Raw genomic sequence first — 115,343 nt, 5'->3', positions numbered from 1 at the left:
ATGGTGTTAGAGCAATACATTCAACGCGTAGAAGAAAAATTGCACCTGCTGGTCAAAAAGCTCCAGCAGGTGCAGTCGGAGAATGTATTGCTCAAAGAAGAAGTTAAAATACAACAACAGGAGCTGCAACAGCAGCAACAGTCGTTACAGGTCCTGGAAGACCGGCTGCAACTCATGAAAATTGCATCCACTGCCCAGGGAGGTACTACCATAGCAGCAGAAGATGAGGCTTTCAAAAAAGAAATCCGTGGCAAAATCAATGATTATATCAAAGAAATAGACCGCTGTATTGCTTTGCTGAACAGTTGATATAAAATCATATACGATGGACACACTCATTCCTATTAATATTGTCGTATCAGACCGCTCTTACCGGATTAAGATAAAACCGGAAGAAGAAGCAGAGGTACGTCGTATTATGAAAGAAGTGAATGAGAAAATTGTAGATTTTAAGACTTCATATGCAGGAAAAGACCTGCAGGACTATATTGCTATGGCCCTTATCATGTACGCCACACACCCTGTTACCAGCGGCGGAAAAGCCCAGGCAAGCACTGCACCCTTTTTGCAGGAAAAGCTGGAAAAGCTGGAAGAAATTATCAACCAGGCATTGGGATAATTGCACCTTACCCATTGCCAATCAATGAATTAGCTAATTGGCTAATTATCACGTATTAAAGACGCTTTAACTGCTATTTTTTTGTATTTTCGCGGGTCAGTTCTCGCCCCTGTTGTGGTTTAGCAGCAACCTGGGTAAGAGGATACTACATAAATCAAGTATAAATAATTCATATGGGTGTTACACTTATAACGACAATAGCTGCAGTAGTGGCATTGGTCATTGGGATAGTGCTAGGTAAGGTGATTTTTGCCAAAAATACGCAGCATAAAATAGATGAAGCTGAGAACCAGGCTAAAAAAATCATCGCAGATGCACAGATTAGTGCGGAAAATCTCAAGAAAGACAGGCTGCTCGAAGCAAAAGAAAAATACCTGCAATTAAAAAGCGAGTACGAGAAAGATGTACTGCAGCGTAACCAGAAACTGGGAGAGTCGGAAAATCGTATCAAACAGAAAGAGCAGGGCGTTAACCAGAAAAATGAACAGCTACAGAAGCAAATAAATGAAAATGACGCCATCAAGGAAACCTTGAACCGTCAAATGGAACTGGTAACCATCAAGCGCACGGAACTGGAAAAACACCAGGAAGAGCATATCCGCCGCCTCGAAAAAGTAGCCGGATTAACAGCCGAAGAGGCCAAACACCAACTGGTGGAAAGCCTGAAAGAAGAAGCCCGCTCACAAGCCCTCTCTCATATACAGGAGATCATTGAAGACGCTAAATTAAAAGCGAACAAAGAAGCGAAAAAAATCATCATACAATCTATTCAGCGTACTGCTGCTGAACAAACCATCGAAAATACCATTACGGTATTTACCCTGGAAAGTGATGAAATCAAAGGCCAGATCATTGGTCGTGAAGGCCGTAACATCCGTGCCATTGAAGCGGCAACGGGTGTGGATCTGATTGTGGATGACACCCCTGAAGCCATCGTATTATCTTCCTTCGACCCATTACGTCGTGAAATTGCACGTTTATCACTGCAACGCCTGGTACAGGATGGACGTATCCACCCTGCCCGTATTGAGGAAGTGGTAGAAAAAACCAAGAAACAACTGGAAGAACAGGTAATGGATATCGGTGAAAGAACCGTGATTGAATTGGGTATCCATGGCCTTCATAAAGAACTGGTGCGTCTGGTAGGTAAGATGCGTTTCCGCTCTTCCTATGGACAAAACCTGCTCATGCACTCCAAAGAAACCGCTAACCTTTGTGCGGTAATGGCTGCTGAGCTGGGCTTAAACCCCAAACTGGCCAAACGTGCCGGCTTACTGCACGATATTGGTAAAGTACCTGACGAAGAAACTGAATTGAGCCACGCCCTTCTTGGTGCGAAACTCGCTGAAAAATATGGTGAACATGCGGCAGTAGTCAATGCAATTGGCGCTCACCACGATGAAATGGAAATGCAATATGTCATTTCTCCGATTGTTCAGGCCTGTGATGCGATCAGCGGCGCCCGTCCTGGTGCTCGTCGTGAAATTATGCAGAGCTACCTGCAACGTATTAAAGACCTGGAAAACCTGGCACTCTCCCATGATGGTGTGGAAAAAGCCTACGCTATCCAGGCAGGTAGAGAATTACGCATTATCGTAGAAAGTGATAAAGTATCCGATGGTGATGCGGATCGCTTATCTTTCGAAATTGCCAATAAGATACAGACAGAAATGCAGTATCCAGGGCAAATTAAAGTAACCGTTATCCGTGAAAAACGTGCGGTGAATATCGCCAGATAATTTTCTGATTTAGAAATACACGAAATAGACCTTATATTGAGTCCTCCCACACTATCGTGTGGGAGGACTTTTTTTATTGTATCAACTGGTTTTCAATCAATAAATGCAGTGTTATGAAAAAAACTTGCTTTAAATTCTTCCTGGGCGCCGCCTTGTTACTGGGCGCCAGCCAGGGGTTTGCTCAAAAAGCGCAGTCATTGTTCAACGGTAAAAACCTGGATGGCTGGAAAATATATGGTACCGAAAAATGGTATGTAGAAAAAGGAGAACTGATCTGTGAAAGTGGCCCGGACAAAGAATATGGCTACCTGGGTACTGATGGTCAATACAAAGATTTTGAACTGACTGTCCAATTCAAACAGGAAGCGAATGGCAACAGTGGTGTATTTTTCCACTCTTCCCTGGAAGGCACCAAAATCACTGGCTGGCAGGCGGAAGTAGCGCCTCCCGGTATGCATACCGGCGGTATCTACGAGTCTTATGGCCGTGGATGGCTTATACAGCCCGACAAAGAAAAAGAAAAGTACCTGAAAATGGGAGAATGGAATACCATGAAAGTACGGGTACAAGGCGATAACGTTACTACCTGGCTCAATGGTCATGAAATGATTACATTGAAAGATGATAAAATCGGTGCAGTGAATGGTCAAATTGCCCTGCAAATCCATTCCGGTGGTGGTATCAAGGTAAGATGGAAAAACATTAAACTCACTCCGCTGAAGTAGTTGCACTATTTCCGATATGCATTATACGGATAAAGTCATACTGATTACAGGCGCCAGCTCGGGTATAGGCCATGAGCTGGCGCTTTTACTGGCAAAAGAAAAGGCCAGGCTGATATTGGCTGCCCGTAATCAGGCAGCCCTGGAAGCGGTGCGCAACGAATGTCTGGCATATACCCCCTGGTGCCAAATAGTGCTGATGGACGTCACCGACGAAGTTCAGGTACAGGAAGGCGCACAACGCGCTTTACAATTTTTTGGGAAGATAGATGTACTGGTGAATAATGCCGGCGTAACCCAGCGCTCTAAGCTGATAGATACTTCTGTAGCTGCAGTAAGACAATTAATGGAAGTAAATTTCTTCGGTGCAGTAATGCTTACGCAGGCCTTGTTGCCTCATTTCCGTGAGCAGGGAGGCGGGCAAATCATTATCATCAGCAGCATGGCCGGACTGATGGGTTATCCCTGGCGCTCTGGTTATAATGCCTCGAAACACGCACTGCAGGGATACTTTGAAACCCTGCAAACAGAAAACCCTATTCCGCACTTATACACCACCATTATTTGCCCCGGCCGGGTACGCACTCCCATTACCTATTCTGCTATTACGGCTAACGGAGAAGCCTATGGCAAAATGGACCCCAAACAAATAAAAGGCTTATCCGTTACCCTCTGTGCCCAGCGCATTCTAAAGGCCATGCATAAACGAAAAAAGATGGTACTGATTGCCCGGGAAGAAAGGATATTACTCTGGTTTAAAAGATATTTTCCACCCCTCTTTTACATGATTGCGCGCAAAGGGAATTAATTTGCAGCAAATTCAATCATGTATGGATCTGTTACTGCAACAAATAACTGCGGCTACCGCCTATCTGCAAACTTTTTCTTTTGAACAGCCCCGGGTGGGCGTAGTACTGGGTACCGGTTTGGGAGAACTGGTCAATCATATCAACATCACGCATACTATTCCTTACCACCAAATACCTCATTTTCCAGAATCCACCGTTGAATCTCATAAAGGCAACCTGATACTGGGACATATTGGCCAAACACCTGTCATCGCCATGCAGGGGCGCTTTCATTACTATGAAGGTTATACCATGCAACAAATCACTTTTCCTATACGGGTGATGAAAGCATTGGGCATTCAGCAACTCCTGCTCAGTAATGCTGCAGGTGGGATGAATCCGGCCTTTAAAAAGGGCGATTTGATCCTGTTGGATGATCATATCAACATGCAGCCGGAAAATCCGTTAAGGGGCCTTAATTCTCCCGTATATGGTCCTCGTTTCCCTGACATGAGCCGCCCATATGATCCGGCGCTGGGCGAAAAATTACAAGCCACTGCTACCACACTGGGCACTTCATTAAAATCCGGTGTATACGTTTCCGTGATGGGCCCCAACCTGGAAACCAGGGCAGAGTATAGGTTCCTGCGCATGATAGGTGCTGACCTGGTAGGAATGAGCACAGTACCGGAAGTAATTGTAGCCAATCAACTGCAACTTCCCTGCGCAGCAGTATCGGTAGTCACAGATGAATGTGATCCTGACAATTTACATCCTGTTTCTATTGAAGAAATTATTGCAGTAGCAGGTAAGGCAGATAAATTATTGAGTAGTCTTTTTGCCACAGTGATTGCAGCATTGTAATATATCACTTACAACAGCGGCTGTACCGGAAAGGTACAGCCGCTGTTGTATATACGGTTATTCGTTTTATTGCTTCGGGTGTTGGTCATCGTTGTCATCAGCCTCTTCGTCGTCTTCCCCATCTTCATCATCATCTTCTTCCTCATCATCATCTTCATCATCCTCATCTTCTTCGTCATCTTCTTCGTCCTCTTCTTCTTCGTCTTCTTCCTCCTCCTCCTCATCCATTGATAACAGTTTCTCTCCTAATATCGCATCTTCCACCATATCGTCCGGATCTTTATCTCCATCATCATCTGCCACCTCGTGATCCACATTATCTTCTTCTTTATCTTCTTCGTCGGCCTGTTCTTCTATGCGTTCTTCATCGATATCCTGGCCGGCAATATTATCTTCTACGATATCATCCGGATCTTCCTCATTTTCATCACTCACCGGATGTTCTGGTTCGCGGTCTCCCGGATCTATCCACTGTGCCTTGGGAGGCTTAGGTGTAGCCGGTTTTTTAGGCTGCTTTTCCTTTTCAGGTTCTTCCCCCGGTTCTTCGTTTGCCTCCTCGATAAAATCATCGAGGCGAACAATTTCATCGTCTGGCTCTACTTCTTCATCTTCAGAAGCGGGATGCGCTTCTTCGGGAGCTAGAAGGGTATTGGTAGATAAGTCATCCAGTTTATGATCGGGGTCCAGCAGTTCACMATCTTCAGACACCATCAGGGAATGAGTGGTTTCAGTTTCTGCAGTATGTGTGCTATGTTCTCCACGGCCCAGGGTAGCTGTATCATCGCTGATGAGGGTAGGTTGTACCATTTCCTCATCAAACAATTCTTTCAGTTTAGGCAGGTCTGCAATGGAGCCGAGACCAAAGTAATCCATAAAGGAACGGGATACCGCATACAGGAGCGGTTTACCGGGTTGATCTTCACTACGTCCGGTAATCACGATCAGTTCCTTTTCCAGGAGTTTTTGAATGGAGTAATCGGTACTTACACCGCGGATATATTCTATTTCTCCCTTGGAGATAGGCTGGCGATAAGCAATAATAGCCAGTGTTTCCAGGGCTGCGGTGGATAAACGTTTAAGGAATTTATCCCCATTCAGCTGGGCTACAGTTTGATAGTATTCTTTTTTAGTAAGAAATTGATAGCCGCCGCCACTGCTGCGCACTTCAAATGCATAAAATTCAGAGTTATATTTTTCCCTGATGGCTTCCATCGCAGCCTCCACCTGATCCAGGTTGGTACGGTCTTCCAGGAAAGCCAGTGCATTATTAAGCAGATCCACTATTTCCAGCAAAGGTAAGGGCCTGTCGGCCGCAAAAATTAATGCTTCTACGTGCGGGATGATCTGTGATATTTCCATACGTTAACAGGAGGTGCGGATGTTACAAAAAAGGTCAAAGACCGAAAATACAGTCTTTGACCCTAATCTGAAAATATTAATTCAGTTGTTGACTTAGTGCTAAAAAATGCCTTACAGTACTTAACTTCCTAATGCTGCAGCACCACTCACGATTTCGGTCAGCTCTGTGGTAATGGCTGCCTGACGTGCACGGTTGTAAGAGATTTTCAGGGAACGCAGCAATTCGCTGGCGTTTTCTGTTGCTTTATCCATCGCAGTCATACGGGCGCCATGCTCAGAAGCATGAGAATCCAGGATGGCTTTGAAGAACTGTGTATTCAGAATTTTAGGCATCAGTTCCTGAATCAGGGTGTCTTTCGCCGGTTCGAAAATGAAGTCTGCTTTCAGGGCATTATCTTCTTCGTTTTCTACTTTGGCAATTGGCAGGAACTGCTCTGTAACAAAGATCTGGGTAGCAGCGTTTTTGAATTCGCTGTACACGATATCTACGGCATCGTAAGTACCTTCTGTGAAACCGTTCAGCGCCACCGCAGCAGCTTCTTTCACGTGTTCAAAGGTAAGACTGCCGAAGAGTTGCCAGAATTTATCATTTACTTTATAGCCGTTCTGTACAAAATGGTCGTAACCTTTTTTACCAATAGGCAGAATTTCTACATTGCCTTGCTCAAACTGCTCCTGGTACTTCTCGCGGATCACGCGTTTAGCCGTTTTGATCAGGTTAGAGTTGAAGGCACCGCACAAACCTCTGTCTGAAGTAATTACCACAATCAGTACTTTTTCAACGGGACGCTGTGCCGCCAGTGGCGTGTTGATATTGCCTTCGCTGTTGGAAACAATATTCTGCAACATTTCCTGGAGCTTTACTGCGTAAGGACGCATCAGCAGAATAGCATCCTGCGCACGTCTTAACTTAGCAGCACTCACCATTTTCATGGCTTTCGTGATCTGCTGACCAGATTGAATAGACTTGATTCGGTTACGAACTTCTTTAAGCTGTCCGGACATATATAAAAATCAATTACGAATTACGAATTTATCAATCAATGCAGGGATAGCCTCCTGAATTTGGCTGCAAAGGTAAGCAATGCCCCCTTAATTTGAAAATCCATAGAAAGATAATTTAAACTTTCTTCCAAATACTGATAATCAATTTTTTATACATATGCGAATACTACAGGGTGATAGTGGTTCCCAGCACCTGTAAAAAGGCCGCAATCCACTGCGGATGAGCTGGCCAAGCGGGCGCCGTCACCAACTTTCCGTCTACTACCGCTTCGTATACATTCACGGATACATACGTACCTCCTGCTGAAGTTACCTCCGGTGCTACCGCCGGATAAGCCGTTAATTTCTTTCCACGTACCACATCGGCAGCCGTCAGGATCTGTATACCATGACAAACAGCCGCTACGGGTTTATCTTCCACAAAAAAGTGCTTTACCAGTTCCAGTACATTCTTATTTAACCGCAGGTATTCGGGAGCCCGGCCGCCTGCTATCACCAGGGCATCGTAATCTGCACCGGCCACGTCATTAAAAGAAGCATTGAGCACAAAACCATGTCCCGGCTTTTCACTGTAAGTCTGGTCGCCTTCGAAATCGTGAATGGCGGTCTTAATTTTTTCACCGGCCGCCTTATCAGGACAAACCGCATGTACCTCATGACCAATCATCTGCAGCATCTGAAAAGGAACCATCGTTTCATAGTCTTCCGCATAATCACCGGTCAGTAACAATATCTTCTTTTGGGCCATAGCAATTATAGTTTTTTGAGTTAGAAAAAGGTTGATGAAGATAAGGAATTCAGGGAAAGCAATCAGCCTTTGGCAGGTATCGTGATTGTTAAATTTCACGAAACCTGCCAAAGGCTGATTGCCATTATGAAGCGCTGCTACCAGTACCCGGAATCCCGGGGAAATAACATAAAAGATGGTGGTTAGTATCCCGTATTTTGCGGGAATGGTGTGGAAGACCGGTCAATCTGATCCTGTGGAATCGGGCGCAATACATGCTTAGGCAAAATATTGGCTTTTGCCTGCTCATTATGCAACTTTACTCTTTCCAGCAATTTTTTTGTACGAACAAGGTCAAACCAACGAAGCTGTTCTCCCACTAACTCCCGGCCTCTTTCATCCAAAATAAAGTCAAGCGTCATATCCGCAGCGGATGCTTTCATGGCATCTTTGTTTGCTTGTGTTTCATTAGGTGAAGCGCCCACGCGGGCTGCTCTCATACGCACTACATTAATAGCATCTGCGGCGCCCTGCGCATCTCCCTGCATCAGCTGAGCTTCCGCTTTAATGAGATAGTCTTCCGCCAGGCGGAAAGCAATAAATGGTCGTACACCAGATGCCTGGTTGTCAGGGCGTAAGGCATCCGCAAACTTGTTCAGGGAAGGATACAACTTCTCCGTATAGCCGCTCGGCGATACCAGCATATAACGCTTGCTGGCACGTTGAATCTCTGCAGCAGTGGCCTCATGACCGGGAAGATAAACAGAGGTATCTCCCACACGCATACTATCGTTAGCCACATTCGCATACCAGGTAGTCGTAAAGAATTTCTCATAACGCACATCATGTGTACGATCTTTATACAGGGTATCCGTCAGGAACCTTGTAGGTCTGAAACGCTTCCAGGGCGTACCATTGGGCAGATCACGTTTCATACCGCCCAATACATCATATTGCATCAGGAAAAAACGGCAGGCATTGTTATCGGCATAACCATATAAAGGATCAGTGGTATACTGCGCAGCAAAAACAGTTTCTACATTATTTTCCTTACCCTGCGCCCATACTTGTCCCGGATCATCCAATAATCTGAAGCCATAGTTTTTAATCACCATGTCCGCATATTTGGCGGCATCTGCATAGTCTGTTGGTTTGGCATCAGGAGAAGAAGCACGGGTAAGATATACCCTGGCCAACAACTGTTCTGCTGCGGGTTTGGTAGCACGGCCCCAATCAGATTGAGTAGCCGGCAAATCCTTTTCTGCTGCCAGCAAATCATTGATCACGGCATCATATACATCTTTGGTAGTGTCGCGATGTGCTTCTGTTACAATCTTCGTGTTTTCTGTTAACCGCAGCGGTATAGAACCAAACATTTCCATCAGGATAAAATGATAATGTGCCCGACAAAATTTTGCTTCTGCTATACCTTTTGTTTTAGTAGCATCATCCAGGTCAGGAATAAGATTMGCCCGGTCTACCACTACGTTACAGGTATTAATGGTTTGATAAAAACTATTCCACAAGTCTCTGGTATGTATATAGCGGGAATCCAATTGTGATGTATACTGGCTTACAAATTTAAAATCGCCGTCGGAGCCGTTGGTGTAGATGTCTGTACCGGTTTCGGTCAGCGTCATCCCGCRTTCGGTGCTATAAAAAGCCCTCATGGCCACATATGATCCGGTAACGGCAGTCTGGAAACCGGCTTTCGTATTGTAAAACGAATCTGTCACGTTGGTGACCACTTTTTCATCCAGCATTTTATTGCAGGATGTTGTGGCAATAGCCAGCAGCAGGATGATGGAAACTATATATTTCATAACTTTTTCTTTTAAAGATTTGATGATTAGAACTTCGCATTTACACCAAATTGCAACATCCAGGTGGCGGGTGCATCTACGCCAATTACATTCACGTCTTCCGGATCTACTCCTTTCCAGGTTTGGCGATAAGGCGCTAAGATCAGCGGTTGTTTTACGCCCACATTGAAGCTGAGCGACTGCATCCGCATGCGCGTCACTACCGGCGATGGTAAAGCATAGCTAAGCGTAATACTCCTGATTTTGAAGAAGGAACCATCAAAGTAACTCAGCGACTGGTAATTGCTTGGACGTTCCTGGTTAGCGTTAGGCCGTGGGAAGTCGTTGGTAGGATTAGCGGGGGTATTATAATCGATGTTCAGGTTATTATAACGGCCAAACAGCGTATTATAATTCTGGTAAAAATCACTTTTAATCATGCTGCCCATGCGTGCAAAAGCTACTATGGACAATTCAAAACCTTTATAAGAAAACCGTTGTGTAGTACCGGCCGACCATTTAGGTTCAGGCGAGCCTAATATCTGGCGATCTTTCGCATCAATCACGCTGTCTTTATTCACATCTTCCAGCTTAATTTCACCGGGGTTTACGCCATATTTGCGGGCATCTTTGGCTTCATTGGCCTGCCAGATTCCTGTCTTTTTAAAATCATAATAAACATAGGTAGGTTGTCCTACAAACCAGCCATTACCTACGTCGGCTGTTCTTCCATTACCGATCGACAAGATTTTGGAGCGGTTGCGGAAAACGTTTGCATCCATCTTCCAGCTGAAGCCATCCGGATTATCGATAATAGTGGCCCCTACACTGAATTCCCAACCCCGGTTCCGGGAAGTTCCCAGGTTTTCCAATACCTGATTAAAACCATTGCTGTAAGGCAGCAAATGTGGCATCAGCAGATCGCTTGTTTTTTGGTTATACCATTCTATCACACCTGTAATACGACCATTGAAAAAGCCGAAATCAATTCCTATATCAGCAKAAGTAGTAGTTTCCCAGGTAAGGTTCGGATTACGCAATTCACCCGGTACAAAACCTAATGCGCCTTTATTGCCGTAGGAATAAGGAATCCTGGTCAATGAACCCTGTGTGGCATAAGGGTTAATACCGGTATTTCCGATACGGCCATAGCTGGCGCGTAATTTCAGGTTATCTAATACTTTCTGATTTTTTAATGGCGCCTCATTGATAATATTCCAGGCTGCTGCTACAGATGGGAAGTATCCCCATTTTTGTCCGGGTGCAAAACGGGAAGATCCATCCGCACGCAGGGTCAGTGTCAGGAGATAACGGTCATCGTATCCATAGTTAAGACGTCCCATGTAAGAGAGGATCGTCCAGGTACTCAAACTACTGGTTACACCAGTTACGTTGAGCGCCTGGCCCAGGTTGTAATACTGTTGCGTTTCTACAGGGATACCTCTTACATTGGTAGTAGATACATCTGCGGTTTGTCTTTGTACGCTGTACAAGGCAGTCGCTAATAATGTATGTTTCTTGATGGTTTTATTATAAGTCAGTACGTTTTCAACGGTATAAGCAATGGTAGTAGCGTTACCTTTTGACGCTGTAGCGTCACCACCACCAATCAACAGATTGGTATTATTTTTACCTTGAAACAGGCCATAGTTATAGTTCTGCATATCCGGGCCTACGTTCAGCCGATACTTCAGGCCATCAATAATTTCGGCTTCTGCGTACAAGCTGGTAAAGATGCGGGAGCGCTTCATGAGTTCCACCCGGTTGTTATTCACATAATCCAATAAGGGATTGGGCTGTTGGCTATCGCCTGTAGGAAAGGTGATCAGGTTGCCTTTATCATCATAAGGAGCCGCAATGGGCAGCATTTTTAACGCATTATCGATGCCGTTATAGGTTTCGCCATTGCGTAAGCTGTAAGCGCCTAACAAGGTAGCGCCTATTCTTACCCGGTTACCAATTTGCTGATCGATATTCAGGTTCAGGTTATAGCGTTCGTAGCTTTGCAGCTTCAGCACGCCCTGGTCTTTAAAGTATCCCAGACCTGCGGTGTATTTTGTTTTTTCCGTACCGCCGGCTACCTGCACAGAGTGGTTGGTTTGATAGCCCGGCGACAGCATCAGTTTCTGCCAGTTTACATTGGTACCTTTTTTAATATTGGCTAGTTCCGTACCATTAAAGATGGCTTTATCAGAAGCATCCGGGGTGGCATCGTTATATTTTCCGATGGTGCGGTTAGCTTCGCGGCGCATTTCAATAAAGTGGGTCGCGTCCATCATGTCCGTTTGGCCCAGCTGTTGAACATAGCCATAGGAGCCAATGTAAGACACCACGGGTTTGCCTACTTTACCTTTCAGGGTGGTGATGAGTACCACGCCGTTGGCGCCCCTGGAACCATAGATAGCTGTTGCGGAGGCATCTTTCAAAATATCCATCGATTGTATTACACCGGTACCGATATCGCTAAGACTACCAGCGTAAGGAATTCCATCTACCACATACAGCGGATCATTGCTGGCGGAGAGGGAGCGGGTACCACGGATGCGTACCTGTGGTTCATCACCGGGTTTCGAACTGTTATTAATTACCTCCACACCGGCTGCACGGCCTTGCAGCGCCTGTTGGGGGTTGGTTACCGGCACATCCTGTATCGCTTTGGTACCTACGGAAGAAATGGAGCCGGTAACATCTTTCTTCTTCTGCTGACCATATCCCACCACTACAATTTCTTCCAGTTTTTTACGGTCTTCTTCCAGCACTACAGAAATAATCTTATTGCCCTTATAGGCTTCCTCATGTGAGATAAAACCGACGAAAGTAAATACCAGCACAGCGTTATCAGGATTGGTGATGAGCAGTCTATAATGCCCGTTAACATCTGTTTGTGTACCGATATTTCTTCCTTTAACAGCTACGGTAACGCCTACTAATGGGACTTTCCTGGCATCCAGCACGTTTCCCTCTATGGTAGCGGGATGGTGCTCCTGGGCCATGATAAGTTGATGGAATAGCAAACACGCTACCATACAGACAAGACGTGAAAAAAACTTCTTCATAACGTTGTTTAATGTGGTTTGTGGAATAAAGGAAACTAGTTACAGTTAGTTAGATTTTGGCTTACTCTTCGGGTTCTTCTGCTAACAAAATAAGATAATTTTAGATTCTTGCAATCGTTTGCAAATTTTATTTTGCAATCGTTTCCATAAAGTCCCGATTGGATCGAATTCTTACCATTTTAAAAAATAAAATCTTTTGCAATCGGTTGTAAAAATGAAATGCATTGATTATTTTGGACATCTTATTCCGTTTTAGTTATGAAAAAGACGATCCTTTTATGTGGCTCCCTGCTATGCATGTATGGTGGCCTTTTTGCTCAAAAAGCCCAATGGCAGCAACTTTTTAATGGCAAAGACCTGAAGGGCTGGAAACAGCTGGGAGGAGAAGCTAAATATCATGTGGAAGACGGTGAAATTGTAGGTACTACGGTAATGAATACACMGAATTCCTTTCTGGCAACAGATAAAGAATATGGAGATTTCATTCTGGAGCTGGAATTTAAGCTGGGCAAGGAGTTTAACTCCGGTATCCAATTCCGCAGCCAGAGCAGATCCGATTATCAGAACGGTCGTGTATTTGGCTACCAGATGGAAATAGATCCTTCAGACCGTAAATGGAGTGGTGGTATTTATGAAGAAGGCCGCCGCGGCTGGCAATATCCAATGGAACTGAATCCTGCGGGACAAAATGCCTTCAAAAAAGACGGCTGGAATAAGTACCGTATTGAGTGCCGGGGTAATGAAATGCGTACCTGGGTAAATGGCGTACCCACCGCCCACCTGGTAGATACTGCACTGCCAAAGGGTTTCATTGCTTTACAGGTACATGGCATCGGTAAAAATGCGGCAGACGACAACAAGAATATCTACTGGAAAAATATCCGGCTCATAGAAAATCCGTCGGCTTCCCAATATTCCTCCTACGACAATATCTACGTGGTGAATAATGTGGATAACACTATTTCCGGTCAGGAAAAGAAAAACGGTTACCAGTTATTATGGGATGGCCAAACATCCAAAGGCTGGAGAGGCGTTTATAAAAAAGATTTCCCGACCAAAGGCTGGCATATGGAAAATGGTGTGCTGACCATTGGTCATTCTACGGGAGATGAGGAAGGCAGCGGTGGTGACATTATCACCGATAAACAGTACGGCGCTTTTGAGCTGGAATTTACCTTTAAACTCACGCCGGGCGCTAATAGTGGCGTAAAATACTTTGTCAGCGAAACCTACGAAACGGGAGGAAAGTCTGCCATAGGGCTGGAGTACCAGATTCTAGACGACGAAAAACATCCGGATGCCAAATTGGGACGCGACGGAAATCGCACGTTAGCAAGTCTTTACGACCTCATGACAAGAAAACAGGAAAAACGAGCCATTAATCCTATTGGAGAATGGAACAAAGGTCGTATTATTGTGTATCCAAATAATCACGTAGAACATTGGTTAAACGGATTTAAGGTGCTGGAATATGAGCGGGGCTCTCAAGCCTTTAAGGACCTGGTGGCGATCAGCAAGTATAAAGATTGGAAGAATTTTGGTTTGTGGCCGGAAGGACATATCCTGTTACAGGATCATGGTAATGAGGTTTCTTTCAAGAGTATTCGTATAAAAATTCTTAAATAATATTATTTACCTTTTTTTTCATTGTTCACTGTTCTAAATAAGCATTCCGATTCTTCGGAATGCTTTTTTTCTTTAGAGAAAACGGTAAATTACCCTTTATTCACCACCCATTTTTATGACTATGTTACAACAAAAAGGCTACCTGTTACTATTAGGCGCCCTGTTTGCCGGCGCCTGTCAGCCGTCTGCCAACCATAGCCACCCCGCTGCCATGCAGGACTCCCTGCACCAGCTGGCCGCCCGGTATTATGATCAGAACATGGCCCTCAACCCTTTAACGGCTACACAAAACGGCGAAAATCAATACAACGATCAATTGCCCATAGATATCAGTGAAGGCTTCCGCGCTAAAGCTGACTCCTTTTATGCCAGCTACCAGCAAGCCATCAAAGGAATAGATACCGCTGCGCTTTCCGGTAACGACCGCATTACGTACGATATGCTGCAACGGGAATTCGACATTAACCGGGAAGGATTGACCTTTCATGATCATCTCATGCCGGTACAACAGTTTACCTGTTTGCCATTAACGCTGGCGCAACTGGGCTCCGGCTCTTCCGCCCAACCATTTAAAACGGCTAAAGACTACCACAATTTCATGAGCCGCATGGAACGGTTTGCCATATGGACCGACACCGCTATTGCCAATATGCGCCGCGGTATTGCCACCGGGTATGTATTGCCTAAAAGCCTGGTAGTGAAAGTGATTCCACAAGTGGCGGATCTGGCAAAGAAAGACACCGCCAACAATGTTTTCTACGCACCACTGAAAAGCATTCCAGATTCACTGGGCGCCGAAGTGATTGCCGGATTACGCACCGACTACGCCGCCGCCGTAGAAAAATATATCCTGCCGTCCTACGCCAAACTGCGCGATTTCATGCAGCAGGAATACCTGCCCAAAGCACGCACCAGCAGCGGCATTGAAGGCATTCCGGATGGGAAAGCCTATTACGCATACCTTATCAAAAGCTGGACGACCACCAGCCTGACACCGGAAGCCATTTATGCCCTGGGCGAAAAAGAAGTAGCCCGCATCCGTGGCGAGATGGAAACCGTGAAAAACAGTACCGGATTTAAAGGCGATCTGCCAGCATTTTTTGCCGCTGTACGCACCGATAAAAAATTGCGCATCTTTAAAACGCCCGCCGCCATCCTGGACTCTTTCAAGGCGATTGAAAACAAGATCATGCCTGGCGTTAAAAAAATGTATGGTCGTCTTCCTAAAACCAAATTCGAAATCCGTCAAACAGAAGCCTATCGCGCAGCTTCCGCTTCTGCCGAATATATACAAGGCAGTGCAGATGGTACCCGCCCCGGCGTATTTTATGTGCCTATCCTGGACGCTGCCACCTTTTCATATACCGGCATGGAATGCCTGTTTTTACATGAAGCCATTCCTGGCCATCATTTCCAGATTTCACTACAACAGGAAAATGACTCCCTGCCCAAATTCCGCCGTTTCTCCTGGATCGGCGCCTATGGCGAAGGATATGCCCTTTATTGCGAAAGCTTAGGTAAAGAACTGGGCCTGTATACAGATCCTTACATGTACTTTGGCCGGTTAACCGACGAAATACACCGCGCTATTCGTTTAGTCGTAGATGTTGGTTTACACGCTAAAGGCTGGACCCGCGAGCAGGCCATCCAATATATGATGGACAATGAGCCGTTATCCACGCAGGAAGCTACCGCTGAAATAGAGCGCTACATGGCAATTCCCGGACAAGCTCTCTCTTATAAAATCGGAGAACTTAAAATCCATGAGCTGCGGAATAAGTACACGAAAGAACTGGGCAGCAAATTCAGTTTATCTGCATTTCATGATGAATTGCTGAAAGATGGTTGTGTTCCGCTGTCTGTACTGGAACAAAAAATGGCCCGCTGGGCGGAAAGTGTAAAGTAGAACGGTTTTAGCTTTTAGCAACATGCAGCGAAGATCAGCATATGTTGGTCTTCGCTGCATTTTGCTAAAAGCTAATAGCTAAAAGCGCTATTAAATTTTGATTAACAACCCAACGCAACCTTACTTTTTAACATTCACGATTGCATTTTATTTCCTATTTTTATAAAGCGGTTTCACTCACTATTTACAGCTTAGCGATACGTTAACCACACATGCTTCATATTTTCATATGTTAGCCTGTGCCTATAAACTATTGACATAAATAACCGTCTTAAAAAACGGGGTTGTATAATATTCTTAAAAAACCTGCTGCTATGTTTGATCACACCCTCGATTTATGCCGTTCGCTTCCGGCAGTTTCCACTGAAAACAAGTGGGACAATGAATTACGTTTTTACGTAGGCGAAAAATTATTCTGCATGATGTCCCTTGAGCCACCTCACCGGGTGTCATTTAAATGCAGTTCTGCGCAGTTTCATCAATTAATTTCAAGACCAGGCATTGTACCGGCGCCTCATCTTGCGCGATATCACTGGGTTCAGTTGAAGCAGGAAGATATGTTACCGGAGCAGGAGCTGGAAAACTTTCTGATGAATGCGTATGAGCTGATTGTAAGCTCCCTGCCGGTATTTGAGCAGGAAGCTATTCATAAGATGAAAGCCCACGCGTAATTATTTCCAGATCGTAAAGAAGATGTCGTATACGCCGAATACGATAAGGGTGAGTGCAAATAATTTTTCCAGGGCAGGTGTTTTCATTTTAACGGCCGTTTTAGCGCCCAGCCAGGAAGCAGGGAATGCCGTAAGCGATAGCAGCAGCGCAATATTCCAGTCGATATGCCCCAACCACCAATGTGTTAATGCCCCAGGAATCGACAATACCGCCGACAATACCACTGCACAAGCCAGGGCTTGCTTAATCGGCATCCGTAATTTTTTGATAAAGAAGGAGCTGAACAGGATACCACCCGCATTTGCCAGCAGACCTGATAAAAAGCCAATAAACAAAGCCGCCATCACCAGTTTTCCGGCTGGTACGTCATCGCTTGCCACAGGTGTTTCTCCTACTGGCTTTCCCCGCATAAAGGAATACATTAACGACATGCCGGTTACCATAATGAACAAAGCGGTCATGATCATTAATGACTTACCAGGCAAATAGCTACTCAGCCAGGACCCGATAATGGTAGCAGGTACGCCAAAAGCTGCACCCAGCAGGATCACCCGCTTATTGAATAACTTCTCCTTGCGGTACACTGCTGTAGCAGACAACGTACTGGTAATAGATGCCGGTAAAGGCGATGCCAGCGCAAAAAAAGGATTTACGCCTGCAAATATCTGCAGTGCGGGAGTGCTGATGGCACTGCCTCCTTTGCCTAATAAACCGGACAAATAGCCGACTACGAGGCCTATCAGCAATACTGGCAGGTATTCAGATTGTTGTAAAAATTCCATTCAATCATTCCTCCGGGAACGCGCAACTTCGTGGTTGGTGTGGTTGGTTATAAAAAATTACAGGTAGACCAAAAATAGGGGAACATCATTCCATAAACAAATAATACCGATAACTAAATGTTATGGGGGATAACAACTTATTATATTTATTGCTAGTCTATAAACGTAATAGGAGAAGGGGTTTTCAACGATGTGAAGATACGGAATTTTGAGAACCGATGATTACACAGGATGACATTTTTTAAAAAAATCACTTTTCACCGGCACTCAAAATTCCGTGGGGTATTTACACTTTTGGCGCCCAGCCTTTTTCATATTCCCGGTTCCACATTTTCATCGCTTCATTATCATTCAGGATATGACCGTTTGCGGAATCAGTATGCAGGATATGCCCGGTGCGCTGTGCGATATTACCAAGCAAACAAAGCAGGGTACTGCGGTAGCCAATGTTGATTTCAGAATTAAGCGACGCATTACCCCGAATACTTTCCAGGAAATTATTAAGGTGTACCGCGTCGTAAAATTCGCCGGCAGGACTAACGGTGTTGGTTACACTCTGATTAGGATTAGCGGCTTGTTTTATGTCCTTGATGACTTTCCCTTTGGGGTCAATGAGTTTATAGCTATCGCCGCCGGAATTATACAGACTGCCGTTTTCGCCGAACAGGGCAAATCCGCGGCCACTGGCTTCCAGCTCAAAAGGGCTACAGCTGCGGCCTTCCCAGGAGATGGCTTTACCACCTTCGAATTCAAAATTCAGGGTTTGGGTATCCGGTGTTTCCCAATCGTCTTTCGGATAGGCATAGCGCCCACCGGCGGATGTTACTTTAGTGGGGAATTCCACGTCCATAAACCAGCGTAGGCAATCCAGTTCATGAGTGGCATTGTTACAGGTTTCTGAGGTGCCCCAATTCCAGCGCCAATGCCAGTTATAGTGGACGATGTTATCCAGATAATCGCGGCGGGGAGCAGGCCCCTGCCAGAGGTCCCAATCCAGTGTAGCCGGAACCGGTATCTTTTTGCCGATGCCAATGGGACCACGGCTATTCACATACCATCCTTTACCATAATATACTTTTCCTAATACCTGTTGTTCCTTTACCTCCTTCACGGCTTGTTGCAGATTAGGCCAGGAACGGCGCTGGTTACCCATTTGCACCAGTCGATTGTATTTCTTTGCTGCGGCCACCAGTAGCTCTCCTTCTCCGGGATCGTGTGCACAAGGCTTTTCCACATACACGTGCTTACCTGCTGCTGTAGCCATAATGGCTGCCGGGGCATGCCAGTGGTCTGGTGCGGCTACAATCAGCGCATCAAAATCCTTGCGTTCCAGCAGTTTGCGGATGTCTTTGATCACTGTAGGTTGCTTCGCCTGCGCGCCGGCAATAGCTTTGAGGCCCTTGGCAATGGCGCCGTCTTCTACGTCGCAGATGTAGCCTATTTCAGCACCGGGCAATTTCGCGGCACATTGCGCCAACCAGTTTCCCCGGGAATTTACTCCCATTACGCCGAGGACCAGTTTATTGCTGGGAGCGTTTTTCCCGAAAACGGGAAAATTAAGAATGGTCAACCCTGCTCCTAAACCGGCCATGCCACCGGTTTTCAGAAAGTCTCTTCTTTTCATAACGACAGATATTTATGCTTGGTTATTCGAAATAACAATCGGTTGCATGAATGTAGAAAATTAATTCCCGGAATTATAGAAAATATGAGGAATGGAACGAGTTTTTGTCTTTTTTCAGGATTATACTGATTACACTGATTCCTGTGGTGATTGATTTATAAAAGATAGAAAAAGATTTGGAGAGATAAGGCAGATAAATGCTGCTCACATCTTCCAAAATCAAAAAATAAAAATCAATATAACCGGGAGAAAGACAAAATCCGCAGGACTCTTAAAAACGCAGGCTGGCCGCTACCTGCCCCGGTGCAAACGTTATCTGCATGCCGTCGAACTTCCGATAGAGTGCTTTTCCATGGCGGTGATGGATAGTAAAATTCACCGCGTCATATAACAGCAGGAAGCCGCCCTGTAGTATAATAGAAGACCCATAGCCTTTCCAGCGGTCCTGTTCTTTACCACTTTGATTTTTTCCGTATTCACGGGCGTATAAGCCACCCAGGATGTAGGCTACATCGAGAGCGCCATTGACCAGGTATATCTTCTCAATTTTGTTTTGCTCTTTAATGCTACCCTGCATATTGTAGCTATCTGGGTTGAGCTTGCGATTGCCGAAATAGCCAGCAGTGGCAATCCCCAGATTCACCACATTCCAGATGGCATTCATCTGGTGGAAGTATTTGGCTTCACCACTGGTTTGCCCCATGGCTACCAGGCCGGTAGCGATATTGGCTACAGACCAGCCCGCCAGCACCACCATGGCGGTTTTAGTGGTTTGTATACGTTCGCGGTTAAATTGGGGCAGGGACAAACTATCCTGCGCAATGAGCCGTACCGCTAGCAGCAGTGTAATAATCAGGGTACCCGCATATTTATGCATACGCTATTATTTACCTGTCAACTGATTCCATATCACCCCATATACGTCGGTGGCCAACAATTCGGTTTTGGAAACAGGATCAGGGCTGATGACCACGGGATGATACAGGGGATTTTCCTCCAGCCGGCCATGGGAGCCTTTAATCAGCGTGGCATCCAATGGTATCACATTCATCAGGTAGCGGAAGCCCAACTTCTTCTTCAGCAGCTTGCCGGCAGCCTTCAGTTTAATGAATGGATCAGCAGGATTCATGAACATTTCCACCGGATCATAACCTGGCTTACGGAAAATATCCACGATACGGGCAAAATCAGGCGCTTTAGCGTCGTCCAGCCAGTAGTAATAGGTAAACCAGCTATTGGCATCCGCAACGGCTACGAGGTCGCCTGTACGGGCATGGTGCAGCTGATGCTGTCTTTTGCCTTCCCGGTCCAGTACCTGTTGCACGCCCGGCACGTTTTCAAGAAGATTACGCACCTGTTTGTAGCAGGATGGATCGTTGATGTAAATATGTGCAATCTGGTGATCGGCTACCGCAAATGCTTTGGAGGCGCCGGCATCCAGCAGCTCCAATCCGTTTTCCACGCGCAGCGTCAACAGGCCTTCCTGTCTTAACAACCGGTTCAGGTGAACGGGATTATTCACATTGGTAATACCGTATTCAGACAATACGATCGGATCGCATTGCTGCTGTTGGTAGTAGGTAATTAATTGTTTACATACCGCATCTATTTCACTCAGCTCTTTTGCATTACGCACCGGGTCCTGCCCAAATTTCTGCAGGCAGTAGTCGAGATGAGGCAGGTAAATGAAAGTCAGGGTAGGATTGTATAATTGATCTGTGATGATAGAAGCATCTGCTATCCACTGGCTCGACTTAATACTGGCAGTAGGCCCCCAGTAATTAAACAAGGGAAATTGACCCAGCTTTTCGGTCAGGTGATCCCGCAGCGAAGCGGGCGTAGTATAGCAATCCGGTACTTTACGGCCGTCTGACAGGTAGTTGGGACGGGGAGTCAGTGAGTAGTCCACGTTAGCGTACATGTTATACCACCAGCACATTTGCGAAACGGTGAAAGACGGGTCCAGCTTCCGGGCGCGATCCCAAATTTTGGGGGCATCCACCAGTTTGTTGGATTGCTTCCAGAACTTTACTTCCGCATCGGTTCTGTCGTACCAGCCGTTGCCTACAATGCCATGCTCACTGGGCCATTCCCCTGTGAGATAGGTACTTTGCACGGATGTGGTCAGCGCCGGTAACATGGGTTTCACCGTAGCCAGGTGCCGCTGTTGCGTATAAGCCTTTAGAAAAGGCAGGTGCTCCAGCAAATTAGTGGAGAGCCCCACTACATCAATAACTACTGTCTTTCTCATAGATGGCCAAGCAGAAATCAAAAAAACGGAAAAGCAAAAACTTGTTTTTTGTCTCCCGGTTTTTCGTTCCCGGTTTTTGTTTATTAATTTTCTATTGATTCTTTATTTCCTGGTTGCCAGCTATTGGTAATCAGCTTGAGCAGATAACAAAAGTAAAAAACCGGGGAACAAAAAACCAATGCTTTTTGCTTTCGGCTTTGGTTTTAAGCTTTCTCTGCCAATTGTTTTCTTATCCAGTTCAATTCCCGGGAAACGGATAAAGACATTTCCTGCTTTAATTCGGGTGGTAATACATCCCAGGTATATGTTTCCACTTCCATGTGCTGGGTGAAAGGCTGTTGTTGCTGTAAAGCCAACGCCTGCTTAATATCTTCCTGTGTGGATTGTAATACGCCAAATTTATCGAGAAATACCGGCACATGAAAATGGGAACGCCATTCCGTTACGGCCGGATTGTCTTCATCTGCAAGGGCTTCCGGTAAATCCGGATAATGAATAAACGTACCGTCCTGTTTACGGGCAATTACCTGATGCAGGTACACCGGTTCATTAAACCGGCGGAATGCATCTGTTACTTCTTTTCGTGCAGTCGTATCCGTTGGCATGTCTGCTTTCAGTGCTGCACTGATCTGTAGCTTTCCTATTTTCAGGCCATAATGCTGCAAACGCTCCAGTACCCGTTGTGGCGCTTCATATACCAATGCAAAATGACAAACATCGTAGCACAATTGAATATGCGATTTGATGATTGTTACGGCCTCGGTATCTGTCACGTTAAACTTCTCCATAATAAATGGTACAGCAGCAGGTAATAATTCTTCGAAATACCACGCAATATATTCGCTGGTATTTTCCATCAGGCCATCTGGTTCTGGTTCCACATCGAGGTGTAAAAGCGGTCCTCCGCTGCGATGTATGCGTACCAGCTGTTCCAGTACCTGCAACATATTGAGGGTAGCGCTTTCTGTAAAAGAGTTCTTTTCCTCTTCACAGCGGTTGCACCAGAATTTATAGGTAAGTGGGTTGGTAGAAATACCTCCTTCCATACCGGCAGGCAATAACGCCGCCAGTATACGGAACAGGCGAATGGTGTAGGCTACACGATCTGCGCTGGTCCAGTCGGGTGCGTGCACCTGGTCTTTCACCACCACATTATGAAAACCACCGTATGGAAAACCATTCATGGTAAACACGTAACAATCTTCTTCCTTCAACCATTGCTGAAATGCTTTCAGGGATTCTTCCTTACTCAATTCCAGGCTGGCCGTATTGGCCAGGCGCAGGCCGATACCAAATGGCTGATCCGGAGATACCTGTTGTTTGATGGCTGGTATAAATTGCTTCAACTGCGCAAAGTGATCGCCCCAACTTTCGCCGGGATGAATATTGGTGCAGTACGTCAGATGTCCTACAGCTGTTTTCATCCTTGGTTATTTTTACAGATATCCACTGCTTTATACAGTAGCTCCAGGTTCATTTCATGTACTTCTTCTCCTTTGCCTACAGCACGCAGCAGGGAAATGGTCAGGCGGCCACCGAGATGTTCGCGGAACTCTTCGAGGCCAACAACTACCGGAGAAGGTTTCCCATCTTGCTTTTCCAGCAGGGGATGCCAGATGGGTAACTGCATATTTTTTAACACCGTCAGAATACGATACATATCCGCTTCCGGCAGCCAACCTAACAGGAACGAGTATACGCTATCTACCGCAATACCAATGGATACTGCTTCTCCATGGCGCAACTCAAAGTTGGTGAGTTGTTCCAGTTTATGTGCGCTCCAGTGACCGAAGTCCAGCGGGCGGGAAGAGCCGCTTTCAAACGGATCGCCGGCGCCGCCAATATGTTGTACGTGCAAGTCTGCGCACCGGTAAATCAGCTCCTGCATGGCAGGCATATCGCCGGCGGTCATGGCTACGGCGGTGGCTTCTATACGGTTAAAGAAGGCGGCATCTTTGATGAGTGCCACTTTTACGGCTTCCACCATCCCGGAGCGCCAGTCGCGTGAATCCAGGGTCGTTAAAAATACCGGGTCGTTGAATACCGCTGCCGGTGGGGCAAAAGAGCCGAGGAAATTTTTCTTCCCTTTATAGTTCACCCCATTTTTCACCCCTACGCCAGAATCATTTTGCGATAGCACAGTGGTAGGTATCCTGATATGTTTTACGCCGCGATGAGAAATGGCGGCCGCAAATCCTACCAGATCCAGCAGTGAACCACCGCCGATTCCTATTACATAAGAATGGCGATCGATGCCATACTTATCAATGGCGTCTACCAGGCTGAAAAGGAGTGGTAAATCATTCTTTACCGCTTCTCCACCTGCGATGGTAACTATTTCCGGCGCCAGCTGAAAGCCGGGCACGTGTTGGAAATACTCCTGAATTTGCTGGGTAAGTTGAGGATGATGTGCCGCTACACCTCCGTCGAGAATTACGAGTATCTTTTTAACATATGCCTCTTCTGCTTTTGATGCCAGAAAAGACGCCAAACAGGTATTGGCTGGATCAAATAAATGACTGCTAAAGAAAACCCCGTAAGAGAAATTTACATTGAAATTTTGTTGAATATATTCCATGGCTTATTCCGCATCGTCTGTCTTAAAAAAACTATAGCCTTTAAAAGTACATAGAAAAAATGTGATTTTTTATAAAGAATAAGGCTCCGGGAACGGAGCCTATCTTTTGGGGTTAGCCTGTAGAATCATTTATCGGTATGCAAAGAAATTTATTTTTACAGGGTTTATTGACAGTAGTAACCGTCAATTTATAAATTGCGTAGTTCTACTGACATAAACCATTAGTCGACAAACACAACACCACAAAGAATTTCAACCCATTACTACCCTGTCATTTGTCGTCCGTTGATCCATTCGTCCTTTTACCTATTGCGTATTAAAACAGAATTATTGACCTTTATCCTACTGTAGAATAATTGTCAATATTACAGCCCGGATTAAAGTTTCGTTGAGCCCCAAAAAATGGGATTTCCATTTGTTAACTCCTGTAACATCGGTTATTATTCACGCTTTTTTGCACGTTTGAGCATTTGTCGCGCGCTGTGCTGGCTGGGGATGGCTATTTCATTTTCTGCCGGCAGGCATCCTGTATGTTAACTGAAAGTAACCGGATTATTAACAAGGCAACCCCGAGGTTGCACAAGCATTTTAGCGATGTGGAGAATATTAGTTTTGATGTGTTGTATTGTACTCAGTAGCCAACAGCCGTTATCGGCAGCCTATACGCCGCAACTGGACAGCCTTTCCCGGGTTATTCAGCAACAGGCGGCGGACAGTAGCCGGGTGCAATCTCTTTATGCATATGGTTGTATGTTGCTGCCTTATAGTATGAAAGAAGCAGAAGCGGCTTTCCGGCAGGGCTTACAACTTAGCAAACAACTTTCTTATTACAAGGGCGTGGCCGATTTTGCCTGCTACTACATGTACATACAAGATATGCGTGGCGAATATGCCATGTCGCTTTACATGGTCAAACAGGCGGTGACCATCTACGCGGCCTTAAAAGATACCGTCAACCAGGCCGTTGCTATCAGCTACTGTGGCATGGAATATCAGCAGATGGCGAACTTCCAGGCCGCTGCCGGCGCTTACCTGGAAGCCATGAAACTGGCAGAAACTGCCAGGGACAGCGTTACCGCCGGTATGATGCTCAATAATCTGGCGGCTGTTTTTAACACACTGGGGGATTATCAGAAAGGATTTATGTATGCCAGCAAAGCCTATGAACAGGGAGTCCAGCTAAAACGAAAATTACGCGTGAGCGCCGCCCTGGTGAATATGGGTCAAAGTAAGCTATTGGAAGGAGCCCATGCAGCTGCCAGTGATTACTTTAACCAGGCGCTACTCATAGGCCGGAAAAACGGCGACAGCTTACTGGTGTTAAATGCCCTGACCAACCAGGCCCGTGTATATTCTGAATTATCGCAACATACACTGGCGCTTCAAACGTATAAAAAAGCATTAGTCATTGCGCAGGATGATCCGGGGCCGGAGAACCTGATGCTGCTCTACATGGGCTATGCGCAGGCGCTGCACAAAAACGGCGACTACCCCCTTTCTGATAAATACCTGCAAAAGACCATCCAACTGGCGAAGACCTATCATTCCGGTGATGAGCTTCGGCGTGCATATCTTACGGCCTCCGATAATATGGCGGCGCAACATCGCTACGAAGCCGCCTTCCGGATGCGTAAAGCTTATGAAGCGCTCAACGACTCCCTGGTAGGCAGCAGCACCCGCAGCAATGTGCAGCAGCTGGAAACGCAGTACCTGACAGAGAAAAAGGATCGTGATCTCGCTGAAAAAAAATTATTGCTGGCACAAAAAGACCTGGAACTACAAGGAAAAAATATCTGGATCGGTGTTTTCTGTTGTAGCGTTCTCCTGCTATTAATTGGATGCATATTGATCTGGCAGCGGTGGCAACACCGGCATCATCTGCAGCAACAACGATTACAGCGTATGGAAATAGAAAGAACCATGCAGGTGCTGGATGCCATGATGCAAGGGGAAGAAAAGGAACGCACCCGCTTATCAAAAGACCTGCACGACGGCGTAGGCGGTTTGTTATCTGCTGTAAAAATGCATTTCTGGGCGCTCAGGTATGAGCGTAGCTATTTGCAGCAGGATAAAGGATTTAATCATGCACTCGACATGCTCGACGACGCAATAGGCGAAGTACGTAAAACAGCGCATAACCTGATGCCGGAAATATTGGCGCGGATGGGATTGGCGGGGGCGCTGGAATTTTTCTGCAACAACGTCAGCCATTCCCGTCAGCTGCAGATCAGCTGTTATACTTTCGGCACCATGCAGCGGTTCAAAGGAAATTTTGAACTGTCTATTTACCGGCTGGTACAGGAACTGATTAACAATATTATCAAACATGCAAAGGCTTCCGAGGCGCTGGTACAAATTACGCAGCATGAAGAACTGCTCACCATTACGGTGGAAGACAATGGCATCGGCTTTGAAAATGTGGCCAAAATGAATAATGGTATGGGGTTGAAAAATCTGGAAAGCAGAACCGCGGCTTTAAATGGTCATCTTACGTTAACGGCTACACCGGGTTGCGGCACCACCGTGTACATGGAATTTAACATTGCTATTATGCAGTTGATGGAACTGCAACCTACTTTTTAATATCACTTATATGCAAATCAAACTCGCTATCACAGACGATCACCTGCTGGTTATCAACGGAATCAAAGCTATGCTGGCCCCTTATTCACACATTTCGGTGGTATATGAAAGCAATATGCCTGATGCCCTGATGGCGGCATTACCAGGCACACAACCGGATGTGTTGTTGCTGGATATTCAGATGCCGGAAATAGATGGCATCACCTTGTGCAAGCAGGTGAGTAAAACACATCCTGATGTAAAAATAATTGCGTTGAGTAGTTTCATGGAGTCCCATTATATCAAGCAAATGCTGCGTAATGGCGCCAGCGGTTATCTGTTGAAAAATACGAACCCCGACAAATTGATTCAGGCCATTGAGAAAGTGAATGCCGGAGARCAGTTTTTGGATGATACCATTCAACAGCAACTGCTACAGGAAATGATTACCGGCCAAAAGCGTACTAGTTATGATATACCGCTTACGCGGAGAGAGCAGGAAATTCTGAAACTAATTGCTGACGAATATTCCAACCAGGAAATTGCAGACCAATTGTATATCAGCTTACGTACCGTGGAAACACACCGGCTTAACCTGACGCAAAAATTAGCGGTAAAAAATACCGCTGGTTTGGTGAAAGAGGCGATGAAGCGGGGAATAGTAGCCTAGCTTTTAGCCATTAGCTTTTAGCTTTTAGCAAATGCAGCGAAGACCGATATTTGTTAATCATTCGCTGCATTTGCTAAAAGCTAAAAGCTAATGGCTAAAAGCTATTTCTCAGGTTACCGCGAAAAGTTTACCCAATATCAGCGATACAGGCAATAGCAACAACACGATCAATGCAAATGGCAAAGTGGCAAAAGCGGCAATCCAGGCGGCATTCATGGCTATCAGCGCAATAATACCTCCTTTCACCGCTTTTCCGATGTTAGGCCCCGAAGGATCTTTCATGGCTTTGAACAGTGGCAGATTGATCATGACGGCAAAGAGCAGAATGAATGGGAGAGCGGACCAGATGCGATGATGCAGAAAAGCCAGCAATCCCATCGTAGTATATACTGCCGCGTAGCAAATAGCGGTGAGTCGTAAACTTTTCACGCTGCCGCCATGTACTTCTCCTCTGCTGATATTGGTGACGGCGGCGATATATATAATGGGAATAAAGCCCATCCACCAGTATGCTTGCAGGGCATCCGGTACAATACTGATCCCCAGCAGGAGATTGAGTCCCCGGCAGAGCCCCATATTAAAGGGGCCTAAGAAAGAATGGTGCTTTCCCCATTTATCATATACAAGAGCGCTCACGGCTACACCGATGGCGAGCCAGCCGGAAAAACCGGTGAGGCGTCCTACTGAAAAAGCAGCCAGGATACCCACCAATAACAGGTAAGCGCCCAGAATGATGGCTTGTGTTTTAGAGATAACGCCGCTTGGAATTGGTCTTTCCGGGCGTTCGGTACTATCCAGTGTGGCATCAAATACATCATTAAAAACCACGCCGCCACCGTACAAACCAATGGTAGCGAGACATAGGCACACTACAGGTAAAGTAAGGTCCAGTGTAACTGCTTCAAACGACACATTGATGAAGTAGCCGGAAATGGCCACACCGGCCAATATATCTGCTATTGCAGTAATGATATTGGCAGGTCGCATCAGGCGCAGATATCCACTCAATTTGCTAACAATATAACTCACCGTATTATCAGGTTTTCATGGTTCATTGCCAGCAGAAACGAGCCTGTCAGGCCTTTACCGGATGATGGTTGTATTTTTGTCGATACGAGGTTGCTGCCCTCCGCGTAATATAGAGCTTCCGTTAAATTTCTCACTTTGATCGATGTTTCCTCCAATTTCAAAATCAGCTTCATTCATCTGGCCGCTCTGTGCAAAGGCTTTTACAGCATTGCTGTAAGTTACCAAATGAATATCATTCAAGTCAATACCACTTTCGTGCATTAAAGCGGCGGTTTTAGGAACGGCCAGCGGATCGCTGATACCCCAGTCTGCAGCGGAATTCACCATAATACGTTCGCTTCCATACTGTTTTACCACGGCTACCATGCGTTCATTGCCCATTTTGGTGAACGGATAGATGGTAAATGCAGCCCAGAAGCCACGATCCAGCACTTCTTTCACAGTTTCCTCGTTATTATGATCTACAATGATCATGTGAGGCTCCAATCCGTGCTCCAGTGCAATATCCATACTGCGTTGCGTACCTTTTTTCTTATCACGGTGCGGCGTGTGGATCTGAACGGGGAGTCCTGCTTCTTTGGCGAGTTCCAGTTGTGCGCGATAATATTTTTCTTCCAGTGGTGTTTGGTCATCGAAACCGATTTCACCTACACCGACAACGCCTTCTTTATAAATAAACTGCGGCAGTATTTCCATTACGGCTTCCGCTAGTTTTTCGTTGTTGGCTTCTTTGGAATTGAGGCCAATGGTGCAATAGTGTTTGATGCCAAACTGTGAAGCGCGGAAACGTTCCCATCCCAGGAGGCTGCTGAAGTAATCGCGGAAAGTATCTACGCCGGTTCTTGGCTGTCCTAACCAGAATGCAGGTTCAATAATAGCTACCACACCGGCATCGGCCATGGCCTGATAATCGTCGGTGGTGCGGGCTGTCATGTGTACATGCGGATCAAAGAAACGCATGCCTTTTATTTTATCGAGGAAAGCAGGAGTATACGTTAGTGGTTGGAGATCTTTCTCTGTTAAATCATGAATTCCGCACATATCAAATTATTTTTATTTTATTATTTGGTATTTTTTTGCGCTAATGTATCCCAGGAAATGCTACCCGCTTTTATTTCCGCTGCCAATGATGGGTATTGCGCCAGTAATGCTTTGGCGGGCGCGTAGTTGGTGTAGGCACATACCAGTGCGCCGGCTTCCTGCTCCATGCTATTCAGAGAATGCAGGATGCGGGTGATATCTCCCAAATTATTTTCATTGACAAAATTCACCAGAATACGCCACTGCATGGGGTCCAGCGTTCTGCCAGCCGCCCAGCGTTCGTGTGCAAAATCTATCAGAATATTGACCAGCGCGTTATTGGCGCGTTCATCCAGTCCGGTAATGAGGTGAAGTGGTTTATCGGTGAAGATGGCTTTCATGACCAGCTGATTCCATGCTGGTTCCGGGAGATACTTTGCCGGATAAGGATTACGCAGCATAATGGCTTCCTGTACAATACCGATATTAGACCTGATTCCTTCCGAAGTGCGGGCTATCCACTCTTCCGGCCATGGGAGCAGGGGCAGGGCGCTATATAAAGCGGCCAGCTCATTCATTTCTGCCGCATTGAATAATTTTTCCAGCGTATCGAGGTACAACGCTTTATCTGTAACTGGCAGCTGCAACAGCCACCAGACGCGGGCAAGGCGACTTAACGTCCACCCCTGTACGAAAAAAGACGGCAGCAGCTGATGCAGCTGTTCATTTTCCGACGACGAAAGTGTAATGAAGTCATTACCGGTGAAACGTGGAATTGCTGTAAAAGTTTGATTGAACTGCGGAATAGCACCTGTTTGTTGCTGCACCTGTAAACGTTGCTGCAGCCAGTTATTTGCTTTTTCATTCCCCTGGTTCCTGATGATCGTACTAAGCAGCGTGCTCACTTTATCCTGATCGTATGCATATTCAGCCACTGATATATTCCGTTTAAAAACAATAATGCTGATTTCCCTCTAAAATTAACCCGTAATAATGGGATTTAGAGAATTGTGCGGCTTTTTTATGATAGATGGCAAAATCAGGGGTTGAGCGACAGCTACAAAATAAAAGAGAGGCATTACTGCCTCTCCTTCCGCCATTCTAAAACCTGATTATGCATCAGGATATCTTAATATCACTGCACCTCTGACGACAGGCACCGTGCAATATTGTATAAGTTGGGAAAACGCTGATCAAGAACGAAGATACATTATTGATCAGAAACATCGAGTGTTAATCTCCCTGGTTTATGATCTGACACAAAAGCAATAATGTATGTAGCAAATAACGGCCCTAAGATACATATTTCTACTTTCATTCCAAATAAACAAATCAATTTTACGTTGCAATTATTGCTTCGAATTATTCTGTAATACTATAAAGGGCTGATACTCTTTCCAGTCCGGCTTATAATGATCGAGTATTATAAATCCGCCCGCATAGTTTCCTAGTACGATATCAGGATCTCCATCGTGATCGTAATCTTTTACATCCATACAAATCCACCGACCCTCTTTTTCAATGGGCGGTGCATGTGGTGTAAATGTAAGCGGTGATTTACCTCCTTCGAAAAAAATAAACTTCTCTGATGGATTGTGCTCAAAATCCGCGAAAAAGGCAATGGCAGCGATATCTGGTTTACCATCCTGATTAAAATCTGCTACTACAGCTTTAGTACATCCATTGATCGGATAGTGCCAGGCTTGCCTGTATTTATTGCTCCCCTCATTTATATAGACGTACAAACCGTGGTAAGGTTTAAGCACCATAGAAAAATCCATGTTGTCTCCACAGCTATATAGTATATCCAGTTGTCCATCTCCATTAAAATCTGCCTGTTGAAAACTGGTAGAACCATACAATGGCGGAAATTTCAGGAGATTTTTCGCGATAAAACCACCCTTCTTATTATTTTCAAACAACCAGATACCTTCATCACCAGCCGCAAACAACACCATGATATCCGTATAGCCGTCGTGGTTAAAGTCGCCCGTTTCAGCATGAATAGCACCGGGCACTTCCCAGATCGGCAACTGTTTCCACTGATGATCCGGTAATTGTTTCAGCCAGTATAAACCGCCCTGATTATGGCCAAAAGCACATACCAGTAAATCTTTGAGCCCATCATTATCAAAATCTGCTGATAATGTTTGTACCGGACGCTTCAAAAAAGGCATGATATCCACCTGTTTGCTTTGCGGATCTTCCAGATCGATACGGGTAACAATCCCAGCAGACACATCCAAAGCCCGAAGATTGCCTATTTCGGTCACAATAGCCTGCTGCCGGCCCGCAGTATCGGGAAGGTATAGCACATCTGTAGCGGGAGAAGGTAATTTCCGGACAGATACCCGTTGCCCGGCGCTATCCCATCTCGTGAGGGTGTTACTGCCGGCATCACTGGTCAATAGCCCGCCAGCTGGCAGAAATGACACCATCGTGGTAGCTGCTACGAAATGACTGTCTTTCACCACAGGTGATTTCAGGGAGAAACACGCCCAGTCATGTTGCAAAGGCACCGGCGGTTTAGCAGCGGGGAGCCTATCAGGCGCCACCCGTTGATAATACTCCACCAATGCAGTCCAATCCTTAATAGAAATAATCGCCGGTTTCTCGCCCGGCATCGGTGGATAATACTGATTGCCACTCCACACCTTGATGCCCAGCTTACGCGCCATTTCGGGTAACACATGTTTGGTCCAGGTTTCCTTATCCAACATATCCGGCGACACCGGCAAATGACAGCTGGAACAATATTTATCTGCCAGGGCTTTTCCCTTCTCATCCGGAGTGGGCGTATGACAGGCACTATTGAATATACTGCCTGCTGCTATCATTAATAAAAAAATGCTGGCTACCTGCCGAGGTTTTGGTTGATCGGGCATGGGTTAATTTTTTGAAAATTACGAATTACGAATTACGGATTTGTGAGTAGATGTAAGCGAATAAGATATTCGCGTTTACTATCTACGCACAAATCCGTAATTCGTAATTGCTTCTAGTATCCGTCGTTCTGTTTCAACACACGTTGTCCGTTTTGCAGGGTCAAATCTATTTGTCGTTGCGGAATCGGGAAGTATTCATTCCGTTTTGGCGTAAATACTGCGCCTATCAAATCCGTGAAACCAGCTCCCCCATCTGCTATTTTACCGTTTTCATATTTATAATAAGCATTCAATACGGTTGCTGCGATGCCCCAGCGGGACAGATCGAAGAAACGATGACCTTCGGTACCCAATTCCAGTTTGCGTTCAAAATAGATGGCTTTAAGCGCAAAATCTTTACCGCTAAAGACAGGATAGTCTCCAATTTTGTAATTAGCTGCCAGCGTGTCCGGAATAAACTGCTGGGTGCTGTCTACAAATTTATGCAGCCACTGGTCCGGATTATTTTTCATCCGGTCGCGTACCTTGTTAACCATATCGGTGGCCACCTGCAGGTTACCGGTTTGTGCGGCTGCTTCTGCATACATCAGCAATACGTCTGCAAATCGGATCAGGTTTACATTAATAGCGGAGCCGGGCGCCCAGCTATGTGCATCGTGGTATTTGTCCTGGTCTTTTTTCCAGTACACCATTTTTTTGGGAGAATAGGGACCGCCATATCCCTGATCACGCTGCCACAGGGCGCCAGGATGATTGCCCCAATCATGGTAAGGTAAACCACGACGGCCTACGGTCCAGTCCAGGCGGGGGTCCAGCAGACCTGCATCTGGAACAAACGCATCACCGCTGCCCAGTCCTTTATCAGATTTTACCGGATGTAAATTATAATCATCGAGATAAGGCAATCCGCTTGCATCTACCCGGAAAGAATTCACCAGATCCTGTGAAGGTTGAAAAAATCCACAGCATCCAAATGGGCTAGGATCGTAAGGGAAATTCAACATTTCGCCGGAGTTGGCGTTGGCAATGGTGTTGGTACCGTCGTTAGCCGTCATTTCTATATAAAATACGGCCTCCGGGTTGCCGGTTTTTTTGGCCGCATCGAAATTGTCTTCGTAGCGGTTAGCCAGGCCGTACTTCACACCAGCGCTGGTCATACCTGTTGCTACCGCTGTTTGGAACAGGGTGAATGCCTGCGGGAATTTCTTCTCATACAGGTAAGTTTTAGCAAGATAGATTTGCGCAGCGGACTTATTGACTCTGGAAATATCTCCCTGATCTTTCCAGTTTACCGGCAGGTTATCCACCGCATATTGAAAATCCGCTTCAATAAAAGGCCAGATATCTTTGTCGTTGGCGATTCTTAGTTCGGAAGTAGTATCGCTGATATAAGGCACATTATTGTACATTTTCTTCAATTCAAAATAATAATGCCCACGCAGAAAACGAGCCTGTGCGCCCACCAGCTTACGTTCTGCATCCGACATGTCCGTAGCTTCACTCATTTTCTTCAGCGTGAGATTACAACGGTTTACGCCTTCAAACACCGCTTTCCACTTGGTGTTGAAAAAGGAATTGGCAGCGCTGTACGTACTTTTAGCGATTTCATTAATAGGCTCCTGGTCGCCGGCATTACTGCCTTTGTGCGCCTCTCCACCTACTACACTACCATAAATCCAGTTGGTAGGGGCAGCCTCCCAGGGGTTACCACCACCCAGTGCAGCACCGTTGCCCTGGCCGTCGAGTGCTGCGTAAGCACCTACCAGCAGGTAATTTACACCTGCTTTATTGGCCACAATTTCTTCCGTCATTGTACCCACCGGATCACGATCCAGGAAGCTTTTTTTGCAGGCCATGAACAAACCCGCAAATAATATAATAGCAAGACTTGAATATCTTAAAGTTTTCATTTGATTCAGTTTTAACAATTCAACAAAAGGATCAGAAAGCAACATTTACACCTATCAGATACTGACGCTGATTGGGATAAGCGCCTTCGTCCAATCCGAATGACTGAGAGTTTCCTGCTACTTCAGGATCTATACCAGTGTACTTGGTGATGGTAAACAGGTTAGCCGCCTGCACATATACGCGGAATTTTTGGATACCCACCCGTTTCAGCATATACGTAGGCAGGGTGTATCCGATCGCCATATTTTTAGCACGGAGATAAGAGCCATTCTCTACGAAATAAGAGTTAGGTGCACCGGAGGTACTAGGCGTAGAGCTGATTTCAGGAATAGGTGCTTTTGCATTCTGATGGGTAGGGCTCCAGGAATCATACAGTGCTGTTTTGCTCTTGGCACTTACGAAAGAAGGATAAAAGTCTGTCCACCATAACACCTGGTTCCAGATTTTATTTCCCTGTACACCATAGAAGAAAGCAGAGAAATCGAATTGTTTATACGTTAAACCGATATTCAATCCATAGGAAAATTTAGGATTAGGATTACCGAGATAAGTACGATCATCAGCATCAACTTTACCATCACCATTTACATCAGCGTATTTAAAGCGACCTACTCCTGCGCCGGCCTGATATTCCTTGATACCCGGGAACTTGGCTTTAGCTGCATTATTGGCGGCAGTCACTTCGTCCGCACTGTTATAGAAGCCAATGATCTTGTAGCCAAAAAATTCGCTGATAGATTGGCCAATAGCATTGCGGATAATAGGTGATCCGAAACGACGGCTTTCGAGGTCAAAGTAAGGAGCCGATTCTGAAATGGCCAGTATCTTGTTATTATACGTAGTCAGAGTACCGGTTACTTCCAGTTTCAGGTCTTTAGCCAGATCCTGTTTGTAGGTAACAGCGGCATCCCAACCTTTGTTTCTCATTTTGGCTACGTTGGTATAGGGCGCGGTGGCTGATCCGAAAACGCCCGCCAGTTCGGGGTTATACAACAGATCTTTTACTACTTTATTGTAGTAATCTACTGTAAATTCCAGCTGTCCTTTGAACAACGTGGCGTCTATACCGATGTTGGAGTTTACATTGCTTTCCCATTTCGCATTGGGGTTACCGATTTGTGTTCTCATAAAGCCCTTGCTGGTAGTAGAATTACCGTTGATGCTATAGAACGAGGAAGTTCTGTCGAATCCGTAAGCGATAAAGCGGTTACTGGGTGTTACGTTAATTTGGTTACCCATGATACCCCAGCCACCACGAAGTTTCAGATCCGAGATCCAAGTCACCGATTTCATGAACTCTTCCTGTGATATACGCCAGGCGGCACTTACAGCGGGGAAGTTACCATACCTGTTGGAGGCGCCAAAGCGACTGGAGCCATCGCGCCGAATCAGTGCGCCAAAAAGGTAGCGGTCTTTATAAGAATAATCTGCCCTGGCAAACAGGGAGAACAATCCATCGCTGCCAAATCCGCTGCCATTGGTGGGTGTACCGGTACCTGTACTCAGATTGGTAAAGTTAGGATCAAAAGTAAAATAATCCGTGGTAGTACCGGTTAGGGTACGGAAGTGGTTATCGTATGCTTCTGTACCTATCAGCACTTTCAAATCATGTTTTTGTGCAAAGTTTTTATGAAAGGTCAGCGTGTTGGTCCAGGTCCAGTCATAGCCATTGCCGGTAGTTTCTGTATACTGGTTCACGGTGGTATTTTCAGCGTTTTCGTATTCGGGCAGGGTGAAGCTGTTATTATCGAACGAATAAATTTCACCTCCGAAGCTGGTTCTCAGGGTGAAATTTTTGAGGATGTCCGCTTCTGCGTATACATTGCCCAATAATCTGTTGGCCGCGGCTTTGGTTCTGCCGAAGCGATCCTGTATCGCTACCGGGTTGCGGGCGTTGCCGAGATCTTTGCCGCTGGAGCCGGCGTAGTTGCCTTTGATATCATACACGGGAATGATGGACAATTCTCTGAATGCCATACCAATACCGCTACCTTCTACGAGTGTACCAATTTGCGGGTTGTTGATCAGGGAATACTCCATGTTTTCACCTACGCGAATATGATCCGTAATATTAAAATTGGTATTAGCGCGTACCGCGTAGCGTTTATTATAGGTATTGGTTAAGGTACCCTGTTGATTGAAATAATAGAAAGAGAAGAAATAGTTACCGATATCTCCTCCACCGGCTACAGATACGTTATGGCTGGTGATGGGAGCTGGTTTAAATATTTCGTGGAACCAGTCAGTTCCTTGTTTATTAGCTTTAGTAATGCGATAAAAAGAGGCGAGGTCCGCAGCGGATTTGTAATTGGGATTTACAGAATAGAGATTGGGATTCACGCGGGGATCACCTTCTTTCAAACCATTGGGGGCAATATAATCCGGTAATACTGGCGTAGCCCCGTTACCGTATTGTGCATCTTCCAGCTTAACGCCTGGAGAATTTTTGATAGCTATCCATTTGAGATCGGCTTGTTCCTGTGGATTGAGGATGTTCCATACATTGCCGCCCTGTGGCTTCTGTCGGCCATAGTAGCCGTCGTAGGTAACTTTCACTTTGCCGGTACCTCTTTTGGTGGTGATCACGATGACTCCGTTAGCGGCGCGGGCGCCATAGATGGAAGCAGCGCCGGCATCTTTCAGTACCTGCATGGTTTGCACATCGTTGGGATTCACGTCTGTTAGGTTGGACACTGGTACTCCATCGATGATGTAGAGGGGCGTGTTGTTACCAAAGGTGTTGATACCGCGTATTTTCACCTGTGGTTCCTGACCGGGCTGACCGCCACCGAGAACGGTCACACCGGAAACCTGTCCCTGCAGCTGGCTGGCAATTTGCGAGGTAGGCTGTTTGGTAAGGTTCTCTACTTTTACGATGGATACTGCACCGGTGAGGTCTTTCTTTTTCTGGCTGGCGTAACCAGTGACTACTACTTCTTCCAGCGATCCTACTTTTTCGGTGAGTAAAACATTGACAGGGCCGTTGCCAACTACCACCTCTTGTGGGTCGTAGCCAACAAAGGAGAAGATCAGTGTTTCCCCAGAGCGGACCTGCAGGGTGAAGATTCCTGTGGGATCTGTAGCGGTACCGCGGTTGGTACCTTTTACGGATACGGTAACACCGGGCAGTGCATTTCCTGAGGCCTTGTCAGACACTTTTCCGGTAATTTTCGTTTGTGCGTAAACGTTGCTTCCTGCTAATAACAGCAAGAGGCCGCATAGTGCGGCGATGGCCTGGTAGAATTTCTTTTTCATAACGTGATTTAAGCGTAACGTTTAAGAAAAAATTGGTTAAAAAAAGGGTACCTGTTTTGCATATTTCTGCTGTTGCACAGATACGGCTTTGCATACGAACTCCAGTCCCGCTGTGGCTRTCCGCAACAGGTCATTTGTACTACCGGTATATAACGCACAGGAGTTCCCTGCCTGCAGTGATATGATCACAACAGGTGCTGGTATAAAACAAAGAGAATCCTTTCCCATAGCGAGGTTTCGCTATAGGTTTGTTTTACAGCCGGTATGTAAAGCATTTAATTACCCATCGCCTGTACAAGATGCGCTGCACAGTGAGAATAAGAAATAAGTGTCCGCACAACAGTTAAAACATAACTATTGAAAGTAGAAAAAGACATTACTAACTGTGCCGGATCTGATAATGATTAGATCATGTCGGGTCATAGTTTAAATGTTTACTGATATGGATTCAAGCCAATAAATAGTGTGAGAAACTTGCTGCTAGTAACAAACATTTTCGTCTCAGATTTTGGTTCTCACGTGGAATTCTGTTAATGATTCCGAATATATAACAATATTTTAGCCCAGACAAATGCTCTTTTCACATTTTTTTCAAAAGTGCCAAATTTGCAGGCTGTCATTCCACTATTCCACACTGCCGGGATAAAATAATATAAGAATATGGTTTTGTTTTGTGTATGTTTAAGCTCTAATTGTTGTTGTCATGAAAGTATTGAATATTGTTTTATGCCTGATGTTTATCCTTTTTGCCGGCTTACAGTACAATGATCCTGATCCTTACGTATGGATGCCTATCTATCTTTATTCCGCGGTACTTTGTTGGCTGGCATCCCGTCAGCAGTTTTACCCGAAGTTGTACCTGGCCGGAATAGCCGTATACCTGGCATATGCCATCTACAAGTTTTTTGATCAGAATGGCGTGGAAGATTGGTTCACCAAGCACAATGCGGAAAACCTGGCGGAAACCATGAAAGCTACCAAGCCATGGATTGAAGAAACCAGGGAGTTCTTTGGATTGTTTATTTGTATTGCGGCATTGGGAATCAATTATTTTTACGGCAAACGCAAAAGAACCGCCTGAGGCATGCGACTGATATCTTATTTAATGCACAAGGCCTTCGCAAATTGCGAAGGCCTTGTGCATTAAATAAGATATCACCATTACAAACTGATCTCCTGTGGTCCGCCATTCAGCGTAATCTCCTTACTTCTCCAGCGGAATTTGCCGGTTACACCAAAAGGCAGTTTAACGGTACCGGTTACACGATTATTTTTGAAAGACAGGTTTACTTCCATGAGACCGCCATCCGGATGTACCATGGTTGCTTTTACCTGTGATGAAGCGCCCGGGTCTGGCGCTATCAATACGGTTTTAAAGTTAGCCGAAGTGGATTGTATACCTGCGGTAATCCCCAACAGGAATAGGTTAGCCACTGCGGCGGCCGACTGGTACATGACCGGGCTGTTTTCTTCCTTTAGCTTCCACAGGTATTCGAGTTCCGCCGGAAATGTAGCGGTTACACCTGTTTCCTGCATCGCTTTGAAGATGTAATATTTCTCCCGCAACGACTCATCCGCTGCAGGTTTTTCGCTTACCACACGCTGCATGATATTCTTTACCTGCCTGGGCGGAACAGCCTGCGCCAATATTGCCATGGCATTGGTGTAGCGGGAGAAACTTTTCTTCCCGGCTGTTTCTGCATACAATCCTTTGTCTCCATCAAAACATTGCTGATACCATACTTCCCGGAGTTTATCAACAGTGCGGCTCCATTGCAGGGAGTCGGCTCCTTTATCGCAGTAACCGGCGATCGCGGCGGCTTGTCGCAAGGCATACAAATACTGCCCTGTGAGTGGCCCCATTGCGATGCTATCGCGGTAAGGCATATTACCGGGCAGGCCGGTAGCTGGGTCCTGATGACGTTCTATCCAATCGAGGATATTTCTTACGCCGGGAAACAATTGTTTTGCCAGCGCTTTATCTCCTTTATACAAGAGGTAATCCTGCAGGGTGCCGATCCAGGTCAATGCATCTGTAATGCTTAACAGGCGGTCGTCTGACGGATAGCGGGAACGGATCAGGCCTTCCGGAATGCGCGACTGGTCTGCCTGTACCACTACATTTCTCAGCAGTTTATCATCTCCGGAAAAAAATGCAATGGCCAGCCCCTGGATATGTGCGTCCTGGATGTATTGTAATTGTTCATTAAAGGGATCATTGTATAAATTGTCCTGGGCGCCTAACAAGGCGGCGTGTTTCCCGTTATTCCACAATGAATCCGCTTGTGGGTTGGCAGTAAAGGCAGATTTATCTTTCAGCTCGTATTGCGTATATACGTTATAGTAGTCCAGCAGGATGAGTGGTGCTTTACCTGTTTCAATATCCAGTTGTATATAACGGAATGTGCGGTAACCGGAAGGCGTGAACTTACGGCGGATACCGCCATCGAGGTGGATTACATCGGATATCTCCTGTGGGTTGTGATAGGCCGATTGATACGTTATTTTAATAGTGGCATCCAGTCCTCCGCTGAGCAGTATTTCCGGAAACCCGGTTGTTTGCTGACCTTCATCGAGTTGCAATCGTATTTTTCGTTTAGCCGGTATCGTAAGTGGCGCTGTTCCTTTCAAAAAGGCAGGGTCTGTAGTGATGCCGGATGTAGTAGTGATAGCGGTAAAATTTTGTCGTTCCTGTTTCAGCGGGCCAATGGACCGGGGGGAGAGCAGGCGCCAATCGTTGGCGCTATTGCCTTGTATGGCAACACCGGCAGTAGCAGTGGCTACATTCCAAAGGCTGTCTTTAAAGTTCAGCTGTTCCCATCCCCAGGGATGATATTGGGCAGTAATGCTATCTCCGGGATAGGCGCCATAGAAAGCGTTGTTGTTTGTTTTTACGGGAAGCACATCCATGGATGGGTCTTCCATCACATGCCAGGAAGTGGTGCCGGTGTTGATGATAGCAGCTTCCTGCGAGGTATGGCCTTGTATCAGTAATCCGGCGGATGCGGTGAGTTGTCCGCGGGGCTTGCTGCTGCCATAATTCACCACTTCGGCGGCCACTACATTTTTGCCATATTTCAGCATCGGACCGATGTCGATGGTTTCATAGTTCCAGTTGGAAAGGTCGCCCCTGGCAGGTCCCATGCCCACAAGCTGTCCATTCACGTACAAACGGTAACGGTTGTCCGCAGAGATGTGGATAATAAACGGGCCTGAATAATTGAGCAGTTCAAATTGTTTACGGAAAAGATATACGCCAAAGGCTGCCGGGGCAGCTGCGCCATCACTGATCCAACGCGCGTCCCATTGCCGTGGCATGTTATGGGGAGGTTCCGGCGCCTGTGCTTTTGCGGCCATCGTTAATCCGATGAGTGCCGGCAGTAATACACATCGATGCAGATATTTCATAGTAGTAGGTTGTAGATAACAGGTAGTCAGGATATGTTATATACAAATATATTAAATATTATAATATTTTTAAATGATCGTCTGATATGGCTGGAGCAGCGGGGAAAATGTTCGTATATTCATCTTCCTTAAAATTCACCATATGAAAAGAAGCGATATCGGGATTGATCCCGGATATTATAGCCGCTATATCAGCCTGGTTCCCGACATTGACCTTCGCACTGCATTGGAGCAGTCTTTACAAACACTGCAAGCGTTGGATATGAAGCAATTAACATCGTTAAGCGACTATGCCTATGCGCCAGGTAAATGGACGTTAAAAAACGTATTGCAGCATATTACAGATACAGAAAGGGTTTTCACTTATCGTTCTATGATGTTTGCGCGGAGAGATCCACAAACGGCGCCCAGCATGGATCAGGATATTTACGCCGATAATGCTGACACCGATGGCCGTAGTCTGGCAGATGTGCTGGACGAGCTGATTACCCTACGTAAAGCCACTATTGCCCAGTTTGCCGCTTATTCTGATAGCGTATTGTCGCGCACCGGCATGTGCTGGAAAACAGAAATGTCTGTATTGGCATTAGGATTTACGATTGTTGGACATCAGGTACATCACCTGGATATTATCAATAGCCGTTACTTACAGCATCCTTCGGAAACAGCCACCAGCGCATAACTAACAAGGAGGTTAGTAGTTAACAATTAACACACCTCTTCTTTAAACCAGTAGCCCGCTCTAGTTTTGCAGACATAAAATCATTCAATTATGAAACGTCTGGAAAATAAGATCGCACTGGTTACAGGAGGAAGTCGTGGTATGGGAGCTGCCATTGTTAAACGTTTAGCAGGAGACGGAGCCACTGTAGTATTCACATATGTAAAAGGCGCCGCGGCGGCAAATGCCCTGGTGGAGGAGTTAACAGCGAAAGGACAGCAGGTATCTGCTGTTGCGGCAGACAGCGCCGACCCTAAAGCAGTGGTTGCATCAGTAGATCATACGGTTAACACGCATGGTCGTATAGACATACTCGTTAATAATGCCGGCGTAGCGGTGATGAAACCATTCACGGAGTACACGCTGGAAGATTATGAATATACGATGTCTGTAAATACCCGTGCCGTATTTGTGGGCACGCAGGCAGCGGTGAAGCATATGACCAAAGGTGGCCGTATCATTACTATTGGCAGCTGCATGGCTGACCGGGTAGTAGGAGCTTATGGCACCCTGTATGGTATGAGTAAATCAGCACTTATTTCCTTTAACAAAGGGCTGGCCCGCGACCTCGGTAATCAGGGCATTACTACCAACCTGGTACAACCCGGTCCGGTAGATACAGATATGAATCCTGCGGATGGACCTCACGCCGATTCCCAACGTCAGCACATCGCATTAGGACATTATGGTCAGGATACCGATGTAGCAGACCTGGTGAGCTTCCTGGCAGGACCGGAAAGCGGTTATATCAATGGCTCTGCACTGACCATTGATGGAGGCTTGAACGCATAATAGGTAGCTATTAGCCATTAGCTGTTAGCCGTTAGCAAAATGCAGAGAAGATGATTACATGATCATCTTCTCTGCATTTTTATTAAAAGCTATATCTGAATTATCTCACTAACAAATTCCAGTACATATAATCTGTCATTGGCGCATCGGTAATGCCTACGTTACGGCCGATGGTCACCACCTGTCCGCGGTGGTAGGCGCTGTGATTAGCCACCTGTTGTATCATTTCAAAGCGGGGGATATCAAAATCGCCGGTAAATGGAATGGCTACCCTGCAGGTATCCACCATTTCTGCTGCTGATAATGATTCAAAATAGCTGCTGAGGCGTTGGGAGGAGGCGGTTAGTCCTTCCATGGCATCCTTTATGGTACCGGTGTATACTTCTCCATATGTAAATGCAGGTTCTTCACCGAGCAGGTTAGCCATCCACCAATCCTGTACATTCCAGATGTGGCGGAGGGTTTTGCGGATAGAGGAAAAACTGGAGGCTACCTCCACATCCAGCAATTCGGGCGATTTGGTTTCCAACCATGCCAACAGGGTATTATTGGCCCAGAGATTCCAGGCAGCATTTGCCCGGGCAATAGCAGAAAAAGAGGTTTGGGGTGCAGTGGTAGCTTGTATCATAGTTGTTCGTGTTTTGTAATACAAAGGAACAACCGGTATGTGACAGCTGTTTGTCAGTAGGCTTTTAAAGAAGTGAAAAAAAGTTTCAATCCCCATTTTTTGCTGAAAATTTGGTAAAATGAAAAATACACCTACCTTTGTTGTATAAACAACAGTTGTAATTGTAATTATGAAACTGGAAGAAGAACTGAAGCAGACCCGATTTAAGGATGAATACCAACGAGCCATGCTGAACATCATATTTACTGGTAACTGGCTGGAAGTAGGTGCTAATCAGGCGTTGAAGCAATTCGACTTATCCAGCCAGCAATTCAATGTGCTGCGGATACTTCGCGGCAGTGCGCCCAAGCCATTAAACCTGCTGGATATCCAGGAGCGGATGATGGACCGGATGAGCAATGCGACCCGATTAGTGGAAAAATTGCGCCAAAAAGGGCTATTAACCCGGGAGCAATGTGATTCCAATCGCCGTAAAGTGGAAATTGAGATTACCAATAAAGGACTGGCTTTGCTGAAAGAGCTGGACCCGATTATGGAAAAAAGCCACAAGGAATTAACGAAGAAACTGACAAAAGAAGAAGCAAACATATTAGGTGAATTGCTGGATAAACTCCGGGATTGATTTTTTTTGCTTAAACAGTTGTATATACAATAATAGTACACACATTAACAAACCTACTTCAATGTTTAAGAAATTACTTCAGACAGACAGCAGCCTTACCTCCTTCATTGTGCGTATCACCGTAGCATTGGTGATGTTACCACATGGCGCACAGAAATTACTGGGGCTATTTGGTGGCCACGGATTTAAAGGCACCATGAACTTCTTTACTTCCAATGGCACCCCCGCTATCCTGGCTTTCCTGGTAATATTCACTGAAAGCATCGGCTCCCTGCTGATACTTTTTGGATTTACTACGCGTATATGGGCAACCATGTTAACAGTTATTATGTTAGTAGCTATAAGCATGCATGCCGCTAACGGTTTCTTCATGAACTGGGGAGGCACACAAGCCGGGGAAGGATTTGAATACCACCTGCTGGTAATCGGTATCAACCTCGCCCTGATCATTAAAGGCGCCGGACGCTGGTCTGTTGATCGTCAATTCACTAAATAAATTTTTAAACGCAATAAAAAACAATCATGAAAAAAAGCTTCTTTTTCACGGCCCTCCTGGTATTAGCCAGCATCGTAACTTTTGCACAAGTTAAATGGAATGCAGATCCTGCACATAGCAGCATCATCTTTGGTGTAAAACACTTAGGTCTTAGCTACGTACAAGGCCATTTCACCAAATTCAATGGCACCATTGAAACTACCGACAGCACTAACTTCCAGAACGCGAAAGTAGATTTCACCGTAGATGCCTCCAGCATTTCTACCGGCGTAGATCAACGTGATGGTCACCTGAAAACTGACGACTTCTTTAACGTAGCAGAATACCCGTCTATCACCCTGAAAAGCGTTTCTATGAAGAAACTGACAGGTAATAAATATGTATTGTTAGCAGATGTTACCATCCGCAACACTACAAAACGTGTAGCCTTTGACGTTACTTACAACGGTGTAATTAAAGATCCATGGGGATTGAGAAGAGCAGGTTTTACTGCAAAAGCCAGTATCAACCGTCTTGATTTTGGTGTAAAATATGCGGATAAATTACCTTCCGGAGTTTATGCAGTAGCGCCAACAGTGGATATTACGGTGAACGTGGAAGCAGTGAAGCAATAATATAACACACACATCAGATATAAAAAGGAAAGCTGCTCTATATAGAGCAGCTTTCTTTTTTATATCTGATACTTTTATTTCTTCTTCGCTTTCTTCTTCATGTTTGCCGCTGCTCTCTTCTTCACTTTTTTCTGTAGCTCCTCCATTTCTTTGTTATGCTCATCCAGCAGTAGCTGCCAGTTATCATTAGGAACATCCTCAGAGAAACTTATCGTTTCGCGATAATCATCTTTATTGATTTTCATCTCTGTAATAGGCTTTCCCAGGAATTGTTGGATTTCGTCCAGGATCGGCTTTTCTTCTGTGCTGCAGAAAGAAACGGCCTGACCTTTCTGTACGCCGCGGCCAGTACGACCAACACGGTGTACATAATTTTCCGGCACATCGGGTAAGTCGTAGTTTACTACGTAGTCTACGTTCGGGATATCAATACCGCGTGCATTTACATCGGTGGTGACCAATACTTTTATTTCCCCTTTTTTGAACACGTCCATCACATCCAGCCGATCGCCTTGTTCTTTACCGCCGTGCATGGTGAGGGCTTTGATGCCGATACGGCCCATGGCTGCCATCACGCGTTCTGCACGTACTTTGGTACGAACAAATACCAGGATTTTGCTTTCCGGAAATTCCTTGAGCAGTCGTTCCAGGAAAAAGCGTTTATCATCCATTTCCACATAGGCTACGGCGTGACTTACGTTTTTGGATACCGGGTCTTTGGGAGATATTTGTATGCGGATAGGGTTATTCACTACGGAATAAGCCAGGTCCTTAATGTCTTTATTCAGGGTAGCGGAGAAGAAGAGGGTTTGGTGCTCGCGGGGAATATGCTTGATTACATCCCGGATATCGCGGATAAAGCCCAGGTCCAGCATGTGATCGGCCTCATCCAGGACGAGGGTTTTCACCTGGCTCAGGTCAATATGTCCCTGATTGATCTGGTCGAACATACGGCCGGGGGTAGCAATTAACACGTCTACGCCTTTTTCCAGTATTTTGATCTGTGGCCCCTGATCTACGCCGCCTACCAGCGCCAGGATGGTGAGTTCTGTGAATTGGGCAATGGCCTGAAATACTTCTGCTATCTGGATGGCCAGCTCGCGGGTGGGCACCATTACCAGGCACTTCACCTCGTATTTGTCTTTCCGGTATCTGCGGTCCTGCTGTTGCAGGCGATGCAGGATAGGAATGGCAAAAGCAGCTGTTTTACCGGTACCGGTCTGGGCTATTGCCATTACATCATCTCCGTTCAGGATAGAAGGGATGGCTTTAAATTGTATATCAGTGGGCTTTTTAAAGCCCATTTCTTCCAGACTGTCCTTTATTTCAGCCGAGATATTATATTGTTCAAATTTCATGTGCTGTTCTTGGAAAGCACAAAGATAGGATAAAGCGGCAGGCAAAAAGCAAAAAGCCCCCGAAGCGGGGACTTTAGCGGAAATTATATTCATTTTTCGCTAATATCTTCGCTTCAGGGGCTTTCGTTCTCGCTTATATTTTAGGATTGTTTCACCAATTGTATTTCCATGTTCAGCTTCACTTCATCACTGAGTACAATACCTCCGGCTTCGGTGGTGGCATTCCAGCGCAAGCCGTAATCAGTGCGGTGAAGGCGTCCTTTGAGGGCAAAACCGGCTTTGGTTTGTCCATAAGGATCTACGGTTACCCCACCATGTACCACATCCAACTCAATGGGATGTGTTTCTCCTTTGATGGTCAGGTCGCCGAGTAATTTATAGGCTTCGTCACCTACCTTTCTCACTTTTTTAGACACAAAGCTGATTTTAGGATGATTGGATGCATCGAAAAATTCGCCATTTCTCAGATGTTCATCCCGTTGCTTGTTTTGCGTATCAATACTATCTGCCGCTGCTTCGAACGTAATAGTTGCATCGTGAAAATCTTCACTGTTCGTTTGAATACTTCCATTGAATCGTGTAAAATATCCGCTCACGTTAGTAATCATGAGATGTTTAACTTTGAATCCGATTTCGCTGTGTGATTCATCAATTTTCCAGTTTGTCATAGCACATTGTTTTTTATGTTTTCAWAGACCATATAAAAGTACGTGTTATCACATCAGGATCAGTTGGACATTTTACTGGAAATGATGGACGATTATAACATTAACATTTCTTTAAAACAACGCTGTTATTTATTATAATTAATTTAAATTTATATCCAATTACCATTAGACGATGCCATTCACAATATCACATGCGGCGATAGTTGTTCCCTTTTCTAACACTCCCCGAAAATACCTATCGGCTACCGGCCTGATTATAGGCAGTATGGTGCCTGATTTTTTATATTTTATTTTTCTTAATCCCTATTTCAACCTCGGGCATTTGTGGTGGGGGATTTTCGTATATGATATTCCGTTAGCCCTGCTATTGGCTTACCTGTATCATGGGCTGGTAAAGCATATACTAATGCCGTATTTACCAGAGTGGGTTCGCGGCCGGTTACAATTATTCCGTACGTTCAACTGGCATCAGTATTTCAGGCAACACTACATCGTAGTGCTTACCTCCATTTTTATCGGGGTACTAACACATTTCTTCCTCGATGCTTTTACACATGCAGATGGTTATTTTGTTACCAGTTCAGCATTTTTGCAGAAGGATATACAAGTGGGACAACATCCTATGAAAATGTGGTACCTGATGCAATACATCAGTTCTGTGTTAGGTCTGCTGCTTCTTTTTTACTTCTTTCTAAAATTATCTATTGTAAAAAATACGCTAACGGCGCCCCCTGCACGAAAAGCAGCATTCTGGCTAACTACCATCTTATTAAGTGTATTGGTATTGTTAGTCAATGAACGCTTTCATTACATCTACTGTAAGGGGCTGGATTACCTCGCCACCGCCCTTGGCGGCTTATTCTATGGCTTGATGATGACGCTGGTGATATTCCGTCCGGGCAATTATTCGTCGCGGTCGGTCCGGTAACACCATTCCATCTGAAGCGTGTCTAAAATGGATTGAAAACGTGCCTCCTCGTTAGTACCGAGATACACGCCATTCACAGTGCCATTCTGCTCCGTAGTGAGTACAATAATATCTTCGTAGTCGTTGGTAAAAAACCGTAGCAGCTGATTGGATATGCCGGTTTGTTCTTTCCAGTGGCTGGTAATGGTTTTTATATGTGCAGGTGTGAGGTCTTCTTCCAGATCTGTAAATGCAGTATAGGTAAGGCCACCCAGCGCACCGTTCCACCAGGCCATTGATAACAAGAAATGTTCTGTGGTATCGGAGTCGGTAAACCATTCTTTGCGATGGCTATCGTAGGTACCGTAAATAGGAGGATTGTCCTGTTGCAATTCAGCTTTCGCAATACCCCATAATACCACTGCCTGATTTTCTTCATAAAAAATAAGGTGATCATCTTCCGAAAAACCTATTTCTCCCAAAGAAGTTAAACGATTAAAACTATCGTTCACTGTTTTGTTATTACCCAGGGAGAGATAATATTGCCGCAGGGCAGCCGGCAACTGGATCTGTAGCCGATGTTCCAGGGCCGCAACGGCTGTTTCCGGATAACCATTGTTGGCATCTTCCGCCAGGTTGTATAATTTGTGTATGATTGCTAAATAATGCATATAAAACAAACTTACAAAGTAAAGTTGAAACCCTTATGGCTAAATACGTAGCTTTTCTCCGGGCAGTAAATGTGGGCAAGCGTACTGTCAAAATGGAAACCTTGCGGCAACAACTGGAAGCTGCCGGCTTTAAAAAGGTGAGCACCTATATACAGAGCGGTAATGTGATGTTTGAGTCGGGCAGCAGTAATGCAACGGCTTTAGCAAAAAAAATGGAACAGCTGCTGCTGGAAAATTATGGATTTGAAGTCCCTAGTATTATCCGGTCGGTAATGCAGCTGGAGACGGTAGTGGCACATACGCCGTTCCCGGATATTGTGCCGGATAAGCATCTGCAGATATATGTATCCTTTCTTTCGGCACCGGCAGGCCCTCATGCAGCCGGAGTCATTGCTGCGCTGCAGTCGGAAGCCGAAACCCTGCGTATGACAGATACGGAAGTATATACCATGATTAAAAAAGACCTGGTACCTAAGGGGCTGGATATCATTGCCCAGCTGGAAAAGAAGCTCGGCGTTCCCTGTACTACCCGTAACTGGGCTACGGTAAATAAGGTGATCTGGTAAATATGTTGAGATCCCTGTAAGTTTTTTAACCCCGGCGGCAACTAATCTGTAAAAGCAATATTCATGGATCAACCGGCCTTTCTTTCCGTTATAGCGCAGCACCAGGGGATACTACATAAGCTTTGCCGCCTGTACCGGGATAGTCCGGAAGACCGGGAAGACCTGTTCCAGGAAATGATTTACCAGCTGTGGAAGTCGTTCCCTTCCTATGCAGGCAATGCCAAAATCAGCACCTGGATTTATCGCATTGCTCTCAATACCGCGCTGGCTGGCTTTCGCAAACGCAGCATCTCCGTTACCTATACCGATACATTACCGGAGATACCTGCCACCGAAAATACCAGCACGCAGCAGCAGGATCAACTTTTTGCCGCACTCAAACAGCTTTCGGATGCAGAAAAAGCTATCATCGCATTGTATCTCGACGACTTTAGCTATCAGGAAATAGCCGCTATCATTGGCATTGCCGAAAATTATGTGGGTGTAAAAATCAACCGGATTAAAACCAAACTTAAAAATAAGTTAAACGCTTCATCATGGACCCTCTAAAATCAGCCTGGGATAATACGCCCACGCCTACACGAACCAGTGCGGATATTCAGGCCATTGCCAGTAAACAAGCCTCGCCGGTGATGCGGGGAATCAGGAAACAAATGGTTATTGAGACATTAGGGTATGGTATATTCCTGACAGTTTACTACGACTTTTTCGATGGCGATAAAAAGCCGTTTTATCTCAACTTGCTGTTGGTAGTGGCCATTATATTTATCGTGTTGTATAATTTAACCGGTTACCTGTTGGCGAAAAATCCCGCTACGGGCCAGCATTTACTGGAGCAATTGCAGCGGCAGCGGCAACAACTCAAACGCTACGCCATGGCAGCGATATCTTCGAGATTATTGGCGCTTGGTTGCATATTCACCTTCTTCCTGGTACCCATTCACTGGGATAACAGTAAATATATGGCGGTAGCTATCATTGTAGTACTGATGGGAATACAATTCTTTTTCCTCCGGAAAATATGGGCAGGCAGAATTCAACGACTCAATGAGACGATCACCTCCTTACAAAGCGCCTGACTCATCATCCAAAATCCATTGTTCGACACCTGTTATGAAAGGTTCGGCCTAATCATTTATCTTGGTTGAAATTGCTGCCGAGATTAGCGCTATGAAAACACTAGTCGACATGATAACAACAACAGGTAGATCAACTGCAGAAAAGTGGCTACTAGCCTTGTTTATAACGGAGAAAAAATGGCCCCGTTATCTCTTTTTTGGAGCCATATACGTTTTAAATATCCTGTACATTATTCTTTTCCCTCATAATAGTCTTCCATATAAGGGAAATATCCTTTTGCTGTTTATGGCCGTAGTAAATGCAGGCAGATATCTGTGCAGTACGTATCTGTTTCGCGGACAAACCTTACAGTTTACTGCCCACTTTCTGTTTGGATTTATCTTGATGACAGTAATATTTCCTACCTCAATGTATATATTCACGAATGAAATACTCTATAAGTCATTGTGGCTCTCCTACCTTATTGTAGCTCCATTTATCTTGTTCAGTCTTTGTGTGGGCATTGGGCTAAAAATGGTACGCCACACCATGCGGCAACACTACCTGGCGGCCACCCAACAAAAGCATGATCTGGATATGTTGTTGTCTCAACTAAGTCCGCACTTTTTGTTTAACACATTGAATAACCTGTATGGTCTTTCCCTTACGCAAAGTCAGCGTATGCCGGGGTTAATTCTCCAACTATCAGATTTGTTGCGATATACCGTATATGATGCGCGGCAAGACTTTGTACCACTACAATCTGAAATTGCCTATATCAACAACTACATAGAACTGGCTACTACCAATATTGGCGACAGATTAAAACTCACTACCGACATTGCACCCGTTACCGATCCTGATATTAAGATTGCTCCAATGTTGCTGATTGTATTCATTGAAAATGCATTTAAGCATTCTCAAAATGATGCCGCCGGAAAAATTTATATAGATATTCGTTTAACTGTTTCAGAAAAACGTATATGCTTTACCGTTAAAAACTCGTACAATACACAGGAAACGGATACCATTGCAGAAGTCAATGGCGTTGGGCTCACTAACACCGTAAAGCGCCTGGAACTATTGTACAGCGACACCTACCAATACCGTCATGAAAAATCAGATGGATTTTATATTGTTACGTTAACTATTCCGGTAAAAAAATGATGAATTGTCTTATCGTTGATGATGCTCCTATAGCCAGAGAAATAATAGCGGGTTACTGTAGTCATCTTCCTTTCATACATATTGCAGGTTCCTGCGGCAATGCGCTGGAAGCTAAATCCATCCTTGATACTACGCCAATAGATCTGCTATTTTTGGATATCAATATGCCTGTTCTAAATGGCATCAGTTTTCTGAAAACATTAAAACAAATACCCGCTGCCGTTATATTCACTACTGCCTATAAAGAATATGCGGCAGATGCATTTGACTTATCGGCCTGTGATTACCTCGTAAAGCCGTTCTCGCTGGAACGCTTTCTGGTAGCCATTGACAAGGCCAAAGAAAAAATTCAGCCGGCATCTGCCAATACGCCTTATTTTTTCCTGAAAGCAGATGGAAAAATTTATAAGCTATCGCACAACGACATCTTGTTTGCAGAAGCAAAAGGGAATTATACCAAAGTAGTTTGCCAGCAGCAAGTCATTGTTCCTAACATAGCGTTTTCTGCGCTGGAAAGCATGCTACCTCCTGCTACTTTTATCAGAATACATCGGTCGTTCCTCGTGAATAAAACGAATATTACGCATATACAGGGCAATTGCATCTACCTGCAAAAACATGAAGTCCCGATTGGGAGCAGTTATAAGGAAACGCTTTTCCGGCAGCTGGGATTGTAATTAATAACTACCCAAAATTTGTTTCAGGTGATGTTCCATATGATGCTGATAGTCCTCTATTAAAAACTGCAACGGCAATACAGTACCATCACCGTACTTACAGCATTTCAACAGATCATCTTCCGGTATAATGGTGATAATAGCCGCCAGATGACGATTATATATTTCCCATAATTGCAATATCAATTGCCGGTTTTGCTGCTGATATTGTTGGGCGCTTACCCAGGCATCGCTACCATAGGCAATAGTAGGTATATCTTCTACACGGCCTCTTACAAACCGTTGGTGATTGTTAGCAGCAGAATCTACAAGATGGCCCAGGATTTCTTTTTTAGACCACTTACCCGGCGCGGGTTTAGCCGAAAAATCAGCGTCTGGTATTTGCCGGATACGATCAGGAATAATGTTACACAGATGTAATAGTTGTTGCGCTACATGCTGCACTGCCATGGAAATCTCTTTTTTCAAAATTAGATCTTTCTGCTTAAAAAATCTTCCCTTTTCAATAGCTTTATGAATAGTTAAAACGGACCAATGTACCACGTTAGGAAAATTTGTTTTGCTGTACTGGGAATGGTGATCTTTATCAATCATATCTTTGCTACCGGCTATCCAATTAAATACCTGGGTTTAGAAGACGGGCTATCGAATAATGCGGTAACCGCTGTATACCAGGACCATCAAGGGTTTATGTGGTTTGGCACTTATGATGGGCTGAACCGCTACGATGGCTATAAATTCAAGATTTATCGCAATAAAATAGGTGATAGCACCTCCTTATTAGATAATGGTATTTATACACTGGCAGATGATATTCATCACCAGCTATGGGTGGGCGCCCGAAGGGGGGTCAGCGTTTTTAATCCGGTAACCGAAACTTTTTCCACACCTGTTTACCTGCCTGCCAATAGCAATAAAGCCCGGAAGGTAGCTGGTAACATACATATTATCAAATCGGATGACAGCGGTATTTTATTAATCGGTACAGAAAACGATGGATTGCTGCTATTCCGGGATGGCGTAGCCACCGGGCAACAAATTCCATTAAACATCCAACACACCGGTATTACCAACTACGAAGTAACCGCTATTGCCTTCGCTGGCAAATATGCCTGGATATTTGTACAGGGTATTGGCTTATGTCAATATGATATTGCCCGGCAACATTTGAATGTTGTTTGCAGAGATATCCCACGCGGTAATTGCCTCACCATCGATCAATCCGGTAGCCTTTGGCTCGGCACTGACAACAGCGTAGTGCGTTATATTCCCACTACCGGAAAATACGCCGGAAACATACTGCCGGAAAACAGCAAAATAGTACATCTGTATACAGATCGGGAAGGTACCCTCTGGTGCGCATCTGACGGCAACGGTATTTACCTGAAACCCGCTGCCGATGCGGCTGCTCATGCTTTCACACCGCCCGGTAGTCCACAACGGCTTAACAGTAACTCCGTATATGCTGTTTATGAAGACCGCGAAGGCCGTAAATGGATTGGCACCCTGCGCGGCGGTATCAACATGATCGCCCCCCGGTATAATCCTTTTGAGCTGATGGTGCTCAATAAAAATCCTGATGCCAGAGCTATCGATAATTTTATTTTTTGTTTTTGTGAAGATGTCCACCATAATATCTGGATAGGCACCGATGGGGGCGGACTCAAATACTGGAACCGGAGCAACAATTCCTGGACCTCGTATCAACACGACTTTTCCCGTACCGCCGGCATCAGCAGTAACTTTGTGACCTCCATCCTTGCCGACAGCCGGCAAGACCTGTGGATGTCGACCTGGTTTGGCGGTGTGAACCGGTATACCGCCAGCACCGGCGCTTTTGAGCACTACGTTTGTTTTAATCCTTATACCCGCACCGCCGAAAACAATGTGTGGACGGTGTATGAGGACCATCAACAGGAGCTTTGGGCCAGTACCACCAACAATGGCACGCTGTATCGGCTCAACCGGCAGCAGAACCGGTTTGATCTTTTCGACAGCAGCCTCGTCAACCTGCAATGCCTGGCAGAGGACAAAGCAGGTGACTTTTGGGCGGGCAATTATTCCTCGTTGATCAAAATAGACCGGACCCGCAAACATCATCAACGTTTTGATATAGGCTATACCGTGAGATCTATCCATGAAGATCGGCACGGCATATTCTGGGTAGGTACCGATGGGGGCGGTCTGTTGCAGTTTGATCGGAATACCGGCCAGTACAAACGCTTCTCCACCTCTGAAGGGCTACCCAGTAATTCTATTCTGCGTATTCTGGAAGATAAAGCCGGCAACCTCTGGCTCAGTACTTTTAATGGACTATCCCGGTTTGACCCGGCCAAAAACAGCTTCCGCAATTTTTCCGCCTCCGATGGGCTACAAAGTAACCAGTTCAGCTTTAATGCCGCCCTGCAATTAAGCTCCGGAGAATTCGCATTTGGCGGCATCAAAGGATTTAACATCTTTTACCCCGACAGCGTATATCCGCAAAACAACATTCCTCCCGTATTGCTAACCGCCATCCGGGTCAATAATGCCGCCATTACCCAACAGGGAAATTATGTCACCCGGAGAAGTCAGGAAGAAGTGCAGGAAATTACCGTTCCTTACGACAAAGCCACGATTGCCTTTGACTTCGTTGCCCTGGAATACACGTTGCCGGATAAAATCAGCTACGCCTACCGCCTGCGGGGTTGGGACAACAACTGGAACTACGTGGGACAAACCCGGACCGCCAACTACACCCACTTGCGGGAAGGCAGCTACGTATTTGAAATAAAGGCCAGCAACGCCGATGGACACTGGAGCCAGGATATCAGCACTGTTACCCTGATTGTATTACCTCCCTGGTACAGAACCTGGTGGGCATACCTACTCTATATCAGCAGCACCCTGGCGGCCGTATACGCCTATATCCGGTATAAAGCCCGGGAAGAAAGATTGAAGTATGAGATTAAACTCGCACACCTGGAAAATGAAAAAGAAAAGGAGCTGAATGAAAAGAAGCTATCTTTCTTTACCAACATCTCCCATGAATTMAGGACCCCGCTGACCCTCATCATCAATCCACTAAAGGAGTTGGTACAACATAAAGATAACCGCGACCTGAGCATCGTATACCGCAACGCCAGACGCCTCCTTAGCCTGGTAGATCAACTCCTGCTATTCCGCAAAGCCGACCAGGAAGGCGATCAGCTGAAAATTGCCAAACTCGATATCGTGAGTTTATGCCAGGAAGTATATCTCTGCTTTTCCCAGCAGGCACGTATTAAGAATATAGATTATCAGCTCAGCAGCCCTGATGCCGCTATTGAAATATATGGCGACAGCGAAAAACTGGAGATCGCCCTGTTTAACCTATTGTCCAACGCCTTTAAGTTTACACCAGACAATGGCAGCATCATCTTCGAAGTAAGCGATGCTCCTGATACTGTTACCATCACCGTTAAAGACAGCGGTTGTGGTATTGAAGGCAGCGTAGGCAACCGGATCTTCGAAAAGTTCCAGCGGGCGCGGGATCATAAGGAGTCGCTGCAAACCGGGTTTGGTATTGGACTCTATCTCGTAAAACACTTTATCGAAAACCATCATGGCCATATCAGCTATCAGAGCAAAGTGAATGAAGGCACCGCTTTTCTMATTACGCTGCAAAAGGGACGTACCCATTTTGCCGGGACACCTTTGCAGGAAAGCACTGGCCAGAAATCCGCCTTCCTCGAGGAGTTGACTGCCGCCAGCGCCCTGCCGGTGGTAGCGGATACCCCGATGGACAGCAAAGAAATGGAGGGCCCAACTACCACCATCACGGAAAAAAAATCTATTCTCCTGATCGATGACCATGATGAAATCCGGCAATATCTGCAGCAATTATTCAAAGACCAGTTTATTATATATGAAGCCGACAACGGGACCAGCGGCTTTGCCTCCGTACAACAATACATGCCCGACCTGGTGATCAGCGATATCCAGATGCAAGGCATGGATGGGGTAGAACTATGCACCAAAATCAAACAAACCGCTACCCTGAGTCATATCCCCGTTATCCTGCTCACCGGCTCGTCGGCCTCCGATACCCGGCTCAAAGGACTGGAAGGCGGCGCTGATGATTATATCACCAAACCATTTGAAAAAGACTTTCTCATGGCCAAGGTGCATAATATCATTAAAAACAGGAACCTCCTCCAACAATACTTCTTTGACCGCATCACCCTGAAAAATACCAATATCAAGGTACCGGCCGAATACCAGGACTTCCTGAAACGATGTATTGAGATTATTGAAGACAACCTGGAAAACGAAGAGTTCTCCATCAAGAAATTCACCCTCGAAATAGGCATGAGCCATTCCAGTCTTTATAAAAAAGTAAAATCTATCTCCGGGCAAACCATCAATTCGTTCATCCGTTCTATCCGGCTCCGGAAAGCGGCCGTATTACTCCTGAAAGAAAATTATACCATTACCCAGGCAGCCATGCAGGTGGGTATAGGGGATATTAAATACTTCCGGGAGCAGTTTGTGAAGTTGTTTGGGATGAACCCTTCGGACTATGTCAAGAAATACCGGCATTCCTTCAACCGCGACTTCAATGTCACAGAAAGCTGATGTATCCAGCTATCCAAGTAGGGCATCCATAAAATACCCCCTGCAGTAATTTACGATTTTACCCCCTTTTTTAAATGATTTACCCCCTCTATGGTTGTAAAGGGGGGTAGTATTTTGCGGGTATCATAGGGACTGGGTATTTATAGTCCTTGCAACCAAAAGAATATTCCACCATTCCCATTCATTTAAATTAACGCGTTATGAAAAAACTTCTATCCGGAACGGACCACTTATTTCTTGTCCCATTACGGAGCCAAGCCGTTTTGAGCCGTCTGTGTTTCTTGGTGCTCTTATTTTTCAGCCTCGCTGCACAGGCACAGCAACCGGTGATTACAGGCAAGGTAACCGCAGATGCGGAGGCCATTCCAGGGGTTACCGTGCGGGTATTACACAAAACAGCAGGTACATTAACAGGGCCTGATGGTAAATTTTCTATCGCCGCCAGTGTTGGTGATACCCTCGTATTCAATCACATTTCGTATAGTGTATTGCGTTTCCCGGTAAAAAGCGGGGGGCCATTAAATATTGTATTGGAGTCGCTCTCTAAAACTGTAAACGAAGTAGTGGTAGTGGGCTATGCCACCCAGAAGAAGGCGACCCTCACCGGATCTATCTCCGTAGTAAAGGGAGCCGACATGCTACAAAGCCCGCAGCCCAATATCTCCAACTCCCTGAGCGGTCGGTTCTCCGGTGTTATTGCCAACAACCGTTCCGGTGAACCCGGATACGACGGTTCCGCCATCACCATCCGCGGACTGGCGACTACCGGCAACAACGACGTATTGATCGTAGTAGACGGTGTACCTGGCCAGATAGGTGGCCTGGAACGACTGGACCCTAATGATATAGAAAGCATCTCCATCCTGAAAGACGCCTCTGCAGCCGTTTATGGTAGCCGTGCGGCCAATGGCGTAATGCTGGTGACCACCAAAAGAGGTAAAAGCGGTAAGCCAGTGATCAACTACAGCTTTAACCAGGGTTTTTCGTCTCCTACCCGTTTGCCTAAAATGGCAGATGCGGCCACTTATGCCCAAATCAGGAATGAAATTCAATATTACACCCAGCCTGGTAGCGGTATGAACCAGATTTATTCCGCAGACCAAATCCAGAAATTCCGGGATGGATCTGATCGGGTAAACTACCCCAATACCAACTGGCAGGAGGCTACCCTTAAAAAAATGGCTACCCAAAACCAACATAGTCTTTCCGTTAATGGCGGGAGCGAAACAGTACATTATTATGTGTCGCTTGGTATGCTGGGACAAAATGGCATTTATAAAAATGGCGCCACCAAATATAACCAGTATAACTTCCGCTCAAATATAGACGCTGACATCACGAAAAGACTGAAAGTAAGTTTGTATGTATCCGGACGTGAGGAAGACCGTGTATTCCCCACTACCAGTGCAGGCGACATTTTCCGCAGCATCTACAGGGCTTACCCTACCGTATTGGACAGATATCCCAATGGCTTGCCTACTACGGGAATAGAACTCAATAACCCTATCATGCAGGCAACATCGGTGGGTGGCCTTAACCGTAATCCCAGCCAGATATTCAATGGTATACTGAAAGGTTCCTATGCCATTCCAGGCGTAGAAGGCTTGTCGCTCGATGGTTATTTATCTGCTGATAAATCCTGGAATTTTGGAAAATCGTTCAGTACTCCTTATAAGGAATATACCTATAACAATACCACTCAAAAATATGACCCAACAGTAGTAGGTGGCTCCGGTGGCAAAGCTTCCCTATATGAGTCGCAACGCAATGTGTCACTTATTACCACTAACATCAAACTGAATTACGCCCGTCGTTTTGGACAGCATAATGTCAACGCCTTTGTGGGATATGAGCAAAGCAAGAACGCGCTGGACACCTTTAATGCCTCTCGTTTAAACTTTCCTACACCACAAACACCAGAGCTTTCTCAGGGAGGATCAACTGCCACTGATAAAAACAATTCCGGCCGCAGCTACAACTTCACCCGTAAAAGTTACTTTGGCCGCATCGCATATGACTACCAGGAAAAATACCTCGTGGAAGTACAGGCTCGTGTAGACGGCTCCTCCACTTTCCCTGAAGGGAAACAATATGGATTTTTCCCTTCCATATCTGCCGGCTGGCGCGTAACACAGGAAGATTTTTTCAAATCCGTGAAGTTTATCAACGATCTGAAGATCCGTGGTTCCTATGGTACATTGGGTAATGATAACGTGGGGCTGTTCCAGTACTTCGATAACTACTCCATGGTAAATCAGTACGTAATAGACGGGCAAATTCATCCAGGTATTAGTTTAACCAAACTGGCCAACCCTTTTATTACCTGGGAGATTGCTAAAAAAATGGACATCGGCTTAAACGCCGTTTTCCTGAATCATTTCAACCTGGAGTTTATTTACTTCAAACAGAAACGTTCTAAAATATTGACCGCGCGGAATGCTTCCCTGCCACAAACTTCCGGTATTGTGAATCCATATGACAAAGACAACCCGCTGGTACCTGCTGAAAATATAGGAGAAGTAAACAGCGGTGGAATTGAAGCGACCCTTGGTTATGACAACACCACCAGCGGTGGCTTCCACTACAATGTTTCCGGTAACATGACCTATGCCAAAAGTAAAATCATCTTTATTGATGAAGCCCCCGGCCTCCCAGCCTGGCAACGCCAAACAGGTGGCCCAATGAATACCTACCTGCTGTACAATGTGGTAGGAATTTTCAGAACCGCTGATGAACTGAATAAATACACCCACTTACCGGGTGCGCAATTGGGAGATCTGATTTATGAAGATCACAATGGCGATGGTAAAATCAACGCCGATGATGCAGTAAGAACTAAATACGGTAACATCCCTGAAATCACTTATGGCATCAACTTAAGTGGCGATTACAAAGGTTTCGATTTGTCGATTTTATTAGCGGGTCAAACACATGTTAGCCAGTATGTACTGCCTGAATCCGGCACCATTGGTAACTTCTATAGCAGCTGGGCGGATAATCGCTGGAGCCCTAATAACATCAATGGTAGTTATCCACGGGTAGATGAGCGCGCTTCCTCTTCCGTAAATGGTGGCCGCTGGCAGAATAACTTCTGGCTGAATGATGCCTCTTTCCTGCGACTGAAAAACATTTCGCTGGGTTATACCATTCATGCCAACATTTTATCCCGTGCCAAGATTAGTGGACTTCGGGTATATGCCAATGCATTTAACCTTTTCACCATTACCAAAATTAAAGACTACGATCCGGAAGGTAACAGCACCTCCGGGCAATTTTACCCACAGCAACGGATCTTCAACCTGGGTGTTAATGTTAAATTCTAAATCGTAAAAAATCACGCAATGAAAACATCTCATATCATATATAGTCTGGGGTTAGTGGCAACAGGATTATTTTCTTCCTGTCAGAAAGACTTCCTGAATATCACACCAACCGATCGCGTATTGCCCGGCGCCGTGCTGTCAGATTCTTCTTTATTCGAAAATTATATTATCAACCGGTACCAGAGCGTTACCATGCAGGAGAAAGAAGGCGAAGGCTCCAATCCCGGCTTTGGCCGCGGCTTTGAATATGCGCTGTGGAGTTCCATCACCGACGAATCTATTTATAACAACGACGACTTTACCTGGATCATTCAACAGGGCCAGATAGCGCCTGAAAACACGGGTATAGCGGGAACCATCTGGGGAAGAAGTTATCGCAGTATCCGCGAATGTAACTTCGCTATTAATAACATTGATAGCGTGGAAATGAGCGTACCTCTCCATAAAAAACTGTTGGCAGAATTGCGTTTTATCCGCGCTTACCGCTATCATGACCTGATCCGCAACTATGGCGGCGTGGTGATGATGGGCAATAAAGAATATAACCTGACCGACAATCTCACTGATCCGGCGTTGTTTAAACGCGCTACCCTGCAGGAATCCATGGATTATGCAGTAGCCGAACTGACAGCAGCAGCAGCAGATTTACCTGTTAGCAATGATGGTAGCTGGCAGCCGGGACGTGCTACGCAAGGCGCTGCACTGGCATTGAAGGCCCGCCTGTTGTTATATGCCGCCAGCCCGCTGTATAAAGTAGGCACCTGGCAGGCAGCTGCAACTGCCGCCAAAGCAGTGATGGATATGAGTAAATATTCTCTGGCAGATGATTATAGCCAGTTATTTGTAAAAGGTAGCAATACAGAAGTTATTTTTGGCCGTCAGTATGCAGTAGGTGCCCGTCATGTGTGCCTGGAAATATCCAATGGCCCCAATGGTTACGGCGGCTGGGCAGGTAATTCGCCGCTGCAGAACATGGTAGATGCCTATGAAATGAATAACGGCAAACTGATTACAGACGGCACTTCCGGATATGATCCACAAAAGCCTTATGCTAACCGGGATGCACGCTTCTATGCCACCATCCTTTACAATGGCGCCAGCTATCGTGGTTCTGTGATACAAACATTCTCTCCAGGCGGGAAGGATGGGAAAGATGGTCCGTCTAACTGGAACGCCTCCAAAACCGGTTACTATCTCCGTAAATTCATGGACGACAAAAATCCTATAGATAACCCGTGGGATATTGCCGGATTACAGCCATGGATTTATTTACGTTATGCAGAAGTATTGCTGAACTATGCAGAAGCCCAAAATGAAGTATCCGGACCGGATGCCAGTGTATATGCTGCCGTTAATCAAATCAGACAGCGTGCCAGTGTGAAACAACCGGTACTTGCTCCGGGCTTATCCCAGGCGCAGATGCGGACAGCGATCCAACGGGAAAGACAGGTGGAGTTGGCTTATGAAGAACATCGTTTCTATGATGTGCGCAGATGGAAAATTGCCGACGTTACAGAAAACGCTCCTGCCTACGGTATGGACGCTACATCTACCGCCCCCGGCGTATATACTTACACTCGCAAAGTGGCGCTGGCAGGCCGTTTGTTTGCTGATAAAAACTATTGGTTGCCTATTCCGAGAGCAGACATCCTGGCCTCTAACAAAAAACTGGATCAAAATCCGGGTTACTAATTAGTAGAATTGTTCACGCAAAGCCGCAACAGCTGATGGAGGTAAAATACCGGTCAACAAGTTTTGAAAATAATCCACCTGTATTTTACTATTTTACAGTCTTACCCACCACCATGGTGATTGTTGGATGCTTACTTTTTGCGGCTTTGCGTGAACCAAACCGCAGCTACTATGAACATGAAAAAAATAATTTGCTCACTGCTGCTATGTGGTGCGCTACGGGTGGCAAATGCACAAAGTAGCTCCACTGTACAAGTATATATAAACCTCCAAAATACTGCGCAAACCATTCACAATTTTGCCGCATCTGATGCGTGGGCCTGCCAGTTTACCGGCAACTGGCCTGATAGTAAACGTGCACAGTTAGCAGATTGGTTGTTTAGCACGGATACCACACGTAACGGTCAGCCTAATGGCATTGGCTTATCTATGTGGCGGTTTAATATTGGAGCAGGGAGTACAGAGCAGGGCAACAATAGTGGTATTGGAGATGAGTGGCGTCGTGCTGCTTGTTTCCGCCATGCAGATGGTACTTATAACTGGCAAACACAAGCCGGGCAATTATGGTTCCTGCAAGCCGCCAAAGCAAGAGGGGTTACCCATTTCTTAGGATTCCTGAATAGTCCGCCGGTAGCGTTTACGCACAACGGCAAAGCATTTGCAGATAAAGGCATCTGCAATATCATGCCTGACAAATATGATTCCGTAGGTATTTTTTTGAGAGATGTAATACTGGGTATACAGAAAAATACGGGTGTTACGCTCGGTTATATCAGTCCTGTCAACGAGCCACAATGGGACTGGAGTGATGGTGGCCAGGAAGGATGCCCCTATAATAACGAACAGATATACGGTCTTACCAAAGCCATTGCGCAACAGTTCAGCGCCGCAGGTATCCAAAGCCAATTGCTGGTACCGGAAGCGGGGCAATTCAACTATTTATATGCCAGCGAAAACAAGCCGGATAAAGGTATGCAGGTGAAAGCGTTTTTCGATCCACAAAGCCCCACTTATCTCGGTCATCTTAAAAATATTTATCACGGTATAGCGGCACACAGTTACTTTACTACTTCACCTGCAGACACGGCCATCGCTATACGAAAAAGAGTAGCGGCCGCATTAAAAGGAATGCCTTTCTGGCAATCCGAATATTGTATACTGGGTGGCAATGCCGGCGAAATGGACGGCGGCGGCGTAGACCTGGGTATGGATGCAGCCTTGTATATGGCAAGGGTGATTCATACAGATCTGACCGTAGCTAATGCAGCCGCCTGGCAATGGTGGCTGGCCATATCGCCTTACAATTATAAAGATGGATTGATTTACATCGACAAAAATAAAACAGACGGAAAGATACACGATACAAAAATGTTGTGGGTACTCGRCAACTACAGCCGCTTTGTAAGACCCGGTGCTACCCGGGTATCGGCCGCATTGAATGATAGCGCCGCCGCAAATCAGCTACTTGTATCGGCTTATAGAAATACGGATAACAGTTTAAATGTAGTGGTGATTAACAGTAGCCAAACTGCTGCCAACGTGGCCATTCAATGCAAGCAACTACGCACCGGCAGTATGCGCAGCTATACCACCAATGCGCAAGGAAACCTGCAACCCGGCTATGTTTCCGGGCGTACGCTTACCGTGCCCCCTCGCTCTGTAGTAACATTGACAGGAAAAATAAACAAGTGATGAAAAAAATTAGTGTTGTTATTCTAATGCTGATATCCTGCTTCCAGTTGAAAGCACAGCATACCTTCCAGTTGGGTGACTCCACCTTCCTGCTGGATGGGAAACCATTCCAGATGATCTCCGGGGAGATCCACTACCTACGCGTACCGCGGGAGTCGTGGCGCGACCGCATCAGGATGGCAAAGGCCATGGGACTGAATACCATTGGCACCTATGTATTCTGGAATATGCATGAACCGGAACAGGGCCATTATGAATTTACCGATAACAATGACGTAGCAGCTTTCGTAAAAATAGCACAGGAAGAAGGCATGTGGGTAATATTACGTCCCAGCCCCTATGCCTGTGCAGAATGGGAGTTTGGCGGCTATCCTTACTGGCTGCAAAATAAAAAAGGACTGGTAGTAAGAAGTAAAGAACCACAGTATCTCAACGCTTATCACAACTATATTAAAGCAGTTGGCAAACAACTCGCCGGTCTGCAAATCAATCATGGTGGCAACATCCTGATGGTGCAGATCGAAAACGAATACGGCTCTTACTCCAATGATAAAGACTACCTGGACATCAACCGGAAAATGTTTATAGATGCGGGTTTTGATGGTCTCCTTTATACCTGCGATCCCGCCAACGACGTAGCCAACGGACATTTGCCAGGTTTATTACCTGCCGTAAATGGTGTGGATGATCCGGCAAAAGTAAAACAGCTGGTAAGAGATAACCACAATGGCAAAGGCCCGTTMTACATTGCAGAATGGTATCCTGCCTGGTTTGACTCCTGGGGCGAAAAGCACCATACCGTGCCTTACGAAAACTTTCTGGACAGACTCGATCGCGTATTAGCTGCCGGCATTTCCATCAACATGTATATGTTTCATGGCGGCACCACCAGGGGTTATATGAATGGCGCCAACTACGACGATCAGCATCCTTATTCACCACAGGTAAGCAGCTACGATTATGATGCCCCGCTGGATGAAGCAGGCAATGCGACTCCGAAGTTTATGAAATTCAGAGAAGTGATTGCCAGGCATTTACCTGCCGGCCACACCCTACCGGAAGTACCAGCGAAGAAGCCGGTGATCAATACACCGGTGATTACGTTTAGCCGTAGCAGTGCTTTATTAAACACATTGCCTGCAGCAGTAAAAAGCGTAGATCCATTAACGTTTGAAGATCTGAAACAGGCCTATGGTTATGTGTTGTATCGTACTACCGTTAGCGGTGGACAAACAGCATTGCTGAAAATAAAAGATCTCCGTGACTACGGTCTCGTGTTCATCAATGGCAAACGGGTGGCGATACTGGACAGGCGCCTGAAACAGGATAGCGTTGCGGTAACACTACCAGCAGGTAAGGTAACCCTCGAGATCCTGGTGGAGAATCTGGGACGCATCAATTTCGGTACTTATCTCCTGAAAAATAAAAAGGGCATTACAGAAACCGTACTGCTCAACGGGCAGGCTATCCATAACTGGCAACAGTTTAAGCTCCCCTATGATCAACAACCTGCAGTAAAAGCAGGAAAAGTAGCAGCAGATGCGCCCGTGTTAAAAGAAGGCAGCTTTGTACTGAACACATTAGGAGATACTTACCTGGACATGACTAAATGGGGTAAAGGTGTAGTTTGGATCAACGGCCACCACCTGGGCAGATACTGGCAGGTTGGTCCGCAGCAAACATTATACGTACCATCCGGCTGGCTGAAAAAAGGCAGCAATAAAATCACCGTACTGGAAATGATTAAGCCCGATGTGAATACGTTGCAAGGAATCGATCATCCAATACTCGACGTACAACAATAGCCTAACCGGCAAGATATAGAAAGGTAATGAGGCGGATATTCCGTTTCATTACCTTTTGCTTTTAGTAAGAAAATTATCTAGTAACCCTCCATTCCGCTACTGCAAATACTCTTGGATCGGTTTTTGATATTTTAATGCCATTACCTAGCTTTTTATTTTGTAGCCAATCATCCCGTAATTGCCTGTTATGAAAAGGACAATTTTGTTAGCTGTAATCTGCCTTATCGGCTTAAATACCTTCTCACAAAGCTTTATGCATGCCGTTGGATTTTCGGTATTTGTGGATCACACTTCCGGATTACGCAATGTTACCAGTGGCGCTATTACCTACTCTCCCCGTTATAACATGATGGAGAACAACCGGATGTCGGTATCCATAGGGATTCCGATGAGCTTTGGCGGCTCTGGTGGGGGTGGAGGCGTTCAGGAAGATGGCTACTGGATAGACGATGTATACTATTCCAACGGCTATTATGACACTGGCAAGCCGAAAGTTAAAAGCCGCTGGATGATAGATATTCCCCTGATTATTAACCTGAATTTCGGCGCACTCTCTACCAAAACCAACAAACAGACTTTCGGTTTTTATGTAGGCGGAGGCTTTGGCTACCACTATGGCCCGGTAAACCTGGATAAGGTAGACCGCTATGGGGACCATTTTAAAGATTCCACCATGCAAAATTCTTACGGCCCCGTGGGTAATGTGGGGCTGAGAATCAATTTTTCAAAACGTACCCGTCAAGGGTTAGACCTCCGGTTTTCTTACATGAAAAGTGTCAGCAAAAAACAACCGGAGATCTATGGTATGACAGCGATGTATGCTTTTTAATGAGGAATATTAATTCCCAGTCTTACAAAGTAAAATGCGCCCAGTGACCCCATTTGTACAGACGCGTATTTAAACACGCCAAAATAGCTGTTGCCATACACTTGTTTATCCGGGAAAACATCCAGGATGTTATTAGCGCCTATTGTAATMACCACCGGTTTCAGCGCATAACTGAGCGACAAATCCGTTACCACTTTTCCTTTATGTACCTGTACTTCTCCAAAGGGAAAGCTATTACGCGACACCTCTCCGAAATACACGTTACGCAGCAGTACACTGAACTTTTTGTAGCCATAGGTGAGTGATAAATTAGCTTTTACCCGTGGGGTACCTTCCGTAATCAGGATACTGTCGTTCGGCGAAAAGAAAATTTGCTCCTGCCCTTTCAAACCAGCTGGTATGTGCAGGTTACCCGTAATTTTATTTTTATTGTAGTTGAATCCTAAAGACGCATTAAAGCTGTGCGGCCCACGGCGGACATTATAATCGGCTACTACATCCACGCCTGCGGTACGGGTATCTATGCCATTGCTAAAAAACCGCGCAGAAGATGCGCCGAGAGGATTGATGATATGCTGTATAGCCGGCACCGGATCTCCATTGGCATCGAAGCCAAAACTACCGGTGAGTACAATCCTGTTTTTAATATCCGTGAGGTATCCATCTACAGAAATACTGAAGTTGTTACCCGCACGTGCGGTAAAGCCCAGGCTGTAGTTAACAGATGTTTCCTGTTTCAGCTTTGGGATACCTAATGCCGTCGATACCTTGCTGGGATTGGTAAAAAATCCTGATTGACCGAGGGTGTTATCCGGCAGGATATCTGTGCTCAACGCACTGAAATATTGCTGATGGAGAGAGGGGGCACGGAAGCCATTGCTGACAGCGCCACGCACATTAAACACATCTGATAGTTTATAACGCGTTGCCAATTTGCCGCTTAACGCCGTACCGAAATCGCTGTAGTTTTCGAAACGCGCTGCGGCACTGACCAACCATTTGCTGGTAACATCCAGTTCTCCATCTACATAAACACCCGTGTTATTCCGGCTTTTATGGATAACATTTTGGGGAGAAAAACCAGTAAAAGACTGCGAGCCCCCGGCCAGGCCGGAAGGGTTGGTAACAGTGCCATCCGGATTAGTGATCAACGCGTAATTTTTCCAGGAGGCTTCCTCACCCTGGCGGATACGGTAATCGTCTATCCGGAATTCAGCGCCGAAGGCCAGATTCAGGCCGGCAGCCACTTGTGCAAAACGGCGATTGAAATCGAGGTTCGTGGTATTTTGCAGGAACTCGTGTCCACCAGCTTTAAACTCAGTAGGCGACGCTTCTTTCAGGGAAGCATTCACGGTATGATCCACGCGGTAATCGAAACGGTTATCACCGAGGGTATTGCTGAGATCTGCTTGCCATTCGCCCAGCTTATGTTTCAGGCCTACGGCGATGGAGCGGTCGTGGATACGGGAATCGGTAGTAGGCTGAAAACCATTCGGGAAGATGCTATATACATTCACGGAAGGATCGCTGGGAAGGCGTCTGAAGCCGAATCCCTGGCCCTGGCGGTAGCTATAGCCACCGAAGGAATAGAATTCACTTTTGGCGTTGTTAAAGGGCAGTGATAAGTTATAGAAAACGCCACCATTCTTTATTTGTGCATCGCCGATCTGGAAATTGAAGTCATCTCTTTTCAGTCCTTTTTGTTTCAGCATGTCATCATCGTACTTACGGGAAGCAGCGGGATCATTGGTGAAGTCGTAAGCGAAATAATTGCCCAGCGCCGACTGATCAAAAATAATCAGGTCATTATTTTGCGCCCTGGTAGTTTTGCCCCGTTGGTAAGCTTCTCCGGTGATGTTGAGATAGCCACCTTGTTTACCCAGACCAGTGCCGTAGTTGAGGCTGAGTTGTCCCAGGCCACCGTCGCCGCGGGAGGTAACGCCACCGGTGATGGCTGCCGACAGCTGATGCGTATTCTGTTTCAGTATAATGTTGATAACGCCGGCAATGGCATCTGAGCCATATTGGGCGGAGGCGCCGTCGCGTAGTATTTCTATACGGTCAATGGCAGCTGCCGGGATCGCATTCAGATCTGTACCTACGGAGCCATTGCCTACTGTGCCCTGGTTATTGACCAACGATGTAGTGTGACGTCGTTTCCCGTTAATCAGCACCAGCAGCTGATCCGGACCAAGGCCACGGATGCTGGCCGGATCAATATGCTCACTTCCATCGGAAGACGATTGCCGGTTTGAATTAAAGGAAGGCGACACGTATTGCAGTAGTTGATTCAGGTCGTTTTGTGGCGCCAGTGTTTGTAATTTAGACAGATGAAATACGTCTATCGGCGCTACTGAATTCAGGCGGGTGCGACCGCTGCTGCGGGTTCCCACGGTCACTACTTCATTCAGGTTGCGCACAGCAGGTGCAGGAATCGTGTCCACACGCTGCTGTGCCTGCGCCAGATCGCTGAACAGTACAAGAAAAGAGGCAGGGATTAAAATTTTAATCATCAGTGGTATATTATTACTTGTGTGAAACGGTTACTTCTACACTCCATTCACTTCCACTTCCAATATGATGAGTAGCTGCAAAATTGCCCTGGTTGAGGGCAAAAGACAGCTGCATTAAGCTATTCAGGTAGCTGAGTGGTTGCCCTACCTTTACGGCGCCAAATGTTTGGCTGTATGGCGCATTGGTTTCGTATACCTTCTTCCCGTTATGGAAGAAAATTACGTGCAATACATCTCCGTATTTCAATCCCAGCTGGTTCACCAGATCAGTGGTGATATTGGTCCATATATTCCCGTACTGTACATCCAGAATAGAGATATTTCCTTTGAGCCTGCCACCTTCGAGTACGGCCGCCTGGTAAGGAATATCGACTACCTGCTGGGGTAATACATGGCCTACCTGCTCAAAGCTGATGGTACCTGCCGCCAGGCGGGCGGCGGTATAGGCATATACATCGCGGCCGTGGAAAGTATACGACTTTTGCGAATCTTTACGACGATTCACGGCTTCATCAATTTCCCTAACTTCGGCAATGCCTAAAGACTTTGCCACCAGGGTAAGGGTGCCGTTGTCTGGTGTCACGATAAAATGGCCACTCTTTGTTTTCAGTACCACAGATTTCCGGCTGGTACCTACGCCCGGATCTACTACGGACACGAATACGGTTCCTACCGGCCAGTAAGGAACAGTTTGTTCCAGGCGATAAGCCGCTTCCCAGATGTTATAAGCGGGAATTTCGTGGGTAAGATCATAGAGTTTCAAATCGGGAGATACGCCGGAAGCGACGCCTTTCATGGCAGAAACGGCGCCATCTTTCAGACCAAAATCAGATTGGAAAACGACGATTTTGTTTTGGGCAAATCCATAGCTGGTCGCCAACAGGAGCACCAGGCAGCTGATAAAATGGTGTATTACTTTTCTCATGGGTGTTAATTAGTCTACAAAAATAGTAGATTATTAGTAAATCAGTAAAAATTGTTACCTTGAAGTTATGAAGTATCAGGAAATACCACCGCCAGCATATCTGAAAAACCATGTCCGTTATTTCTGGACTTTGGAAAGCAATGGTATTGGGGAGGCCCCGCATATATTTGGGCCGGTAGCGGATGGTTGTCCGGGCTTAATGTTCCAGCAATCGGCAGACAGTACTTTTCTCTTAAACGATAAACAATTACCCGATCAGCTGTTGTACGGTCAAACCACTAAGTATACCGAGATGCAGTTAACCGGTGCATTTTATTCTATCGGTGTTTGTTGTTATCCGGATGCGTTGAAATCTATTTTCAGATTAAATGCCGATGAGCTGACCAACAGCTGTATGGATCTGGATTTGCTGTCAGTCACCAAAGATTTCAGTCTTGCCGAAAAATTACTGGAAACCCCTTCCTTAAGCGGAAAAATTGATGTAATTGCCGCATTTCTATTCAAGCAGATCAACAAGAATGAATCAGCAGTAGATGATATCACGCAATTTGCATTATCTCAAATTATTGAATCGAACGGTAGTATATCACTGAAAGATCTCCAGGAGCAGTTACAGTTAACGGAAAGAAGTTTTGAGCGCCGGTTCAAACAGGGCGTTGGCATCTCTCCCAAATTATTTTCCCGGATATGCCGTTTTCAAAATTCACTGGCGCAGTTGCGGAGTAATAAGTATAGCAAGCTATCAGATATTGCTTTCGAAAATGACTATGCGGACCAATCCCACTATATCCGTGCGTTCAAAGAGTTTGCGGGTATTTCTCCTAACCAGTTTCAAAAAAAACATACTGACGTATCCGGCAATTTCCTGCTGAAACCCGACAAGTAATCGTTTTTTCTGACGGCTATCTCCACTCATTCCATTAAATTGGGTCCTCAACAAAGGAACGATGGTATGGAAATATTTGCATCTACCCCCCGATTGATTCTGCGGGAACTGATACCGGCTGATGCCGATGGCATGTTAGCACTTAATTCCGACCCGGAGGTAATGCGCTATTTAGCCGGATATCTGATTAGCACGATAGAAGAAGCCCGGGAAAACATTCAATTCATCCGGCAACAGTACAAAGACAATGGCATAGGCCGATGGGCCGTTATTGAAAAAGAAAGCAATGAATTTATAGGCTGGGCAGGGCTGAAGCTCGTTACTACGCCCACGAACAATCACGTTAATTATTACGATGTAGGATACCGCTTCCTCAAGGATTACTGGGGCAAGGGATATGCTACTGAGTGCACCATTGTCGCGCTTCAATATGGGTTTACACAGTTGAAGGCGGACACCATTTATGCCTGTGCGGATGCAGCAAATATCGCTTCCAACCGGGTGCTGCAAAAAACAGGGCTTAGCATGGATGGTACTTTTTACCTGGACGGGGTGTTGCACAACTGGCTTAAGATCAACCGGGAAGAGTGGGCGCAGCGCTACTGACAGGGATATGCTGACTGAGGTGTAGTTACAGCGGGTTGCATTAATTTGCCTGATACATTAAAGTGCCGGCGTTACAATCCATTACCCTCAATCAGCATCCCATTTTATGAAGATTAACAGCATTCAGTTCTTACGAGCCATAGCAGTACTTTTGGTTGTTCACGTACATGCTATTGATACGCAGGAAGCTTTTTCCGTATCACATCAACAAAAATTCTATTTCCTGGAAAACTTTGGCGCCATTGGGGTGGATCTGTTTTTCGCGATATCGGGTTTCATTATCAGTTATGTGGCCAATAGTTACTTCGGGGTAAGAGAAGGGGTAGATTTTCTGAAGAAGCGTTTCCTGAGAATTAATCCTATTTATTATGTGGCCAGTCTTCTGTTCATGGTGATGTTTTGTTTCTTCGACCAGTTCTTTCCGCTAATTGCTGTATTAAATGGGTTGCGGGATACGGTATTGATGTTGCCCGTATTGGGTTCACAAAAAATGCTGCTTCCAATTTTAGTAGTGGGTTGGTCGCTCAGTTTTGAGTGGTGGTTTTACGTGTTATTTTTCGGATTGATTTTACTCCGTATAAAACATAAAGCGTTATTGCTGTTACTTGTTATTCCTGCGCTGGTAGTGATTGGCCAGCTGATACATCCGCAAGATCCCCGTGCTATTTTTTATACCAACCCTATTATGCTGGAATTTCTTTTTGGTGTTATTATTTACTGGTTATACCAACACGCCAAAGTACCTACTGGTGTAGCTGCGTTGTTGTTGATACTGGGCATAGGCGGGTATGTGTATAATATTTTACATGGGTTTGGGGATATCTCCGAGCTGGGCAGTGTTACCAGTGGTACCGGCAGTTTAAAGCGGGTATTACTCTGGGGCTTACCGAGTGCCTGTATTCTGGCAGGTTGTATTTTTCTGGAGAAGAAAGGGGTGTTTGCGAAATTGTGGAACAATCGTTTCGGGCTCCTGGTAGGGGATGCGTCTTATTCTATTTACCTGACCCACTATACATTATTTTATATCCTTACGCAGGTATACATTCACACCGGGTATTTCTGGAATCCGGATCTATCCATCTTTGTACATATGGCGCTGGCGGTAGGCGCAGGTATTTTGTTCTATCAGAAAGTGGAACGTCCGCTGTTAAAGATGCTTCATTCGAAGCCTCCCGTGCCTCCGCCGCCTGTTCATGCTGCTATGCCATGACTCAATATCAGGGGGTATTGGGTAACCAGCCCCCTCTTTTCATCCACCAGATCATAGGGTCCAGCCATTCGTATACGGGTAACCGTTGGGTAAATCCATGGTTACCCACAGGATAGAGATGCAGTTCTGCTGGTATGCCGCCTTTCAGCATTGCCTGATAAAACACCATGCTGTTATTAGCGCTGACTACGCCATCGTCGTTAGCATGGGTAATATAGGCAGGTGGAGTATTGTTATTCACCCATTCTTCATTAGAAAAAAAGGCTACTTTTTCTGCGGAAGGATTCTCACCCAGCAGGCTCACCATAGAACCTATATGAGTCAGTTCTTTGTGCATGGTGATAACGGCATATACAAGGATCATAAAATCCGGCCGCAGATCGGTTTTTTCTTTGTTGGGAATATAGCTTCTGGCGCTATGAGTGCCCAGTGTAGATGCCAGGTGGCCTCCGGCCGAATAGCCGGCAATACCAATTTTATGCGGATCTATTCCCCATTCCGCGGCGTTCATTCTTACCAGTTTGATGGCTTGTTGTGCATCCTGTAGCGGCCCCATACTCTTATCGCGCATGGTAGTTTCTGAAGGGAGGCGGTACTTTACCACAAAGGCGGTCACTCCTTTTGCGGCAAATGCTTCTGCTATTTTATAGCCTTCTTCATCGATGGCCAGGAAGGCGTAGGCGCCGCCGGGGAAAATGATAATCGCTGTTCCATTGGGCTTTTCAGGCTTATAGATCTTGATATTCGGTACATTTTCCGGTGCTAATTTACCAATGCTGTTGGGAATAGAATCTTTATAGAGTGGTCTTGTTTCCTGCGCTTTTAGGCGGGTAACAAATATTGTTAGTGTGCAGATAATGAGGGCCAATAGTTTTTTCATGCGCAGATAATTATGTTCGATTATCTGTCAAAAGAAAAAATTTCCGCCCGGGATACTGTTTGGGGGTTCAGAAAGTAAACGGATTAACAAATGATTTACAAAACCGGATTTGTCTTTCTTCTCACAGGAAACAAGTAATACAACTGTTCCAAATACATTTAATAGACTGATTTTCATTCATATATCAGTTATAACAGTGACACAATACGATACTCTCTCCATAATATTTCTTCCTTTTTAAAAAAAATCCGGATTCCTGTCACGTTTTGCTCTTGCTTCCACTCTTATTAACATCACTCAAATATTGAAACAAAAAAAACGGGATAATTATAAAGCAGGACAGTTCTAATAAAAAAACATAACACCATGACTCAAAACAACAAACATCATCAGCATAAAATGGCCTTCATCATCTGGCTAGCCATCTTCCCCTTAATTACTATTACTTTTTACTTGTTTGGCGACCTGCTAATGCTATTGCCACTGGTAGCAAGAACCTTTTTACTAACAATCATTATTGTTCCCACAGTATTTTATATCATTGTGCCGTTTTACACCAGACTGCTGGCCAATTGGTTTAAATAAATATTGCTTAAATTATTTGTGTTGAAAGACTATCAGACTATATTATTTCCATACGCCTATAATATTTTAGGCTCAGTGGAAGACGCGAAAGACGCAATACAGGATGTGTTATACAACTACCTGGCGGCTGCTAAAACAGATATAGAAAATGAGAAGAACTACCTGATTAAAAGTGTGATCAATCAGGCGTTGTATATTAAACAAAAGAAAAAACAGACGAAGCTGGGAGAAGTATGGCTCCCGGAACCTGTCGCCACCGAAAGTGCCGATGCCAATATTAACCTGCACGACATTGCGTCTTATTCCATGCTGGTGCTGCTGGAACAGCTCAATCCCAAAGAGCGGGCAGTATTTATTCTGAAAGAAAGCTTTGGCTATGCACATGAAGAAATTGCAGATGTACTGGGCATTACCATTGAAGGATCGCGCAAATTATTAAGCCGCGCACGTACACGACTAAACGAATCCAAATCCGTAAGCAACCGTCAAAAAGTGCCTTCCGATATATTGAATAATTTCATTCATGCTATCAGGAGTCGCGATACACATGTACTGGAAGGCCTGCTGTCGAAAGATGTAACCTTCTTTGCAGATGGTGGTGCGAAGATGAACGTCGTGAAAAAGATTGCTATCGGTTTGGAAGAAGTGGCAGCACTGTTGCGCTATATCTACGAAAAATACGACGCTGGTTTCCGTGTTCAGTTTTCCGAAATCAATCACCAGCCGGCGTTGCTGTACTATAACGACACACAGCTGGTTGCCTGCCAGGTACTGGGTGTATCCGCAGCAGATGGAAAAATTTTCCAGGTAAGCAACATCGTAGATCCGGATAAACTCACAGCCCTTTCCGTAGCATAAAAAAGGAAGAGAACGAGGATAGTGGAGCAGTGAAAGTGTTCATCAAGAATTAATTTTCACTGCTATGAATAACACCTTTTCTGGTGTATTTTTAAGACTAAACCTTTCCACTATGAAACAGAAAACCCTCTGTCTCGCTTTAGCCGCGTTCTCCCTTTTTGGCTGTAAAAAAGACCTGGTAAACCCAACTGCCCATACCGGCATTGAAACAGGCAAAAACAGTCTCGCTGCTGGCACGTTAACCGTATCTCTCAACTCCTGGATGGGGTCTATTGCAGACAATACCAGCCTGAGCGCCTTGTCTATTCCCGGCACACACGATAGCGGCGCCCGGAATGAACCAGTGAGCGGTACCGCCAAATGCCAGAACCTCAGCATCCGCGAACAACTAGATGCCGGCACCCGTTTCCTCGACATCCGATGCCGCCACATTGGTGATGCCTTTGCTATCCACCACGGCTCTATTTACCAGAACCTGAACTTTACGGACGTCACCACCGCCTGCTACGACTTCCTGGCGGCCAACCCCTCAGAAACCATTGTGATGTGCGTAAAAGAAGAATATGACCCTACCAACAACACCCGCACGTTTGAGCAAACATTCGACAGCTACACCGCCCTGCAACCCTCCAAATGGTATTTAAGCGATGCTGTACCTAATCTGGGAGCTGTAAGAGGCAAGATAGTACTGCTGAGAAGATTCGGCGCCTCTAACACACCTAAAGGTATTGAAGCCACCAACTGGGCCGACAACACTACCTTCACCATCAACAACACCAACTCCACTTTGCGCGTACAGGATCAATATGTAGTACCTGATAATAATGCCAAATGGACGGGCATTACTAACTTGCTGACCGAAGCCAAAACCGGGAACGCCGCTGTTTTATATATCAATTTTACCAGCGGGTATAAATCACTGATCTTTGGTATTCCCAGTATAACCACTGTTTCCAACAATATTAATCCACGGATCAATACCTGGTTTACCAGCGCTGCCACCGGCAGATACGGTATTATACCTATGGACTTCGCAGCAGCCGATAGAAATACGCTGATCATTAATACCAATTTCTAAAACATTCTTTTATATAAAAAGACAGGCAGGAAATGGATCTCCCACTCCTGCCTGTCTTTTTTATTATAAAGGCTTACCACCCCGGATTTTGCTTCAATGAAGGCGACTTAGATACTTCTCCTTCAGGAATTGGGAAGAGATAAAAATTAGGACTAAAAACGTGTTGGCGGATATCGAACAATTCATAGTTGAAGCCACCGCCGGTTTTGGCCGTTACTTTTACACCTTGTGCCATCCCTCTCAATAATTCTTCGCCACGCAGCCAGCGGCGGGCATCCCACAACTTATGCTCTTCAAACATCAGCTCAATCATTCTTTCATGATGAATGGCTTTCCGCATTTCCTCCTTCGTCATACCAGCTTTCAAGCCATATCCATCATCAACACCCGGCGTAATACCAGCCCGTTTACGGATATCTTTTAATGCCTTGTATACCGACTCCACCGGGCCATCGTATTCATTAGTGGCTTCTGCAAAATTCAACACTATTTCTGCGTAGCGAATCAATGGCCAGCAACGTTCTGTGTTACCACTACCATCTTCATACAACATTTTCCGGATGTAATAACCGGTAGTGGCAGGGCGGCTTACACTCCAGCCATCATTGGAATTCACCGTTACGTTGATAGGATCTTTTTTATTGGTAGATGCAAAGAACCAGGGTGCACCATTATACAGAATAGAATTATCGAAACGTGGATCTCTGTTTTTATACGGTTGCGCCGGATTATATCCGGAGGCAGGATCGGTGATAGGTTTTCCATTTATCATATCAAACATATCCACCGTGGCCTGTGTGGGCACACTCGCATAGTTACCAGACCTGCTGGGCGGTAACCAGCCTCCTTCCAGATCCCTTCCTGGCGCGCGCATACCTGGTAAAATATACTCATCATTACCGGCGCGTACCTGAAACACTTTATAAAAACCATAACCAGGGCGGGTAGTATTGTCTTCATTTAAATTATAGAGAGATAAAGACATCACCCGCTCTGCGGCTGCTGCAGCCTTTTGCCAGCGGTCAGCAGAGAATACAGGGTATCCCACGATTGGTTTAATATCGCCGGCTACATCCGAACGGCCACCGTTGAACAGTGGGCTGGCAGCGTATAATAGCACCCTGGACTTTAAAGCAAKACAAGCCCCACTGGTAATACGGCCATAATCGCCGGGCGCATATTCTCCTTTTGCTGGCAGCAACGCAGCTACTTCATCACATTCTTTCACAATATAGTTGACGCACTCCTCATAGGTAGCCCTGTTTAACACAATGTCTTCTGCCGGCGTAAATACTTTATCGCCGATCAATGGCACGCCACCATAGCATTTCAACAAGATACTATAATACCAGGCCCGCAGAAAACGTGCTTCCGCTTTTAAACGTGCCCTCAGTTCCGCAGACAAAGGGGAAACATCCACTTTGCTTAGGAACAGGTTCACCCTTCTAATGTTGCGATAAGGCGTCAGCCAGTTATTCAGGATCTGCACATTTTTGGAGGCGTCTGTTGTCTGAGAAGAAATGGCGCCGCCAATCATAATCACCACATCATTTTGTGGTCCTACATAACGTAAAGGTTCGCTTTCATTGCTTACTACCGGATGCCCGCCCGCTTCCCAGCGCCCCGGGTCAAAAGAAAACCCGATGTCGGAATAGATACCGGACAGGAAATCCATGGTTTTAGCACTATCTGAAAAAGTAGTTGCTTCATTCAGATTACCAGATGTTTTTTTATCAAGGAAATCGCCGGATTTTTTACAGGCGTTGAGCCAAACAAAGATCAACAGCAGATTTACAGGTATAATCAGTTTTTTCATGTATGACTCATTTACTAAAAGGAAATATTAACACCAAAATTCATGATCTTCTGGTTCGGATACGTAGACAACACGCCACCAGAACTAACTTCAGGATCGGCCTGGTACATTTTAGTTACGTTAGTCCAGGTGAGTACATTATACGCATTCGCATATACGCGGATGCTCCTCAACCTTGTAGGTTTAATGAATGCTGCCGGCAACTCGTATCCCAGCTCCACATTTTTCAAGCGGATATACTTTGCATTGATAAACCAGAAATCGGAGGGATTGATAAATCCGCGGCTGATCTCTGAGGCAGGACTTGATAATACAGGGAACTTAGCGTTATCCTTATTTTCCGGCGTCCAGCGGTCCATGTGTATTGGCTGAAAATTGGTAGACATCACATCTATACTTTCAGAAGTCAGGCGTAGGCTGTAGTTGAATGCCGACTGTACCAGCGCGCTAAAGCTGAAACCTTTGTAATTGAAACCGAGCGTTAACCCCAATACGGTGTTAGGTAAGTTGGGGAATCCCATTACGCGCTGATCCATTTTGTTGATGACTTTATCCCCATTCAGGTCGGCATATTTCAGGTCGCCGGGCATTACCGGTGTAGGTGGCACCGCGCTGGTGTCGATATCGCGCTGATCGCGGTAAAAACCGATGAAATGATAGCCGCGTATCTGCCCGATAGAGCTACCGGTGAGCGCCAGCCATGGATAGCGTTGTGCAGGTTCATCCTGGTAGAGAATTTTATTTTTTGCAAAGGAGAAAGTACCCCGCACAGAATATTGGAATTTGCCAGCGTTATTCCGGTAGGTAATCTCTCCATCAAATCCCTTATTTCTCACTCTACCCAGGTTTACCGGAGGTAAACCTACTCCTATTAACTGCGGAATGCTGGAGCGCGGCGCCAGAATGTCGTAACGATAATTATTAAAATAATCTACTGTAGCAGACAGTTTCCCATCAAAGAGAGCAATGTCTACACCGATATTGGCTTTCTTTTCTTTTTCCCAGGTTACTTCATTATTCCCAAGCGTTCCTTCGCGGATACCGGTAACGGGTGTATGAATTTCACCAAAAGAATAACTTCCTTCCCGATTGTATACCTGCTCATAAATGTAGCGATAGCCTCCTACGTCGTCAGAGCCTACTAATCCATAAGAGCCGCGTATTTTCAGCAAGTCGATACCGCTGACATGATCTCTGATGAATGGCTCCTCTGCCATATTCCAGCCTACAGAGATAGCGGGGAACAGTCCGTATCGTTTATTGGATACAAACCTGTCGGTGCCATTATATCCGGCATTGAATTCTATCAGGTACTTCTGTGCATAGTCATAGCCTAACCGCATGGAATAGCCCAGGAAATTAGCCGGTGTATAGCGGGGCGTAATTTCCGCATCATCTTTAATGGCGGTATTGCGGTTAAACAATCCCAGGCTGTAAACGTGGTGTTTTTTATTAAAGGTACGATCGTAGTTGATCATCCCCTGAGTAGTGAGTATTTTATCCCCAGCCTCTGTGGAGTAATCGAGCTTCCAGCCCGGAACCCTGTACAGGGTGGCATCACGGGGGGTATAGCTGCCGTCGGTAGGATTATAATAATAAGCAGGGAAGGCCGCTGTAGTACGGGATAACCCTCTCGTATAGGAGTTACCGTTAGCATAGGCAATCGTACCTTTCAGCGACAATCCTTCGGTGATCATGTCCAGCTTCTGCGTAGCTCCTACTGCCACATTCAGATCGTTCTGATGCTTGCGGCTATAGCCCAGCAATGCCAGTCGCCCTACGATGTTCATAGTACCGGGCATACTGATGTTATGTCCGTATGAGCCGTTAGGGTTATATACCGGATAAGCGAAAGGCGGCAGGAAGTTATAGCTGTATATTTCTCCGATCAGGCCGTTACTATTTGGACTATTGGTAATAGGAGAATTCGTTTCACCGAATCGGCCGGTAATATCCGTGCGGATGCTCAGGGTTTTCGTAGCCTGTACATCCAGGTTGGAGCGGAAGTTGTAGCGTTTATAGTAATAGTTGTTATTTACATCTGCCTTATCAGAAAAATTCTTGATAAACCCATTTTGCCACAGGTATCCCATAGATACGAAGTACTTTACTTTATCTGTACCCCCTGAAATATCAAGGTTATTGCGGGATTGCAGCGAATAATTATTAGCAAGGGTTTCGAACCAGTTTACATCCGGATGCCCGTAGGGGTCCGCACCACTTTTAAACAGGTCCAGGTCTTCCTGCGAGAAGCGGGGTGTTTGTTTTCCGTTTACCATGGCTTCATTGGTCAGCAGCGCTGATTCATACGCATTCAGAAATTTGGGTTTATATGCCCACGACTGCCGGCCCAGCTCTGATTTGAAGCTAATAGAAGGCGGACCATTTTTACCCCGGCGGGTGGTCACCACCAACACGCCGTTAGCACCTTTAATACCGTAGATGGCAGTGGTGGAGGCATCTTTCAGAATGGAGATGCTTTCAATTTCATTGGGGTCCAATGCGGCTACATCATCATAACTTACTTCAATATCATCCATAATCACCAGTGGTTTATTGGAAGAAGCGAAAGAGCTTTGACCACGGATAAAAAAGGTGGCCGCATCAGCACCGGGTTGTCCGCTGCGTTGCTGGGAGAAAAATCCGGGTAAACGTCCCATGAGGGTATTTTGTACGCTCGCGGTAGGACTTTGCCGGATTTCCTTTCCGCCCACTACGCTAACTGCACCGGTATTGGTAATTTTCTTCTGTTTACCAAAACCTACAATCACCACATCTTCCAGCCCTTTGGCATCTCTTCTCAGTATTACCTTTACTTCTCTTTTGCCGGCGATACTCACTTCCTGAGACAAGTATCCCATCATATTTATGACGAGTGTGTTGGTGTTTCCTTTTATTTTCACTTCGAAACCACCGGCTTCGTTGGCGACTGCGCCATTGGAAGGAAGGCCTTTCTCAATGACAGTGGCGCCTGGTAAAGGGTTTTCGCCATCTGTTACTACACCTTTAATGATACGGGTTTCGATGACGGTGGCTCCTGTTTCCTTCACAACGCGGGTTTGTGCCTGCGTTATCAACGGAAGTAGGATAACCATTATGCTTAGTTGTAAAATACGTGTATTCATACCTGTTAGCTTATCATTTAGTAATCAGCGGGATTCCCAGCCATCATTTTGTTGCAGCCTGTTGTTTTTAATAATCTCCGCATAAGGAATCGGATAGAGATACAGCTTAGTGGCAAACTTTACATTATTCACCGGTGTTAGCTGGTAGCTAAGGCTGTTGTCCGGGTTCAGTGTAATGCGGGTGCCATGCAGGGTACCGTTCAACACCTGGTCTGCTATTTTCCAGCGACGGATATCCCAGAAACGATGTTCTTCAAACGCCAGTTCCACGCGTCTTTCATGACGAATCACGTCGCGAAGTTGTTGTTGGGTAAGTCCGGCTTTCAATGTGAAGGGCTGTAATCCGGCACGTTTACGGATACTTTCTACCGCGGCATAGATACCTGCGTCTGGCCCATTGGCTTCATTCTGTGCTTCTGCAAAGTCGAGCAGTATTTCTGCGTAACGGAAATAGATGAAGTTATGGGTCTGATTGGCATAAGCGGTGCTTTTGGAGTAATCCGCCATAAACTTGCGCATATAGTATCCGGTGCGTGTTTGCAGTACGGTACCTCCGGGTTTGTCTCTGCCGCCTTCATAGGTTTCTACTGGTCTGCCCAGCCATTTCATCCCATTGTACATCACGGTGTAGTCCAGGCGGGGATCGCGGCCCTCGTATGGCTTACTGGCATTGTATCCGGAAGCCGGGTCTGTAATAGGTAGCCCATTTTTCATTTCAAAGGCATCCACCAGTTCCTGTGTAGGGCTGGTAACACCCGATCCCAGGCCGTTACCGGTATATCCAACAGGGCCATTTGTTTTCTCTACATCTGTTGTATTGGCGCGTTGTTTAGCAAAAATCACCTCTGTATTTTTCCGGGTGGTAAACACATTAGGGAAAGATGCTACCAGGGAAAAGGTATTAAGGTCCATCACGGCCTTTGCAGCATCGGCAGCAGCCTGCCACTTGCTTTTGTCGTTGGTAGGATTATTCAACGGACTGGCGTCATATAATAGTACACGGGCTTTCAGTGACATGGACACCGCTTTTGTAACACGGCCCAGGTCCTGATCCGATGCCGGATCAATCCGCAGACTATCCTTCACTGCATCACATTCATTGCTGATGTATTGCACACATTCTTTCCAGTTGTTTCTTGGCAGTTGCAGATCATCTTGCAGGGTAAATATTTTATCTCCCAGCAAAGGCACGCCACCATAACGTTTTATCAACTCAAAATAAAAGTAAGAACGCAGCAGGCGTACTTCCGCTTTCCAGTATTTTTTCTCGTCTTTCGATATTAAAGGAACGCGGTCGAAGCTTTTCATGAAAATATTGCACTTACGGATAGCCGCATAAGCATCTCCCCAAAAATCATCCATGAGGTTAAATGCGGTAATACGCCCATTGGTAAAGCTTTCTATAGTAGAGCTAATCTGTGACGACACCGCATCATCTGACGCTGCATCCAGCAGGTTCAGCGGGGTAGTAGTCCCTATTCTGTTAAACCCATCCGGAAGGCGGGAGTAGATGTCGAGGGAGTAGTTGCGGGCATATAATCCCAGGGAGTCGGTTACATCAAATATCTGGTCTTCCTGCCACTGTTCCAGTGGTACTTCTTCAATACCATTTTTTTTACAGGAGAAGAGTAACAAGCTCCCCGCCAGCAACGTAAAATATAGAGATCGTTTCATGTTTACTTATTTTATGGACGGCCTGTTATAGTTTGATATTCACGCCTGCGTTGTATACTTTTTGCAACGGAAATAATCCGCCGAAGGTTTCGGGATCACCATGTTTCATCTGACTGGAAGTCAGCAGATTCATACAGTTCACGAATACACGAACACCAGCAATATGTGCACGATTAAGCATAGCCGTAGGCAATGAGTATCCCAGCTCTACATTCTTCAAACGGATATAGTCTCCCTTCTGCATCCAGAAGGAGGAAGTAGTATGGTTGTTCGGATTAGTGCCGATGCTTAAGCGTGGATAAGTAGCAGTAGCAGCGGTTTCGGGGGTCCAGCGCTCGAGGTGGTGTTCAAAAACCTGACCTTTTCCGTTGTTCTGGAACTCCCATTCAATGGCGCCACCCAGATACACGGTTCTATTTTTAACCCCTTGCAGCAACAGGTTAATATCAAACCCTTTCCAGCTTCCACCGATGGATAGTCCATAAAACAGGATGGGCTTATTAGGCAATAGCGCTTTCTGATCGAACTGGTTGATAACACCGTCCTGGTTGAGGTCTTTATATTTCAGATCCCCGGGAACAGGCGTATAGCCGTCAATGGTAGCATGTCCGGCTATTTCTTCTTTATTTTGGAAGAAGCCTTCTGCCTCATAGCCAAAAATCTGATTAATGTTTTGTCCCGTGCGATTCATCCAGGGATACTTGCGGTATACTTCATCCTGGAATATGATGGTGCCTTTGTTCAGTGAAAGATTGCCAGATACAAACCAGTTGAAGCGATGCACATTTCCGGAGTAGTTTAACTGCAGTTCTGTGCCGGTGTAGCGGTTGATACCAATGTTTTCATTCGGATAGGTATTCCCGATAATGGTGGTATTACGGCCACGTTGCTGCATCAGGTCAGCATAACGGTTGTTATAGTAGTCGATGCTGATGCCCAGTTTGTCGGAGAAGAGGCTGGCATCTACGCCTATATTAAACTTACGCGATTTCTCCCAGGTAGCATCCGGATTGGCCAATACTTTTTCAGTAGAAGTATAGAAGAATGTGCCGGAAGTGCCCAGGTAATATCCTTTGCTATCCCCATAGTACTGGTTGTATACAAAATAACCCACATTGGCATTTCCACCAGCACCATAGGAAGCACGCAGTTTCAATAAAGACACCGCCGGTATATTTTCGTAGATAAAGGCTTCTTTCGCCATATCCCAGCCTATCCCGATGCTGGGAAACAAGCCATAACGTTTACCCGGTTGATATCTGTCGAGGCCACTGTAGGAGGCGGCTGCCTCCAGCATGTATTTTCCTTTGTAGTCGTAGGAAAATCTGGCGGCAAGATTAGTATAGTTCAGCGGCAGTGCAGATCCGCTGACGATGTTCTGCCGGTTGGCCATCATTTCGGTGTTGAAATGATGGTGGTTAATGGTGCGTTCCCAGCCGAGCGACAGGGAAGTATAAAAGTTTTTTCCCTGTGGCATCACCATCATGGTATTGGCCTGGTCTCCATCGTTACCAAACTTCTGGTAGCTGGTATCACCGGTAGGGCTGACATTCATTTTGTAAGTGGCAAATGTTTTGGAGCGGTCTGTTGTTTCAGCGTAGGAAGTATTAAAGGAGGCAACTCCTTTGATGTACAGTCCTTTCAGCAGATCATCCAGTTCTCTTTTCAATATTACGTCGGCCATCACATCTCTGGCATAGCCCGGGCGATAGCCTGATTTTACGGCCTGTCCGTACAGGTTAGACTGATAATCCTGGCTACCACCCAGTGATCCATCCGGGTTAAATTTCGGATAGGCGTTGGAGGGAGTTGTTAACATTCCTCCGTACAGGTTCATGGTAAAGGCGCCGGGATCGTTGCTGTTCTGAATACGACCGGAGAGGTTGAGTGACACATTGAGTCGGGGTGTAACGTCTACGGATATATTAGAGCGAATGATATAGCGCTTATAATCTGAGTTGGTATTATAGGTATTAAAGGGCGCTGTGTTAAAAGGGCCTTGTTGATTAAGGTAATCCAGGGACACAAAATAACGGGCGATATTGCTGCCACCGGAGGCGTTGAGATTATACCTGCTGAAGGACGACCTGTTCCGCAGAATTTCATCGTACCAGCTTACGTCCGGGTGGCCATAGGGATCAGTACCATTTTTATAAAGGTCCAGGTCTTGTTGGGAATACACGGGTGTTTTACTATCGTTTGCCAATGCTTCATTGTACAACCGGGCGTAATCATAGGCTCCTAAAGGCTTGGGTAGGAATGCCAGTTGTTGTATACCTGTTTGCGCAGTAAAGGAGATGTGGTGACTTTGCGGGCTGCCTTTGCGGGTAGTGATCAACAGTGCGCCGCCGGAGGCTTGTTGTCCGAGCATGGCGGTGGCGAGGGCATCTTTCAATACGGTGACAGATTCCACTTCTTCGGGAGAAATAGATAATGCTTCTCTGGGGACGCCGTCCACTATAATAAGCGGGGTTACGCCACGTAAGCTCATAGATGGGCCGTCGAGGCCGGGCAGGCCGCTGCTTTGTATGGTGAATAACCCTGCGAGTCTTCCCGATAGTGCATTTGATAAGTTACCTACGGGGGATTTCACCAATTCATTGGTCCCAATTTGCGAGACGGAGGCCAGTGTGGCTGCTGGTTTTTGCTGGCGGTAAAGCAGGTTATAGGCTGCTACCGGCGATAATTTGGTGGTGTCTTTGGCCGATGGCTTAGGACGTTCTTTTACCTGGGCTTGTCCTTGCTGAGAGGCCGTCAGGAATAGCGGCACAGCCCATAGCAAGGCCGTGACACGATTAAGATAACGTATCATAGTTAGATTAGGTTGAGTAATTACAATAGGAAGTCGGGCGACGCAATCGTGCAAACGTTTGCATTACCAGATCAAAAAATAAGTTGCTGCTGAAATACGCGTACTACATGATACAGGATGTTTTTTACATAACTATTGATGGAAGTTTTGTTGCATAAGGAATTTCATTGTTCGGGTTTACCAATGTAAACGTTTGCATAAAAATAACAATAAAAAATTTATATGCAAACTTCCCGGAAAAAATATCTGGTTAGGCGGTAGTAGCTGCTGCATTTTTTCATTTACCGGATAAGCATAAAAAAATATCACTTCTTTAGGTAGAAAATAATTGGTTACTTTAAAAAAATCTATTTCCCTATATCATGTTTTCCTTCTTCCGTAAAAAAACAGCAACGCTACATTCCATTAGTATTACAGATTTGGGCTGGCCAGTTGCCAAACACGATCAACAGATTATTCAATGGAAGAACCCTGAACAGACCGTGGCTGTATCCATCAATTTTTTCGATCTGCCTCCGGATATTCCCGCCAGTAAGGACATTCAGGTAATAAGAGACTTCTACCGGAATATGGTATCCCGCGCAAATGGTGGCATCATTGACGTATCGTTGTGTCAACTGCAGCAGCATACAGCGATACATACCCTGCTCAAATTACCACAGGAGCCACGCGGGACGATGTATCTGGCTTGTTTAACATTACCTTTTAAAAATTGCAGTTACGTTCTTAAAGTACAGGCAGTAGAAGCCGGTCCTACCGGGATGAGAGAAGCATTTATTGCAGACAGGCTACTCAATACACAAGGAAGAGACGCTTTATCTAACTGGGCTGCTGATCCATATGATCCGCATTTTCAGGAAGGCGCCCTGATGAATATGTCAGAGCAACCTATTCACGACGCTTCCTTTCCGAAACACCCGCTAACGATTGCCAGACAGCTTATTTTGCAAATACAATCAGGCTTCCAACAAGCGCCTGAGATAGATAGACTATTACCATTTTATCGCGAATAAAATCCATACAACACGGTCAGTTATCCTGATCTTTTTTTGTCAACCTAAGCTTCGAACATTTTCATGATAGCTTTGTTAAATAAAAAAAGAGCCTGACACTGGCATATCCTTTAACTCAAAATAACTGTCATCATTATACATCTATATACTTACGGAGTCAGTGAAAACCCTTCCTAACTCCTTATTCCATTCACCATACATCTGTCTGCATACATGCTGTATGGTGAATGCCCATTCGGTAAATACGAACAGGTAGCGGATGGACCGCACTATATAGTTAATGCAGATCCAATTATCCAGTGGTGTGGCGATTTTCCTGCATTTCTACCCACACAGGTGGCTAACCTGACGAGCACACTGGCAATGATTGTATAGTAACGTAGGTTCGAATCCTGCCCTGTTCGCCAATAAGATCCATTTTACCCCCATACCGGGGAAAACAACGAACCTATATTTGTATGCTTCCTTCCTGCATTTAGCAATATCCGGGTGGTATTAAACCCGCTTGTATCGTACTATTGCAGCCGATGAGTATTCTTGGGATTTACATCATATTTTAACTTTGTTCAATATTTGAATTTTGTATATAATAATCATAGTTGTAAATTGATACCGTGATTGTCATATCAGCAACGCGAAAAACACCTCATGGAGCAAATACAAAACGGTAAATGTGTGTACATTCTGAACACAGGGAAAAACCTGTATAAGATTGGCAAAACGCAGGACCTGCATAAGCGGTTAGCTGTGTATCATACACACCTGCCTGTTATGTTTCGTGTGATCAGGCAGTATGCAGCGTTGAACATGACCGATCTGGAAGAAAGTCTGCATATTGTTTTTCAACATAAACGCGTAAAAGGCGAGTGGTTTGAATTAAGCAAAGACGACCTGATTATCTGCGACAACGTAGCCCGTAACTATGCCCTGCAAAACCTGCAGCGGCAGCCCAAAAAACAGGCGGATATTGTTTTCAGCAATAACCCCATGCTACAAGTCATGGAAGCCAACGAGAAATACCTGCAGGATTATTCCAGGATCGCCGATGATGTTAAACTAGGCCTCAACAATAATGAGATTTTTGAATTGCATGAAGGCACGGTGAGCAAAGTCGTCATTGAAACCGTAAGAAGATTACTGAAATACCGGACACCGAATTCGGAATTTCTGGGCAAATGGCTGCGTGTGGCTGGCGAGCTAAGTAATCAGACCAGTGAGCGTAGTATTCTTCAGAAATATAAGGGAGAAGTAAGCCGCTCTACTATACAAATGATAAAACGGATATTGCACAATCAATTATACTAAAGGGGAATTATTTAATGGTTTCCCGGCGAAACTCACCTGGCGCCATCCCGGTGGTTTGCGCAAATAAGCGGGAGAAAGATGCCAGGTCCTCATAGCCTACCCGATAACAGATTTCAGAAATACTCAGCTTCGTGGCTCCCAATAATTTTTTAGCTGTTTCAATTCGTTTTTCCTGTATCCATTTACCGGGTGTAGTATCTAATTCCTCACGGAATTTCCGGGATAAGGTACGGGAAGACATTTCCATTTGCTGCGATAAAAAAGTCAGATCCAGTGCTTCTATATTATCCTTCAGTAATCTCGTCAATCGTTTTTCAAAATGCCCCATTTCCTCTTCTACCGGAATTTCATAGGGACTCTGAAACTCCCGTGCAGGAGGAAGTACCAGCAATTTGCGTACGCGCTTTAATGCCTTTGCATAACCCAGATCCGTTAGCAGCGCGGCTATTAGTTCCAGGCCGGCAAAGCCGCCACCAGCGGTATATATATTCCCTTGTTTCACCACCAGCCGGGATGGCTCCCAACGAACGGAGGGAAACCGTTGCTCCACCAATTGTTTCATCCACCAGGAAATAGTGGCCCGCTTCCCATCTAATACACCATTAGCCGCCAGCAGGTAGGGAGCACCACAGGTAGCTGCAATAATAGCCCCCTGGCGTTGTGCGGCTTTTATAACCGGCGCCGCCAGCCTGGCTTCTTCCTCCAGCAAACGAACATCCGGTGAAGCAGCTGCACCCGCACCCGCCAACACAATTAATACATCGGCTTTCTTCGTTGCTTTCTTCTTTGCCTTAAAAGAAATAGCGGAACGAGAAATAGCCTGTGGTTGGGCAGATACAAATTCAAACGTAAATACAACACCCTCATTCACCGCATTCACGGTCTGTAATATTTCTACCAAACTGGAAGCAATGGCGGCATAAAAACCTGCAGGCAAATAAATCACAAAATGCATGTGGCAATTTTTGCATAGTAATTGTCAAATAAGACATGTCGAAGATAGCGAATGTCTGGTAATATTGACATCTGAAATAAATGGAATCATGAAAGCAATTACATTTGATCGCATTGGCGATCCGGCCGCAGTATTGCAGCTATCAGCCCTCCCGACACCCAACATAAAAGACGATGAAGTACTGATCAGAACCACCGCGGCTTCTATTAATCCCGGCGATTTTCTTTTCATTCAAAATCTATATCCGGAACCAAAGAAACCGGTACTTCCTCAACAAATTGGTGGTAATCACGGCGCAGGTATTATTGAAAAAGTGGGGAAAAATGTGTCTTTACAACCCGGTACACATGTAGCCTTTAGCTACTACAACTCCTGGGCGGAATATGTAGCCGTACCGGCGGCATGGATCATTCCCTTACCAGCAGATTATCCACCGGAACTGAGTAGCCAGTTTATGAATCTGATCACGGCATGGGACCTGTTGAAACAATCGGGCGTTAAACCAGGACATTGGCTGGCACTTACCGCCGGCTACTCTACCGTTTCCATTATGGTTACTCAGATGGCGAAACAGCAGGGGATTCCCGTTATCTCTATTGTTCGGCGTATAAAGCACCCCAACTTACTGGAATCGCTGGGGGCCGATGTGGTCATAGACCTTTCGGCAAACCCAAACGGCATTGCTGCCCCCATCATGGAAATAACCGGCAACAAAGGAGCAAAAGGCATTATTGATAACGTAGGTGGCCCTGTTACCGGAGAGCTGATCCGGAGCAGCGATTTTGGCGGACGGCTGGTGATTAACGGTGGTATGAGTGCAGAGCAATACTCCCTTCACAATTTCGATGTGCTGTTAAAGGGATTGCAGATTCAATCGCATGTTTACCGTTACTTCTTCAAACCACCTTCCCATGAAGATGCTGCACTACTGGATGAAATAGCCACCACCTCTATGCAATTTGAGGCAAATGTTTCTGGCATACATCCTTTCGAAGATTTTAATATTGCCATTCAAAAAAGCACCAATTCTCCGGAAGGCGGGAAACAAATTTTCCGTCCTTAAAATTTCTGTTTTGTTCGTTATTGTACAATTTCCAGCTAACGGCCGGATAGATCTTTGTAAAAAATAACGTCAACTTATGAAATTATCCTTTTCTTTATTGGTACTGCTTATGATGACTGCCTTCGCCATGAAGAGCAGTGCACAATCCACTGATTTACAGGAAGCCAAACAGGCCATCGCCAAAGCGAATGCCTCGCATTTTGGTTTGTTTGCTAAAAATGATGGCTCTATTCTGAGCTTGTATACAGATGATGCCTGTCTGTTAATGCCGGGCGCGCCTGCCTCCTGCGGAAAGGATGGCATGGCTAAATTTTTTAACAGCGCATATGCTGCCGGCTCCAGGAATGGGAAAATTGTTACCCTGGATATTTATGGAGATGGAAAAGAATTTGTAACGGAAGAAGGATTAACAGAAGTGTATGATGCTAACGGAAAAGTGCTGGGAGCAGGCAAATACATAGTGATTTGGAAGAAGACAAAAGATGGCTGGAAGATGTTCCGGGATATGTTTAATGGTAATAAATAATATTTCCCGCTGCCGGACAGGTAACTGTGCGGCAGCGGATCACACACCGGATACCATTTGTCCGGCACGGATTTCCGACGGCGTTACCCCGGTAAACTTTTTGAACTCCCGGATGAAATGTGCCTGATCAAAATAGCCGCAGTCATAGGCAATACTGGTCAACGATTGTTCACCTGCATGAATCAACTCCAGGCTTTTATTAAATCGCCGTATGTGAAAGAAGGCTCTCGGTGTAAGGCCTACATTATCGAGAAATAATTGCTGGATATAGCGTTCAGAAAAACCATACTTATGCGCCAGCAATTTAATATTAAACAGTTCCCCTTCTGCGCTGATATGGCTACAAATCCGCTCCAGCATAGTGACTTTATTGCTGCGCCTTTTGCTGCCCAGCAGTCGTTGCACGAGGAACTGATCCAGCTCTTTTACTTTCTGTTCAATAGTGGGGGCCTGCATGAGCCGGTCGTAAAATTCGGCCGACGCTTTGCCCAGCAAGCCTTCCAGGTCAACCGAATCATTGGTAAATTCTGAAATGGGATTGGGGAAAAAGAGCGCATTGGCGTAAGGAAAAATCCGTGCAATTAATACCATCGTTCCTTTGGTAACTGTTAGCCGGGTGGGCACGGTTAACTGTCCCAGTACTTCTACTTTAGGCATATCAATAGGGCGACCGTTGATAATAGTGCTGGCAGTACCGCCAGATATATTAACCGCAAAATCAATATACCCACTGGGAAAAAATGTTTGATTCGTCATGTCCTGTTCGCTGGTAAAAACCCAGTATCCMTTTACATATGACTTTAATGGAAGCGACGGCAGATATTGCATAGGTGTGTGCTGTAAATTGCTTCATATCTCCTGCAACAGCGCTATTACATCATTGGGCCCGACAAACAATACAAATCTATAGTGCTGCTCAGAAATTTATCTAACTAATATAACACAATATTGGCTAATTGTTTAAGCCTCATCTGCATTAGTTGCGGATGAGGCTTAAACAATTCATTTTGAATGATAACGGAGATAACTTACTCCTTATCCTTTATTTTATTCAATAGCCGGGTAAGTGCTATTACCTCCTTATCAGTTAGTGACGCATATACGTTATCGGCCGTTTCAAGATTCCGGGTAACTTCCTGGTATACTTTCAACCCTTCCTTTGTGAGCGAGGCATCAATTTGCCGTTTGTCGGTCAGCTTTGCCTGCTTGGTGATCAGCCCCTTCAGCACCAGTCTGTCTACCAGCCGTGATACGCCGGCATTTTTTTCAATCATCTGATCCAGTATCTGCGCGGTGGAAAGCGGCTCTTTTGCATCATGAATGATTTTCAGCACATTATATTGCTGGGCGGTAATACCGTATGCGGCAAAGAATTCCTGTGCCTGGTCATATACCCAATTAAAGGTTTGTACCAGGGTGATGCCCAGTGTTCTGCGTATCGGTAATTCGTTGGCCTTACTCTTCCGGGATAGCTGCATATACTATTTTGTAGGTGTAAAGCTACTTAACAAAATGTTATTGAATCAGGTAACCACCATCCACTGGCAGATAGGCGCCGGTACAGAAACTGGCATCTTCTGATGCAAGGAACAGAAATGCCTTCGCAATCTCCTCTGGTTTACCCAACCGCTTCATTGCGTGTTTAGACTCCATATAGGCTCTGTATTCGCTGCTGGAGGCAGCGTTGTCCATTAGCAGGGGTGTTTCAATATAACCGGGTCCTATGGCGTTTACGCGGATGTTATTAGTGGCATTTTCCAGCGCCGCTACTTTGGTGAGTCCTACCAGGCCGTGTTTGGAAGAAGCATAGGCTGCGATGCCCTGTTCTGCCACCTGGCTCATAATGGACCCCATATTAACAATAGCCCCGCCAGTAGCTTGTTTTCGCATCTGTGCAATCTGGTATTTCAATCCGTAAAAAACGCCGCTTAAATTAATATTTAAAACCCGATGCCATTCTTCTATTGTTTTTTCATGCAAAGGGGCAGCATCTACCACACCGGCGTTATTCAATGCTATATCCAGGCTGCCAAAGGCTTTTACGGTATCATTTACGGCGCGTTCCACGTCCTCTGGCTTTGATACGTCACATTTCACAAAGATGGCTTCGGTACCTTCTTTTCTTATTTCCGCCAGTACGTCCTGGTTTTCTTTAATATCTGCAATGGCTACTTTGGCGCCTTCGCGGGCGATTAAAATAGCGGATGCTTTTCCTATGCCTGAGTTACCACCGGTAATGAAGGCTACTTTGTTTTCAAATCGCTTCATAATCATACCACCAGTTTTTTAATACTGGCTAATCAAATTTAATGATTAGTCATCAATTATTAGTCATTAAATTTGAAAATTGGGAAATATTTCACAGGAAGAAGGGTGTACAGGCCCTCCTTAAATTGCTGGAAGGGATATTAATTATTTCCTGGTCTGTTATTAAATGCGCTGGCCTGCACATCTACAATGCATATAGATATTTAATACTAAAAATCAAATATTTGTTTTAAAATTTGCTCTCCTAATGAAGCATTGCTAACTTGTAGTAACATATGACTTCATTCTGGGCAGCGGCTAAACAAAAAGAAGATTTTTTAATGTCTACTCATGGAAAATAACAATATCATTGCAACATACCTGACAGGCTTAAACGAACACCTGTCCGAAGATGACAAAGCCGAACTGTCTCATGCTTTCGGCGCCACAGACCAGCAATTAGCCGATTTAAAACATCACTACCCCAACTGCCCGGATGCACTGATGCAACTGCTAAAGCAGATCAACGGCACCTATTGGCAGCCATATAACGATCATGAGATTTCCGTACTGATATTGGGTTCTGATGTATTTGAATATCCATACTACTTAAAATCTGTTGAACAGATATTGGCAGGCAGTGGATTCGACACCAGCATTCATGAAATGTATGCTCAATATATAGACGATATGCCTGAACTGGTTGGAAAGGGTATTGATCCCAATGTAAATATTACCCGCTGGCTTTGTTTCTCTGATTGCATGAATAATGGCGGCACCTCACAGCTCTTTCTTGATTTTAATCCTTCACCCGAAGGTGTATCCGGCCAGGTAGTACGCTTCCTGCATGATCCAGACAGTTTTAAAGTTATTGCAAATAGTTTTGATGAGTATCTTCAGCAGCTTATTGATGAGGGATATAATTTTATCATACCTGAAGATTGAGCTCTACCACGTTCCACCAGGAGAAAAAAGTAAATCTATTGGACAATTTACTTCATAAAGCCATTGATAGCCACTTGCGTCCCTTATGCAAAATGGTTCCATTAAGTAAACCATTTCTTTGTAAGCCGCAGTCGTCAAATAACATTCAAAATCCATATCTTCTGCCCTTGCTATGCCTCGGTCTATGTTTGATATCTTAAGTGTAAGGCTACAATTCAACGATTCGATGAAGTTAAGTGAGGAAAGACGGACTTCTTTTTGCCCTTCCAAAAGCTCTCTTTCAATTATTTCTTTTAAACGTAATGCCTGATGTTTATCGAAATCATAAAGTCGAATCAAACGTTCTGAGACAACATCTTCATGCTTGCCGCTGTCAGTAAGGTCGTCAAGAAATTCCAGTTTCATTAATTGGGTTTAAGAGTTTACAGTAGTTAAGTCTTTTGAATGAAGATATTAAATAACAGGAATTCTCGCCAGTATTCCCGAGCTTCGTTGTCAAGTGATTTTATATTTATATTMGTTACTATGGCAGATTCATCTCATACAGAGAAAAACATTCACTATGTCACGAGTTTCCAGGAGCTGGTTTCCACGCCATTTAGCGGGGAAATGAATGCAATTTGCTGGACTCGTCAACTACGGGGTGATTTTTCCGAGATCGTTGAAAAGGTGGCGCTAAGCGGAAATATAACGGAAATTGAACCCGATGAACTTCGTGCGCTTCCCTTGAGTGAACAAGGGCTACTTGCCCGTGATATTCTTTTAAATGATCTGGAGCTATTGAAAGATTATGGCGCATCGCCCGTTCTGAATGTGATCAAACACTATGACCGGGATGATACTTATCCGTTTTTCCCAACTGATGTATATTCTTTTCACGTAGATAGCTCTCCGGTACCAACCAATACCTTTTTATGTACCTACTATGGAGCGTCCAGTGAAATACTGCCCAATGCACAAGGCACAAAGAAAGTACTTATTCCGGCCATACGTGATGAACTCAAAAAACTATATCGTGGAGCGAAGGAGGATTTTGAATCATTTTTAAGTGAGCACTGCTTTGATCTGCATTATCAGGCGATGCCTGATGCCCGTCCTATTAGCTTAGGACTTGGGCACCTGTGGAGGTTGGCAGTTGATCATCCTGAAAGCCAGGTTCTTCCATGTCTTCATCGTGCACCAATGGAAAAACCAGGGGAAAGCAGGTTGTTGCTGATCTGCTGAATTTTGTAATAATGTTTATCATTACTTCCTTCAATTCTTGTAGTCTCAAAAATTGAAGAAAAAATCAGTCGCGGAGAAATGCAGCTAATAAATACCATAGAGATATTTCCATATAATTTCTGTAACAAAAATTATGAACTCCCTAATGGGAACCAGATTGAATTCCCTAACGAGTGGAATCAATTTTGGAAAAAAAATATAGCAGATAAAAATTTAGACCGGTTAGAGGCCATCAGAAAAGGTTCTTACCTGGTTGACATTCAAACCATCAATGATACGGAACTGGCAACAATCCTGGAGAATGAACTCAAAGACGTTGAACTATGGGATTTTGAAGAACAAGTTGGCCGGATAAACGGAGGAATCGTTTTAGAAGACAATAATATAACCTACATAGAACCCAGTTGCTGCGGAGATATTGGAGATATTAATGGATGGGAAAGTATCTTCGAAAACGGGCTAAACCAATGGCACCAATTATGGATAGGGCATCCGTGGGTTTACTACAGAAAAGATAACGGAATCATCTCCTTCTCTAACTATACGGAATCAAATCCTGAACACGATGAAAATATTGATATACTTTTCCGCCTACCAGTATCAGACCTACAAATGGAATTAAGAAAAATAAGAGAACAGCAAAACAAGCTTGAACTCCGCATTCGAAAAGCCCTTGACAAAATGGGAATTGCAAATGCGGAGCAGATTTCGAAACTAATGACAGGGAATGTATAAAGTATTCAATCATTTTTCCTTACACATACTAAATTATCCCTCCTGTTTCAACCTGGTTTCCTTGTAATCTAATTCCCCTATATTATGAACCGATTTATATTGATTTTCTTTTTGCTTCTTCATTTGACAATGCGTGGGCATTCTCAATCTTCCGATTTGAAGTTTCCTGATCGGGTTATATTACCTGATAATTTTAAAGAGGCAATTGCCGATAGGGTTTCAGAATTTGAACGGCTATTTCACAATGATAGCACATGTAAAAATTATTCAACAGCTTTCATCCTTGATAAAATAGACACCGACAGTAATTACGGTTATTTGTTTATCGCTGAATACTGGATAGCGTTTCACTACAGTGAAATTATTCCCGAGCTGATTAAACGATTGACAATCAAAAAGGAGATCGGCCTGGTAAATTCAGCAGATTTAATAATCATAGAAAGAGTTAGAAATAAGCAAATGCAATTGTATGGTCATGGGGGTGTTTGTACAAATGATCTGTTTACCATTGCAGGTCGCGCCAATCAACTATTAGCCGTAGTTACCGGAGAGAATTTCGGTAATGTATCGATGTATTCAACAAAAGAACAATTGGAAAAATTACAGCGTAGCTGGATAAAATGGCTGAAAGCCTTGCCTCAAAATTGACCCCAAAAAGCCTACTCATCACTGAGTAGGCTTTTTTACTATGTCGTGATAACTTTATTCGAACTGGTTACACAAAATGATACAAGAAGACAACATTACCAGTATAAGCCGGCTTCTGCTGATCTTTAATCATAAGTATGGCTTCGATAATAACTTTGGTAACCCCTCTTAAATTGGTTATCGTGTTGAGTTTAGCCTTTAACTGCACTTCACTGTTCACCAAAACTGGCTGACCAAATTTAAAACTCTCTATACCATAGTTTATTTCCATTTTAATATTGCGCACATCTACAATCTGCTTCCACAGATATGGGATTAATGCTAATGTTAAGTAGCCATGAGCGATGGTTCCATTGAATGGACCTTCACGTTTAGCTTTTTCTTCATCTGTATGAATCCATTGGTGATCCAGTGTTGCGTCCGCAAACTTATTAATCTGTTCCTGGTCTATTTTATGCCAATTGGAAACACCTAGTTCTTTCCCAAGATACATGCTATATTCCTCAAAGGAATTAATGATCACCATTTCTCGATTGTCGATTGTGTCCATGATGGCGCAATTTTACTTTTTTTGTGTAAACAGTTGTAATATAGTAATTTCTGTGTTCTTGCCGATTGGGAGCAAAAGTATTCAGAAATATTTAAAATGAATATTTTATTAAAATTAAGACTTTAGTACAGTTCCTCCCGGATACCCTCCCGGACAATAGAAGTGCGTTATAGCCCTTCCCAGGCTGCTTATTGTTGCCACCAGACCATAATATACGGAGGAATCTAAGGTAATTATACAACACTTAACCGGGAATGCAATGCTATTGCTGCCTGTATTGCAAATTAAGTGGAATCGGAATAACACTCCTGGTCTTTATGCTGGTAGGAGTTACATACCCCAGCTTTAAGTTAAACTCCTCATTTTTATGCAGATATTCCAGTCGTAGCGGGTAAAATCCCTTTTTCAAAGGTAGCATATAGGAGAAAGTCCGATTACTACCAGACCCTTCCCATTGTATAAGTAATTGATTGTTGAGATACAATTTTGAATCGGTATCTGCATCCAGTACAAAAATATAGTACCCCTCTTCTTCAGTTTCTAACAGTCCGTCAACAACCAACATATAATTATTTTTCCGTGGAAGTTTATCCGTATCAAAGGCAGCATCGGTGATCCCTGTTTGCTGTGGCTTTGTATCTTTTAAGTCTTGAAACTTATTTCCCTCCAGTTCGTAGTAAGCGTAACGAAAGCCGCCTGACTGAATGTTTTTTGATTTTGACCGCGGAATGAATGCCTTCCCCAGGACAAAATCGCCAGATTGCATTTTATCGTAGCGGGCACGATTGGTAAATTGTTTTACGTTTATCCTCACAGGTGCCGTTAAACTGATTTCCGGCTGCATTTTTTCGGACATCATTGTTGGTGTTGTTCCATTCAGGGTATAACGCACTTTTGTTGTATCACTAAAATACCACACTTTGAAGGGATGATTGTCCAGGACGATACCATTCATAGGATGAAAATTAATCTGGCTGCTATGCCATCCATAGGAGAATTTTAGCCCGTCGTATATGCTTTTTAGCCGAATAGAACTATGTGTCTCATCAGGATAGGCCACACTTTCCCAGGTTAATCCGGCAGGCGCCATTTTCCGGAGGATGATATTCATGGAATCAATCTTCATGTGCTCGCCTTCTTTTCCAGTTCTACCGCTTATAAACAGCGTTGTATTCAAACCCGCCAATGCTGGTAATTTAGCGGGCGCAATCCGCTGAATGTAGCCATTGTCCCACCAGAGGCTGGGATCAACCGCAATATAACTTTTAAAAGCCTGCGGGGCATTTAAGAGTGCATTGATAACGAACAAGCCTCCCAGTGAATGCCCCCAGATTGTATTATCGCCATTAGAGGGATATGTTTTATTTATATAGGGAATTAACTCCTCTTTAATAAAGCCGAGGAATTTATCTGCTCCGCCCGACGTTTTCCAGTTATCGGCCGATGTGGGTGTAAGATCTTTGTTGCGGTCGATCCCCATTATACTTACAACAATTGTTTGAGGCATGAAGTGCTCATCTTCCAAAAATCGCTGTACGTTCATTATCTGTCCAGTATTCCAGTTTCCCCCATCAAGTACATACAGTACATCATATTTATCATTACTCCCTGGTTTGTAACCAGCAGGAACAAATACTTCTATCAATCTTTTCTCATTTAAGATGCCGGATTGCAAAGAGTCTAGTTTTCCTATATTAATAACTCTCCTAACTGTGTCTTGTCCTTGCGCTCTTTTAGCTGGGTTGAAAATTATTAATAGAAGGATAAAAAAGAAGAACAGTCCATTTTTCATTTTGGCCGGCTTTTGATGTTTGTCTATCATTTGGTTGACTATTTAGGGCATGCTTGTCTTAGAGCATATAGGAAGATAGAAATTAAAACCGTTTCGCTATCATCCATCTCATACTTGATAACTTCTGGCGTAACCAAGCGGTATACTTATTATTAAAAAGGCACTATAGTTGACGTTACTATAAGAATTTAATCTCTAAACGAATGATTCATGTGATCATTTCTCAGCGGAGAAAAAAAAATTATATTTTTCTTACTACCCGAATTTTAGCCGAAGCTTTTGTCTGTCATTCAGATATCTGGTGAATAGGGCTGAAATTAAATCGAAGTATAATCGCACTCACTTATTCATGTTACATTATAACAGTCGGGTAGAGTAGTATTGTGATGATTTTAAAGCCTACAAATATGATAGAGTCACTATGATATACCATGTAGGCTATTACATGCAATTAACCCAAAATCTAACCAATGAGACACTCAAAAACCCGTGTTAACTCAGCTATTGCCTTGCTGTTAACCATCATTGTCATCACCAGCTGTAGAAAAGAAGATAAAACTTCTCCTGTAGCACCACTGCAACCTGTAGCCCAGCAAGTTGTTGAAGATCACCTTACCATTACTCCTGAACGTCAGAAAGTGATCGACTTCTTTAAGACAAACCAAAATGCCCGTGGCAAGGCATCAGGAGCTGTAGCAGCTGCTAGCTACCGCTCTTTTACCATCAATTATTCAGGCTCTGTTCCCAATGATATCAAAGCGCTGGTAAACGGAGAAATTGATCAGCTGTATACTACCAGCACCAGTAGTACCACCAAATCAAGAATGACGGGTGCGCCCATCAATGTATACTCCAGTCCCGGAAGCGGCGATCTCTTCTACACTAACGGGAACGTATATATTGTAAATTTCGCTACTTATCGCAGCGTGCATACCGGCCCAGGCAATGTAATCTTTCATGAATTGATCCATTACCTCCACGATCAGTGGATATCCGGTGGCTTCAACAATTCTACCATCTACAACCTGTACGCAAACTGCTACTATTCCGGCGTTTATCCTTCCGGTTCTTATGTACTCTCCAACCAGGCAGAGTATCTTGCGGTATCTGCCGAAGCCAATTACTGTAATACCAACAGGCCTCCATACAATGCGTCAACACTCGCATCTTCTGATCCTAATTGCAGCAATTATCTGTCGACAAACTTCTAAGCGCTTTTTGATCCACATTAAAAACGGTTGCCCAAAAGCAGATGGGCAACCGTTTTTATGATGATATATTTCTGGCAACCAGTAAATGCGTATATTTGGGTATCTATTTTTCTACTCCCCAGGTGACTATCCCCATAAAACAAAAGCCTGTAAATGTCCCAGAATGAACAAGATCAAAATGTAAAAGTCATAGGGAGAAAACATAAAACAGCAATCATGCCTAAGTATGTCATTGAACGCGAAATTCCTGGCGCTGGTCAGCTCTCAGGAGAACAATTGAAAGCAATTTCCCAAACCTCCTGTGGGGTACTAAGCAATATGGGGCCACAAATTCAATGGGTTCACAGTTATGTAACGGGCAATAAAATTTATTGTATTTATATCGCGCCTAATGAAGAAATGGTCCGTGAGCATGCAAAACAAGGGGGATTTCCCGCTAACTCAATCAGCGAAATAGCTACAATTATTGATCCCACAACAGCGGAGTAAAACAGACAAATATCTTCTAAAAGGTTGCTTTTACTTTTTGTGTTTCTATAAACCCGGGCATATAGGCTGCTCCCCACTCTTCCATAGCTCCAATGAGCGGTAGGAGCGACTCGCCCAGTGCTGTCAGGTAATACTCAACTTTTGGAGGTAATACCGGATAGATAATTTTCCGGATAACGCCATGTTCCTCCAGCTCCTTCAGCTGCAAATGGAGTACGCGTTTGCCGGCACCGGGATTCCTTTGCAATAATTCACTTGGTCTACGTATCCCGTTGTTTATAGCATCAATCAGACATGGCTTCCATTTTCCCCCGATAATTTCCAGCGTCACACTTATTCCGCAACTGAAATCAATGGGTATCTTTTTTTCGTACATCTTTTTAATATTATAGGTACAAAAATAGGCCTATTAAATAACTATGTACATAGTGTAAAAATTAACCCCATCTGCTAAAATTTCCCCTTATTGTTGTTTGCAAAGGATTTTTGAAATTTTGTGAGATAAATTATGATATATGAGCCTTTCAAACAAAGACAAAGCCGAAGCTATACAGAATAGCATTGAAACAGCAACACTGGCAGAGATTGGTTTAATCCATCCAACCTCCTACAAACAACACAACCCCAACGTTGCAACTGGCCTTTCCGCAATTTTAGCATTACATCACCTGATGCCGATGGATAAAGTATACGTAAACGTAGTGCGTAAATTCCAGGATGGGGATATCGGCTTTGTACATGTAGATTATTACCTCTTCGAGCCGACTGTGGCTTTTGATATACACAGATTTGAAAACGGCCTAAGTGTTGAACACTGGGATAATCTGCAGGTTAACAGCAAGAAGCTGAATAAAAGCGGCAGAACAATGACGGATGGGAAAACCAAAGCCATTGACCACCACAAGACTGATTCCAATAAAGAAATAGCGCAAAAGTTTGTACAGCATATACTCATTGACGGGAAACTGGACGAAGCTGCCGCCTACTTTAATGGCGACTTTTTAATTCAACATAACCCACATATGGAAGATGGTGTATCTGCATTTTTCAACACACTTCAGGAATGGGAATCGGCAGGGGCCCCACAGACATATAGCTGCATCCATAAAGTGCTTGGTGAAGGGAACTTTGTGCTGGTGATAAGTGAAGGATTTTTTAAGCATGTACATTCGGCGTACTATGATCTCTATAGAATCGAAAATGATAAAATTATTGAACACTGGGATGTTATAGAAGAAATACCTCCAATTTCTCAGCGGAAGAATGAGAACGAAAAATTTTAATTGGTAATAGTGTCGGGGTAAATATGCTGATCAAACTGTTCTTCGTATTTTACAGAAAATCATTTCGAATGAAAAGCTTTATCTTGTTAAGTGTCATACAACTCTTCGGATGGTATAGCATGTCTGCACAATCTATACAACAGGGGGAATTTGAATTCAACACAAGTGATAGTGTTAAGCTTTACGTGAAAGTTGCCGGTAAGGGTCCGGTTTGTATATTTATTCATGGAGGCCCGGGACAAGGCAGCCGCTCATTCGAAGAAATGAAAGGCAACGCATTAGAAGCGTGCTTTACAATGGTATACCTCGATCAGCGCGGATCGGGGATGTCGCAAAATGCAGAGAATTATCATCTTTCCAGGGTTATACAGGATATAGAAGAATTACGCCGGCACCTCAAAGTAGACAAGCCATTTCTGTTGGCTCATTCCTTCGGAGGTATACTGGCATTTAATTATGCTTTAGCACATCCTGCGCATGTTCGAGCCCTAATACTGGCGTCTGTGACATTAAACATGTTGAGCAAGACCGCCTTAACGGAAGGCTTACAGTATAAGAAGGAGCTTTTAGGTGAAGACACGAGTGTATCCGTTACGCTGAGCAGAGATAGCCTTTGGCAGTTAAATGTAGAAAAAATGGCGGCACTCCGTAAAGGTGGATTAGCATATAAGTTACTATCGGACGATACCGCGACCATTCAAAAACAAATGGCAATAGATGACTATAAGCGTTCGCAGGATTTTGCGATAGCTGTGCTATTCAAGCAAGCGCAATACCCCGAGTACACAAAAGACTATATCCCTTTTACACAGCGATTAAAGATACCAGTGCTCATTATTGCCGGAACAGCGGATCATGCGGTGGGTACAAAGGGTTACAAAACGTTTGCTTTTCCGAAAAAAACAGTGCGTGTAATAGAAGGAGGCCACCTGCTCTATTATGAAAACAGTGCTGCTTTTAAGGCTGAAATTTGCAATTTTGCGCAACAGCATTAGGAAGGCTCACGAATATTCTAGTCAATCGACGATAACAGCGATCGGAGCCGACATATTATGCAGGGAAGGACTCCGTTCTTGTATTTTTAGGAAATATGGGCGGGACAATTGTCCTGCCCGGAACGGGATTTTTTCCCAATTTTGTAGCATTCCTATAAAAATAGAGAACATGAAAGTTTTGGTAACTGGCAGCGCCGGCCATCTTGGGGAGGCGCTGGTACGCACATTAAGACAACATTCCACTGAAGTGATAGGATTGGATATACAGCCCTCTGCATTTACTACTAATGTAGGCTCCATTACGGACCGCTCCTTCGTCAGTGATTGTATGAAAGGGGTAACCACCGTTTTCCATGCGGCCACTCTGCATAAGCCCCATGTGGCCACGCATACTATGCAGCAATTCGTAGATACCAATATTACTGGCACGCTTAACCTCTTGCAGGAAGCAGTGGTTGCTGGCGTGCAGCGTTTTGTTTTTACCAGCACGACCAGTGTTTTTGGGGATGCATTAGTGCCGCCTGCAGGAGCTCCTGCAGCCTGGATTACGGAGGAAGTAAGGCCGCAGCCAAAGAATATTTACGGGGTAACCAAGGCTGCGGCGGAAGATCTTTGCCAGTTATTCAACAGAAACCATGGTTTGTCATGCATTGTGCTGCGTACCTCCCGTTTCTTTCCAGAGGAGGATGATAATAAAGGCATGCGGGAAACTTTTACGGACGAGAACCTGAAGGCGAATGAGTACCTGTTTCGCAGGGTGGAGTTGGAAGATGCTGTGAGCGCACATTTGCTGGCAGCAGAGAAGGCTCCGACTATCGGATGGGGAGTTTACATTGTCAGCGCTACCTCGCCATTTAGTACTGCAGATCTGGAGGAACTACGCCGTGATGCACCCGCTGCCGTGCAGCGTATCGCACCGGCTTATGCAGGAGTATACCGTCTTCGCGGATGGAAGATGCATGACAGCATTGATAGGGTATATGTAAATGAGAAGGCAAGAAAAGAACTGGGTTGGGAGCCAAAATATGACTTCAATTATGTGGTAGCCCAGTTAGATGCGGGAGAAATTCTACGCAGCCCGCTTGCTGAATTAACCGGATCGAAAGGGTACCATACAGAGAACTTTACGGATGGCCCGTATCCCATCAGCTAGTCAATAGCAACAAACAAGTTTATCAATAACAAAAAAACTTACCCATAAATGAGTAAGCTTTTTTCTGTCGGGGTGATTGGACCGAGTTCGAACCTTTTAGTCGAGGATTTGGTCATAATTGATAATTTTTGTACGCATTTAGGCATAATCGAGCATAGTTGTACACAAATCAACACAGATCAGACTTGATAGCTTTCACTTTGTTTTCTACACAATCAAGGCGAAATTTTCCCAATTATGTAAATGTGGGGGCATTAAATAAAAACAACATAGAAGAACCGAGTAAGCATAAATTTGAAAATACTAAGTATTAATTTTAGGATCATGCCAGTATTCAGGATTAATATAGTATTTGCAAATCGGGAATGCTTCAGGGAGCATCACCTATTAGACGGCGCAGAATTAAATTCAATGCCCTTATTCCTGATTATGTGCTTTTAACCCCCAAACGTTATTTCAAATGGGCCCAGGATCGATATACCAGTTTATAGTTCAGCAACGCGTCTTCGTCCGTCAGAAATCTAAATGATATTTCGTCGATCCMAAAATCGGAACTGAAAGTCTTGAAATAAATTATTTGCGCGCTTTTATCTTCTGGAGTATAATAGAATATATTATAATTTGTTACGCCACCAAGTTTGCTAAATCCTCCTGTAGTTGTCATTGGAATTCCATAAATTGATGACAAAAACTCTTCAATAAGTTCGTTTGTCTTACTCAAATCCGGGTGAATAACAATTCTGTTTATCTTCTTTTTAGGATTTTGAGATAAATATATTGACTGAGCGCTAATTACTTTATTTACCTTATTTGAGAGTGATGATACATCGCCGTTGTATTTAAACCAAGATTCAGGATTAGGATCTGGAATGAACATTTCCCGATCCTGCGGACCGAAAGGAGAGATAGGCGAAACTGACTCAATAGATTCCCCCAGTTTTATGGCACTAATGCCAAGGTTGTTGAATATTAGCATCCGCAAATTGAATTAATAATATTCGGGAGTTACGAAAATTGTCATTTCAATGCCCTAATAAAAAGATTAGTAAACCCCACTTTCATGCAGTATATGAAAAGTCATGTTCAATTCCAAGTATAACCCGGAATAGAACATGACTACTGATGTAATTAATTTATGATCATGCTTTAGCAATCCCTTCCGTAAATTTTAATGCACGATATTGTGTTTTGTCCTTAAGGGAAAACGAAGCCTGAGAAGTTGAAACGGTGCCAACTGGACATGGAATTGCACTGAGATCCTTAGTTGTAAGCTTTTTAGCGGCAGGTAACGTAATGTTTGCGGGGGGGGCCATCACCACCGCCACCAATAGGGATTGGGTTATTAGAAACAACGAGACCACCAGGAGCAGGCAGAGTCGGATTTGGAGGGAAGGGAATATTGGTGCCAGGAGTATTGGGAGTATAAAATTGTATACTTATTTATATATAAACTAATAAACAAATAGAATACCTGATTTTCACGGAATTATTCACTTCTGCCTATTTTTGAAATGGCGGTAAGTTTAGTTCGACACAATCCGACAATTAAAAATGTTAAAAAAACTTTTGAAAATTTTTAAATCAAAGACACCTATTCAGACAATGTATCCTGAGTTGGAAAAAGTTGGTGGACTTCAAAACGCAATAAATATTGAATTTCAAAAAATCAATTCAATTTTGAGAGTTTCACAGGACATTGAATTAGACAAAATTCCATTGACCTATGCAAGAATTGAAAATGGACAAAAATTTTCACAAGTATATATCGGAACAGAAGAAAAATTATACTTACCTGACTTTTGGAAGGAAGGGGTCTGTCTTGCACACGGACAAACTAAAAATATTTCAACCCTTGCTCAGGTATTAGATTTTTGGCTTTGCAACGACATTACTACAAAAGAATTGGCTAACAACTTCTTTTTTGTAGTGCCAAACGACAAAGCATTTGCATTTGACAACAATAAAGAAACTGAATATACCTGGAATTTATTTTTGCAAGACCAATCCAAGGCAGAGCTACGAGATTTTGTCAAACTTGCAATTCAGGACAATACACTAAATAAACTATTTCCATTCACAAGTTTGTACACTTTGTGTTTTAGTAGATGTACAGGTTATCCTTATGACACAGACAACTTACCCAATGTAACACCCAAACAATTTGAAAATTTTGCCCAAACCAAAGGAGGAAAAAGTATTACAGCGCAAGCCAGAAACAAAGTGGAAGCTCATTTTGTAGTGACAAAAAACAAAAGCGAATATCTTGGAGAAGGAAATGCAGAAGAAGCACTTAAAATTGTAAAAGTAAATTTACCAGACAATATACAGCCAGCAAGAAAAGGGACAACAGATAAATAGAAAACTACTACTAACATCGTCGTTTAGTAATAACCCTCTTCCATAAAGCACATGTTTTAGATAGCTGGAGTTCGAACTTTTTGATGGAAGATTTGGTCGCGATTGATACTTTTTGTATACAAGTAGGTATATTGTATTAGCGCAATACCTGCACAGAAAAAGCGCAATAGATTATTGTTGAATTGAAATATCTTAGAGAAAAGGAATAAATTCACATAATACAGTAATGCTACTGTTAGCTGTGATTTTACAGACAACAACAAATGAACAACAAACGGAAAATGGCGAATATTGACTTACCACATTTTGGACAAATTGATTTGACGGAACTAAAGGAATATTATTCTACTAAGACTGAATGGAATGGAACTATGCTTTGCCTTGACTTGAATTTTGAAAACAAGAGCATAAGCGAAGAACAAGCAATAAATATTAAAGTATTTCTTGACAACATTCCTACCTTTGAAATTCAGAACAAATCATCAATTGACAAAGATTTCAATGATGGCGGAGAAGCGGCTGACTATATAAACTTTTACTTAGACGAACTTGACGAGGAAGAACTGGAAAGTATTATTGGCCACGATGACAAAGACAAGCCAAAGGAACAACAACTTCTAAGTAAGTTAAAATTGATTAGGATTGGACTTTATCCTGACGGAAAATATGGCGCTGACTATTATGGAGTTTTTGACTATTCAATAGATATTGATGGAGAACCGTGTAATCAGCTTTTAGTCGTTAACACAAAGGAAAATGGTGACTTATACGATATAAGCTGGGAAAGTTGACAACAGAAACAAAGACCAACAACGGTATTTACTTTAAATCTACTAATTATTTGATAGCCCAATTATTATTTAAGAAAGAATTAAAATTGTGAAAATAGCTCAAATGTAAAAAGCCTTCAAATCCAATGAATTGAAGGCTTTTTTGTTCTTAGTCGGGATGACTGGACAGATTTCGAACTTATTTATAGTGGATGTAGTCCAATTCAAGTCATTCTCAGGACAACAGCGGAGATTCGCGGACACACTTTTCACATGCCATTCAAAAAAGACTAGGTGAAAAAAACATCAATTCTAAATTTCATTAATCACACTGTTTGACTACCTCCGCCTCAAATTAAGTTAGAAACCAGCAAAACTTGCGTGAGATGACGCAAGTTTTGCTGGTTTCTAGTATAGGCCATAGATCAGGCTTAATCTCAAAAACCTGCTATATAAGTATTCCGCAGGAATTTAAAAAAATTTGGATACGCGGCATTCGGAAGAAATCGTATGCCAAATGATTGGAAATAACTGTTCGCATCACTTGTTCCCCACAGCTCAACAGATGAAAGATTAGCTGTGTTGGAGTTGGTGCCCAAAATCTGGATATTATTGCTGGTAGCATCAAAATAGAAATAGTCGGCGGTAGACGTAATCAATTGAAAGGTAGCCGTAGTGGTGTCTGCGTAATTCTGATATGTGCCCAGTATCCTGATCTTACTTACCTTGGGGCATCTGTAGGCTATTGTACCACCTGTTTTCCTCACGGAAATCCCCTGCGTACCGAAAGTCTGCCGTCTTGCGTCAAGCCCAGCTCCTGCGTTAATAATGGAATAGTAACGGATGTCATCATTTACACCCTCCAGTGTTCCGTCTTTATCTCTTGGTAGTTGGTTATGGATCAGTTCTGCAGGCTTCATGGTGGAATAGATAAACGTAGCGCTATTGCCCCGCTGCCCTCTGATAGCATCGCTATTAATTTCGTGTGCAAAGTTCAATAGTGTGGTGTTGGTATTCACACTTACAGTAATATCTCCTCCAATGTCCCAGATAAACGCAGCAACGTTATTATGCTCCGGGAAATAGGAGTAAAATTTCCGTTGCCAGGCCAGTAAATCTTTTTCATTAGGTGGAATACCATACTTTCCGCCGCCACCAATGAAAGTGGTCGCAATTGGGATGATGGTTTTGTCTCCATACAGTTCTTTGTAAAGCGCTGTTTGAGTACCCATCTTGTTGTAGTTAAATGTATTCATGACTCCATTACCATTGTAATTAGTGAAGGCGTCGGAAATCATATAATAAACTGAAAGTAAGTAAACATCAAATTTCAGACTGACCAATGGGTTTAGTTGATTTTCTACAGTCATTGATGTATAGAGCTGTTTATTGGTATGCGCCCGGCAATCTGCAATCTTAGATTCCTGCACAGTTATTGAAATAGGTGGATTCTTGCCATCCGGTTCGTCGAAAAGATAATAGCCAATTACCGCTGGATGACTGTCTATTTCGTCAATAACGGCTGTCGCGCCCGTGCCATTGTAAGGGTCCAAATTAATGATTACGCTAAGCCCGGCAGAACGTGCGAGATCGCAAAGTTCCTTTCTCGTCATGTTGGCAGCAGGTGCAAAATACCTGTAGTGTAAAATGCAGTTAAATCCGGCCTTTCGGATGTTCGTAAATTCCGAATAGGACGCAACGCCCTGTGCAAAGCAAATGCGCAGAGATCCATTACTGTCGCCAGCATCTGTTGTTACCACCCGTAGCCACCTGCCAGCACCAATGCTCGGTTGGATAACGTTGTAGTCGTCACTTGTTTGCGTACTCAGGCCATCCCAATAGAAGTCCCCGCCACCACCATCACCTTCGACAGTACTTCCCAGTACATTAACGAATTGATACTGTGTTGATCCAACGAGCGTCTTTAAATCGTTTTTGATTGTGTTAATTGTCATTTCTTGAGGTTTAACATACATGCAGTATTGCTCTTACAAGATATCACTCCTTTACGCATAGGATGAGCGTACTGACCTACTCCTTTCCCAGTAGGCTTTTTTCTTAAGTCGGGATGACTGGACCGAGTTCGAACCTTTTAATGGAAGATTTGGCCATAATTGATACGTTCTGTACTCAATTGGGCATAGAAGAACCTGTTAGGGCAAATGACTATGAGTTATAAAGTGCTGTTCATTTTTCAGTCCATTCACTAATAAATCTCTATAAGCGAATTAAACTAAGAAACCATAGATGTCGTATATTCATCTCTTATAGATTATTTTTTAAATCCGAGTTTATGAATGAAGGTAAACTGACAGATATAAAAAAATTACATTAGCTACTATAACTTCAGGAGATTCAGACTTAATCTAAATGGAATGAGCCCGGTAAAATACCGAGCTCAGTTCCAAAATACTTAATTTTTTATCCAGCTTTTGGGGAGCAGTCCAATCTGCTTTTTCTCTTTTTTAAAATGATTATCAGAATTTATCCCAGAAAAGCCTGGTCGTCAATTTATCACCACCAATACTGGTGGATGCTGTCTCGTAATTAAGGGTATTCAAATTTTTCTCCGCAATCGGGTAGATATAACGTTTGGGAATATCATTGTAGGTAAGGTCTACAGGAACATTGAAAACAGGATAATCATATCTCCGCCATGCCAGCCAGCCTTCTACTCCACGGTTATAAAATGCCAGGTATTGCTGCGTTCCTATTTTCTTTTTATAATCGCCGGGGGCCTGATCATAGGCAACATCAGCCCGGTTGATATAAGTGTTATATTCTGCATCGGTACATCCCCAATAAACAAGAGAGGCCTTCACACCATTGTTATAGTGCAGGATGGCTGTACCGGGTACATTAAACCCTCTTTCTTTTGCTTCCGCCAGTAAAAATTCTGTTTCACTGTTATCAAATAAAAGTGCTTCAAAATCAGCAGCGGTAGTAGCCGGGTTAAAATGTGAGTAGGAGCCATAAGTATTAGCGGAGCCATAGATCCCGCCAAGGAAACCGCCATCTTTCCGGGTAAAAAATGCTTTCCTTCTTGGATCCTGTAAAGTATTCATCATGTCAACAATGGTATTGGCAGGTACCCAATCCGTGCGTCCTCCCTGGACAACATCTGCCCATACCGGGTTATTGTTGGGAGGGGCGATCAGGTATTTTAACCGGGCGTTATCCGTAGCGGTTAGTATTAATCCACCTTTGTCTGCCGCTGCAGATTCTACTATTGTCTTAGCTTTTGTCTGATCTACATCTGCCAGCTGCAACCCCAGTCTTAGTTTAAGACTATTACCGAATTTAATCCAGGCTGATACGGATCCGTTATAAATAATATCATTATTATCAAAGCTTGCGCCACTGGCATCCAGCCCGCTGATGTCTGTATCCAGCCTTTTCAGCAAATCGGCAAAAACAACATTCTGTTTGTCGTAGGCAGGTAACATGTTGCTGCTCTTCAGCGCCTGTGTATAGGGTATGTCACCAAAGGTACTTACCAGTATTGAATAAGTATATACCTGTAACATATCAATAATCAGGAGTTGATTGTTGACTTGTACCCGATCCGGATTTATTTCTCCCGGAATCAGCCTTTTAGCTTCTTCCAGATCTTTCAGTACATCGCGGTACATGGGATCCCAGAACGTATCCGGCACCTTTCTTTCCTGCAGGCGATACTGGCTTTCCGTAGGATAGGTTGTTTGTGCCCAGTACTGTGCCATTAAACGAAATACATTGTTGAATACACTACTGTTGGTAATGGCATCTACGAGGCTCTTTTGCGCAGCCGTAACCAATGTGGCACCTGGTGCTGTAGCTGCCCCTTTGGTAGGCGTATTGAGCTCCGTTTTGGTGCAGGACAACAGCACTATTATACATAACCCCAAAAAAATGCTTGCTTTCTTCATGTTGCTAATTTTTTAGAATCTACACTTCAGGTTAAAACCAAATGTCCGGGATGTAGGATAGCTACCGCCCATAAAGCCCTGCAGGTTACCTGCTCCTAAATTGTCTTCCGGATCGGCATAGGGAAGGTTCTTATGGATGATCCACAGATTGCGGGCAATAAGCGCCACATCAATACCTTTAAACAGGTGTGTTTTCGATAACCATGTTGCTGGCAAAGAATAATTAATGGCTACTTCCCTCAGCTTTATATAGCTGGCATCATATATAAATTCAGCGTGTGGACTTGAATTGTTACCCAAGCCCCGCTGCCCTGTATAAGGTACTCTTTTGGTATTGGGTTTACTTTTACCATCTGCATCTATCACCACTCCCTGGTAAATGACGCCTCCTTCAGGTCCTGTATCACGCACCGATTTGCCCAGTTCATTTAGCCCGGTTGTATTGGGATATAAACCAGAGCCGGTACCATAAAACATGTCCAGTGAGAATAGCTGGCCGCCCTGACGCATATCCACCAGGAAGCTCAGACTAATATCTTTATATTTAAAGCTATTCGTAACCCCACCTATCCAGTCGGGATTAGGGTTGCCAATAATATTATTRCCGCCTATTTTATAATAACCATTATCTCCTACAATGCGTTGCCCGCTTACAGGATCGATTACAAAGTCAGTTCCCCTGATGACGCCATATGGTTCATTTAAAGAAGCGTTGAGGGAAATGCCGCTCTGGTAAAGCCCCCCTCCCAGCAATACATTGTCTATTCCGGCTGGCAACGACAGTACCTTATTCCGGTTACGTGCCCAGTTGAGGTTTACTGTCCAGGAAAAATCGCGGGTTTTAACCGGTGTTGCGTTTACGGTCACCTCTATTCCTTTATTTTCTACATTACCGGCATTCACTACTTTGCTGCTATAACCGGAAGCTGTTGATACCGGTGTGGCAAGGATCTGATTGATGGTATTGGTTTTATAAGCGGTGATATCGAAACCGAGACGATTACGGAAGAATGACAGTTCAAGCCCACCTTCTACACTCTTTGTCCGTTCCGGTTGCAGGTCAGGGTTATTTAGTTTGCCGGCTACTGAGAACTGTAGCGCATTGCCAAAAGGTGTAGGCTTATCATAAGTGGTAAGTACATTTAAAGGTGGGGCGTCGCTGCCTACCTCCGCATAGTTCAGTCTTAATTTACCAAGACTCAGCCAGGGTATATTTTTAAGTAGTTGTGAAAATACAAATCCACCGGAGATAGAAGGATAATAGTAAGTATTATTATGTGCCGGTAAAGTAGAAGAACGGTCCCTGCGCACGGTTGCATCCAGGAATAACATTTCTTTAAAACCCAGGTTAATGCCTGCAAAAACACCATCTACCTGCGCTTCACTTAAAAATTCTGTGGGCGCCTGTATGGGATTTTTTGAGTTGTCGAGGGTATACAAATCCGGTGCAGAGAGCCCACCATTGGTAGCAGCAAAAACAGAGCTTATTTTGGTTCTGCGAATATTGCTACCCAGCAACCCTTTGATATTAAGGTCCTTCGTAATATTTTTATTTGCATTCAACAGGAGGTCATAATTATACTCACTGAACATGCGGTTGAACCGGTTATAAGAAGAAACACCCTTACTGCCAACAGCTATTCTTTCATCCTGCATTTCGCTGTAGGAGTCTATTGAAACACGTCCCAGCACATCCAGCCAACTGGCAACTTTATAATTTAAAGCGGCATTGCCGAAATAGCGATAACGTTCATCCGTTTCAAAATTTCTATACCTCGTCCAATAGGGATTATTCTCGTATAACGGACTGGGATCAGTGATGCTTTTTCTATTCCAGGTAGTATTTTTATCCGTATTGAAATAAGCTGCTTTCAGATCCATCATATCCACATTCAATGCATAAAATTGCCGGAAGCTGCGCATAATATTATTGGGATCATATCCGGTACCGTATCTTCCTTTTCCATTGGTAAACGTATAATTGATGCTACCGGAAGCTGTCAACTGCTCAGAAATTTTATACGAAGCGCCAAAGTTCACCATATCCTTACCCAGCTTACTGTTCGGCAGTATTCCCTTTTCTGATGTTTTGGTATATCCCAGTTTAAAGTAACCGTTGTCTCCACCACCATCAATTAAAATACTGTTATTCGTAGTAACGGGATGTTCATAAAAACTATTGGGATCGTGTTTCGGCGCTACAAAGGGTTGTGGTTTACCATAAGTAGGAGACCCTTTATAAAAAGACCGCCAGTCATATACCATCAGCGATGCATTATAGGGAGCGCCATAAGAAGCATCTTCTGTCATTGGTGATATCAGGTCTTTTATACCATCACCATTTACATCTTCATAAAAAAAATATCCATCAGGAGAGCCATAAATACCACCCTGAGGATCATAATACCCTTCCCCGAATTGTTTCTGATAAACAGGTAAAGTACTTCTGTCAACAGCACCAAATGTAACACCGGTATTGATACTAATCCCTAATCCTTTACGTCCTTTTTTGGTAGTGATCATAATAACGCCATTGGCTGCACGTGATCCGTACAGCGCTGTTGCAGCAGCGCCTTTAAGAACGTTTACCGACGCTACATCGTCCTGATTAATATCAGCAGCAGCATTGCCATAATCATATCCACCGCGTCCCAGCGTTTGTGAGCCTGAATTCTTATTGGAATTATCTACCGGCACACCGTCAATTACAAACAACGCCTGGTTGTTGAAGGAAATAGACTTGCTACCCCGTAACACGATGTTGGAAGAGCCTCCCATGGTGTTATTCTGACTAATCTGCAGGCCGGCMACTTTTCCGGAGAGCGAGTTCACAATATTGCCAGTTCTGACTCTGTTCAGCTCTTCACCGCTAACCACCTGAGAAGAATAAGCCAGCTCATTTTTTTTCCTTTTCACATTCATGGCAGTCACTACAAGCTCTCCCAGATTTTTCGAATCGGGAAGTAAGACAACAGCTATATTAAGCACGCTACCGACTATAATTTCGCGCGGCTGAAATCCAACGCTATGTACCTGTAATACGGCATCATTACCTGGCACGGTAATCGAAAAACGACCATCGTTATCTGCCAATGTACCAGTAGTATTATTTTTTATTTTGATAGTAGCGAAAGAAACCGGGCTGCCATCTTCTGCTGTAACTTTTCCCGAGACCTGGTGTTGTTGGGCATACGCCAGGACGGTACTCATCATAAGTATAGCAATACAATGCATAACTTTTTTCATACGTGTCGTATTTTGTTTTGGTTTTAAAATGGTCACCTCACTTTGGGGTGATCGGGTTTAACGTTTTATTAATGACATACCATCCCGATAACAATCCGGATAGATTATTTTAGCTGTAAAAATTTAGCCACCTGGTCCTTATTTAATCTATCAATCGGCTGTCACAGGGATGCACATTTTTCCGTATCCCATTGTACGGACACACCGTACTGCTGCCTGGGTGTTGCAGACACTGTCATGTTTTTTTAAATGGCATGAAGCCAGGTTTCACAAATACTTTCTCTGTAGAATCATTAAATGGATGATCCCTTTCCAAATTGTCTGAGGTCTGGCCAATAATAAGGCCGTGTTATTTTGTGGTGGAACGACATAACCGGATTTTCTTTCCGGACAAACCTGTCATAAAATGATTTTAAAATAGTGTCATAGAATAACCGTTGACTGCAAGGTATCGGTCATCAGAAATGAAAATCACAAAAAGAGGTAAGTCGATTTTCCTTGCTACCTGCAGGATAGAGAAAAAGGTTGCTTACTTTGTTGGCCGAAATGGTTTGATATAGCACGGATAGCTTCATAACGAAGGCTACATTCTTCTCATTAGCATAATAGCTGCGTGCTAATTTGTTGTTACCAAATATACCGTGAATACTTTAACAGCTATACGTTAAAATTGATTACTACTTTGCAGATATTAACTTTAGGAAGATAACACTATTGCAGGTGATTTCGTATGTTGGTAAATGCAGGTTTGATACGATCTAATCAAGGCATCCCTTGCTACCCTGATTGTCAATACAACTGTTTATTTTCAGTATCTCTTTATATTTACGACAAACCTCCTGCGTTTGAAACAGTATTCGGATATAATGTTGTTGAAGCGCATTCAGTTGATGGATGACAACGCCGCTTTTAATGAACTATACCGCCGTCATTGGGAAAAGCGCTATATCGCAGCCTATACCCGGTTGCAAAATGAAGCAGATGCCAAAGACTGTCTGCAGGAGGTGTTTGTTTCTCTCTGGCATAAACGCAAAACGGTTGTTATCCGGGAAAGTCTGCGACCTTGCCGCTTGCAGCGGTACGCGATGTCATAAGGCCATAAAACAAAGAAGCCTACTCATCACTGAGTAGGCTTCTTTCTTAAGTCGGGATGACTGGAAACATTTCGAACCTTTTTATCCAGGATTTGGTTAAGATTTGGCAATTATATAAATATTCCGGTTTACACTGCTGACATAGGGCTGTCATCTGGGCAGAATAGCTTCGTGTTATTCTAAACAAAATGAAATACAATATGAACTTATCCTCCATCCGTATTATTACTGCTGATATTAAACGCCTCGTTCAGTTTTATGAGAACATTACTGGAATGTCTTTTACATGGTATACTGATGATTTTGCCGAACTGCGAACACCACTTGGGTCACTGGCTATAGGAAGCACACGTACTTTAGCTTTTTTTGGAGGAGATGATGTTGCCAGTCCCTCTAGCAACAGGTCGGTTATCATTGAATTCCAGGTTGATGACGTTGATAACAAATACCAACAGTTGACCAACATACTTGGTGAGGAAGTTGTACAAAAACCAACCACTATGCCCTGGGGCAATCGTTCACTGTTATTCAGGGATACCGATGGTAACCTGGTTAATTTCTTTACTCCGGTGACGCAAGAAGCAAAAAACAGATTTGAAACAAAAATGTAGATAAAACCCTACAGCGGATTGGAATAATAAGTATTGGGAGATACCTCAATAGCTGATTGCTGACGACTACCATTTATCCTACGGGAAGACGAATAGGCATAAAAAAACAATAGCCTTTGGCAGGTGCCAAAGGCTATTGAATCTATTCGCGGCGGCAGGATTCCAACCTGCGACCTTGCCGCTTCCAGCGGTACGCGATAGCCAAAACGCTACGACATAATTTCTCTAAAACAAAAAAGCTTACCCATAAATGAGTAAGCTTTTCTCTAGTCGSGGCGGCAGGATTCCAACCTGYGACCTTGCCGCTTCCAGCGGTACGCGATAGCCAAAACGCTACGACATAATTTCTTCAAAACAAAAAAGCTTACTCATAAATGAGTAAGCTTTTCTCTAGTCGGGGCGGCAGGATTCCAACCTGCGACCTTGCCGCTTCCAGCGGTACGCGATAGCCAAAACGCTACGACATAATTTCTCTAAAACAAAAAAGCTTACCCATAAATGAGTAAGCAGC

The 115,343-nt window shown here is 44.6% G+C and carries 94 protein-coding genes and 1 pseudogene; 53 read left to right on the top strand and 42 right to left on the bottom strand.

All coding sequences use genetic code 11. The features are described from left to right. The 6 genes from AC1DFM_RS30250 (at position 1) to AC1DFM_RS30225 (ending at position 4,732) form a co-directional block, all read left to right on the top strand. Positions 1-309, top strand: a complete 309-nt coding sequence (locus AC1DFM_RS30250) for a hypothetical protein (RefSeq protein WP_477080521.1) — start codon at positions 1-3, stop codon at positions 307-309. A 16-nt stretch (positions 310-325) separates the two neighbouring features. Beyond that, on the top strand, positions 326-619 hold the full coding sequence (locus tag AC1DFM_RS30245; protein ID WP_291920653.1) for a cell division protein ZapA: 294 nt from the start codon (positions 326-328) through the stop codon (positions 617-619). A gap of 173 nt (positions 620-792) precedes the next feature. After that, positions 793-2,358: a ribonuclease Y gene (rny, locus tag AC1DFM_RS30240; RefSeq protein WP_477080520.1), complete on the top strand. Its 1,566-nt coding sequence runs from the start codon at positions 793-795 to the stop codon at positions 2,356-2,358. A gap of 113 nt (positions 2,359-2,471) precedes the next feature. Continuing rightward, positions 2,472-3,083: a 3-keto-disaccharide hydrolase gene (locus tag AC1DFM_RS30235; protein WP_477080519.1), complete on the top strand. Its 612-nt coding sequence runs from the start codon at positions 2,472-2,474 to the stop codon at positions 3,081-3,083. Between the two features lie 16 nt (positions 3,084-3,099). After that, positions 3,100-3,888 carry an SDR family oxidoreductase gene (locus AC1DFM_RS30230; RefSeq protein WP_477080518.1) on the top strand — a complete coding sequence of 263 codons (789 nt, stop codon included), beginning with the start codon at positions 3,100-3,102 and terminating at the stop codon, positions 3,886-3,888. 22 nt (positions 3,889-3,910) lie between these two features. Further along, on the top strand, positions 3,911-4,732 hold the full coding sequence (locus AC1DFM_RS30225) for a purine-nucleoside phosphorylase (protein WP_477080517.1): 822 nt from the start codon (positions 3,911-3,913) through the stop codon (positions 4,730-4,732). Positions 4,733-4,798: 66 nt separating this feature from the next. On the opposite strand, the gene scpB is transcribed toward AC1DFM_RS30225, so the two are convergent. The 5 genes from scpB to AC1DFM_RS30200 all read right to left on the bottom strand — a co-directional run bounded on the left by scpB (position 4,799) and on the right by AC1DFM_RS30200 (position 12,681). Then, positions 4,799-6,091, bottom strand: a complete 1,293-nt coding sequence (gene scpB / locus AC1DFM_RS30220) for an SMC-Scp complex subunit ScpB (RefSeq protein WP_477080516.1) — start codon at positions 6,089-6,091, stop codon at positions 4,799-4,801. Between the two features lie 120 nt (positions 6,092-6,211). After that, a complete protein-coding gene (gene atpG, locus AC1DFM_RS30215; RefSeq protein WP_291920646.1) occupies positions 6,212-7,096 on the bottom strand; it encodes an ATP synthase F1 subunit gamma in 885 nt (294 codons plus the stop codon). A gap of 166 nt (positions 7,097-7,262) precedes the next feature. Further along, positions 7,263-7,844: a DJ-1/PfpI family protein gene (locus AC1DFM_RS30210; RefSeq protein ID WP_477080515.1), complete on the bottom strand. Its 582-nt coding sequence runs from the start codon at positions 7,842-7,844 to the stop codon at positions 7,263-7,265. 182 nt (positions 7,845-8,026) lie between these two features. Further along, a complete protein-coding gene (locus AC1DFM_RS30205) occupies positions 8,027-9,646 on the bottom strand; it encodes a RagB/SusD family nutrient uptake outer membrane protein (protein ID WP_477080514.1) in 1,620 nt (539 codons plus the stop codon). A gap of 26 nt (positions 9,647-9,672) precedes the next feature. Next, the gene (locus AC1DFM_RS30200; RefSeq protein ID WP_477080513.1) at positions 9,673-12,681 is read right to left on the bottom strand and encodes a SusC/RagA family TonB-linked outer membrane protein; all 3,009 of its coding nucleotides are present in this window, start codon (positions 12,679-12,681) and stop codon (positions 9,673-9,675) included. Positions 12,682-12,939: 258 nt separating this feature from the next. Between AC1DFM_RS30200 and AC1DFM_RS30195 the strand changes: the two genes are divergently transcribed. From AC1DFM_RS30195 to AC1DFM_RS30185, 3 genes are all read left to right on the top strand, one after another. Further along, a complete protein-coding gene (locus tag AC1DFM_RS30195) occupies positions 12,940-14,307 on the top strand; it encodes a 3-keto-disaccharide hydrolase (protein WP_477080512.1) in 1,368 nt (455 codons plus the stop codon). Positions 14,308-14,428: 121 nt separating this feature from the next. Next, on the top strand, positions 14,429-16,213 hold the full coding sequence (locus tag AC1DFM_RS30190) for a DUF885 domain-containing protein (protein ID WP_477080511.1): 1,785 nt from the start codon (positions 14,429-14,431) through the stop codon (positions 16,211-16,213). A 314-nt stretch (positions 16,214-16,527) separates the two neighbouring features. Continuing rightward, entirely contained in the window at positions 16,528-16,884 is a 357-nt protein-coding gene (locus AC1DFM_RS30185) for an MmcQ/YjbR family DNA-binding protein (protein WP_477080510.1), read from the top strand. Here the strand turns inward: AC1DFM_RS30185 and AC1DFM_RS30180 are convergent, their stop codons facing one another. From AC1DFM_RS30180 to AC1DFM_RS30155, 6 genes are all read right to left on the bottom strand, one after another. After that, positions 16,885-17,667, bottom strand: a complete 783-nt coding sequence (locus AC1DFM_RS30180) for a sulfite exporter TauE/SafE family protein (protein WP_477080509.1) — start codon at positions 17,665-17,667, stop codon at positions 16,885-16,887. A gap of 286 nt (positions 17,668-17,953) precedes the next feature. Then, positions 17,954-19,291, bottom strand: coding sequence for a Gfo/Idh/MocA family protein (locus AC1DFM_RS30175; RefSeq protein WP_477080508.1), 1,338 nt, complete (start codon positions 19,289-19,291; stop codon positions 17,954-17,956). Between the two features lie 271 nt (positions 19,292-19,562). Next, the gene (locus AC1DFM_RS30170) at positions 19,563-20,168 is read right to left on the bottom strand and encodes a DUF6992 family protein (protein ID WP_477080507.1); all 606 of its coding nucleotides are present in this window, start codon (positions 20,166-20,168) and stop codon (positions 19,563-19,565) included. Between the two features lie 6 nt (positions 20,169-20,174). After that, entirely contained in the window at positions 20,175-21,542 is a 1,368-nt protein-coding gene (locus tag AC1DFM_RS30165) for an alkaline phosphatase family protein (protein ID WP_477080506.1), read from the bottom strand. Between the two features lie 203 nt (positions 21,543-21,745). Beyond that, entirely contained in the window at positions 21,746-22,966 is a 1,221-nt protein-coding gene (gene eboE / locus AC1DFM_RS30160) for a metabolite traffic protein EboE (protein WP_477080505.1), read from the bottom strand. Further along, entirely contained in the window at positions 22,963-24,120 is a 1,158-nt protein-coding gene (locus tag AC1DFM_RS30155) for a 3-dehydroquinate synthase (RefSeq protein WP_477080504.1), read from the bottom strand. Before AC1DFM_RS30155 ends, eboE begins: the two co-directional genes overlap by 4 nt. A 594-nt stretch (positions 24,121-24,714) precedes the next feature. Between AC1DFM_RS30155 and AC1DFM_RS30150 the strand changes: the two genes are divergently transcribed. Beyond that, entirely contained in the window at positions 24,715-26,703 is a 1,989-nt protein-coding gene (locus AC1DFM_RS30150) for a tetratricopeptide repeat-containing sensor histidine kinase (RefSeq protein WP_477080503.1), read from the top strand. A gap of 10 nt (positions 26,704-26,713) precedes the next feature. Further along, the gene (locus AC1DFM_RS30145) at positions 26,714-27,352 is read left to right on the top strand and encodes a response regulator (RefSeq protein WP_477080502.1); all 639 of its coding nucleotides are present in this window, start codon (positions 26,714-26,716) and stop codon (positions 27,350-27,352) included. 108 nt (positions 27,353-27,460) lie between these two features. Here AC1DFM_RS30145 and eboC read toward each other — a convergent pair whose 3' ends face one another. From eboC to AC1DFM_RS30115, 6 genes are all read right to left on the bottom strand, one after another. Beyond that, positions 27,461-28,381, bottom strand: a complete 921-nt coding sequence (gene eboC / locus AC1DFM_RS30140; protein ID WP_477080501.1) for a UbiA-like protein EboC — start codon at positions 28,379-28,381, stop codon at positions 27,461-27,463. 54 nt (positions 28,382-28,435) lie between these two features. Beyond that, positions 28,436-29,422 carry a TatD family hydrolase gene (locus AC1DFM_RS30135; RefSeq protein WP_477080500.1) on the bottom strand — a complete coding sequence of 329 codons (987 nt, stop codon included), beginning with the start codon at positions 29,420-29,422 and terminating at the stop codon, positions 28,436-28,438. Positions 29,423-29,442: 20 nt separating this feature from the next. Next, positions 29,443-30,336 (bottom strand): EboA domain-containing protein, encoded by an 894-nt coding sequence (locus AC1DFM_RS30130; RefSeq protein WP_477080499.1) that lies wholly within the window; start codon positions 30,334-30,336, stop codon positions 29,443-29,445. A gap of 414 nt (positions 30,337-30,750) precedes the next feature. Further along, positions 30,751-32,286, bottom strand: coding sequence for an FG-GAP-like repeat-containing protein (locus AC1DFM_RS30125; RefSeq protein WP_477080498.1), 1,536 nt, complete (start codon positions 32,284-32,286; stop codon positions 30,751-30,753). Positions 32,287-32,399: 113 nt separating this feature from the next. After that, positions 32,400-34,196 (bottom strand): RagB/SusD family nutrient uptake outer membrane protein, encoded by a 1,797-nt coding sequence (locus AC1DFM_RS30120; protein ID WP_477080497.1) that lies wholly within the window; start codon positions 34,194-34,196, stop codon positions 32,400-32,402. 31 nt (positions 34,197-34,227) lie between these two features. Next, entirely contained in the window at positions 34,228-37,452 is a 3,225-nt protein-coding gene (locus tag AC1DFM_RS30115; RefSeq protein ID WP_477080496.1) for a SusC/RagA family TonB-linked outer membrane protein, read from the bottom strand. Positions 37,453-38,155: 703 nt separating this feature from the next. Between AC1DFM_RS30115 and AC1DFM_RS30110 the strand changes: the two genes are divergently transcribed. Further along, on the top strand, positions 38,156-38,533 hold the full coding sequence (locus AC1DFM_RS30110; RefSeq protein ID WP_477080495.1) for a transmembrane 220 family protein: 378 nt from the start codon (positions 38,156-38,158) through the stop codon (positions 38,531-38,533). Positions 38,534-38,613: 80 nt separating this feature from the next. Here AC1DFM_RS30110 and AC1DFM_RS30105 read toward each other — a convergent pair whose 3' ends face one another. Next, positions 38,614-40,860 carry an alpha-L-rhamnosidase N-terminal domain-containing protein gene (locus AC1DFM_RS30105; RefSeq protein ID WP_477080494.1) on the bottom strand — a complete coding sequence of 749 codons (2,247 nt, stop codon included), beginning with the start codon at positions 40,858-40,860 and terminating at the stop codon, positions 38,614-38,616. 142 nt (positions 40,861-41,002) lie between these two features. Here AC1DFM_RS30105 and AC1DFM_RS30100 point away from each other — a divergent pair, with 142 nt between their 5' ends. Beyond that, on the top strand, positions 41,003-41,542 hold the full coding sequence (locus tag AC1DFM_RS30100) for a DinB family protein (RefSeq protein WP_477080493.1): 540 nt from the start codon (positions 41,003-41,005) through the stop codon (positions 41,540-41,542). A gap of 90 nt (positions 41,543-41,632) precedes the next feature. After that, complete coding sequence (locus AC1DFM_RS30095; protein WP_477080492.1) at positions 41,633-42,373, top strand: 3-oxoacyl-ACP reductase family protein; 741 nt, start codon at positions 41,633-41,635, stop codon at positions 42,371-42,373. A 100-nt stretch (positions 42,374-42,473) separates the two neighbouring features. Here AC1DFM_RS30095 and AC1DFM_RS30090 read toward each other — a convergent pair whose 3' ends face one another. Next, positions 42,474-43,001 carry a DinB family protein gene (locus tag AC1DFM_RS30090; protein WP_477080491.1) on the bottom strand — a complete coding sequence of 176 codons (528 nt, stop codon included), beginning with the start codon at positions 42,999-43,001 and terminating at the stop codon, positions 42,474-42,476. Between the two features lie 169 nt (positions 43,002-43,170). On the opposite strand from AC1DFM_RS30090, the gene AC1DFM_RS30085 reads away from it, so the two are divergent. The 3 genes from AC1DFM_RS30085 to AC1DFM_RS30075 all read left to right on the top strand — a co-directional run bounded on the left by AC1DFM_RS30085 (position 43,171) and on the right by AC1DFM_RS30075 (position 44,733). Then, positions 43,171-43,623, top strand: coding sequence for a MarR family winged helix-turn-helix transcriptional regulator (locus AC1DFM_RS30085; RefSeq protein WP_477080490.1), 453 nt, complete (start codon positions 43,171-43,173; stop codon positions 43,621-43,623). A gap of 61 nt (positions 43,624-43,684) precedes the next feature. Beyond that, positions 43,685-44,119: a DoxX family protein gene (locus tag AC1DFM_RS30080; protein ID WP_477080489.1), complete on the top strand. Its 435-nt coding sequence runs from the start codon at positions 43,685-43,687 to the stop codon at positions 44,117-44,119. Positions 44,120-44,145: 26 nt separating this feature from the next. Next, a complete protein-coding gene (locus AC1DFM_RS30075) occupies positions 44,146-44,733 on the top strand; it encodes a YceI family protein (RefSeq protein WP_477080488.1) in 588 nt (195 codons plus the stop codon). A gap of 74 nt (positions 44,734-44,807) precedes the next feature. On the opposite strand, the gene AC1DFM_RS30070 is transcribed toward AC1DFM_RS30075, so the two are convergent. Further along, positions 44,808-46,091 carry a DEAD/DEAH box helicase gene (locus AC1DFM_RS30070; protein WP_477080487.1) on the bottom strand — a complete coding sequence of 428 codons (1,284 nt, stop codon included), beginning with the start codon at positions 46,089-46,091 and terminating at the stop codon, positions 44,808-44,810. A gap of 140 nt (positions 46,092-46,231) precedes the next feature. Then, entirely contained in the window at positions 46,232-46,759 is a 528-nt protein-coding gene (locus tag AC1DFM_RS30065) for a YceI family protein (RefSeq protein WP_477080486.1), read from the bottom strand. A gap of 172 nt (positions 46,760-46,931) precedes the next feature. Between AC1DFM_RS30065 and AC1DFM_RS30060 the strand changes: the two genes are divergently transcribed. Next, the gene (locus AC1DFM_RS30060) at positions 46,932-47,687 is read left to right on the top strand and encodes a DUF4184 family protein (protein ID WP_477080485.1); all 756 of its coding nucleotides are present in this window, start codon (positions 46,932-46,934) and stop codon (positions 47,685-47,687) included. On the opposite strand, the gene AC1DFM_RS30055 is transcribed toward AC1DFM_RS30060, so the two are convergent. Further along, the gene (locus tag AC1DFM_RS30055) at positions 47,663-48,337 is read right to left on the bottom strand and encodes a hypothetical protein (RefSeq protein WP_477080484.1); all 675 of its coding nucleotides are present in this window, start codon (positions 48,335-48,337) and stop codon (positions 47,663-47,665) included. The genes AC1DFM_RS30060 and AC1DFM_RS30055 overlap by 25 nt on opposite strands. A gap of 35 nt (positions 48,338-48,372) precedes the next feature. Here AC1DFM_RS30055 and AC1DFM_RS30050 point away from each other — a divergent pair, with 35 nt between their 5' ends. From AC1DFM_RS30050 to AC1DFM_RS30030, 5 genes are all read left to right on the top strand, one after another. Continuing rightward, positions 48,373-48,903 carry a DUF1697 domain-containing protein gene (locus AC1DFM_RS30050; protein ID WP_477080483.1) on the top strand — a complete coding sequence of 177 codons (531 nt, stop codon included), beginning with the start codon at positions 48,373-48,375 and terminating at the stop codon, positions 48,901-48,903. A 63-nt stretch (positions 48,904-48,966) separates the two neighbouring features. Further along, positions 48,967-49,452 (top strand): RNA polymerase sigma factor, encoded by a 486-nt coding sequence (locus AC1DFM_RS30045; RefSeq protein WP_477080482.1) that lies wholly within the window; start codon positions 48,967-48,969, stop codon positions 49,450-49,452. Continuing rightward, complete coding sequence (locus tag AC1DFM_RS30040) at positions 49,440-49,982, top strand: hypothetical protein (protein WP_477080481.1); 543 nt, start codon at positions 49,440-49,442, stop codon at positions 49,980-49,982. The genes AC1DFM_RS30045 and AC1DFM_RS30040 overlap by 13 nt, the downstream gene beginning before the upstream one ends. Positions 49,983-50,391: 409 nt before the next feature. Beyond that, entirely contained in the window at positions 50,392-51,129 is a 738-nt protein-coding gene (locus AC1DFM_RS30035) for a sensor histidine kinase (RefSeq protein WP_477080480.1), read from the top strand. Then, a complete protein-coding gene (locus tag AC1DFM_RS30030) occupies positions 51,126-51,806 on the top strand; it encodes a LytR/AlgR family response regulator transcription factor (RefSeq protein WP_477080479.1) in 681 nt (226 codons plus the stop codon). Before AC1DFM_RS30035 ends, AC1DFM_RS30030 begins: the two co-directional genes overlap by 4 nt. On the opposite strand, the gene AC1DFM_RS30025 is transcribed toward AC1DFM_RS30030, so the two are convergent. Beyond that, positions 51,807-52,256, bottom strand: coding sequence for a DinB family protein (locus AC1DFM_RS30025; RefSeq protein WP_477080478.1), 450 nt, complete (start codon positions 52,254-52,256; stop codon positions 51,807-51,809). 84 nt (positions 52,257-52,340) lie between these two features. Here AC1DFM_RS30025 and AC1DFM_RS30020 point away from each other — a divergent pair, with 84 nt between their 5' ends. The 6 genes from AC1DFM_RS30020 (at position 52,341) to AC1DFM_RS29995 (ending at position 65,743) form a co-directional block, all read left to right on the top strand. Next, positions 52,341-56,402 carry a hybrid sensor histidine kinase/response regulator gene (locus tag AC1DFM_RS30020; protein WP_477080477.1) on the top strand — a complete coding sequence of 1,354 codons (4,062 nt, stop codon included), beginning with the start codon at positions 52,341-52,343 and terminating at the stop codon, positions 56,400-56,402. 200 nt (positions 56,403-56,602) lie between these two features. Then, positions 56,603-59,725 carry a SusC/RagA family TonB-linked outer membrane protein gene (locus AC1DFM_RS30015; protein ID WP_477080476.1) on the top strand — a complete coding sequence of 1,041 codons (3,123 nt, stop codon included), beginning with the start codon at positions 56,603-56,605 and terminating at the stop codon, positions 59,723-59,725. An 18-nt stretch (positions 59,726-59,743) separates the two neighbouring features. Then, positions 59,744-61,417 (top strand): RagB/SusD family nutrient uptake outer membrane protein, encoded by a 1,674-nt coding sequence (locus AC1DFM_RS30010; RefSeq protein WP_477080475.1) that lies wholly within the window; start codon positions 59,744-59,746, stop codon positions 61,415-61,417. 171 nt (positions 61,418-61,588) lie between these two features. Further along, the gene (locus tag AC1DFM_RS30005) at positions 61,589-63,109 is read left to right on the top strand and encodes a glycoside hydrolase family 30 protein (RefSeq protein ID WP_477080474.1); all 1,521 of its coding nucleotides are present in this window, start codon (positions 61,589-61,591) and stop codon (positions 63,107-63,109) included. Then, positions 63,109-64,914, top strand: a complete 1,806-nt coding sequence (locus tag AC1DFM_RS30000; protein ID WP_477080473.1) for a glycoside hydrolase family 35 protein — start codon at positions 63,109-63,111, stop codon at positions 64,912-64,914. The genes AC1DFM_RS30005 and AC1DFM_RS30000 overlap by 1 nt, the downstream gene beginning before the upstream one ends. A gap of 187 nt (positions 64,915-65,101) precedes the next feature. Then, positions 65,102-65,743 (top strand): hypothetical protein, encoded by a 642-nt coding sequence (locus AC1DFM_RS29995; protein ID WP_477080472.1) that lies wholly within the window; start codon positions 65,102-65,104, stop codon positions 65,741-65,743. On the opposite strand, the gene AC1DFM_RS29990 is transcribed toward AC1DFM_RS29995, so the two are convergent. Together AC1DFM_RS29990 and AC1DFM_RS29985 are read right to left on the bottom strand one after the other, a co-directional pair. Next, complete coding sequence (locus tag AC1DFM_RS29990; protein ID WP_477080471.1) at positions 65,740-68,256, bottom strand: TonB-dependent receptor plug domain-containing protein; 2,517 nt, start codon at positions 68,254-68,256, stop codon at positions 65,740-65,742. The two genes, AC1DFM_RS29995 and AC1DFM_RS29990, sit on opposite strands and share 4 nt — an antisense overlap. Positions 68,257-68,269: 13 nt before the next feature. Next, entirely contained in the window at positions 68,270-69,181 is a 912-nt protein-coding gene (locus tag AC1DFM_RS29985; RefSeq protein ID WP_477080470.1) for an SAM hydrolase/SAM-dependent halogenase family protein, read from the bottom strand. 67 nt (positions 69,182-69,248) lie between these two features. Here AC1DFM_RS29985 and AC1DFM_RS29980 point away from each other — a divergent pair, with 67 nt between their 5' ends. From AC1DFM_RS29980 to AC1DFM_RS29970, 3 genes are all read left to right on the top strand, one after another. Next, positions 69,249-70,067, top strand: a complete 819-nt coding sequence (locus tag AC1DFM_RS29980; protein WP_477080469.1) for a DUF6597 domain-containing transcriptional factor — start codon at positions 69,249-69,251, stop codon at positions 70,065-70,067. A gap of 66 nt (positions 70,068-70,133) precedes the next feature. Next, entirely contained in the window at positions 70,134-70,673 is a 540-nt protein-coding gene (locus AC1DFM_RS29975) for a GNAT family N-acetyltransferase (protein WP_477080468.1), read from the top strand. A gap of 106 nt (positions 70,674-70,779) precedes the next feature. Further along, on the top strand, positions 70,780-71,883 hold the full coding sequence (locus AC1DFM_RS29970) for an acyltransferase family protein (protein ID WP_477080467.1): 1,104 nt from the start codon (positions 70,780-70,782) through the stop codon (positions 71,881-71,883). Positions 71,884-71,890: 7 nt separating this feature from the next. On the opposite strand, the gene AC1DFM_RS29965 is transcribed toward AC1DFM_RS29970, so the two are convergent. Continuing rightward, positions 71,891-72,763, bottom strand: coding sequence for an alpha/beta hydrolase (locus AC1DFM_RS29965; protein ID WP_477080466.1), 873 nt, complete (start codon positions 72,761-72,763; stop codon positions 71,891-71,893). Between the two features lie 366 nt (positions 72,764-73,129). Here AC1DFM_RS29965 and AC1DFM_RS29960 point away from each other — a divergent pair, with 366 nt between their 5' ends. From AC1DFM_RS29960 to AC1DFM_RS29950, 3 genes are all read left to right on the top strand, one after another. Further along, complete coding sequence (locus tag AC1DFM_RS29960) at positions 73,130-73,348, top strand: hypothetical protein (protein WP_477080465.1); 219 nt, start codon at positions 73,130-73,132, stop codon at positions 73,346-73,348. An 18-nt stretch (positions 73,349-73,366) separates the two neighbouring features. Continuing rightward, entirely contained in the window at positions 73,367-74,206 is an 840-nt protein-coding gene (locus AC1DFM_RS29955; protein WP_477080562.1) for a sigma-70 family RNA polymerase sigma factor, read from the top strand. Between the two features lie 112 nt (positions 74,207-74,318). Next, a complete protein-coding gene (locus AC1DFM_RS29950; protein ID WP_477080464.1) occupies positions 74,319-75,284 on the top strand; it encodes a phosphatidylinositol-specific phospholipase C in 966 nt (321 codons plus the stop codon). Between the two features lie 73 nt (positions 75,285-75,357). Here the strand turns inward: AC1DFM_RS29950 and AC1DFM_RS29945 are convergent, their stop codons facing one another. Genes AC1DFM_RS29945 through AC1DFM_RS29930 form a run of 4 tightly spaced genes read right to left on the bottom strand, consistent with a single transcriptional unit; the run spans position 75,358 to position 84,711 of the window. Further along, positions 75,358-77,100 carry a RagB/SusD family nutrient uptake outer membrane protein gene (locus AC1DFM_RS29945; protein ID WP_477080463.1) on the bottom strand — a complete coding sequence of 581 codons (1,743 nt, stop codon included), beginning with the start codon at positions 77,098-77,100 and terminating at the stop codon, positions 75,358-75,360. Positions 77,101-77,114: 14 nt separating this feature from the next. Then, on the bottom strand, positions 77,115-80,195 hold the full coding sequence (locus AC1DFM_RS29940; RefSeq protein WP_477080462.1) for a SusC/RagA family TonB-linked outer membrane protein: 3,081 nt from the start codon (positions 80,193-80,195) through the stop codon (positions 77,115-77,117). A gap of 54 nt (positions 80,196-80,249) precedes the next feature. Next, entirely contained in the window at positions 80,250-81,899 is a 1,650-nt protein-coding gene (locus AC1DFM_RS29935; RefSeq protein WP_477080461.1) for a RagB/SusD family nutrient uptake outer membrane protein, read from the bottom strand. A 25-nt stretch (positions 81,900-81,924) separates the two neighbouring features. Next, a complete protein-coding gene (locus AC1DFM_RS29930; RefSeq protein ID WP_477080460.1) occupies positions 81,925-84,711 on the bottom strand; it encodes a SusC/RagA family TonB-linked outer membrane protein in 2,787 nt (928 codons plus the stop codon). A 362-nt stretch (positions 84,712-85,073) separates the two neighbouring features. Between AC1DFM_RS29930 and AC1DFM_RS29925 the strand changes: the two genes are divergently transcribed. Both AC1DFM_RS29925 and AC1DFM_RS29920 read left to right on the top strand, forming a co-directional pair. Beyond that, a complete protein-coding gene (locus tag AC1DFM_RS29925) occupies positions 85,074-85,724 on the top strand; it encodes a hypothetical protein (protein WP_477080459.1) in 651 nt (216 codons plus the stop codon). Between the two features lie 648 nt (positions 85,725-86,372). Next, entirely contained in the window at positions 86,373-87,029 is a 657-nt protein-coding gene (locus AC1DFM_RS29920) for a GIY-YIG nuclease family protein (RefSeq protein ID WP_477080458.1), read from the top strand. A 7-nt stretch (positions 87,030-87,036) separates the two neighbouring features. Here AC1DFM_RS29920 and AC1DFM_RS29915 read toward each other — a convergent pair whose 3' ends face one another. Further along, entirely contained in the window at positions 87,037-87,984 is a 948-nt protein-coding gene (locus tag AC1DFM_RS29915) for a GlxA family transcriptional regulator (RefSeq protein ID WP_477080457.1), read from the bottom strand. Between the two features lie 88 nt (positions 87,985-88,072). Between AC1DFM_RS29915 and AC1DFM_RS29910 the strand changes: the two genes are divergently transcribed. Together AC1DFM_RS29910 and AC1DFM_RS29905 are read left to right on the top strand one after the other, a co-directional pair. After that, entirely contained in the window at positions 88,073-89,047 is a 975-nt protein-coding gene (locus AC1DFM_RS29910; RefSeq protein WP_477080456.1) for a quinone oxidoreductase family protein, read from the top strand. Positions 89,048-89,123: 76 nt separating this feature from the next. Further along, the gene (locus AC1DFM_RS29905; RefSeq protein WP_477080455.1) at positions 89,124-89,573 is read left to right on the top strand and encodes a YybH family protein; all 450 of its coding nucleotides are present in this window, start codon (positions 89,124-89,126) and stop codon (positions 89,571-89,573) included. Positions 89,574-89,612: 39 nt separating this feature from the next. Here the strand turns inward: AC1DFM_RS29905 and AC1DFM_RS29900 are convergent, their stop codons facing one another. From AC1DFM_RS29900 to AC1DFM_RS29890, 3 genes are all read right to left on the bottom strand, one after another. Further along, positions 89,613-90,401, bottom strand: coding sequence for a helix-turn-helix domain-containing protein (locus AC1DFM_RS29900; protein WP_477080454.1), 789 nt, complete (start codon positions 90,399-90,401; stop codon positions 89,613-89,615). 200 nt (positions 90,402-90,601) lie between these two features. Then, positions 90,602-91,051, bottom strand: a complete 450-nt coding sequence (locus AC1DFM_RS29895; RefSeq protein WP_477080453.1) for a MarR family winged helix-turn-helix transcriptional regulator — start codon at positions 91,049-91,051, stop codon at positions 90,602-90,604. A gap of 37 nt (positions 91,052-91,088) precedes the next feature. After that, on the bottom strand, positions 91,089-91,841 hold the full coding sequence (locus AC1DFM_RS29890; protein WP_477080452.1) for an SDR family NAD(P)-dependent oxidoreductase: 753 nt from the start codon (positions 91,839-91,841) through the stop codon (positions 91,089-91,091). A gap of 330 nt (positions 91,842-92,171) precedes the next feature. On the opposite strand from AC1DFM_RS29890, the gene AC1DFM_RS29885 reads away from it, so the two are divergent. Beyond that, positions 92,172-92,765, top strand: coding sequence for an SMI1/KNR4 family protein (locus AC1DFM_RS29885; protein ID WP_477080451.1), 594 nt, complete (start codon positions 92,172-92,174; stop codon positions 92,763-92,765). A gap of 3 nt (positions 92,766-92,768) precedes the next feature. Here the strand turns inward: AC1DFM_RS29885 and AC1DFM_RS29880 are convergent, their stop codons facing one another. Beyond that, the gene (locus tag AC1DFM_RS29880; RefSeq protein WP_477080450.1) at positions 92,769-93,170 is read right to left on the bottom strand and encodes a hypothetical protein; all 402 of its coding nucleotides are present in this window, start codon (positions 93,168-93,170) and stop codon (positions 92,769-92,771) included. Between the two features lie 120 nt (positions 93,171-93,290). Here AC1DFM_RS29880 and AC1DFM_RS29875 point away from each other — a divergent pair, with 120 nt between their 5' ends. The 3 genes from AC1DFM_RS29875 to AC1DFM_RS29865 all read left to right on the top strand — a co-directional run bounded on the left by AC1DFM_RS29875 (position 93,291) and on the right by AC1DFM_RS29865 (position 95,372). Next, positions 93,291-93,989: a hypothetical protein gene (locus tag AC1DFM_RS29875; protein WP_477080449.1), complete on the top strand. Its 699-nt coding sequence runs from the start codon at positions 93,291-93,293 to the stop codon at positions 93,987-93,989. A gap of 78 nt (positions 93,990-94,067) precedes the next feature. After that, positions 94,068-94,724, top strand: coding sequence for a hypothetical protein (locus tag AC1DFM_RS29870; protein ID WP_477080448.1), 657 nt, complete (start codon positions 94,068-94,070; stop codon positions 94,722-94,724). 84 nt (positions 94,725-94,808) lie between these two features. After that, the gene (locus tag AC1DFM_RS29865) at positions 94,809-95,372 is read left to right on the top strand and encodes a hypothetical protein (protein ID WP_477080447.1); all 564 of its coding nucleotides are present in this window, start codon (positions 94,809-94,811) and stop codon (positions 95,370-95,372) included. Positions 95,373-95,439: 67 nt separating this feature from the next. Here AC1DFM_RS29865 and AC1DFM_RS29860 read toward each other — a convergent pair whose 3' ends face one another. Beyond that, on the bottom strand, positions 95,440-95,922 hold the full coding sequence (locus AC1DFM_RS29860) for a MaoC family dehydratase (RefSeq protein WP_477080446.1): 483 nt from the start codon (positions 95,920-95,922) through the stop codon (positions 95,440-95,442). Positions 95,923-96,184: 262 nt separating this feature from the next. Further along, complete coding sequence (locus tag AC1DFM_RS29855) at positions 96,185-97,744, bottom strand: alpha/beta hydrolase-fold protein (protein ID WP_477080445.1); 1,560 nt, start codon at positions 97,742-97,744, stop codon at positions 96,185-96,187. 440 nt (positions 97,745-98,184) lie between these two features. Here AC1DFM_RS29855 and AC1DFM_RS29850 point away from each other — a divergent pair, with 440 nt between their 5' ends. After that, positions 98,185-98,925: a hypothetical protein gene (locus AC1DFM_RS29850; RefSeq protein ID WP_477080444.1), complete on the top strand. Its 741-nt coding sequence runs from the start codon at positions 98,185-98,187 to the stop codon at positions 98,923-98,925. A 153-nt stretch (positions 98,926-99,078) separates the two neighbouring features. Beyond that, complete coding sequence (locus tag AC1DFM_RS29845) at positions 99,079-99,414, top strand: DUF4242 domain-containing protein (protein ID WP_477080443.1); 336 nt, start codon at positions 99,079-99,081, stop codon at positions 99,412-99,414. A 16-nt stretch (positions 99,415-99,430) separates the two neighbouring features. Here AC1DFM_RS29845 and AC1DFM_RS29840 read toward each other — a convergent pair whose 3' ends face one another. Next, positions 99,431-99,790, bottom strand: coding sequence for a winged helix-turn-helix transcriptional regulator (locus AC1DFM_RS29840; RefSeq protein WP_477080442.1), 360 nt, complete (start codon positions 99,788-99,790; stop codon positions 99,431-99,433). Between the two features lie 139 nt (positions 99,791-99,929). Between AC1DFM_RS29840 and AC1DFM_RS29835 the strand changes: the two genes are divergently transcribed. From AC1DFM_RS29835 to AC1DFM_RS29825, 3 genes are all read left to right on the top strand, one after another. Beyond that, positions 99,930-100,697 carry a nuclear transport factor 2 family protein gene (locus AC1DFM_RS29835; protein ID WP_477080441.1) on the top strand — a complete coding sequence of 256 codons (768 nt, stop codon included), beginning with the start codon at positions 99,930-99,932 and terminating at the stop codon, positions 100,695-100,697. A 68-nt stretch (positions 100,698-100,765) separates the two neighbouring features. After that, complete coding sequence (locus AC1DFM_RS29830) at positions 100,766-101,692, top strand: alpha/beta fold hydrolase (RefSeq protein WP_477080440.1); 927 nt, start codon at positions 100,766-100,768, stop codon at positions 101,690-101,692. A gap of 169 nt (positions 101,693-101,861) precedes the next feature. Then, complete coding sequence (locus AC1DFM_RS29825) at positions 101,862-102,845, top strand: NAD-dependent epimerase/dehydratase family protein (protein WP_477080439.1); 984 nt, start codon at positions 101,862-101,864, stop codon at positions 102,843-102,845. Positions 102,846-103,296: 451 nt separating this feature from the next. Here the strand turns inward: AC1DFM_RS29825 and AC1DFM_RS29820 are convergent, their stop codons facing one another. Next, positions 103,297-103,821: a hypothetical protein gene (locus AC1DFM_RS29820; RefSeq protein ID WP_477080438.1), complete on the bottom strand. Its 525-nt coding sequence runs from the start codon at positions 103,819-103,821 to the stop codon at positions 103,297-103,299. Between the two features lie 575 nt (positions 103,822-104,396). Here AC1DFM_RS29820 and AC1DFM_RS29815 point away from each other — a divergent pair. Together AC1DFM_RS29815 and AC1DFM_RS29810 are read left to right on the top strand one after the other, a co-directional pair. Next, positions 104,397-105,203 carry a DUF6193 family natural product biosynthesis protein gene (locus AC1DFM_RS29815; RefSeq protein WP_477080437.1) on the top strand — a complete coding sequence of 269 codons (807 nt, stop codon included), beginning with the start codon at positions 104,397-104,399 and terminating at the stop codon, positions 105,201-105,203. Between the two features lie 281 nt (positions 105,204-105,484). Beyond that, a complete protein-coding gene (locus AC1DFM_RS29810; protein WP_477080436.1) occupies positions 105,485-105,994 on the top strand; it encodes a DUF2004 domain-containing protein in 510 nt (169 codons plus the stop codon). A 416-nt stretch (positions 105,995-106,410) separates the two neighbouring features. Here the strand turns inward: AC1DFM_RS29810 and AC1DFM_RS29805 are convergent, their stop codons facing one another. Beyond that, on the bottom strand, positions 106,411-107,928 hold the full coding sequence (locus AC1DFM_RS29805) for a hypothetical protein (protein ID WP_477080435.1): 1,518 nt from the start codon (positions 107,926-107,928) through the stop codon (positions 106,411-106,413). Positions 107,929-108,300: 372 nt separating this feature from the next. On the opposite strand from AC1DFM_RS29805, the pseudogene AC1DFM_RS29800 reads away from it, so the two are divergent. Continuing rightward, a pseudogene (locus tag AC1DFM_RS29800) lies at positions 108,301-108,390 on the top strand (IS3 family transposase); the annotation flags it as partial. Between the two features lie 60 nt (positions 108,391-108,450). On the opposite strand, the gene AC1DFM_RS29795 reads toward AC1DFM_RS29800, so the two are convergent. Together AC1DFM_RS29795 and AC1DFM_RS29790 are read right to left on the bottom strand one after the other, a co-directional pair. Then, positions 108,451-109,881: a SusD/RagB family nutrient-binding outer membrane lipoprotein gene (locus AC1DFM_RS29795; protein WP_477080434.1), complete on the bottom strand. Its 1,431-nt coding sequence runs from the start codon at positions 109,879-109,881 to the stop codon at positions 108,451-108,453. A gap of 12 nt (positions 109,882-109,893) precedes the next feature. Continuing rightward, positions 109,894-113,127 carry a SusC/RagA family TonB-linked outer membrane protein gene (locus AC1DFM_RS29790; RefSeq protein ID WP_477080433.1) on the bottom strand — a complete coding sequence of 1,078 codons (3,234 nt, stop codon included), beginning with the start codon at positions 113,125-113,127 and terminating at the stop codon, positions 109,894-109,896. An 845-nt stretch (positions 113,128-113,972) separates the two neighbouring features. On the opposite strand from AC1DFM_RS29790, the gene AC1DFM_RS29785 reads away from it, so the two are divergent. Together AC1DFM_RS29785 and AC1DFM_RS29780 are read left to right on the top strand one after the other, a co-directional pair. Further along, positions 113,973-114,221 (top strand): RNA polymerase sigma factor, encoded by a 249-nt coding sequence (locus tag AC1DFM_RS29785; RefSeq protein WP_477080432.1) that lies wholly within the window; start codon positions 113,973-113,975, stop codon positions 114,219-114,221. Positions 114,222-114,421: 200 nt separating this feature from the next. After that, positions 114,422-114,832, top strand: a complete 411-nt coding sequence (locus tag AC1DFM_RS29780; protein WP_477080431.1) for a VOC family protein — start codon at positions 114,422-114,424, stop codon at positions 114,830-114,832. Positions 114,833-115,343 lie beyond the last annotated feature (511 nt).

The sequence above is a fragment of the Chitinophaga sp. 05T412 genome (genome assembly GCF_056396465.1).
Note: the sequence above shows the minus strand (reverse complement) of the source record. Positions and strands in the feature narration are given on the sequence as shown.

What these genes read in the sequence shown, in the direction of transcription:
- AC1DFM_RS30250 (WP_477080521.1), top strand. Translation starts at nt 1, where the DNA reads ATGGTGTTAGAGCAATACATTCAACGCGTAGAAGAAAAATTGCACCTG.
- AC1DFM_RS30245 (WP_291920653.1), top strand. Translation starts at nt 326, where the DNA reads ATGGACACACTCATTCCTATTAATATTGTCGTATCAGACCGCTCTTAC.
- rny (WP_477080520.1), top strand. Translation starts at nt 793, where the DNA reads ATGGGTGTTACACTTATAACGACAATAGCTGCAGTAGTGGCATTGGTC.
- AC1DFM_RS30235 (WP_477080519.1), top strand. Translation starts at nt 2,472, where the DNA reads ATGAAAAAAACTTGCTTTAAATTCTTCCTGGGCGCCGCCTTGTTACTG.
- AC1DFM_RS30230 (WP_477080518.1), top strand. Translation starts at nt 3,100, where the DNA reads ATGCATTATACGGATAAAGTCATACTGATTACAGGCGCCAGCTCGGGT.
- AC1DFM_RS30225 (WP_477080517.1), top strand. Translation starts at nt 3,911, where the DNA reads ATGGATCTGTTACTGCAACAAATAACTGCGGCTACCGCCTATCTGCAA.
- atpG (WP_291920646.1), bottom strand. Translation starts at nt 7,096, where the DNA reads ATGTCCGGACAGCTTAAAGAAGTTCGTAACCGAATCAAGTCTATTCAA.
- AC1DFM_RS30210 (WP_477080515.1), bottom strand. Translation starts at nt 7,844, where the DNA reads ATGGCCCAAAAGAAGATATTGTTACTGACCGGTGATTATGCGGAAGAC.
- AC1DFM_RS30190 (WP_477080511.1), top strand. Translation starts at nt 14,429, where the DNA reads ATGTTACAACAAAAAGGCTACCTGTTACTATTAGGCGCCCTGTTTGCC.
- AC1DFM_RS30185 (WP_477080510.1), top strand. Translation starts at nt 16,528, where the DNA reads ATGTTTGATCACACCCTCGATTTATGCCGTTCGCTTCCGGCAGTTTCC.
- AC1DFM_RS30180 (WP_477080509.1), bottom strand. Translation starts at nt 17,667, where the DNA reads ATGGAATTTTTACAACAATCTGAATACCTGCCAGTATTGCTGATAGGC.
- AC1DFM_RS30175 (WP_477080508.1), bottom strand. Translation starts at nt 19,291, where the DNA reads ATGAAAAGAAGAGACTTTCTGAAAACCGGTGGCATGGCCGGTTTAGGA.
- AC1DFM_RS30170 (WP_477080507.1), bottom strand. Translation starts at nt 20,168, where the DNA reads ATGCATAAATATGCGGGTACCCTGATTATTACACTGCTGCTAGCGGTA.
- AC1DFM_RS30165 (WP_477080506.1), bottom strand. Translation starts at nt 21,542, where the DNA reads ATGAGAAAGACAGTAGTTATTGATGTAGTGGGGCTCTCCACTAATTTG.
- eboE (WP_477080505.1), bottom strand. Translation starts at nt 22,966, where the DNA reads ATGAAAACAGCTGTAGGACATCTGACGTACTGCACCAATATTCATCCC.
- AC1DFM_RS30155 (WP_477080504.1), bottom strand. Translation starts at nt 24,120, where the DNA reads ATGGAATATATTCAACAAAATTTCAATGTAAATTTCTCTTACGGGGTT.
- AC1DFM_RS30150 (WP_477080503.1), top strand. Translation starts at nt 24,715, where the DNA reads ATGTGGAGAATATTAGTTTTGATGTGTTGTATTGTACTCAGTAGCCAA.
- AC1DFM_RS30135 (WP_477080500.1), bottom strand. Translation starts at nt 29,422, where the DNA reads ATGTGCGGAATTCATGATTTAACAGAGAAAGATCTCCAACCACTAACG.
- AC1DFM_RS30125 (WP_477080498.1), bottom strand. Translation starts at nt 32,286, where the DNA reads ATGCCCGATCAACCAAAACCTCGGCAGGTAGCCAGCATTTTTTTATTA.
- AC1DFM_RS30120 (WP_477080497.1), bottom strand. Translation starts at nt 34,196, where the DNA reads ATGAAAACTTTAAGATATTCAAGTCTTGCTATTATATTATTTGCGGGT.
- AC1DFM_RS30115 (WP_477080496.1), bottom strand. Translation starts at nt 37,452, where the DNA reads ATGAAAAAGAAATTCTACCAGGCCATCGCCGCACTATGCGGCCTCTTG.
- AC1DFM_RS30110 (WP_477080495.1), top strand. Translation starts at nt 38,156, where the DNA reads ATGAAAGTATTGAATATTGTTTTATGCCTGATGTTTATCCTTTTTGCC.
- AC1DFM_RS30105 (WP_477080494.1), bottom strand. Translation starts at nt 40,860, where the DNA reads ATGAAATATCTGCATCGATGTGTATTACTGCCGGCACTCATCGGATTA.
- AC1DFM_RS30100 (WP_477080493.1), top strand. Translation starts at nt 41,003, where the DNA reads ATGAAAAGAAGCGATATCGGGATTGATCCCGGATATTATAGCCGCTAT.
- AC1DFM_RS30095 (WP_477080492.1), top strand. Translation starts at nt 41,633, where the DNA reads ATGAAACGTCTGGAAAATAAGATCGCACTGGTTACAGGAGGAAGTCGT.
- AC1DFM_RS30090 (WP_477080491.1), bottom strand. Translation starts at nt 43,001, where the DNA reads ATGATACAAGCTACCACTGCACCCCAAACCTCTTTTTCTGCTATTGCC.
- AC1DFM_RS30085 (WP_477080490.1), top strand. Translation starts at nt 43,171, where the DNA reads ATGAAACTGGAAGAAGAACTGAAGCAGACCCGATTTAAGGATGAATAC.
- AC1DFM_RS30080 (WP_477080489.1), top strand. Translation starts at nt 43,685, where the DNA reads ATGTTTAAGAAATTACTTCAGACAGACAGCAGCCTTACCTCCTTCATT.
- AC1DFM_RS30075 (WP_477080488.1), top strand. Translation starts at nt 44,146, where the DNA reads ATGAAAAAAAGCTTCTTTTTCACGGCCCTCCTGGTATTAGCCAGCATC.
- AC1DFM_RS30070 (WP_477080487.1), bottom strand. Translation starts at nt 46,091, where the DNA reads ATGAAATTTGAACAATATAATATCTCGGCTGAAATAAAGGACAGTCTG.
- AC1DFM_RS30065 (WP_477080486.1), bottom strand. Translation starts at nt 46,759, where the DNA reads ATGACAAACTGGAAAATTGATGAATCACACAGCGAAATCGGATTCAAA.
- AC1DFM_RS30060 (WP_477080485.1), top strand. Translation starts at nt 46,932, where the DNA reads ATGCCATTCACAATATCACATGCGGCGATAGTTGTTCCCTTTTCTAAC.
- AC1DFM_RS30055 (WP_477080484.1), bottom strand. Translation starts at nt 48,337, where the DNA reads ATGCATTATTTAGCAATCATACACAAATTATACAACCTGGCGGAAGAT.
- AC1DFM_RS30050 (WP_477080483.1), top strand. Translation starts at nt 48,373, where the DNA reads ATGGCTAAATACGTAGCTTTTCTCCGGGCAGTAAATGTGGGCAAGCGT.
- AC1DFM_RS30045 (WP_477080482.1), top strand. Translation starts at nt 48,967, where the DNA reads ATGGATCAACCGGCCTTTCTTTCCGTTATAGCGCAGCACCAGGGGATA.
- AC1DFM_RS30040 (WP_477080481.1), top strand. Translation starts at nt 49,440, where the DNA reads ATGGACCCTCTAAAATCAGCCTGGGATAATACGCCCACGCCTACACGA.
- AC1DFM_RS30035 (WP_477080480.1), top strand. Translation starts at nt 50,392, where the DNA reads ATGTATATATTCACGAATGAAATACTCTATAAGTCATTGTGGCTCTCC.
- AC1DFM_RS30030 (WP_477080479.1), top strand. Translation starts at nt 51,126, where the DNA reads ATGATGAATTGTCTTATCGTTGATGATGCTCCTATAGCCAGAGAAATA.
- AC1DFM_RS30025 (WP_477080478.1), bottom strand. Translation starts at nt 52,256, where the DNA reads ATGGCAGTGCAGCATGTAGCGCAACAACTATTACATCTGTGTAACATT.
- AC1DFM_RS30015 (WP_477080476.1), top strand. Translation starts at nt 56,603, where the DNA reads ATGAAAAAACTTCTATCCGGAACGGACCACTTATTTCTTGTCCCATTA.
- AC1DFM_RS30010 (WP_477080475.1), top strand. Translation starts at nt 59,744, where the DNA reads ATGAAAACATCTCATATCATATATAGTCTGGGGTTAGTGGCAACAGGA.
- AC1DFM_RS29995 (WP_477080472.1), top strand. Translation starts at nt 65,102, where the DNA reads ATGAAAAGGACAATTTTGTTAGCTGTAATCTGCCTTATCGGCTTAAAT.
- AC1DFM_RS29985 (WP_477080470.1), bottom strand. Translation starts at nt 69,181, where the DNA reads ATGAGAAAAGTAATACACCATTTTATCAGCTGCCTGGTGCTCCTGTTG.
- AC1DFM_RS29980 (WP_477080469.1), top strand. Translation starts at nt 69,249, where the DNA reads ATGAAGTATCAGGAAATACCACCGCCAGCATATCTGAAAAACCATGTC.
- AC1DFM_RS29975 (WP_477080468.1), top strand. Translation starts at nt 70,134, where the DNA reads ATGGAAATATTTGCATCTACCCCCCGATTGATTCTGCGGGAACTGATA.
- AC1DFM_RS29970 (WP_477080467.1), top strand. Translation starts at nt 70,780, where the DNA reads ATGAAGATTAACAGCATTCAGTTCTTACGAGCCATAGCAGTACTTTTG.
- AC1DFM_RS29965 (WP_477080466.1), bottom strand. Translation starts at nt 72,763, where the DNA reads ATGAAAAAACTATTGGCCCTCATTATCTGCACACTAACAATATTTGTT.
- AC1DFM_RS29960 (WP_477080465.1), top strand. Translation starts at nt 73,130, where the DNA reads ATGACTCAAAACAACAAACATCATCAGCATAAAATGGCCTTCATCATC.
- AC1DFM_RS29950 (WP_477080464.1), top strand. Translation starts at nt 74,319, where the DNA reads ATGAAACAGAAAACCCTCTGTCTCGCTTTAGCCGCGTTCTCCCTTTTT.
- AC1DFM_RS29940 (WP_477080462.1), bottom strand. Translation starts at nt 80,195, where the DNA reads ATGGTTATCCTACTTCCGTTGATAACGCAGGCACAAACCCGCGTTGTG.
- AC1DFM_RS29935 (WP_477080461.1), bottom strand. Translation starts at nt 81,899, where the DNA reads ATGAAACGATCTCTATATTTTACGTTGCTGGCGGGGAGCTTGTTACTC.
- AC1DFM_RS29930 (WP_477080460.1), bottom strand. Translation starts at nt 84,711, where the DNA reads ATGATACGTTATCTTAATCGTGTCACGGCCTTGCTATGGGCTGTGCCG.
- AC1DFM_RS29925 (WP_477080459.1), top strand. Translation starts at nt 85,074, where the DNA reads ATGTTTTCCTTCTTCCGTAAAAAAACAGCAACGCTACATTCCATTAGT.
- AC1DFM_RS29920 (WP_477080458.1), top strand. Translation starts at nt 86,373, where the DNA reads ATGGAGCAAATACAAAACGGTAAATGTGTGTACATTCTGAACACAGGG.
- AC1DFM_RS29915 (WP_477080457.1), bottom strand. Translation starts at nt 87,984, where the DNA reads ATGCATTTTGTGATTTATTTGCCTGCAGGTTTTTATGCCGCCATTGCT.
- AC1DFM_RS29910 (WP_477080456.1), top strand. Translation starts at nt 88,073, where the DNA reads ATGAAAGCAATTACATTTGATCGCATTGGCGATCCGGCCGCAGTATTG.
- AC1DFM_RS29905 (WP_477080455.1), top strand. Translation starts at nt 89,124, where the DNA reads ATGAAATTATCCTTTTCTTTATTGGTACTGCTTATGATGACTGCCTTC.
- AC1DFM_RS29895 (WP_477080453.1), bottom strand. Translation starts at nt 91,051, where the DNA reads ATGCAGCTATCCCGGAAGAGTAAGGCCAACGAATTACCGATACGCAGA.
- AC1DFM_RS29890 (WP_477080452.1), bottom strand. Translation starts at nt 91,841, where the DNA reads ATGAAGCGATTTGAAAACAAAGTAGCCTTCATTACCGGTGGTAACTCA.
- AC1DFM_RS29885 (WP_477080451.1), top strand. Translation starts at nt 92,172, where the DNA reads ATGGAAAATAACAATATCATTGCAACATACCTGACAGGCTTAAACGAA.
- AC1DFM_RS29880 (WP_477080450.1), bottom strand. Translation starts at nt 93,170, where the DNA reads ATGAAACTGGAATTTCTTGACGACCTTACTGACAGCGGCAAGCATGAA.
- AC1DFM_RS29875 (WP_477080449.1), top strand. Translation starts at nt 93,291, where the DNA reads ATGGCAGATTCATCTCATACAGAGAAAAACATTCACTATGTCACGAGT.
- AC1DFM_RS29870 (WP_477080448.1), top strand. Translation starts at nt 94,068, where the DNA reads ATGCAGCTAATAAATACCATAGAGATATTTCCATATAATTTCTGTAAC.
- AC1DFM_RS29865 (WP_477080447.1), top strand. Translation starts at nt 94,809, where the DNA reads ATGAACCGATTTATATTGATTTTCTTTTTGCTTCTTCATTTGACAATG.
- AC1DFM_RS29860 (WP_477080446.1), bottom strand. Translation starts at nt 95,922, where the DNA reads ATGGACACAATCGACAATCGAGAAATGGTGATCATTAATTCCTTTGAG.
- AC1DFM_RS29855 (WP_477080445.1), bottom strand. Translation starts at nt 97,744, where the DNA reads ATGATAGACAAACATCAAAAGCCGGCCAAAATGAAAAATGGACTGTTC.
- AC1DFM_RS29850 (WP_477080444.1), top strand. Translation starts at nt 98,185, where the DNA reads ATGAGACACTCAAAAACCCGTGTTAACTCAGCTATTGCCTTGCTGTTA.
- AC1DFM_RS29845 (WP_477080443.1), top strand. Translation starts at nt 99,079, where the DNA reads ATGTCCCAGAATGAACAAGATCAAAATGTAAAAGTCATAGGGAGAAAA.
- AC1DFM_RS29840 (WP_477080442.1), bottom strand. Translation starts at nt 99,790, where the DNA reads ATGTACGAAAAAAAGATACCCATTGATTTCAGTTGCGGAATAAGTGTG.
- AC1DFM_RS29835 (WP_477080441.1), top strand. Translation starts at nt 99,930, where the DNA reads ATGAGCCTTTCAAACAAAGACAAAGCCGAAGCTATACAGAATAGCATT.
- AC1DFM_RS29830 (WP_477080440.1), top strand. Translation starts at nt 100,766, where the DNA reads ATGAAAAGCTTTATCTTGTTAAGTGTCATACAACTCTTCGGATGGTAT.
- AC1DFM_RS29825 (WP_477080439.1), top strand. Translation starts at nt 101,862, where the DNA reads ATGAAAGTTTTGGTAACTGGCAGCGCCGGCCATCTTGGGGAGGCGCTG.
- AC1DFM_RS29815 (WP_477080437.1), top strand. Translation starts at nt 104,397, where the DNA reads ATGTTAAAAAAACTTTTGAAAATTTTTAAATCAAAGACACCTATTCAG.
- AC1DFM_RS29810 (WP_477080436.1), top strand. Translation starts at nt 105,485, where the DNA reads ATGGCGAATATTGACTTACCACATTTTGGACAAATTGATTTGACGGAA.
- AC1DFM_RS29805 (WP_477080435.1), bottom strand. Translation starts at nt 107,928, where the DNA reads ATGACAATTAACACAATCAAAAACGATTTAAAGACGCTCGTTGGATCA.
- AC1DFM_RS29795 (WP_477080434.1), bottom strand. Translation starts at nt 109,881, where the DNA reads ATGAAGAAAGCAAGCATTTTTTTGGGGTTATGTATAATAGTGCTGTTG.
- AC1DFM_RS29780 (WP_477080431.1), top strand. Translation starts at nt 114,422, where the DNA reads ATGAACTTATCCTCCATCCGTATTATTACTGCTGATATTAAACGCCTC.